Below are 115,343 nucleotides of genomic sequence, written 5' to 3'. Positions count from 1 at the left end.
CCGATGAGCTCCGGCGAGTCGCCGTGCATCACGTAGCCGTCGCACTGGGTCGAAATGAGGTCTTTGGCCGCCTCCGACTCGCCGCCGGCGTAGAGGAACGGGGCTTTGGCGGGCTTGGGCTGCAGGATGTTGTCGGCCACCTGGTAGTACTTGCCGTCGTAGCTGAAATGGTCCTGCTTCCACACGTTGGTCACTACGTCGAGCCACTCGCGGGTGCGGGCGTACCGGTCGTCGTGCTGCTCGAAGTGCAGGCCGTACTTGGTGGCTTCGTCGCGCCACCAGCTCGATACCACGTTGAGCGACAGCCGGCCGGGCGCAATCAAATCAATATTGGCGGCTTGCTTGGCCAGCAGCGCGGGGTTGTGGAAGGTGGGGCGCACGGCCACCATTATTTCCAGCTGCTCGGTCACGGCGGCCAAGGCGGCAGCCGTGCTCCACGCTTCCAGCGACGGCGCCTCGGTGCCCTTGATGTCGTTTAAGTACAGTTCGGCGATGAGCGTGAGGTCGTAGCCCCAGCCCTCGCTGCGCTGCGCCAGCTGCTTCACGTAGCTCCAGTCGGTGGGCATCTGCTCGTCTTCGACGTTGCGCAGCCAGCCCCCAAAAATGGGCATCCAATATCCGAATTTCATTGCCTTGGCGATTTAAAAGAACGTCATGCTGAGCGCAGCCGAAGCATCTCTACTTGGTGAGTAATCAACTTCGCTGCAACGAAGCGGTAGAGATGCTTCGGCTGCGCTCAGCATGACCGGTTTATTATGGTGATTAGGACGGTTAAGCCGTTGCCAGTTCTACCGGCGCGGCCACCGCAGCCGGCAGCTGCGTTTCCAGATAGTCCACGAAGCGGGCGTAAGGGTCGAAGCCGACCACGTTCACGGCATCGGCCACGAAGTTGGACAGGGCGTTGATGTCGTAGAACAGCACGTCGCCGGTGCGGTCGTCGATGAGGTATTCGATGCCGCCGACGTCAATTTTGGCGGCGGCCACGATGCGCTCCACGGCGGCCACGACCTCGGCCGGCGGCGTGAAGGCCTCCACCTGAATGCCTTTTTTCGGCGCTTCCGTCAGGCAAAACTCGGCCGACTGCTCTTCGGGAATCTGGCAGATTTCGGCCGGGCACAGGTTGAAACTCTCGCCGGTGGTGAACACCTTCATGGCGTAGAGGAACTTGCCGTCCAGCGTTTCGACGCGGTGGATGTTGCCGCCGCGGGGCGTCACATACTCCTGCACCAGCGCCGTTTGGTCGATGCCGAGGTCAATCTGGTTGGCGTCCACGGCCGCCTGCAGCCCCTCGATGGTATCGAAGCGGATGATGCCCGCGCCACTGCCGCCGATGTTCACCTTCACCACGATGGGAAAGCGCAACTCCCGCGCCGCATCCACCGCCCGCGAGGCGTGGTTGATGACGCGCGAGGCCGGGTATTTCAGCCCCAGCGACTCAAACAGCGACAGTTGCCGGGCCTTGTTCGTTTCAATGGCCGTGGCCGCCGAGCCGTTGATGATGCGCGTGCCGATGCGCTCCAGGTGCGTGGCGTAGCCAGCCGTGTGGAAGATGCCCTGCCCGTGCCCGCGCAGGTAGGCCGAAGAGCTCATGCGGTTGACCACCAGGCTGTAACGGCTTTCCTTTTCGGAGGGGTTGAAGAGGTGATGGGCGGCGTCAATTTTTTCGTAGGGCAAGCCGCGGCGGTCTAGCTCGGCGAAGAGCGGCTTGAACCATTCGGGGTGCTCGAAGTAGATGCCAATGGGCTTTTGGACAGCGGACATGATATTGAAAAAGGTGGTTGATTGAGCAGTAAGGGCAGCGAGGCGACGACGCTAAGCGCCTCCTCATCGAACCCGGAAAATGAGAAATGTAACAGCTTGCCTGTGAGCCCCAACGCCACCCCAAAACCAGTCCGGCAACTATGCGGGCCGGCCGCAAGCCTGCAGTGCAGCACGCCCGACAACCCGCCTGCACTCAGCGCAGAGCAGGATTATTACCCGGATTTTTTTGGAACGCGGACGCTACGACGACCCGCAAATAGGCCGGCGCAGCAGCGCCAGTGGCTTCTGCTCACGCCTGTTTACCCGCGAATCATCACTCAGTAGCGGTTAAGCCAGACAACAACAGCAACAACACGCCATGCCAGCCCGGTGCATAGGCGCGAGGCGGGCATTGAAAGCAGCAGGAAATACGGGTTGGTTGTTGGAGGCTTCCACGGCAACTTGTTTTTATATGGTCAGGAATTGGCACCGTTTCAGGAGTATCCTAAATGGTTGCCGACGCGTCGTAGAGCCTGTCTCTCAGCGTCTCTGTATAAAAACAATCCTTTGGGGAGAAAGAATTGATACGGCAAAGATACAGCAAGGCCCCTCGATTTGTTCAAACCGAGGGGCCTTGCTGGTGAAAATGGCCTACTTGCGCAGCGCCAGCCGCAGGCCGCCCATCAGCCAGCGGGTGGGCATCTGGGCGCCCAAGAGGTCGGAGTATTTCTCGTTGAACAGGTTCTGCACCTGCCCCGTGAGCCAGAGCCGCTGGGGCAGCAGGGCCACTTCCAGGCGGGCGTTGAACACGGTATACTCCGCATTATTCACGCGGTTGATGGCCGCGGCGGCGCTGGCGTCGCGCTGCTTCCAGAGGCCGCTGAGGCTGCCGTTCACGCGCTTGGCGGTAAAGCTGACGGTACCCGACACCACCTGCCGGGCAATGTTGGCGAGGTACTGCGAGGCGATGTTGTCGGCGTTACTCACCTTCACCAGCAGGTAGCCCACGCTACCGTCGAAGCGCGTGGAGGGTGAAAATTGGCGTTGGTACACCAGCTCCGTTTCCAGGCCGCGGGTGGTCACGTCGAACAGGTTTTGGGCGTAGCGGTAGGTAGCGGCGGGGTTGAGGTTGGTGAGGCCGCTGGCTTCGATGACCCGGGCGCCGGGCGTGGGCACGTAGTCAATCTGGTTGTTGCCCTTGCGCAGAAATCCGGTGGCTTTGACAATGAGGCCGGGCAGCGGGCGGTAGTCGGCGCCCGCTTCGTAGTTCATCGTGCGCTCGGCCTGCAAGCCAGCGTTGCCCACGTTGAAGCCGCTGGGCACGGTGCCGGGTCGGCCGTTCGAGTTGTAACGCTCCGTAAAATCGGGGGCGCGAATGGCCCGGCCAATGGCCCCGCGCACGGTCAGCTCCTCTCCTATTTGCTGGCTCACGTTGAGTTGGGGAACCACTTCGGTACCGTAGGCCTGGTCGTGGTCGAGGCGCAGGCCGCCGGTGAGGGCCAGGCCCGCCGTGGGCGTGAGGGCCACCACGCCGAACGCGGCGTAGTGCCACTGGTCGTGGTTGCCCCGGTCGTTGCTCACCACCGAACGGTGGTCGGCCTGCCCGCCGAGGGTGGCGCGCAGCTTGTCCGAAAACTGCTGCTGGTGGCTGAGCAGCACGTTGGTGTAGTGCGTGAGGTGGTCGCTGGCCACCGACGTAGGCGTGTAGAGGTAGTAATCGGTGCCGCGGCTGCTGGAAACCTGGGCTTCGGTGCGGGCGCGCTCGTTGTGCTGGTAGCGCAGCTGGCCCTGGTACCAGTTCTTGTTGGTGGTTTCGCGCGCGAGGTCGCCGATGGCGGTGGTGTAGAAATACTGGGCGCTGTAGTCGCGCCGGTCGAGGCTGACGCGGGCAGCAGCGCTGAGCTTGGGCATCAGTTCATAAGCCGCCGAGAGGGAGTAGGTTTTCAGGTCGACATCGCTGCGCTGGGTGCTGGGGTAGTCACGCAGCTGGCCATCCGTTTTATTCAACAAAACGCCGCCGCCCACCCGCAGCTTATCGGCCGCCAGAAAGCCGCTGGTGTTGGTGTGCCACAAGTTGTACTCGCCGCGCAATGTAGTACTGGTGAGCTCGGCCTCGTGGCGGCGCTCGGTGGCGGCGAAGGTTTTGGTGACGATATTGATGACGCCGCCCACAGCATCGGGGCCGTAGAGGGCCGCGCCGGCGCCGCGAATGATTTCAATCTGCTCAATCTCGCTGGGCGTAATGGGCATATAGGCGCCGAAATGGCCCGTGAGCGGGTCGTTCAGCCGCATGCCATCGAGCAGGAAAAGCACTTGGTTGAAGGTGCTGCCACGCATGCTCACGTCGGCCTGCGCCCCGAAGCTGCCGCGGCTCTGAATCTCCAGTGCCGGCAGGCATCGCAGCAAGTCATCGATGGAATTGACGGGGTAGCGCGCCACACTGGCGCCGGAAATAACCGTGACGGCGTGGCCGGTCTGGTTGCCAGGCTGGGTGAGGCGCGAGGCAAAAACGGTGACTTCGCGCAGGCTGCGGGCGCTGTCGGCAGGCGTCTGGGCCAGGGCGTTGAGGGTGATGAAGAAGCAGAAAAACGGGGCGGCGTAGCGCGTAAGTCGCATTTAGCGGGGCGTTGATGAGGCCGCAAACTTACTGTAGCGTGGACGCTGCGAGTCCGCGTCTCGCTGCAAAGCGGCGAATAATCGCCTGCCGTCGTCGGCCGGATACCGGGCATTTCCGCATTCGCCGCGCTGCAGCGAGACGCGGACTTGCAGCGTCCGCGCTAATTTCGTGGCCGGGCCACGCAACTCCCGCGCCGCGGCCCGGTCCTTCGCGCGAAACTCTATTTTCACTCACCACTTTTTGATGAAACATCTTTCTCTGCTGGGCCTGCTCGGCCTTGTAGCCACCAGCGCCGCCTACGCCCAGGCGCCCGGCGCCAAGCCCGAATCGCCTTACCGCGCTTCGGCCACCAAGATTAACGACCTGGTGCACACCAAGCTCGACGTGCGCTTCGACTACAAAAAGCGCTACCTCTATGGCAAGGAATGGGTGACGCTGAAGCCCCACGCCTACCCCACCGATACGCTGCGCCTCGATGCCAAAGGCATGGACATCAAGGCCGTGGCGATGATGAACGGCGGCCAGCAAACCCCGCTCAAGTACACCTACGCCGATGGCATGAACCTGCGCATCAACCTGGGCCGCACCTTCAAGCCGGGCGAGGAGTACACCATTTACATCGATTACACCTCGAAGCCCGACGAGCTAAAAGTGCAGGGCTCGGCCGCTATTACCGACGCGAAGGGCCTGTATTTCATTAACCCTGATTCGGCCGTGGCGGGCAAGCCGGTGCAAATCTGGACGCAGGGCGAGACCGAAGGCTCCTCGGCCTGGTTCCCCACCATCGACCGGCCCAACCAGAAAACCACCGAAGAAATCTCGATGACCGTGCCCGCCAAGTACGTGACGCTCAGCAACGGTAAGCTGGTGAGCAGCACGCCCGCCGGCCCCGGCCTGCGCACCGACGTATGGAAAATGGACCTGCCGCACGCGCCCTACCTGTTTATGATGGCCGTGGGCGACTTCAAAAAAACCACCGATACCTGGCGCGGCAAGGAAGTGAGCTACTATCTGGAGCCCAAGTACGCGCCCTTCGCCAAGCAGATTTTCGGCAACACCACCGACATGCTGGAGTTCTACTCCAACCGCCTCGGCGTGGAGTACCCCTGGAATAAATACGCCCAGATTGTGGCCCGCGACTACGTGAGCGGCGCCATGGAAAACACCACCGCCACCCTGCACGGCGAGCAGGTGCAAATGACCGACCGCGAACTGCTCGACCGCCAGTTTTCGAGCGAATCGGTGATTGCCCACGAACTGTTTCACCAGTGGTTTGGCGACTACGTGACGGCCGAAAGCTGGAGCAACATCACCGTGAACGAGACAATGGCCGACTTTTCGGAAGGCCTTTACGCGGAGCACAAGTACGGCAAGGACGCCGCCGACGCGCACTACTACACCTACCTGCGCCGCTACCTGATGAGCCCGCGCGACGCGGCCAAAACCCTGGTGCGCTTTCACTACGACCAGCAGGAAGAGGTGTTCGACTTGGTGAGCTACCAGAAAGGCGGCGCCATCATGGACATGCTGCGGACGTATCTGGGCGATGACGTATTCTTCGCCGGCTTGCAGAAATACCTGCAGGACAACAAGTTCGGTAACGGCGAGGCGCATCAGATGCGCTTGGCGTTCGAGGCCGTGTCGGGCCAGGATTTGAACTGGTTCTACAACCAGTGGTACTACTCGCCGGGCCACCCCGTCGTGACCATTGACTACGCCTGGGATGCCGCTAAGAAGGTCCAGTCCGTGACAGTAAAGCAGACCCAGCCGGGCACGCCCTTCCAGCTGCCCTTCACCATCGACTACTACGTGGGCGGCAAGGTGATGCACCAGCCCGTGACCATGACCGAAGCCACCCAAACCTTCAGCATGCCCTTGGCCGCCAAGCCCGAGCTGGTGAACGTGGACGCCAACAAGAAGCTGCTTTGGAACAAAACCGACAACAAATCGGCCGCTGAATTTGCCTACCAGTACAGCCACGCGCCGCTGTATGTGGACCGCCGCGAGGCCGTGGCCGCCGCCGCTAAGGACCAAACCACCAACGCCGCTTCGCGCGCCGTGCTGCTGGCGGCCCTCAACGACAAGTTCTACGCCATTCGCGGCGCGGCCGCGCAGGCGCTGAAACTCGACGACAAAACCGTGGCCAAAGCCGCCGCGCCGGCCCTGCGCAAGCTGGCCGCCAGCGAGAAAAATACCGTGGTTCTGGCCCAGGTGCTCACGTCGCTGGCGCAGTTAAAAGACAAGAAAGACGAGAAGCTGTTCAACCAGAACCTCAACAGCCAGTCCTACAGCGTGCAGGCTGCTGCGCTGCGGGGCTTGGCCGCCGTGCAACCCGCCCAGGCCCTGACCCGCGCCAAAGCCCTGGAAAAAGAAAGCAACGGCGCCCTTGCCCAGGCCGTGACGCAGGCTTACGCCCAAGGCGGCGGGGTGGCCGAGTGGGCTTACATCCGCGACAAATTCGACGCGGCCCGCCCCAATGGTCAGTTTGGTATGATGGAGTCCATCGGTACGATGGCCGGCCGCCTCAACGATGCCACCGCCATTACCGAAGGCGTCACCCGCCTCAAGACTATGGGCGTGAAGTACAAGATGTACGGGGCCGACAAACCCGTCATCGAGCAGTTGAAATCCATTGCCGACAAACAAGCCAAAGGCCCCAACGCCGCGCTGGCCAAGGAGCAAACCGACAAAGCCATTGCCGAAATCGAGGCAGCTAAATAGGCTTTGCCCCTTCGTCCATTCAGGCTACAAAAAAGCCTGCCGCGAATTGCGGCAGGCTTTTTTGTGGGTGGCGGGTGGGCCGGGGAAAACTTATTTCTTGGCCTTGGCTTCGAAGCCGGGCACTACTTCGGCCGGGTCCTCGGTGGGGCCTTCGTAGGAATTGGCCTGGTTGTCGGCTTGCTGGGTGGGTTCCGCAGCTACGGCTTCGGTGGCGTAGATGTGCTCCATTTCGTGCATCATCTCTTCGCCGTCCACCCGCAGGTCCTTGAGCACGCCGTCGGCGATGTCGTAGACGAGGCCGTGCAGGCGGGGCGGGTTGTCGCCGCGCATGGCGTTCTGGATGATGTTGGTTTTGGCCAGGTTGCGCACCTGCTCAATCACGTTGAGCTCCACCAGGCGGCGGGCCCGCTGGGCGTCGTCCTTGATGCGCAGGTACTCGGTTTCGTGCGCCCGAATCACGTCGCGGATGTTCACCAGCCAGTTGTCTATCAGGCCGTACTGCTTGTTGCTGGCCGCCGCGGCCACGCCGCCGCAGCCGTAGTGGCCCACCACCAGAATGTCCTGCACGCCCAGTACTTCCACCGCGTATTGCAGCACGCTCAGCAGGTTCATGTCGGTGTGCACCACCATGTTGGCAATGTTGCGGTGCACAAACATCTCGCCCGGGCCCGTGCCGGTAATGCCCGACGCCGGCACCCGCGAATCGGAACAGCCGATGAACAGGTACTTGGGTTTCTGGCCATTGGCCAGGTTTTTAAAGAAGTTGGGGTCTTTCGCGTTACGCTCCGACACCCATTTTTTATTGTTTTCGAGAATTTTGCTGATTCCAGCCATAGCATGAAAAGGGTAAGTTGACAGCCAGCCCGACTGCTCCGAGCAGTAGCCTGACTATACGCGCCGCAGCCAAATCCGGCTGTCGGTCACGGTCCGATGGCGCCCAAGGTAGCGCCTAAATCGCAGGGCAAAAGTATGGGTTGGGCAACGCCCCGGCTAGTGCGTGCCCAGCGCCACCTGCCGGATGCCGCGCAGTTCTAGCTCGATGCCTCGGGCCGGGGCCGCCTGCCGGAAGGCCTCGATGGCTTCGAGCACGTCGTGGTCGATGACGTCGGAGCGGCTGCCGTCCAGAATAACCCGGCTGTTGGTGGGCAGCTGCTCTAGCGTGGTCACGATGCTGGCTTTGTTGAGGAAGGACACGTGCTCGGGCAGGCGCAGGTGCAGCGGGGCGTCGGGGGTTTCGGCGTGGTCGTCCGAGTCGTCGCGGCGCAGGTAGGAGCCGGCCTTGGCGTTGTCGCGCAGAATGAAGAAGAAGCCCAGCACCAGCCCGATGCTCACGCCCTTCAGCAAATCGGTGAACAGCACCGCCACAATGGTGATGATAAAGGGCACGAACTGCTCACGGCCCAGCTTCCACTGCTTGCAGTAGAGGGCCGGCGGCGTCAGCTTGTAGCCCACCAGCAGCAGCACCGCCGCCAGCGCCGAGAGCGGAATCAAATTCAGCACTGCGCCCAGAAACAGCAAACTGGTGAGCAGCAGCAGGCCATGAATGAAGGCTGACAGCTTGGTTTGCGCGCCGGCCGCGATATTGGCCGATGAGCGCACAATAACGGCCGTGAGCGGCAGGCCGCCCAACAGGCCGCTCACCAAATTGCCCGCGCCCTGGGCCAGCAGCTCGCGGTTGGTGGGCGTGTGGCGCTTCTGCGGGTCGAGGTTATCCACGGCCTCCACGCTGAGCAGCGTTTCGAGCGAGGCCACCACGGCAATGGTGAAGGCCACGCCGTAGGTGGCCGGCCGCCGCAGGGCCTCAAAATCGGGAAAGGTCATTTCGCGGGCCAGTTGGCCCAGCGACGACAGCACCGGCAGCTTCACCAGATGCTCGGGGCGCACCTGCATGTCGGGGGCTAGTCTTTTCAGCAATTCGTTGATGCCCACAGCAGTCAGTACCGCAATCAGCGCCCCCGGCACCAGCCGCGACCACGACTGCCGCCGAATCGGGGCCGTGTTCCACAGCAGCAAAATCACCAGCGATACCACTCCCACCAGCACCGAGCCGGGGCTCAAACCCTTCATGGCCGCGCCAATAGCGGAGAACGTGTTCAGGCCATTGAACTGCAGGAAGTTCATGTCCTCAAAGTAGTCGGCGTCAGCTCCAAAAAAGTGCGGCAGCTGCTTCAGAATCAGAATAATACCAATGGCCGCCAGCATGCCGCGGATTACCGCCGCCGGGAAGTACAGGGCAATAATGCCGGCCCGGGCCAGCCCCAACCCAATTTGAATAACGCCCGCCACGGCCGTCGCGGCCAGCACCGCCGGCCACGACCCCAGCGTCGAAATGGCCGACAGCACCACCACCGTGAGGCCCGCCGCCGGCCCGCTCACGCTCACCGCCGAGCCGCTGAGCACACTCACCAGCACCCCGCCCACGATGCCGGCAATGACGCCCGCCAGCAAGGGCGCACCCGAGGCCAGCGAAATGCCCAGACACAGCGGCAGCGCCACCAGAAACACCACCAACCCCGCCGGCGCATCCTGCCCAATGGTGCTGAACAGCGACGGCTTGGACCGGGGCGCGGTGGCCTCCGGGATAGGCGATGCCGTTGCAATAGGCGCCCCGGTGCGGGACGGCGAGGAAACTACCTGGGTCATGACGTGTAGGGTTATTCAACCTCGAAGCGCCCACCTGAAGGCGCCAAAAGGGAATTCTGCTACAAGGTTACCAAGGCCCTATTAAGACGGAATTAAAGGCGAATTAAAAGGAAATTAAAACCAGTTTGGGGGGCTTGATTGAACAAACCAGAACGTCATGTCGAGCGCAGCCGAGACATCTCGCGTGCTGAAGCAATCGAATTGTCCGGCTCCCCTCTCCTTCGGGAGAGGGGCCGGGGGTGAGGCGCCCCGCCAGAACGAAGCACGCGAGATGTCTCGGCTGCGCTCTGCCTGACGGCCTTTCATCAGTTCATGCGCCCCGCGGCACCGGCCACTCCAGCCATACCTGGGTTCCCTGGCCGGGCTCGCTCTCCACCCGCACCATGCCGCCGTGCAGGGCCATGATGCGCGCCGTGAGCGGCAGCCCGATGCCGTGGCCCGGCACCGCCCGGGCCGACGCCGCCCGGAAAAACGGCACAAATACCTGCTCCAGGTCGGCAGCCGAAAGGCCGGGGCCTTCGTCGCTCACCAGCAACGTCAGGTGCTGGCGGGTGCGGGCCAGGGTGGCCGTCACGGTGCCACCGCTTTCCTTCGAGAACTTGCAGGCGTTGTCCAGCACGTTGAGCACGGCCGATAGCAGCAGCGCCTCATTACCACGCACGATGAAGGATTCAGCGTCGCCAAAATCCAAATCGACCCGGCAAGTGGCGTGGCGCCGCAGCAGCTGCTCGTGGGCCTGCAGCAGCAGCTCATCGAGGCGCACGTCGGTCATCGGCACCTGTGAGGGGTCGTCGGAAGCGCGGGCAATTTGCAACAGCCCGTTGGTGAGGCTGTTGAGTTGGCGGGCCGAATCCAGCGTGCTTTGCAGCACGCGGCGGTACTCGGCCGGCGGGCGTTCGGCCTGTAGCAGCGATACTTCCAACTCGCCGATGAGGGCCGTGAGCGGAGTGCGCAGTTCGTGCGAGGCATCGCGCACAAAGGTGCGTTGGCCCACGAAGGCCGCTTCCAGGCGGTCGAGCAGGCGGTTGAAGCGCAGAGTGAGCAGGCCGATTTCGTCGGTGGTTTCGCCGGCGCGGGTCAGGCGCTGGCTCAGGTCGGTGGCCGTGATGCCGTCGACTTCGCGCACCATGCGGCGCAGGGGCCGCAGCGCCTGCCCGGCAAACACCCAACTGCCGATGCCCATCACGGCCACCGCCGCCAGCAGGCCACCGGCCAGCAGTTGCCGCAGCTCGCGCAGCTGCTGGCGGCTGTCTTCGTCCACCGACGAGGCCACCACCACCAGCGCCCCCAGCCGGGCGTCGTGGTAAAGCAGGCCCACGGTTTCGTGGTAGTTGGTTTCGGGCTCCAGCACGGCCCGGCCGCTTCCGCGCACTTCGGCCAGCCAGTTGACAGGCACGGGCCGCGTGGCCCCCTGCCCTTCCCGAAACACCAGCTGGTTGTCGGCATCGTATACCCGGCCCTGCTCGGCGGGCAGCGTGCGGTAGAGCTGGCGCAGGTAGTTGCGGTAGGAAGCCTCGTCGCCGGCGTTGTCGCGCTCGTTCTGGCCGGCCACGTAGGCATGGCCCACCACCAGCGTGCGCTTAAACAGGTTCTGGGTGAATAGCTCGCGCCGCGACTGCTGCGTGACGAAGTAAATGGCCAATGCAAACAGCACCAGCGTCACGGCCAGAATGGTCCCGAACTGCAGCGCAAGGCGAAGGCGAATGGTCACGTGAGCAAGCTTTATAGCGGGACGAATTGATTACAAGAACGTCATGCTGAGCGAAGTCGAAGCATCTCTACCGTTTCGTTGCAATTAGTCATAATACTTGCCTGGTAGAGATGCTTCGACTGCGCTCAGCATGACGTTCTTATTTAACGCCCTATTCACCCTTCTGTCTTCATCACATAGCCCATGCCCACCAGTGTGTGAATGAGTTTGGGTTCAAATCCCTTATCCACTTTTTTGCGCAAAAAGTTGATGTACACATCAATCACATTGGAACCGGTATCGAAGCTCAAATCCCAGACGTGCTCCAGCAAATCGGCCCGCGACACCACACGGCCCTGGTTACGCAGCAGGTATTCCAGCAGCGCAAACTCCCGGGCCGTGAGTTGAATGGCCTGCCCGGCGCGCTCCACCCGCTTGGCGGCGGGGTCGAGGGTGAGGTCGGCGAGGCGCAGGGGCGCTTTAGGCGCGGGGGCTTCGGTGCGGCGGCGCACCAGGGCGCGCAGCCGGGCCAGCAGCTCGTCGAAGGCGAAAGGCTTCACCAAGTAATCGTCGGCCCCGGCGTCGAGGCCGCGGATTTTATCGTCGGTTTCGCCCAGCGCCGTCAGCATCAGGATGGGCACACCGGGGTCGTGGGCGCGCACTTGCCGGCACACTTCCAGGCCGCTGAGGCCGGGCAGCATCTGGTCCAGAATCAGGCAGTCGTAGTGCGTGGTTTGGGCGCGGCTGAGGCCCAGCAGGCCATCGGCGGCCAGGTCCACGGTGTAGTCCTGCTCCGTCAGGCCCTGGTGCAGGAAGGCCGCCACGGAGGGTTCATCTTCAATTAAAAGGATTTTCATGGGGCCGGAAGGTAGCGCTGCCGACCGAAAAAAGCCGTCGGCTGCTTCTTTAACGCAAGCGCCGGAAACAGGGCCGAAACCAGCGAATGCGAACAGCTGACGGGCCTAGGAGGCTAACGCATGGCCAAATCACCGGCTGCCCGGTGCAACGGAGCAACAACCTGTTGCTCAGAGCCCGACTGTTCCGGCGGTGGCACCGACTCGCCCAGTGGTGCAGCTTGCCATCGAATACCGGCCAGAAGCAACCCAAACAGAAAGGTTGCCAGATAAAAACGGAAATAGCGTTGGAAATTTTTCAGCATCATTCAAATCCAAAAGCAATATGGACCGGTCCCGGCCTATTGCTTTTTCGATACAAAATTACCTTTTACCGGACAACACCGCGCACTTTCTGGCTTAATTGAAATTATTGCCGGGCGAATCCTTTGGATTCCTCGTTGAACGATGCACCCTAATCAAACCGGGAAATGCAGGGTGCCGCACGGCACTACCTTCCTTTATGATGTTTGCAGAAATAAGCACAATGCATAACGCGTTGTATTTCTGACAATACAGCGTCAATAATGGGAGTTTTTGGAGGCGCGCTAAAAATTCATTGTCCGCAGTTATGGCTGATAATTAATACTCCCGTACTGTTTGGTTGTGCTTATTAGAGGCAACCCGCTTTCCGATTATCAAACCTAGGAAAACACGGATGAAAAAGCGCCCGTAGGCAAGTAACAGTACCCGAAACCTTAAGCTATTCGCCCTTATGAGCCAAGTTACCCAAGCTCCGCTCGGCCGCCCACCGGTGGCCCTGGCCCCCACCCAGCCCGTCAGTCTCAACATCAACGGCCAAGCCCACACGCTCCAGATTGCGCCCTGGACCACCCTGCTCGACGCCCTGCGCGAGTACCTCGACCTGACCGGCACCAAGAAAGGCTGCGACCACGGCCAGTGCGGCGCCTGCACCGTGCTGGTTGATGGCAAACGCGTAAATTCCTGCCTTTCGCTGGCCGTGATGCACGAAGATTCGCACATCCAGACCATCGAAGGCTTGGGCACAGAGGACAAGCTAAGCCCCTTGCAACAGGCGTTTATCGACCACGACGCTTTCCAGTGCGGCTACTGCACCCCGGGCCAAATTTGCTCGGCCCAGGGCCTCATCAACGAAGGCAAGGCCAAGACCGAAGCCCAGGTGCGCGAGCTGATGAGCGGCAACGTGTGCCGCTGCGGCGCCTACAGCAACATCCTGAGCGCCGTAATGGAAGTGCTTAATAAAGAAGGACTAATCATTGAGGACAAAGGCTGGTCGGCTGGCACGACGAAGCCGGAGATGGCCCCGGTTGAACCGCCGAAGAAATAATCCTTCACTCCTCATTTCAGTACAATGAACAGTTTCACTTTCACCCAAGCCACCGCTGTGGCGGGCGCCGTGCAGGACAAAGCCGCGCACGACGACGCGGCCTACATCGGCGGCGGCACCAACCTGATTGACCTGATGAAGGAAAACGTGGCCCGCCCCACGCACCTCATCGGCCTCAAAAAGCTGGGCCTCGACACCATCGAAGCCACGCCCGACGGCGGCCTGCGCCTCGGCGCCCTCGCCACCAACGCCGACACCGCCTGGCACCCCGAGGTTGAGAAGCGCTACCCGTTACTGAACCAGGCCATTCTGGCCGGGGCCAGCCCGCAGCTGCGCAACATGGCCACCGACGGCGGCAATCTCATGCAGCGCACCCGCTGCTATTATTTCTACGACCTGGCCACGCCCTGCAACAAGCGCGAGCCGGGCTCGGGCTGCTCGGCCATTGGCGGCTACAACCGCGTGTGCGGCATCCTGGGCACCAGCGACCAATGCATCGCCACCCACCCCTCGGATATGTGCGTGGCCCTGGCCGCCCTCGATACCACCGTGCGCGTGAGCGGCCCCAACGGCGAGCGCACTATCAAGTTTGAGGATTTTCATCGCCTGCCCGGCGACCACCCCGAGCGCGACAACACCCTGGAACCTGGCGAACTCATCACTGGCCTCGACCTGCCCGCCAAGGGCTTCGAGAAAAACTTCAGCTACCTGAAGCTGCGCGACCGCACCAGCTACGCCTTTGCGCTGGTGAGTGTGGCAGCGGCTTTGGAGCTGGAAGGCACCCTCATCAAAGATGCCCGACTGGCACTGGGCGGGGTGGCCCACAAGCCTTGGCGCGACAAAGAAGCCGAGGCCATGCTCGTCGGTCAGCCCGCTACCGCCGACACCTTCCGACGTGTGGCCGCCAAGGTGCTCGAAAACGCCAAAGGCTACGGCGCCAACACGTTTAAGATTGAGCTGGCCAAGCGCGCCATTGTGCGCGCCCTCAAGCAAGCCACCGAAATGAATCAGGTGCTCGACACCAACGCCTTTCAAAATTCCAACCCATGAGCCACACCACCGACTACATCGGCAAACCCACCAACCGCGTCGATGGCCCGGCTAAAGTGGCCGGCACCGCCAAGTACGCCGCCGAATTCAGCGTGCCCAATCTGCTCTACGGATACGTAGTGAGCAGCCCGATTGCCAAAGGGAAAATAACGAAAATCGACACCGCCCCAGTGCTGGCTTTGCCCGGTGTGCAGGAAGTTTTCACCCACGAAAACGTGCCCTCGCTGGCCTTCCTCGACCGCAGCTATAAGGACGACGTGGCCCCCGGCGGCTCGCCCTTCCGCCCGCTTCACGATGCCGAAATCAAGTATAGCATGCAGCCCGTGGCGCTGGTGGTGGCCGACACGTTTGAGCTGGCCCGCTACGCCGCGTCAATCCTGCACATTGAGTACCAGGAGGAAGCGCACGAAACCGAGTTGGTAAAGCACATCGACGAGGCATTCGAGCCCGGCCGTGGTAAAACCGGCTACAAGCCGCCGAAGTCGCGCGGCAACTTCGGCAAGGGCTGGAAGCAGGGTGTGGCGCACATCGAGGCGAATTATTCGCACCACGCCCAGCACCACAACCCCATGGAGATGTTCGCCACCACGGTGGAATGGCTCGGGGATAAGAAGCTGACGGTGTACGACAAAACGCAGGGCGTTTTCAACAGCCAGCAGTACATCAGTAAGATTTTCGGGCTGAGCAAGGATGAGGCGCGGGTGATTTCAAAGTACACCGGCGGCGGCTTCGGCTCCGGCCTGCGGCCGCAGTACCAGCTGTTTCTGGCCGTAATGGCCTCGCTGCAGCTGGAACGCTCGGTACGCGTGTCGCTCACCCGCGAGCAGATGTTCAGCTTCGGCCACCGGCCCGAAACCTTGCAGCACGTAGCCATGGCTACGGCTGAGGACGGTTCGCTCACCGGCATCAACCACTTTGCGGTGGCCGAAACCTCGCAGTTCGAGGATTTCACCGAAAATGTGGTGGGCTGGACCGGCACGCTCTACGACTGCAAAAACGTGGAACTGGGCTACCGTCTGAGCAAGCTCGACGTGTTTTCGCCGCTCGATATGCGCGCGCCCGGCGCGGCCTCGGGCTCCATCGCGTTGGAAATTGCGATGGACGAAATGGCCTACGCCGCCGGCCTCGACCCGCTCGAATTCCGCATCCGCAACTACTCCGATTTCGACCAGGCCCAGAACCTCCCCTACTCCAGCAAGGCCCTCCGCAAGTGCTACACCGAGGGCGCGGCTAAATTTGGCTGGGAGAAGCGCACCGCCGAGCCTGGCTCGATGCGCGACGGCAAGATGCTGGTCGGCTGGGGCATGGGCGGCGGCATCTGGGATGCTTCCAAGATGCCCGCCGTGGTAAAAGCCAGCCTCGACGCCGACGGCCACCTCACCGTGAGCAGCGGCACCAACGACATCGGCACCGGCACCTACACCATCATGACGCAGATTGCGGCCGAAAGCATGGGCCTACCCATCGAAGCCGTCACCTTCGTGCTGGGCGACACCACGCTGCCCGAGTCGCCCCTGCAAGGCGGCTCCTGGACGGCCGCCTCCGTGGGTAATTCCGTGGTGGAAGCCTGCACCAAGCTCGGCGAAGCCCTGCTGAAACAGGCCCAGAAAATGGACCACCCAGCCTTCAAGGACGCCAAAATCGCCGACGTTCAGTTTGCCAACGGCCAGCTGCGCCTGCGCTCCGATGAAACCCAGGCCGTAGTCCTGCGCGACCTTGTGCAAGCCAGCGGCGAGCCCAAAATCGAAGCTGAAAACTCTACGGTGCTGGCCAAGCTGGAAATGCTGAAGCCGCCGAAATACTCCATGCACGCCCACAATGCCGTGTTTGTGGAAGTGAAAGTGGACCCCGACCTGATGACCGTGCACGTCACCCGCGTAGTGAATGCCGTAGCCGCCGGCCGCATCATCAACCCCAAAACGGCCCGCAGCCAGGTCCTCGGCTCCGTAGTGTGGGGTATCAGCTCGGCCTTGATGGAGGAATCGGTGATGGACCACCGCTTCGGCCGCTACATGAACCACAACTACGCCGAATACCACGTCCCCGTGAATGCCGACATCCACGACATCGACGTGATTTTCGTGAGCGAGGAAGACGACAAAGTCAACCCCCTCGGCATCAAAGGCCTGGGCGAAGTGGGACTGCTGGGCGTAGCCGCCGCCGTGACAAATGCCATCTACCACGCCACCGGCAAGCGCGTGCGCGACCTGCCCGTGACGATTGACAAGCTGCTGTAGAAACTCCGGCGGCAAGTGCCGCTAAAGTGACATAGAAACGCCCCGCAACTAGTTAGTTGCGGGGCGTTTTTGCGTTTACGGTTTCGGCTAATTAATAATTTTTGCATTCGAATCCGCTCTAAGATTCGCCAGCCTCTCGCGCCACAGTTGGAGTTCTTCGGGTGTTATTCTCACCCAATCCGTTACTTCGCCAACGATTTTCAAGGGTGCCTGACTGCGATACGAGCGAGTCGGATTACCAGGAAATTTCTTATCCGTAACGTTCGGGTCATTTTCAAAGCTGCCCGTCGGCTCAACGATGTACACACGTTCGTCCCCATCACCTTTGGCTAGGGCCGCGGCAAGTCCCGCCCCATTGGCTAGAGCAGTGAAATAGATGTGATTCATGATGACTTCAGGGTGGTAATTCGAGTTGAATCCTGCTGCCAGCAATCCACCAATCGGCAAATCTGCCCTCGTACCGTGGTAAAAGGGGCCGTTGTCCAGCACGTCAGGCATATTAGATTTGATGGTTTCGCTTTTCATGTTTGTAATGCTGGGTTTTGAGAGTCTGTCACCAAATATTTTTTTGATTCACCTGTTAGCGCCACCGAATTTTCTCGCCCGACTTGCCCGCGCGCAACCGAGTAGGCACGCTGGCCAGAATCAACTCCCGTAACGCGGTGAGCAACGTCGTGCGCACAAAGCCGTGGTGCACCACTAGGCTCACCTCGCGCACCGGGGTTGGGGCCACGAAGCGCTTGAGTAGCGGGTTGCTATCGACTTCGTCCAGCACGGCCAGCTCGGGCACCAGCGTGTAGCCGTGGTGGTGGCGCACCAGTTCTTTCAGCGTTTCGATGGAGCCACTTTCGTAGGCCACCGCGCCGGTGGAAGCCGCTCGGCCGCACAGATTCAGGACTTGGTTGCGGAAGCAGTGGCCCTCCTGCATCAGCCACAGGCCGGGGCTGGCCAGGTCGGCCGGGCTCACCGTGGCGCGGGCGGCCAGCGGGTGGTCCTCGGAGGCGAGCAGCAGGAAAGGCTCGTCCAGCAGGGGTAGCTCGTGCAGCAGCCGGTCATCGAGCGGCGTGACCAGCAGGCCCACATCCAGCCGGTAGTCCTTGAGGCGTAGCATGATTTCTTCCGAGCGCAGCTCCTCGATGTGGACGCGCAGATTGGGGTAGGCCGTGCTGAGGCCCACCAGGAAGCGCGGCACCAGGTACGGGGCCAGTGTGGAGATGACGCCCAGGCGCAGCTCGCCCACCACCTCGCCTTTGGCCACCTGCACCAGCTCGCGCAGCTGCTGGGCTTCGTGCAGCACGCGCCGGGCCTGGGCAATGACCTGGGCCCCAACGGCCGTGGGCTCGGCCCCGCGCTGGGTGCGGTCGAACAGCAACACGCCCAGCTCCTCTTCCAGCTTTTGCACCTGCACGCTGAGCGCGGGCTGGCTCACGAAGCTTTTTTCGGCGGCCAGGCCAAACTGGCGGTGCGTATCCAAGGCCACGAGGTAGCCGAGTTGTTGGAGATTCATGGCGGATGAGCAGCGCGCTGCTTATAGGTTTTGGTTATAAATTTATAAACAAAATCGATTTTGATTATGCATTTGCACCAAGTAGCTTTGTGCAAAGCTGCTGCCCACTGCCCTGCTTCAGCCCCTCAAAACGGCTTCCCAGGCAAGCCCGCAAACTTTTTAATTCACCCGGCCATTTACAAGGCCGACCACCAAAACCACTTTCAAGATGAGCGCCAACCTGCACGACCTCCCCGCAGACAACTCCATCCTCCACGACCTGAACGCGGACGCCGCCCAGTGCCCCTTCCTCAACGGCGCGGTGAAGCAGACGGCCGGTGGCGGCCGCACCAACCGCGAGTGGTGGCCCAACATGCTCAAGCTGAGCATTCTGCGCCAGCACTCGTCCTTGACCGACCCGATGGACAAGGATTTTAACTACGCCGAAGAATTCAAAAAGCTGGACCTGAACGCCGTGAAGCAGGACCTGTTCGAGCTGATGACCAACTCGCAGGACTGGTGGCCGGCCGACTACGGCCACTACGGCCCCTTCTTCATCCGGATGGCCTGGCACAGCGCCGGCACCTACCGCATTGCCGACGGCCGCGGCGGTGCGGGCGCGGGCATGCAGCGCTTCGCCCCCCTCAATAGCTGGCCCGACAACGCCAACCTCGACAAAGCCCGCCTCCTGCTGTGGCCCATCAAGCAGAAATACGGCAAGCAAATCTCCTGGGCCGACCTCATGATTCTGACCGGCAACTGCGCCCTCGAGTCGATGGGCCTGAAGCCGTTCGGCTTCGCCGGTGGCCGCGCCGACGTGTGGGAGCCGCAGGAAGACGTGTACTGGGGCCCCGAAACCGAGTGGCTCGGCGATAAGCGCTACGTGGACGACCGGCAGCTGGAAAACCCGCTGGCCGCCGTGCAAATGGGCCTCATCTACGTGAACCCCGAAGGACCGGACGGTGAGCCCATCCCCGAGCGCTCGGCCCGCGACATCCGCGAAACCTTCGGCCGCATGGCCATGAACGACGAAGAAACCGTGGCCCTTATTGCCGGCGGCCACACCTTCGGCAAAACCCACGGCGCGGCCGAGCCCGCCAAATTCGTGGCCCGCGAGCCCGCCGGCGCGCCCCTCGAAGAGCTGGGCCAGGGCTGGCGCAACAGCTTCGGCAAAGGCCACTCCGAGCACACCATCACCAGCGGCCTCGAAGGTGCCTGGACCCGCACCCCCGCGAAGTGGAGCAACGACTACTTCGACAACCTGTTCGGTTTCGAGTGGGAGCTGACCAAGAGCCCCGCCGGTGCGCACCAGTGGCGCCCCGTGAACGGCGGCGGCGCCGGCACCATCCCCGATGCCCACGACCCGGCCGTGAAGCACGCCCCCTTCATGCTGACCTCGGACATCGCCCTGCGCGCCGACCCGGCGTATGAGGCCATTTCGCGCCGCTTCCACGAAAACCCCGACCAGTTTGCCGACGCCTTCGCCCGCGCCTGGTTCAAGCTGACGCACCGCGACATGGGTCCCAAGGAGCGCTACCTCGGCCCCGAAGTGCCCACCGAAGAACTGCTCTGGCAAGACCCGATTCCCGCCGTTACTTACCAGGTAATTGACGACCAGGATGTAGCCGCGCTGAAAGGCAAAATTGCCGCTGCCGGCCTCACTGTGTCGCAATTGGTATCTACCGCCTGGGCTTCGGCCTCCACCTACCGCGGCTCCGACAAGCGCGGCGGCACCAACGGCGGCCGCCTCCGCCTGGCCCCGCAGCGCTACTGGGAAGTGAACAACCCCGCCCAGCTTTCCACCGTGCTCAACAAGCTCGGCGGCATTCAGCAAGAGTTCAACACGGCCCAGACCGGCGGCAAGCAGGTTTCGATGGCCGACCTCATCGTGCTGGCCGGCGTGGTCGGCATCGAGCAGGCCGCCAAAAACGCCGGCCACACCGTGACCGTGCCCTTCACCCCCGGCCGCGCCGATGCCACCCAGGAGCAAACCGACGTGGTATCGTTCCAGGCCCTGGAGCCGGCCGCCGATGGCTTCCGCAATTACCTGAAAACGCATCACCGCGCCGCCGCCGAGGAGCTGCTGATTGACAAAGCCCAACTCCTGACCCTAACCGCCCCCGAGTTGACCGTCCTGTTCGGTGGCCTGCGCGCCATCAACATCAACTTCGACGGCTCGAACAACGGCGTGTTCACCACCCAGGCCGGCGCGCTCACCAACGACTACTTCCTGAACCTGCTCGACCTGAACACCACCTGGGGCAGCACCTCGGACGCCCAAAACCTCTTCAACGGCCGCGACCGCAAAACCGGCCAGACGAAGTGGACCGGCACCCGCGTCGACCTGATTTTCGGCTCGAACTCCGAACTGCGCGCCCTGGCCGAAGTGTACGCCTGCGCCGACTCGCAGGAGAAATTCGTGAAGGACTTCGTGGCCGTGTGGGCCAAGGTGATGAACCTCGGCCGCTTCGACCTGGCCAAGTCGTAATGCCACCCGCCAGCGCTTCCGCCCCGCAAGGTGCGGCAGTAGCTGAAGCCTCAAAAGAAACGCCCCGTAACGAATTCGTTGCGGGGCGTTTCTATGTACATCAGTTAAATCGGTATCTTTTTTCCCTCATAACAAAGGCTTCTTTACCCCCTTCGACAATATCAGCAATATGCTGTCTAATACCCATGGATTTTAGGACGTCTGTCTCTGTATTTAGTTTTTCGAAGGAGTTTTCAATTGCACCATTTATATAATCAAACTTAAATGGGCTCGTAGAATTATCGTCACTTTGGCCTTTTTGATTAGCCACGATGACGTTTTCAGCATCTGCGTTCACAACAACGTTAGCATTATGCGTCACAATGATTATTTGCCTGTCAAGTTTCTTATTTCTAAGATAATCAACCAAATCAGCTGTTATTGACCTATTATCTAGGTTATCTTCAGGTTGGTCAATCAGAATCGGCGCTTTAGACTTACTCAGCCCAACGATTAGCATTAGTATAACAAAGCTTGCCTTACCGGTAGACATTTCTCCCAAACGGTCATTCTTATAAGAAATTTGCCAGTAATCAAAGAAGAAGTCATCCAATACTAATTTGACAGCATTGGCAATGGAAATCTTGTTGGTAATCTTATAAATACCAACTGTTATATCTTTAAAAAGCTGTTTGACACTGTCAAGAATTAGCTTGAAGTCAACTTCATCAGTTGCCTTTTTAGCTTCTGACAGAATATCATACTGATTATATGAAGCTCTTCTGCCGTCACTTACAGGTATTAGCTGCTTTCTTAACTTGACAAAATTAAATTGAGCTTTGCCCACAATCTTGAGCCCATCCTTCTCTAGTTCAACAGTTCTCTCTTTGAGCTGCTCTATGATACTTAAGTATTCTTTAAAACTATTTTCATATATTTTAAATATTTCTGCCTCAGCCGTATCAAGACCTTTCTTTTTATCCGCTATTTTTTTTGTTATGGATGTAATATCATGTAACGCTTTTCTATCATTTGATATTGAGGCATTTAGCTCATCAACAGCTTTTCTGACCTCTTCATCTTTCTGATAAGGCTCAATTTCAACATGTAATCGTTTCTGCTCTTCATTAAGACGGGATATAACCTGCTTAAAAGTGCAGTCATTTTTAAACCTTCGCTTTCCTTCCTCATTCACTTCAACTTGCAATGAAGTCTCCACGGCTTCTGATAATGCGACAAGATTATCTATCAAGGCATATTCTTTCTGATAGTATTCCTTGATTTCATCCAACATTAGATTATCTAGCAAAGAAGTTTTTCTACTAGCTAGACCTTTTAAAGTCTGCAGAAGCTCATAATTGAAAGCCTTTATTGCAGATAAGTCTTCCTTATAGCTTTTGAATTTGGTACCGTTTGCATCCAAACTTGTTTGAAGCTTTTTGTATTCTTCAACTTGCTCTTTTGTCAAACCGTTGCCTTTATTTAACTCCTCGACTTTCCTTATATTTGATTCGATGTTATTCGACAATACATCACTTTTAGACTTGGTCTTGAGTTCTTCCTCCAGTGCCTCAATTTCTTCTCGCGTTTCGAAGTAGAAATCAATTTGTGCGTTTCTCAGCCTATCCCCTTGAGTTACCTTGCTGAGAAAGCCCTGGTAAGCCTCTTTAGAAGAGTCGTCTTCAATAATTAAATCCCTGACAATTTTATTTAGCGACTCTCCCGTTTTATTCAATTCGGGCTCTGCAAGTCTCACGAGATAACCTTGAGGAATATATTTTATTTCCGGCAATATGGAGTTTTCCCCATCAGCTCTGTTGAGCCGTTGGCTAAATCCGCCCTTAGTAGTTATTTCAAAATCGAAATCCTTTTCGATTTTATTTAAATCATACTTGTATGAATCATCCCCACGTTTCAAAACTGATGAATCTGCAGAAAGGGTTTTCGCAATTGCGTATAGTAAAATAGATTTTCCTGACGATTTTCCACCAATAATAACATTTAGATTAGGATTGAAATGAATCGCATTGGTAGAAAAAACACTGTTAGGTGACACAAATTTCACCTTCTCAATCAGAAGCTTTTCCTCCTTGAAATCCGGCGCATTATTCTGAATTCTAACTCGATACTCTGGCTCGAAACAAATTTGTCTCAATCCTTCGAAACTTAAGTCTGCTTTAACCCATGTAAACCTTTTAAAAAGGTCTTGTTCCTTATGGGCGTCACAGCCAACAATGCACGGCTTCAAAGAACCTATTTCGTCAAGCGTTTGCTCCAGCTCTAGCTTGTATAATGCTTCATTATAATTATCCTTTCCTTCCGACTTTTTTCCAAGAAAATATTTGATTGCACCTGGGCTTGTAGCAAAAATAGCATCCGATAAATAATAAATAGATTTACGCACCCCACCCATACTTCCACCATCATTTCCAAACAATTCGTAGCTTTCTTGTAAACCAGAAGCTCCATCACGGTCAGAGTTGCTGACAACGAACAACGTATTATCTCTGAATTGCTTATTTTTAGCCAGTTCTTTCAAGTCGCTTAAACTCACAGCGAAGTTGTCAATACCTTTCTTATACTGTCCCTCCGGTGTAGAAATGGAATCGTCTAGCAGTCTACCATAGCTTGTGATACCATGGCGGTTCATCTTTTTACCTTCTTGGTTGGTAATATGTGAGAAGAAATCATTATCTAGTTCGTTTACATAGTCCGGATTGAACAAACAATGTATATTAATCAAGTTAGCTTTTCCAGTTGAAGGCAACATTCTAAGCTCTACATTTGGAAACAAAAATATTTTGCTTATAAATAAGATTTCAGCCTCATCAAATAGCTTTATTCCATTCGAATCCACCTTATTATTAATCTGCCTTCTATATTCAACTGCATCATGGTATCTCTCTATTGAGAAGTAATCCGTTATGCCAATAGCAGATACTTGGTTGTTGTATGCTTCTTTAAAGAATATCAAAAAGAAATCATCCATAGTTTGGGATGAGAACTGATTGTTCTTATTTGTTCCTTTTGTATGTACATGAAAGTTCCACTTTCTCCACTGTGAGCCTGCATTCATGATGATTGAGTTTTGGTTAAAAAATAAAAAAATCTAAAACGAATTTTAATAGTTCGTCTTCTGTAAATCAGGCTTTGTTGCTGAAGCAGCTGGTATCCGAAATAACGGTTCTAGGCATTCGCTATGTCACTGGCTAAATCAGATGCCGGCGAATTGAATATCGACACGTCATAACTGCCTAGTAGTTCGGCAAAAGCCCGTTTCGTCAAACCCGCTACTTCTGCTGCCTGGCCCAGTGAGAGCTTGCCTTGCTCATACAGGCGAGTTGAGACAATCATTGCGATGTCCCGATTGTCCAAATCAAGCGCATCCGGTATGCTAAGGGTTAAAGTCTTCATAGTTCGATGGTGAAAGCAGTAGCCTGTCTGCTTATCGTCATGGCTTGGGGGATGAATTAAAGGTAACAAGGAAGGCTTCACATTCCTCACCAACCCGCCCCGCTCCCAGGCCCAAAAGTGCCTCTGGACGCGGCAGATGCGGGCCGGAAAATAAAAATTCATCTTCATAAACCTTCATTTCCGCTTCATGCCATCGGGGGGAAGTTTGTATTGTCACCCCATGACCCAGGCCGCGCGGCCTCGCCCTTCCCACCCTGCGATGCGCGCTTTTGGCTTGGTTTGGCCCCGGCAGGTTGCTGATGGCCAAGGACGTTCTGCTAGTTGAGCGGCGCCTTTCGTGAAGTATGAATAACCCCCAAACCGGTTAGTCCGGCCCTACCCATCTGCCGGCCGCGCCCAGCGTCGCGGGCTTCCCCCACTGCATTCTGGGTTTGGCCGGCCGCTGGGTGTTTCCCGCCGCATTACCGCTTTCTATGCAATACCCCCCGCTTGTCACGTTACCCCAGGTTCTTATGAAAAGAGTATTCATGCTGCTGAGTTGCGGCGTTTTGTGCTACACCACCGGCTGCAAGGAAGAGAAAAAACAAGTCGAAGAGCAGATTAGACTGGTGGCCACCAGCCCCTTGCAGAAGGACACCACCATCACGAAGGAGTACGTGGCCCAGATTCACTCCTTCCAGCGCATCGAGCTGCGGGCGTTGGAGAAGGGCTACCTGGAGAAGATTTTCGTGGACGAGGGCCAGAAGGTAGCGCAGGGCCAGACCATGTTCCAGATTAAGCCCACTGTGTACCAGGCCGAACTGAAGAAGTCGCAGGCCGAGGCACACTACGTGCAGATGGAATACCAGAACACCAAGAACCTGGCCGACAAGAACATCGTGTCGAAGAGCGAGTTGGCGCTGTCGCAGGCTAAGTACGACAAGGCTAACGCCGACGTGTCGCTGGCCCAGGCCCACCTGCAATTCACGACAGTGAAGGCCCCGTTCACCGGCATCATGGACCACTTCCAGGGCCGGCTGGGCAGCCTCGTGGACGAGGGCGACTTGCTGACGACGCTGTCGGACAATAGCAAAATGTGGGTGTACTACAACGTGCCCGAGGCCGAGTACCTGGCCTATAAGGAGCACGCCAAGTCGAACGACAAGGCCGCGCACGTGAAGCTGCGCATGGCCAACAACGAGGTATTCGACCAGACCGGCATCGTGCAAACCATTGAGGCTGATTTCAATAACGAAACCGGCAACATTGCCTTCCGCGCCACCTTCCCCAACCCCGACGGGCTGCTGCGCAACGGCGAAACCGGCAGCGTGCTCATGACCGTGCCGCTGAAACACGCCCTCATCATCCCGCAGAAAGCCACCTTCGAAATCCTCGAAAAGAAGTACGTTTTCGTGGTGGATAAGAACAACGTAGTGCATCAGCGCGAAGTCGGCATCGCCTCCGAAATGCCTGACCTGTACATCATTGGTTCCGGCATCACGCCCAACGACCGTATCCTCCTGGAAGGCCTGCGCAAGGTGAAAGACGGCGACAAGGTGACCTACGACTACAAGGCGCCGCAGGGGGTTCTCTCGAATTTGAAGGTGACGGCCGAGTAAGCGTTAGGGCGCCGCCCGGCGGGGTGTAGCGTGGACTCTGCGAGTCCGCGCCCGGGCGAACATCCCGCCATGCGCGGACTCGCAGAGTCCACGCTACAGGTGCCCGGCATCTCTACCAATAATATCCACACAGCCAGAAGAATATGTTTAGTAAATTCATTCGCAGGCCCGTATTTGCCATTGTTATTTCGGTGTCCATTCTGCTCATGGGCGGGCTGGCCATCATGCAGCTGCCCACGTCGCAGTTTCCGGAGATTTCGCCGCCGCTCGTGATGGTGAGCGCCTCCTACCCTGGCGCTAGCGCTAAAGTGCTGACCGAGTCGGTGCTGATTCCGCTGGAGCAGGCGGTGAACGGGGTGCCGGGCATGAAGTACATGACCTCCGACGCCGTATCGGCCGGTGAGGCCAACATTCAGATTGTCTTCAACCTGGGCACCAACCCCGACCAAGCGGTGGTGAACGTGAACACCCGCATTGCGCAGGTGCTCAACCGCCTGCCGCTGATTGTGCAGCGCGAGGGCGTGATTGTGAACCGCGTGGTGCCGAACATGCTGATGTACGTGAACTTGTACTCGAAAGACAAGAACACGGACATGAAGTACCTATTCAACTTCGCCGGCGTGAACATGATACCCGAGCTGCAGCGCCTCGGCGGCATTGGCCGGGCCAGCATTCTGGGGAGCCGGCAGTACGCCATGCGCGTGTGGCTGAAGCCCGACCGCATGCGGGCCTACAACATCTCGGTGGACGACGTGATGAAGGCGCTGGATGAGCAAAGCGTGATTGGTTCGCCGGGCCGGATTGGCCGCGCCGATGGCAAGAATGCGCAGTCGCTGGAATACGTGCTGAGCTACCAGGGCCGCTTCAACGACGTGGAACAGTATAAGAACGTGATTCTGAGGGCCAACCCGAACGGGGAAAGCCTGCACCTGAAGGACGTGGCCAACGTGGAGCTGGGCTCGGAATACTATGACATCTACTCCAACCTGAACCAGTACCCTTCGGCCGCTATCGTATTGAAGCAGACCTACGGCTCGAACGCTTCGGATGTTATTAAAGAAGTGAAGGCCAAGCTGGAAGAGCTGAAAAAGAGCAGCTTCCCGCCCGGCATGGACTACAAAATCACCTACGACGTGTCGAACTTCCTCGACGCCTCGATTGAGAACGTGATTCACACCCTGCGCGATGCCTTTATTCTGGTGGCGCTGGTGGTGTTCATCTTCCTCGGCGACTGGCGCTCGACGCTGATTCCGGCGCTGGCCGTGCCGGTGTCGCTGGTGGGCTCGTTCATTGCGATGCAGGCGTTTGGCCTCACCATCAACATGATTACGCTCTTCGCGCTGGTGCTTTCGATTGGTATTGTGGTAGATAACGCCATTGTGGTGATTGAGGCGGTGCACGCCAAGATGGACGAGCAGCACCTATCGCCTTATAATGCAGTCCGACAAGTGGTTGGGGAAATCAGCGGCGCTATTATTGGTATCACCATCATGATGACGGCCGTGTTCATTCCGGTGTCGTTCATGAGCGGCCCGGTAGGCATTTTCTACCGCCAGTTCTCCATTACCATGGCCACGGCCATCGTGATTTCGGGCCTCGTGGCCCTGACGTTGACGCCGGTGCTTTGCGCCATGATTCTGAAAAACCACCACGGCCAACCCAAGAAGCAAACGCCTCTGCAGCGCTTCTTCGACTGGTTCAACCGCGGCTTTGAGAAGCTGACCAATGCGTATGTGGGTTTGCTGCAGCGCATTGTGGCCAACCGCATTGTGACGTTCGTGATGCTGGTGGCCTTCGGGCTGGGCATCTGGGCCATCTCGGCGGGGCTGCCGGCCGGCTTTATTCCGAGCGAAGACCAGGGCCTGATTTACGCCATTGTGCAGACGCCGCCCGGCACCACGCTGGAGCAAACCAACGCCGTATCGAAGCGCCTGCGCGACCTGGCCAAGGACGTGCCCGGCATCGCCAACATCTCGACGCTGGCCGGCTACGAAGTACTGACCGAAGGCCGCGGCTCGAACGCCGGTACTTGCTTGATTGACTTGAAGCCGTGGTCGGAGCGCAAGGAATCCATTGCCGAGATTGTGGAGGCGCTGGAGAAGAAAGCCCACGAGATTCCCGGCGCGACCATCGAATTCTTCGAGCCGCCGGCAGTGCCGGGTTACGGCGCAGCCGGTGGTTTCCAGCTGCAAATGCTCGACAAAACCAGCACCGGCGACTACAAGGCCCTGGAACGGGTGAACAACGAGTTCATCGCCAAGCTGAAAAAGCGCAAGGAGCTGGCGGGCGTGTTCACCTTCTTCTCGGCCAATTACCCGCAGTACGAACTTAAGATTGACAACGAGCTGGCCATGCAAAAGGGCGTGAGCATCGGCAACGCCATGAACACGCTGAGCATTCTGGTGGGCTCGACCTACGAGCTGGGCTTCATCAAGTACCAGCGCTTCTTTAAGGTGTTCGTGCAGGCCTCGCCGGAGTATCGCAAGCTGCCCGAAGACATCCTGAACATGTGGGCCAAGAACGACAAGGGCGAGATGGTGCCGTTTTCGGCCTTCATGAAAATCGTGAAGAGCCAGGGCGCCAACGAAATCAACCGCTACAACATGTACCCCACCGGCTCCATCCGGGGCGGCGCGGCGCCGGGCTACAGCTCGGGCGAAGCCATCAAAGCGGTGCAGGAAGTGGCCGAAACCCTGCCCCACGGCTACGGCATCGACTGGGGCGGCTTGTCGAAAGACGAAGTGAGCCGCGGCAACGAGTCGACCGTGATTTTCCTCATCGTGCTGGTGTTCGTGTACCTAGTGCTGGCCGCGCAGTATGAAAGCTTCCTGCTGCCGCTGGCCGTTATTCTCTCGCTGGTAGCAGGGGTGTTTGGCTCGTTCCTGTTCATCAAGATGTTTGGCCTGGCCAACGACATCTACGCCCAGGTGGGTCTGGTAATGCTCGTGGGTCTGCTAGGTAAAAACGCGGTACTGATTGTGGAATTCGCGGCCCTGAAACACGAAGAAGGCATGAGCGTCCGCGACGCGGCTATCGAAGGTGCGAAGACTCGATTCCGCCCGATTCTGATGACCTCGTTCGCCTTCATCGCCGGCCTGATTCCGCTGGTGGTGGCCACCGGCGCCGGTGCCATCGGCAACCGCACCATCGGTAGCTCGGCGCTGGGCGGCATGCTGTTCGGTACCGTGTTCGGGGTAATCATCATCCCCGGCTTGTACTACTTCTTCGGCACCCTGGCCGGCAACAGCAAACTGATTCGCGACGAAAATGAGTCGCCCATCCTGGAAGGCGTAGAGCCCCGCGTGACACTAGAAGAAATGGAGCCTTATGCTTAAGAAACGAATTTATCAAGTCCTCGGCGCGGCCGGCCTGGCCCTCGCCGTGGGTGCCTGCAAAACGCCCGAGCTGGTCGTAAAAAACGAAAACCGCAACGTGCCGGGCAGCTATTCGACCGCTGCCCCGGCCACGTCGGCCGGCACGCTCGACAGCACCAACTCCGGCCGCGTGCAGTGGAAGCAGTTTTTCACCGACCCTAACCTGCAGGAACTGATTGCAACTGCCCTGCAAAACAACCAGGAGCTGAACATCACGCTCCAGGAGATTGAGATTGCCAAGAATGAAATCCGCGCCCGCCAGGGCGAGTACCTGCCCTTCGTGAGCCTCGGCGCCCGCGCCGACGTGGAGAAAGTGGGCCGCTACACCCTGCAAGGCGCCACCGAGGAGCAGGTCCAGATTAAGGAAGACCGCCGCACGCCCGACCCGCTCACCAATTTCCAGCTGGGCGCGTTTGCCACCTGGGAGGTCGATATCTGGCACAAGCTGCGCAATGCAAAGAAGGCGGCGGCCATCCGCTACCTGGCCACCGTGGAGGGCAAAAACTTCATGGTGACCAACCTGATTGCCGAAATTGCCAACTCCTACTACGAGCTGCTGGCCTACGACAACCAGCTGGCCATCGTGCAGCAGAACATCGGCATCCAGAGCAACGCCCTGGAGCTGGTGCGGCTGCAGAAGGAGTCGGCCCGCGCCACCGAACTGGCCGTGAAACGCTTCGAGGCCCAGGTAGAGCATACCCGCGCCCTGCAGTTCAAGCTGCAGCAAAGCATCGTCGAAACCGAGAACAAGCTGAACTACCTGGCCGGCCGCTACCCGCAGACGGTGACGCGCAGCACGCAGTCGTTCAACGAATTGGCGCCGCTGGCCAGCCAGGTGGGCTCGCCTGCACAGCTGCTCAACAACCGCCCCGACATCCGGCAGGCCGAGCAGCAGCTGGCCGCCGCCAAGGTCGACGTGCAGGTGGCCCGGGCCAACTTCTATCCCTCGCTGGGCCTGACCGGCGGCGTCGGGCTGGCGGCCTTCACGCCCGGCCTGCTGGTGAGCACGCCCCAGTCGATGCTCTACGCGCTGGGCGCCGACCTGGCCGGCCCGCTCTTCAACCGCAACGGCATCAAAGCGGCCTACTACACCGCCAACGCCGCCCAGACGCAGGCTGTGTACCAGTATGAGAAAACGGTGCTGAACGCCTACATCGAGGTATCGAACCAAGTGGCCAACATCAGCAACCTGGCCAAGAGCTATGACGCGAAAGCCAAGGAAGTGGCTGCCCTCAACCAGTCGGTGGACATTTCCAACAGCCTCTTCCGTTACGCCCGCGCCGACTACACGGAAGTCCTCTTCACCCAGCGCGACGCTTTGGAGTCGAAGTTCGACCTCATCGAAACCCGCATGCAGCAGCTCAACGCCTCGGTGAACGTGTACCGCGCCCTGGGCGGCGGCTGGCAGTAACCGGGCACCGCGAGTAGCTAAAGCAGCTTAGGCCGCAAAAAAAACGCCCCGCAACTGGTTGGTTGTGGGGCGTTTCTTTTGCAGGCCTTGAGAAACATTTGATTTATGTAGCATGAATTACCATAAATGAAATTGCTCCAGCCTAAAATTTACAGCTACATCCAAAGCACTTGGTCTTGATTCAGTCGACGAACTAACATCTGCCCCTGCTAATATAAGAACAGTAAAAATTCTCCTGATTTGCTCTAACAAAATGCCATTAGCTACATCTGCCTTTGGATTATCAATCATTTGTCTTGAATCCAAAATTGCTCTATGCAGGCAATTATTACCATAAGAATCTATTGCATTGGGATTGGCTTTTTTATCCAGCATTAATTGAAGCAGTGAAAATGCATTATCAAATTTAGCTGTGTCCTTTTGAACGGTATATGAATTAAAAATCGTCGCTCTGATGCTATCATGCAAAACCGGAGCAGTCCACTCATTGATATTTGATGTTTCTATAAAATCAATATCTGCACCCTGGTCAATTAAGAATTGAGCAATATCAAAATTACCCGTCTTGAATGCTACTTGAAGCCCTGATTGCCCATCATCTTTTTTAGGAGGCGCGAAGTTCGTAGCTGATAAGTACTCTCTGTTATCAGACACTAGTTCAACAACTTTCTGAATGTCCCTACTTCTTATAGCGTTAAAAAAAGTCTTTATATCTTTCTTCTTCATAATAGGTGGGCAAGCATTCAAATTGGTTGATTCTGTCGCTTGAGTAGTTGCTTTACGACGTTTAGCTGTTCCGAGAAGTGCCCCTGCCGCGAACCGCAGCGATGGCCGAATAAATGAGCCCTGATAAGATTGTCAGTGAATCAGCGTCGCCTGTTAGTCCGACAGTTTGTAAACATACTCTTCAACCTCCACCTGCCGCGCATTGGCAAAACCCTTATCCGTTCCGGTTTTTTCAAACCCGCACTTCTCCAAAACCTTTTGGGAGCCGTGGTTGTCAAAGGCGGCACGGCCGTAGATGGGGCGGGCTGGTTCGAGTTGCAGAAAGGCTTGCAGGGCAGTGGTAGCTATTCCGTGCCCCCAATACTTTCTATCAATCCAATAGGTGATTTCAGCGTCGCCGTGCATCAGGAATTTTGCGATGCTGCCCACAATTTCATTGTCGGCTTTTATGGTCCGCATGTGGATGGTCGGGTCTGCTAAGTGCTTGGCGTATTTTTCGAGATAGGCTGCTTTGTCGCTGGGGTCTTTCGGGGTGAACGCGGCCAAACGAATGGCTTCTTCGTCTGTCTGAAACAGAAACAGCGTGTCTAAATCGTCGCTTACGGTTTCAGTTAAGGTGATATTGCGGGCTGTCATTGTGCGGGAATCGTTGCTATTGGCAGCGTCAAGCTACCCAATATTGGCTGAATAACCGCTGTTGCGAATCAGAAAACGACAAAGGCCTACTCCCAGACAGAAACGCCCCGCAACCAAACAGTTGCGGGGCGTTTCGGCTGCTACCAACTTACTTCTCAAAATAATCCCCCTGCTCCAGGTCGGCCAGCAGGCCGGGATGGGTGGGGTGCCAGCCCAGCCACTGCTGGGTGAGGGCACTGGACGCCGACAGGTCCAGCCCGGCGAAGCGCGCCATCCAGCCGAAATGGTCGGCGGCTTCCTCGGGCGTTTTCGATACGACGGGCAGGTTCAGGTGCCGGCCGATGACGGCGGCTAGGTCGCGCATGGCAATACCTTCGTCGGCCACGCCGTGGTAGTTGGTGCCGGCAGTGCCCTGCTCCAGCACCAGCCGATAGAGGCGCGCGGCGTCGAGGCGGTGCACGGCGGGCCAGCGGCTGCGGCCGTCGCCGATGTAGGCCGCTTCGCCTTTTTGGCGGGCCGTTTCGATGAGCACCGGCACGAAGCCGTGGTCGCCGCGGTCGTGCACGGAAGCGGCCAGGCGCACCACCATGGCGCGCACGCCCTGCGCGGCCAACTGCATGGCCGCTGCTTCCGACTGGCGCGGCGAGGCGGCGGGGTTGTCATCCTCAGTGGCGGGGCGGCCCAGGTTGAAGCCCGCCAGCCCGGACGTGACGATGAGCGGACGGTCGGAGCCCGCCAGGGATTCGCCGAGGGCCTCGATGGCCTGGCGGTCGGTCTGGCCCGCGGCGGCGTATTGCGAAAAGTCGTGGTTGTAGGCCGTGTGGATGACGCCATCGGCTCCGGCCGCGCCGCGCCGCAGGCTGTCGAGGTCGTCGAGTGAGCCGCGGTGCACCTCTGCGCTGACAGCAGCAAGCGCCCGGGCCGACGCTTCGGAGCGGGCGAGGCCGAGCACCTGATGGCCCGCGCCGAGTAATTCCTGAACAATGGCGGAGCCGACAAAGCCCGACGCGCCGGTTACGAAAACACGCATGTGAATGTCCTTTAAAAGTGGGGATTGATTACGCCACAAAGGACCGGCGCGTGAATAATGGCGGCACTGCGCAGGATAAACAATTTGCTGAATAATTCAAACAATTGCTGCGTTCAGCCCAAACGGTGTAGAGACGCATACTTGCGTTTCGTCGGCTGCGCCGTTCGAGCGTCGTTCAATTCCGTAGTTCAACGACGAGACGCAAGTATGCATCCCCTACCCCCGAAAATCCCCCGGCGTCAGGCCCGTCTGCCGCTTGAAAAAGTTGCAGAAGTGCGCCACATCGGCAAAGCTCAGGCTGTCGGCGATTTCGGAAACAGTCCAACTCGTTTGCTTCAGCAAGATTTTGGCCTCCTGCCCTACCCGGCTGCTAATGAGGGCGGTGGTGGTTTGGCCGGTGGTGTCCTTGAGCACGCGGTTGAGGTGGTTGACGTGCACGGCCAGGTGGGCGGCGTAGTCGGTGGCGGTGCGCAGGCGCAGGCGCTGCTGCGGCGACTCGAGGGGAAACTGCCGCTCCAGCAGGTCGGCAAACTGGGCAGTCAGGCGGGCCGAGGCGTTTTGCGTGGGTGCCGCTGCCGGGGCCGGCTGCAGCTTCTGCACGTAGTACACCATCTCCAGCAGGTAGGCGCGCAACAGGTCGTATTTATAGGCGAAGTCGGAGGCAATTTCCTGCTCCATCTTCTGGAAAATAGCTTCTATTGCAGCGAATTCCGGGTCGGCTATCCGCACAATCGGGTAAGCGCCGGGCTGGTAGAATGGTAGCTCTTCCAGCGCCGTGCGGCCCTTTGTGGGCTGCAGAAACTCCTCGGTGAAGATGCAGAAATGGCCGGTTTGGTTCTGGTCGTGCGGCAGCCAACGGTACGGCACCCGCGAGGAGGCAAACCACAGCGCCCCGCCCGTCACTTCCGCCACCTGGTCGGCAAACTCGATGCGGCTGCGGCCCCGAATCAGGCTGATTTTATAGAAGGCGCGCCGGTCGAAAGTCATGGGCGGCCGGTCGCGGTTGGCCAGCATCAGGTCCGCTACATTGAACACGTTGAAGTGGCCGACTTCGCGGGGCCGCTCCGGCAGCAAAAGCGCCTCGGCTGCTTCGGGGGATAGTTTGGTATAGAGTTCGGAAAGCGGGCGGGACGACATTGCGGAGAGCTGTACAAATCAAAGGTAACTTCCTCCGCAGTATATCCATTACCAGAACGTCATGCTGAGCGCAGCCGAAGCATCTTTACCGCAATAATAGAATTGATTAGTTGTGCGGTAGAGATGCTTCGGCTGCGCTCAGCATGACGTTCTTGTTTGCTCACCTACTCCCTAAAAATTCGCCGCGAATTCCCGGGCAAAATCCTCCAGTTTCACCTGACCCAATGCCGGCCGGTGCTGCCAGTAGTCCTCGCCCAACCGGCCGCTATTGATGCTGGCATAGATGTCCACCACTTCATCGGCCCTGTTTGCGGGCACCCCGTGGCTGGTCATGTTTTCCCGCATTTGCGCATCCGTGAAAGCGACCCATTTCAGGCCGGGCTTGCCAATAGCGGCCCCAATGGCCTGAGCCACTTCATCGGCAGTCCGCTCGTCGCTGGCTACGTAGCGCACGTTCTGGCCGGCGGCAGTGGCTGGTTTGGTAAGCTCTTCGGCCGCCGCCACCGCAATATCGCGCGGATGAACGAAGGAGACGGTGATGTCGCCCGCGTAATTGGCGCCCATCATGCCCGCGCCATTTATCATCCCGACGGAGGTATAAAAATTGGTGTAAAATGACGTGGGGCGCAGGTGAGTGAGCTCAATACCCGGCACTTCGCGCAGAAGGACTTCGACGTCATGCGTGCCAAGAATGCCGCCGGTGCCCTCGGCCAGGTGCGCGCCCCAGCTGCTAAGCTGCACCACGCGCCGCACGCCCGCTTGCTGAACAGCCTGGGCATAGTTGCGGCCAATTTGCTGGTGGTAGGTCCGCGAATCAGCCACGGCGAAGTGGGGCGGCACCATGAGGTACACGGCATCGGCCCCCGTGAAAGTGGCGGCGAGAAATCCCGCATCGTCTACCGAGCCAATGGCAGCGGTAGCGCCCAACGCTTCGATTTCCGCCTGCTTGTCTGGCTTGGTGCTGATGACCGTGACGGCGTGGCCCTGCTGCACCAGCGCGGTGGCCAGCGGTTTGCTGATGTTCCCGAGGGAACCGGTGAGGATGATTTTCATATGGCAAAGCTCCGGCCGGCCCCCTCAGCGATAAAGGGCCAAACGGCGGGAAGTTTGGGCCAAAAGGCGGAAAGTGAGGTGAAGAAGAACAGAACGGTCATGCTCATCTGGCGTCTGCGCAGCCGAAGTATGACCACCATTACGGAGTGTTGCTTAAACGCCTTACAGCCGCTGCCGATAAATAGCCGGGGCCACGCCAACGCTTTTCCGGAAAAACCGGCCAAATGTAGATTGGTCGGCGAAATGCAGCGTATCGGCAATCTGGCCGATGGTAAGGGCCGGGTTTTGGAGCAGCACGTGGGCCTCCAGCAACACGGCTTCGGCCAGCCACTCCACGGAGCGCTTGCCGGTAGATTCAGCAACGGTTTCGGTGAGGCACTTGAGTCTGACACATAGCTTGCTGGCATAAAATCCCAGGTACGATGGCCCGGAATCTGGCCCCGGAAAAAACACCGGCGCCGGCTTTTCCATCGTTTCGGCGAGAGTGCTTATTCTTAGTTGATGGAAGAGAATGGTGGCAGTTATGAAACGGACTTACGATGTGCGATGCTAGCCAACAGCGCGCTTCTGAATCCAAACCGCGCAGCCGGCCCGGTAGTTACATAACCTCGCCCCGCCACCCGGCGTACTTCCCCCGCCCACTACATCCCCCCATGACTGAACTGCAACGCCTGCTCCTGGCCTATGACCGCCACCGTGCCGAAGCCCGCCCCTGTGCCCTGGCCACCGTGGTGGAAGTGTTGGGTTCGGCCTACCGCCGCCCCGGCGCCCGCATGCTCGTGACCGAAGACGGGGAGTTGACCGGCGCCATCAGCGGGGGCTGCCTGGAGGGCGATGCGCGCCAGCGGGCCCGGCAGGCCATTTTCCGGGGCCAACCGGCGCTGGTCACCTACGACACCCGCGACGAGGACGACCCCCGCCACGGCCTCGGCCCCGGCTGCCAGGGCGTGGTCCGCATCCTGCTGGAGCCCCTAGACTTTGCCGCCCCCGACAACCCCGTGGAACTGCTGCGCGGCTTCGCCCGGCACCCCGAGCCGGCCGTGCTGGCCACGGTGTTCGAAACCGATGCTTCGGGCCTGAAAGCGGCCGTCGGGCAGCGCTTGTTGCTTTCGGCAGCCGGTGGTTTTCGGGGCACTCCCCTCCTGGCCGCGCCCTTGGCTAAAGCCGCCAAAATCGTGCTCGACCAAGGCCAATCGCAGATTCTGGACGTGGAAACCGATGCCGGGCCGGTGCGGGCGCTGCTGGAGGTGCTGCGGCCGCCGCTGCGCCTAGTGGTGTACGGCGCCGGCAACGATGCGCAGCCGCTGGTGCACCTGGCCGCCTCGCTCGGCTGGCACATCACCGTGGTCGATGGCCGGCCCAACCTGGCCACCGCTGCCCGGTTTCCGGAGGCGGCCGATGTGCGCATTGTGCCCGTGCGCGAGTTGGAAACCCGGACGCCGGATGCCGGCGCCTACCACGTGCTGCTCAGTCACAATTACGCTTACGACCTGGCGGCGCTGCAAATACTACTCCCCACGGCCGTGCCCTACATCGGCCTGCTGGGGCCGCGCGCCAAGGCTGGGCGCCTGTTGAGCGAAGAGGAGTTGAATTTGTCCGAAGCTGAAATTCCGGGCATTATGCAAAACCGCCTGCACAGCCCCATCGGCCTGGGCTTAGGCGGCGAAACACCAGAGGAAATCGCGCTGGCGATTATCGCCGAAATTCAGGCAGTAAAGAACAAGCGGCAGCCGCAGCACCTGCGCGACACGAAGGCTGCTATTCACAATGATTCGCCAAAGGCAGGCCCGCAAACAGCCGTCGAGGTCTTGCCAGCCGCGGAGGCGGCCTGAGCCGCCGGCAGCACCCTATCGCAGCACTCGTTGATAGTCAATTAACAAGCCTCACGGAGCCGGCACCCGGTAGCTCAGCGCCAGCCGGAAAGCCACCCCCTTTTCCAGACGGGGGCTGAGCGGCGTGGGCGCGGTTCCCAGCCCAATATAGTCGATGGTGGCGGGCCATTGGTCGTCCCGGGCGTACACTTCCATGCGCCGCGTCACGGCGTAGGCGGCCGTGGCTCGCAGCGCCCAATGCGCGCTCAGGTAGGTTTCGGCGAATAAACCGTAATGGCCCTGCTGGTACTGGAAATACCGGTCCTGCTCCTGCAAGCGGTAGGCGGTATTAATCCCGTTTAGGTTGAAACCCACGTTTACCCGCGGCGTCGCGGCGTAGCTGATGTTGAACGTGGTGGGCAGGTCGCCAAACGCTCGCCACCGCTCGCCCAGCCGCCAGTCAAGGCCCAGCAGCAGCACGTATTGCGGCCCGTAGAACTGCTGCCGGTAGCCCACCGTGAGGCGATAGGCGCGCCGGGAATTAACGCGGTAAGCGGCCCGCACCACGCCACCCCACGTCACATCGGCCCCGCGCACATCGTGCAGGTCCGAGTTGAGCGCAGGCAGCACCAGCGCCGTAAGCTCGGTGCGGGACGAGAGGCGCTGCCGGTAACCCAGCACCGGCGTGATGCCATACACATTACGCACGGCAAAACCTGGCCGAATCCCACTAAAGCGCAATGTTTCGAGGTTCAGCCCGACCAGCACGGCATGCGAACTATCGGCCGCCGCAGCTACGGGCACAATGATATTGGCTCGGAAAATATCGCCCCGAAACGTGGTGTCGCGGTTGCCCACCTGCTTCAGGGGCAACACCTCATAGCTCAGGCCAATGCCCTCCACGTAGCCCTGCGCGTGGCTGCCCAACGGCCGCAGGCCAACAATCAGCAGGAAGACCAGAAACCGGACAATCGAAGCGTAACTGTAAGAACTCATGTACAAAACCGAAAGGTAGAACCCAAAGAAAGGACGCCCCGGCCAATAACGCAGCCCCTTACCGGTAGCTGCCTCCCTGAATCGCCACCGCTTCGGCCATGGTAGCACCTGCTTGGCCCGGCGCTATGCAAAAGGGCCGCCCGTTTTCACGGGCGGCCCTTTGTGGCGCGAATCAATCAGGAGTTAACGGCGACGGCTGTGGCCGCCGCCGTAGTTACCGCCGCCACCATGGTAGCCCCCATTGCCGCGGTAGCCATCGGAATAGCCGCCGCGGTAGGGCCGGGCAGGCACAATCACGGCCGGACGAGGATTATAGTAGTACGGACGAGCATAATACGGCCTAACCGGCGCGTAGTAAGCGCCGCCATAGCCATAGTCGTAGCCGGTGCCCACGGAGGCCACGCAGCCACTCAACAACATCAGGCAAATGCCCAGGGCAAAAATCAACGATTTCGTTTTCATGATATGGAAAGGCGGCCGAAGCGCGTCAATTTAGAGGTGATGTAACTTATACGTCAATCAACAAATTGCGGACCATAATTAGTGCCGGCCAACCGTCTCTTAATTCGCCCTAAGCCTCGGCCGGTACCGTCGTTTCGCCGTTGATAATGCGGGCTTTGCCGGGCAGGGTTTTGTGGCGCTCCTTGCCCAGCGCGGCGCTGGGCTCGGGCACCCAGTGGTGGCGGCCACCGGCCTTTTCGTCCTCAAATTCGGTGGGCGCGGTGCCGGCTTCGGTGCGCTCTTTCCAGGTGAGGTGCTCGGTGCCGGAGTCGGTTTGCTCCATCGTGATGCACTGCTCCACGGGGCATACCAGCGAGCACAGGTTGCAGCCCACGCAGTTTTCCTCAATGATTTCGGGCACGCGCGTGCCGGCGTTGAGCCGGATGGCTTGGTGGGCACCGTCTTCGCAGGCCGTGTAGCACAGCTGGCAGCCAATGCACTTGTCCTCGTTGATGTTGGCCGTCACCTTGTACTTCATATTCAGGTCTTCCCAGTGCAGCACGTTGGGCAGCGCTTTCCCCACCATTTCATCAATGGTCTGGAAGCCCTTTTCCACCATGTACTGCTCCAGGCCGGAAGTCATTTCGCGAATAATGCCAAAACCGAAGTGCATCACCGCCGTGCACACCTGCACCGAGCTGGCGCCCAGCAAAATGTGTTCCACCGCATCGCGCCAGTTCTCGATGCCCCCAATGCCCGAAATGGGCAGCTTGATATCGGGGTGCTGAGCGCAGTTTTTCACCATGTTCAGGGCAATGGGCTTCACGGCCGGGCCGCAGTAGCCGCCGTTGGTGCCCTTGCCGTCCACAATCGGGTACGGCGCGAACTTATCCAGGTCAACGCCCACGATGCTCTGAATGGTGTTGATGAGCGAAATAGCATCGGCCCCACCGCGCCGGGCGGCCATGGCAGGCTCCGTAATGTCCGAAATGTTGGGCGTGAGCTTCACGATGACGGGCTTTTGGGCCACTTCCATCACCCATTCCACTATCATCTGGAGCACCTTCGGCTCCTGCCCCACCGCCGAGCCCATGCCCCGCTCGCACATGCCGTGCGGGCAGCCGAAATTCAGCTCGAAGCCGTCGGCGCCGGCGTCCTGGCTTTGGCGCACGATGTCGTGCCATTCCTGCCGGCTCTGCACCATGAGCGAGGCGATGACGGCGTGGTTGGGAAAGCGCTTTTTCACTTCCTCAATCTCGCGCAGGTTGTGCGAAAGCGGCCGGTCCGAAATCAGCTCGATGTTGTTGAAGCCCACCAAGCGTTTGTCCCGATAATTCACGCCGCCGTAGCGGCTGGAAACATTGACGACAGGCACGCCGAGCGTCTTCCACACCGCGCCGCCCCAGCCGGCGTCGAAGGCTTTCATCACCTGGTAGCCGGAATTGGTGGGCGGGGCCGAAGCCAGCCAGAACGGGTTCGGCGATTTGATGCCGGCGAAATTAATTGAGAGGTCAGGCATAATGTAGCGCGGACTTTTAGTCCACGATTGATACGAAATGAGGGAGATGAACTCAACTCGCGGACTAAAAGTCCGCGCTACTTGCTCAAGTAAGCGTGAATACCGCGGGCCGTGAGCTTGGCCTCAGCGGCCGCGTTCACCACTTCCGCGCCGCCGTTCCAAGCATCGCCGGAGGCGAAGTACTTAGGGTTCGACGTCTGCCCAGTGTGGGCATCGGCGATGATGCGGCCTTTGCCGTCCAGCTTCAGGCCCGGAATCAGGTTCAGAAATTCGGTCTGCTTAGCCTGTCCAGTAGCTTTTATCACCATATCGCAAGGCTCGACAAATTCCGAACCGGCAATTTCTGAAACCTTGCCGTCCTTGGTTTCGGTGCGAATAAATTTCACGCCCGCCACGTAGCCATTACCGGTAATTTCCACCGGCGCCACATTGAACAGGCCCTTCACGCCGACTCCTTTGGCCAGGTCATACTCGAACTCGTAAGCGCCCATTTCTTCTTTGGCCCGGCGGTAGGCCAGAATGACGTTTTCCGCGCCCAGACGCGAAGATTCCGAAGCGGCGTCCATAGCCGTGTTGCCGCCCCCCAGCACAATCACCTTGCGGCCCACGGCTACCTTGTGCTGATGCTGGCGCAACTCGGCAATAAATTCAACCGCGCCGGTGCAATTGATTTTATCCTCGCCTGGCAAACCCAATTCGTTGGTTTTGCCCAAGCCAATTCCCAGGAAAATAGCGTCGTATTTATCTTCCAGCTTTTCTAATTCTTTCCGCGAAGAAATAGCCGAATTGAAATGCACATTATACCCGAATTGCGCCTGCAAATAAGCCATTTCGGCCAGTGTTTCTTCGTTAGTGATTTTGTAAGGCGCCACGCCATAAACCGTCAGGCCCGACGGCTGCGCTTTAGCTTCAAAAACATCAACGCCGTAGCCTAGTGAACGAAGTTCGCAAGCGGCCGAAATACCAGCCGGACCCGCGCCAATTACGGCCACTTTTTTGCCATTATCTGCCCCGGGGCCAAACAGCTTTTCGCCGCTTTTAATCACCTTGGTGGTGGCAAAGCTTTGCAGACGACCAATCTCAATCGGCTTCACTTCCTGCAGGTTATATACGCAGGCACCTTCGCACAGCACTTCGGTGGGGCACACTTTGCCGCAGGCGTTGCCGAAGTAATTCGCCTCGTAAATAGTGCGCGCCGCGCCGGTGTCGTTACCTGAATTAATCTGGCGGATAAACTGCGGAATATCAATCCCCGATGGGCACGCTTTTATACACGGCGCATCGAAGCAAAAGAGGCAGCGGGAGCTTTCGTACAGCGCCTCGGTGCGGTTCATCACCGGCTTCAATTGCGCAAAATTTTCCGCGAATTGCTGCTCGGTGGTGGGTGTAGAAAATTCGGCCATGGATGGGCTGGTTATTTCAAAATGTTAAGATAATAAAACGGTCATGCTGAGCGCAGCCGAAGCATCTCTACCGCGCAACTAATTCTCACTAATTGCAACGAAGCGGTAGAAATGCTTCGACTGCGCTCAGCATGACCGTTTACCTGTCAGCTAATGGCCTACAATTCCACTAGTTTCTCGTAAGTCTCAGGGCGGCGGTCACGGAAGAACTGCCAGGTATTGCGCACTTCCTCAATCATATCGAGGTCGAATTCAGCAATCAGCAATTCATCTTTATACTCATCAGCCTGCGCGATGATTTGGCCGCGCGGGTCCACGAAATAGGAGGTGCCGTAGAAGCGGCCCAGGTTCCAGGGCTTCTCCTCGCCTACGCGGTTGATGCAGCCCATGAAATAGCCGTTGGCAGCGGCGTGCGCGGGCTGCTCCAGCTTCCAGAGGTACTGCGAGAGGCCGGCCACGGTGGCCGAGGGGTTGTACACGATTTCGGCGCCGTTCAGGCCCAAGATGCGGGCGCCGTCGGGGAAGTGGCGGTCGTAGCAGATGTAGACGCCCACTTTGGCGTACTTGGTCTGGAACACCGGGTAGCCCATGTTACCGGGCTTGAAGAAGAACTTCTCCCAGAAGCCGGTGGTGTGCGGGATGTGGTTTTTGCGGTACTTGCCGAGGTAGGTGCCATCGGCGTCAATCACGGCGGCGGTGTTGTAGAGGAAACCGGCCGACTCGCGCTCGTACACGGGCACAATCATCACCATGTTGTATTTCTTGGCGTATTCGGCCATGCGGTCCGTGGTCGGGCCGGGCACCGATTCGGCCGAGGCGTACCAGGCTTTGTCCTGGCCGGGGCAGAAATACGGGGTATTGAAGATTTCCTGCAGGCAGAGAATCTGCACGCCCTGGCGGCCGGCTTCTTCAATGAGCGGAATGTGCTTGGCTTCCATGGCGGCCATGATTTCCTGAATCGTGCCTTCACCTTCGGTCATCGGCAGGCTCATCTGAATGAGGCCGGATTTAATAATTCTGGGCATTGTGGGATTGGTGGGGATGAGAGTTTGGAGTCTTGTTGAATTAGCACGTCATTCCGAGCGAAGCCGAGGAATCTCGCGTGCTTCCGCTAATTATTGACGTTGTTACAATTGAATTACTAAGACACGCGAGATTCCTCGCCTTCGCTCGGAATGACGTGCTGGTTTACTCGTTCTAAATATTCGTCTTGCCGCGCTTGATAAACTGCCCGTAGCCTTTCGCAACTTTCGTTTCACCAGCATCAACAGCTACTTTGCCACGCAATAATACCGTATCAATTTTACCGGTCAATTCCCAGTCCTCGTAAGCTGAGTAGTCGCAGTTCATGTGGTGAGTATCGGCCGAAATCGTGTGTTTTTTATTGGGGTCGAAAATAACCAAATCCGCATCGGCGCCAATGCTGATGGTGCCTTTGCGCGGGAACATGCCGAAGATTTTGGCAGCGTTGGTCGAAGTCACTTCCACAAATTTCTGCGGAGTGATTTTGCCTTTGTTTACGCCTTCCGAAAATAGCAATTCCATGCGGTGTTCGATGGCAGGATGGCCGTTCGGAATTTTCGAAAAGTCGTCCTTGCCCATCAGCTTCTGCTCCCACATAAAGGGGCAATGGTCGGTACCCACCACATTCACAAGGCCTTGGTTCAGACCGGCCCAGAGCGTAGCCTGGTCCTTTTTTTCACGCAGTGGCGGTGACATTACCACTTTCGCGCCGTTGGCTTCGTCTTCGTACAGCGACGCATCCAACACCAGGTACTGGATGCAGGTTTCGACCAGTACGCGCTGGTTGCGCTCGGTGGCGCGGCGCACCTGGTTGAGGGCGCCCTCACAGGTGAGGTGCACGATGTAGGCGTTCACGCCCGTGTAGTTGGCGATGTCGGCGAAACGGCCCGATGCCTCTGCTTCGGTCACTTCGGGCTGCGATAAGTAGTGGTAGAGCGGCGTGAGTTTGCCCTGGGCCCGGTGCTGAGCAATGAGCGTGTCAATCATGTCGCCGTTGGTGGCGTGGGCCGTCACGAGGCCGCCGTGCTTTTTCACTTCCTGCATCAGGCCCACCATCTGCGCGTCGTCAATCATGAGCGCGCCCTTGTAGGCCATGAAGGTTTTGAAGGAGGTGATGCCCTCGGCAATCATGTCCTTGATTTCTTCCTTGGTGCTCGGGTTAAAATCCGTCACGGCCATGTGGAAGCTGTAGTCGCCCACGGCGTTGCCGGTGGCGCGGCCACTCCACTCCTCAAAGGCCGAACGCAGCGAATTGCCCTGCTTTTGCAGAATGAAATCGATGACGGTGGTGGTACCCCCGTGCAGCGCGGCGCGAGTGCCGGTTTCGTAGGTATCCGACGAAAACGTGCCCATGAAGGGCATTTCGAGGTGCACGTGCGGGTCGATACCGCCGGGCATCACCATTTTGCCGGTGCAGTCAATTACCTCCGCGCCATCGGCCGACAGGTTGCGGCCGATGGAAACGATGGTTTCGCCTTCAATCAGAATATCGCAGACGGCGTCCGAATCGGCGGTGACGACGCGGCCGTTTTTGAGGAGGATGGACATATAGAAAAAGTAGCGCAGACTTTCAGTCCGCGGCCTTACACAGTTAGTGGTAGCTCAATTTGTGTCTGTCGCGGACTGAAAGTCCGCGCTACGTGCTAATTCACGTACTTATCGGCGATACTAATGGCCTCCGAAATGATGGCCAAACCTTCATCAATCTCCTCCTTATTAATCGTGAGCGGGGGGCAGATGAAAATGTAGTTCCAGCGCACGAAGGTGTACATACCCAGCTCGCGGATTTTGGCGGCCACCTGGTTCATGATGTCCATTTGGGCGGGCGTGGCGTTCCAAGGGGCCATGGGCTCTTTGGTGTCGCGGTTTTTCACCAGCTCCAGGCAGCCGAAGAGGCCGGTGTTGCGCCAGTCGCCGATGCTGGGGTGGTGACGCGTGAGCTGAGCCACTTGCTCGTCCATGTACTTGCCCATTTCCACGGTGTTTTCGAGCAGGTTGTCGCTCTCGTAGATATCGAGCACGGCCACGGCGGCGGCGCAGGAAACTGGGTGGGCCGAGTACGTGAGGCCCAGCGGCAGGGGCTTGTCGTCGAAGGATTTGGCAATTTTCTCGTCCACCATCACGGCACCCAGGGGCAGGTAGCCGGCGGTAATGCCCTTGGCCATGCACATGATGTCGATTTTGACGTTGTGGTGGTCGGAGCCGAACCACTTGCCAGTGCGGCCGAAGCCCGACATCACCTCGTCGGCAATGAGCAGGATACCGTGCTTGTCGCAGATTTCGCGCACCCGCGTCCAGTAGCCGGGAGGATATTTGATGCAGCCCGACGTGCCCGACTCGCCTTCCATGATGATGGCGGCTACGCTGCCGGGGTTCTCGTAGCCAATGATGCGCTCCATGGCGTCGGCGGCGCGCTGGGCGCACTGCTCGGGCGTTTCGGAGTACCAGGGGCAGCGGTAGAAATAGGGGTTTTCGACGTGCACGGTGCCGGGCATAGCTTGGCTATCCACGGCAAATTTGCGGGGGTCGCCGCCCACGCTCATGGCGCCGTAGCTGGCTCCGTGAAACGACTGATACAGCGACACAATCTTGTGGCGGCCGGTGTACACCCGCGCCAGCTTGATGGCGTTTTCAATGGCCTCGGCCCCGCCCAGCGTGAAAAACGCCTTGGTGAGGTTGGGCGCCGTAATTTCGGCCAGGCGCCGGCCGAGGTCGCCACGGGCCTTGGTAATCATGCCGGGGTACACGTAGCTGAGCTCGCGCATCTGGGCGGCCACAGCTTCGGTCACGCGCTGGTCGCCGTGTCCGATGTTCACGTTCATGAGCTGGGCCGAGAAGTCGATGTAGCGCTTGCCGTCGCGGTCGTACACGTACACGCCTTCGGCGCGCTCGGCGTTGATGGGATTCAGGCCCGTTTGCTTCGACCACGAGAAGAGCGTGTGGTCGAGATTGTCGTGCAGAATTTGGTCTTTATCGGTGGCGAAGGTGGTTTCCATGGGTATCGGTTTGGCAATAATGCCGTCTGTCATCCTGAGCGCAGCGAAGGACCTTATCACGTCCTCGCCGCCGGCTCTTTTAATAATTACTACGAATCGTTCAGCTGTCTTTAGGTCCTTCGCTGCGCTCAGGATGACAGTTTTTCCTCACTAGCTCATCCAGTTCACACGCGACTCGGGGTTCCACTTCGTCGTGGTCTTCTTCAATTGCGTCCAGAACTCGATGGAGCTTTTACCCGTGATGTCGCAGGCACCGAATTTCGAGTCGTTCCAGCCGCCGAAGGAGAAGGGCTCGCGGGGCACGGGCACGCCGATGTTCACGCCAATCATGCCGGCGTTGGCGTGGTCCATCACGTAGCGGGCGCTGCTGCCGCTGCTGGTGAAAACGGCGGCGGCGTTGCCGTAGGGGTTGGCGTTTTCGATGGCCAAAGCCTCGTCCAGCGTATCGGTACGCATGATGGCAAGCACCGGGCCGAAGACTTCTTCCTGGGCGATGCGCATGTCGGGCGTCACGTAGTCGATGACGGTGGCGCCCACGTAGTAGCCGTCTTCTTGGCCGGGCACCACGGCGTTGCGGCCGTCGAGCAGGACTTTTGCGCCAGCGGCTTCGGCTTCGGTGATGTGCTGCTCGATGCGCGCTTTGGCTTCTTTGCTGATGACGGAGCCGAGGTTTTGGCCAGCCACAATCTTCTTGGCTTCTTCCACGATTTTGGCCACAATGCCGTCAACAGCCCCCACTCCTACCATCGTCGAGCCAGCCATGCAGCGCTGGCCTGCGCAGCCCGACATGCTGGCGGCCACGTTCGAGGCCGTCATGTCGGGGTGGGCGTCGGGCAGCACCATTAGGTGGTTTTTGGCACCGCCAAGGGCTACGCAGCGCTTGAGGTTGCTGGTGGCGCGGATGTACACCACTTTGGCAATTTTGGTGGAGCCCACGAAGCTCACGGCCTGAATATCCGGGTGGTCGCAGATGGCTTCCACGATTTCCTTGTCACCGTTCACGATGTTGAGCACACCGTCGGGCAGGCCGGCTTCCTTCAGCAGTTCAGCAATTTTTACGGCACTCAGGGGCACCTGCTCTGAGGGTTTCAGAATCATGGTGTTGCCGAGCACAATGGCGTTTGGGATGGTCCAATGGGGCACCATATTGGGGAAGTTGAACGGGGCGATGCTGGCCACCACGCCCAGCGGCTTGCGCTCGGCGCGGGCTTCCACACCCTTGCTCACTTCGAGGAATTCGCCCTGGATGAGCTGGGGCATGGAGCAGGCAAACTCGGTCAGCTCAATGGCTTTTTCGACTTCGGCGCGGGCTTCGTCGTAGGTTTTGCCGTTTTCCTCGCGCACGAGGTCGGCCAGGACTTTCATGTCGCGCTCGAGCAGGGTTTTGTAGCGGTAAAAAATCTGCACCCGCTCCTTAATGGGCGTGGCTGACCACGAGGGGAATGCAGCTTTGGCAGCTTGCACAGCAGCGTCGAGCGCGGCGGCATTGCTGAGCGGCAACGTGGAAATCAACTGCCCACTGAGGGGACTAAATACGTCCATGGTGGGCGTAGAGGCACTTTCAACCGACTGGCCTGCCACATAGTTACGAATGGCCGGATACTTCAATGTTTGGACTTCCATGTTACCTTAATGTTAAGCGGGGTGCAAGCTAAGGGTTTTGCCGGAGACGGCATAACAACCCCAATCGTTTCCGGAAAAAATATTCCGCCATTGCCCGCGCCAATTTGAGCCTGGCGCAAGCTTTCGCAAAGTAATCAGCCTGTTGCAAAAAATTGGGCAGCGCGGCGCTTTTCTGGCTTTCGGGCTGCACAAAACCATAAATGGTGCAACGGGGCAGCCCGAGCAGCAGATTGCCGCCTTACTTCACCTCTACGCCGTGATTATCAATCAAAAAGCTGCGGCCTTTCTGGGTGACGCGGGCCTGGCCGTTGGCAAAGTCACTGGCGCGTTGGTAGCGGCCGAAGGGCTCGGTGCCCTCGCTGGGGTCGTTGAGGTAATCGGCGGTGATGTAAGTGAAGCCGTCGGCCAGTCGCACCCGGGCCAGGCCATCCACGAAGGAGTATGCTTCCTTGAATATCACCGGCTTTTCGGGCTCCTCGGGGCCATCGATGTAGTGCCAGCCCCGGTGGTCGAGCACGGCGGCATGGGCTTCGGCAAAGTCGAGGGCATTGAAGTAGTACGTGTCGAACTCCTCCCCTTTTCCGTCGATGAACGTGTAGGCATCACCCACCCGGGCCCGGGCGTACCCGCCAGCGTAGGGATTCAGGGCGTCGTAAGCGGGCGCTATTATTTCCTTGCCGTCCTCGCTCACCACGCCGTAGGCGCCGTCTTTGGCCACCACGGCGCGGCCGTTTTTAAACGGCTCAGCGGCGGTGAACTGGGCCGGAATCACGAGCCGACCGCCGGAATCGGCGAAGCCCCAGCGGCCGTTTTCCTGGTGCGGCACGGGCGGGCTGCCGCCAAGATGGCTCAGGCCCCACCCGGCTAGGCCCAGCACTGCCACCCCGCCGGCCAACATGGCTACGCGCGGCAGCCGCTGCCACTCCCGCAACTGCCCAAACTTCAGCCCGGCCAAGGCCTGCGCGCTCTCCTGAGCCGCAAATGCGGCCCGACGAACAGAGGCCGCGACCGATGCAAATGAAGGCACGCCTGAAACCGGGCTTGTCGTGCCGAGAGGCGGCGTCGCGACATTATTAGTTTTCGCAGTTTGCTTGCCGAGGCTGGTAGTCGGCGGCGGGGCCACTGGCGGCTTGTTGGCGGTTTCCACGGCCGGGGGTGGCGCTCCGGCGCTGACGGCGGATGCGGCTACGGACGGCGCAACCGGCGCCGCAGGCGGAGGTGCGGCCGGGGGCTGGGGCGAATTGAGTCGCTCAATGAGCTGGCTGAGCTGCTGAATTTTGGCGTCCAGCTCGCGGTTGCGGGCGTCCGACTCGGCCCGCGATGCCTCCATCTGGGCTTCCAGGGCCGCTTTTTCGCGGGTTTCGGCGCCGAGGCGCGACACCAGGGCGGTGGCATCGGCGGCCACGGGCGGGGCCTGGGCCAGCTCGGCCTTAAGCTGGGCAATGCTGCGCTCGCGCTCGGCCTCGCGGGCTTCGAGGGCCTGGAGCTGGGCGGCCACATCGGCCTGCATTTGCTGGCGCAGGGTTTCGAGGCGCTGCTTCTCTTCGCGGCGGGCGGCGGCGGGGTCGATGCCGTAGGGCGGGTCATCGTCGGGCACATCGGCGGCGCCCAGCCAGCCCCAGACGGCGCGGGCTTTCCGGGCCAGCACATTGTCGGCCGGCGCGGGAGCCGGGGCAGCGGACGTAGGCGCGGCAGCCGGCTGCTCGCCCAAACCAGCGGGCGCGGTAGCCGCAGCGGCAAAATCGGCCCATTCGGCGGCCCAATCGGCGATGTCGGCGGGGCTGAGGTTGATGTCGGAAGTGGCTAGCTCGCGGAGACTGCCCGGCAGTTCGGCCGGGCTGCTCAGCAGCGCAAACCCGGCGGGTGCGGCGCTGAGGGCCGGCATCACGTCGGGAGCCAGGTCGATGGGCTTGGCAAACAATACAATGCCGGAAATAGCTTTCAGATTGGCCTGCGCGGGGCCGAAGCGGGGGCGCAACCAGTCGGCCACGGCTTGTTTCTGCTGCACAAACTGTTCAAAAGGGTTATCGAACGCCCCGGCCGTTGGCAACCCGGCGCCGGCCAGCTGCCAGCGGCCGTAGCCCAGCGCCGGCACACTCAGCCAGCCGCCGCCGGGCACCAGCACCAGCAGCGTGAGGCTGTGCGGCCGCACCACCAGCGCATCGATGGGCTCGGCGCCGTCTTCCAGCACGAGGTTGCCCAGCAGCAAGGTGTCGGTGGGGGATTCGGACCGCAGGGCGGCGGCCACGGCCGCAAACTGGGCCGCGCGGGCCGCATCATCAAAAGGAGAAGCGAGAAACTGGTGAACCATGGAATGAATACGAGCGCAGAATAAGAGGGGCGGCGGCGGGCGGCGGGCCTAGTCGTCCTCCCCTTTCCAGCGGCCGTGGCCCCGGCCTTTGCCGTGCTTCTTTTTCGGTTTCTTGACTTTATGATAGTCCCGGCCCTCATCTTCGGCCCCACCAAAGAGGGCATCGAGCACGGAGCGCGGAGGCAGGGGACCGGGGGCCGGGCGGGCCGCCGCCGCGGGCGTGGCCAGGGCTAGCCGGCCATCGGGCGTGGTGCGCACGGCCACGGGGCGGCCGCGCAGGTCGCAGCCCTGGCCTTCGGCCAATTCGGTGCGCTGGCCGGTGGCGTTCACGATGAAGCCGTCTTTGGTGACGGTGGCGCCGGTGGGCAGGTGGGCGTCGCGGGTCATGGGGCGGGCCTGGCCGTTGCGCACCACCTCCATCTGGCCGTTGCGGCGGCGAAAGCCGTCGTTGTTGGCCGACGACTGGGCGTGCGCCGCCCAGGCCGAGGCCAGGCACAAAAGGCCCGCCATGCAGTGTGGCCGAAGGGTACTCATGGGCATAATCAAAAGCGCACTCGACGCGCGCGGCGGGGGCAGTGGTCCGGCCCCGACGGCGGCTATACGTCAAATACGGCGCCAGGCTGCTTTTTTTCGCCAAAGGCCACCCGGTTCGGGCCACTGGGCCGGCCGGCCGGGACCGCCGGACCGGGGGCAAACACCACGCGCAGCCGGTGCTGGGTCCCGGATTCGGCCAGCTGATACTCAAGCCCAAAGCCGTAGTAGCCACAAATCTGCTGCACGATGCTCAGGCCCAGGCCCGGCGATTCGGAGGCGGCGTTGTGCTTGCGGAAACGCTCGAAGAAGCGGGCCGGGTCGCCGGCCACCGCGGGGCCGGTGTTGGTGACGATAAGCTCCGTGTTCGACAAGAAGATGGCCAGCTCGCCGCCGCGCACGTTGTGCTTCACGGCATTTTGCAGCAGGTTCTGGAGCAGCGAATCGGCCAGGCCGGGGTGCATCTGCACCACCACGGGCGCGTGGGCAATGTTGAGGCCGTAGCGCAGCTCGCGGGCATCGAAAAGGGGTTCGAGTTGCGTTATTCGTTCTTCCAGCAACTGGTCGAGGCGTACGGGCTGAGCCTGGGCAAACTGGCGGTTTTCAATTTTGCTGAGCAAGCTCAGGGCCTGGTGCAGGCGCGAAAGGCGCAGGGTGGCGCCGTAGAGGTCGGCCACGAGCGGGGCGGCGGCGGGGTCTTCGGCCAGGGCGGGCACCTGGAGCAGTTGCTCCAGTTGGGCCTGCATGATGGCCAGCGGGGTTTGGGTTTCGTGGGCGGCGTTGGCCGTGAACTCGCGCAGGCTCTCGTAATCGGCCACTAGGCGCTGGCTGAAGCCGTTGAGGGCCTGGTTGAGCTCCGTGAATTCGGCCACCGGCGCGGGGGGCAGCGCCAGGGCTTGGTGCTGCTGCAAATCGTACCGGCGCAGCACCGCCAGCGTGTGCCGGAAGGGCGCCCACAGCCGGGCCGACAGCCAGCGGTTGAGCAGCACCGTGCCGGCCAGCAGCAGGGCCAATACGCTCAGCATCACCACCAATACCACGCCCAGTAGGTCTTCGGCCTCCACCAAGGATTTGCGCAGCGACACCCACACCGGCCCCTCGCCGCGCACCACCATGGGGAAGGTCAGTTGCCGGTGCGGCACCCACTCCTGCTCGGTGCGGTCGAGCAGCAGGGTGTCGCGGAAGCCTACCGGGCGGGGCGTGCGGCTGACGTCGAGCAAGATGGCCAGCTGGCTCACGGGGGGCAGCTGGTTGGCATGGGCCTTGGCCAGCAGCTCGCGCCGACGCTCGGTTAGCTGCTCGCTCACCTCGGTGCGCAGCGCCCAGTTGATGCCGTGGTAGAGGCCCACGCTGCCCACCGCAAACAGCAGCAGGGCCAGAAACAAGTAGTAGCGGGTGGTGGCGTGGAGGAGGTTCATGACAGAAAAGTGGCCGCCCGCGGCGACGCGAATAATAACAGTAGTGGCGGCGCACGGCTTTTGTTTCCGGTGCCGCGCGCCGCCCGGTCCTTACTCGTGGCTCAGCTTGTAGCCCACGCCGTACATGGTGCGGATGTAGTTGTCGGCGCCCTTTTCCTGAAGCTTTTTGCGCAGGTTTTTGAGGTGGGTGTAGATGAAGTCGAACGAGTCGGCGGCATCCACGGCGTCGCCGCAGAGGTGCTCGGCAATGGCTTCCTTGGTGAGGACGCGGCCGGGGTTGGCGAGGAGGTAGAGCAGCAGGTCGTACTCCTTCTTGGTGAGGGTGAGGGCCTCGCCGCGCACCTGCACTTCGGCCAGCTCGGGCAGCACCACCAGGTCGCGGAACATGATTTGCTGCTGGCCCTGGAACTGGCGGCGGCGGATGATGGCCCGGAGCCGGGCATTGAGCTCGGAGAGGTGGAAAGGCTTGATGAGGTAGTCGTCGGCCCCGAGGTCGAGGCCGGTGATTTTGTCGGTGAGGGCGTCGCGGGCCGTGATGATGAGCACGCCGGCCGGCGATTTCTGCGCCTTGAGGGCGCGGAGCAGGTCGAGGCCGGACCCGTCGGGCAGGGTCAGGTCGAGCAACACGCAGTCGTATTGGTAGAGGCCGATTTTTTCGTAAGCCTGGGCGCAGTCGGCGGCGGCTTCCACTAGGTAGCCGGCTTGCTTCAACGAGCCCATCAGGGCAGTGCGCAGAGCCGCTTCGTCTTCAATGAGGAGAATTTTCATAAACAGGAGGCCGAAAGGCGGGCGGCCCGGCCGCGAAGGAAGGGCCAAAGTTTGTATATATTCTGTGAGCTTATGCGTATGAAGGACTGCTGCCGGGCAAGTGGCCGATTTTCTTCAGAATTGCCCCGCAGCTTTGTGGCGCTTACTATCCTCCCCTATCTGTTGTTCGCTCGCTTTCCCCGCCTGATTTGGTGCCTGGCTTTCGGCAGTGCATTGCTCACTGGCCCCCGTGTGGCCCGCGCCCAAACCGGCGCGACTCCGGCCGTGCTGGCGCCGCTGCCGGCCGTGCCCACGGCCTCGCTCAGCCCGCGCCGGCTTGAGGATTTCCTGCTCGTGGCCCGCCAGAACAGCCCGCTGCTGCGCGAAACCGCCAACCAAGTACGCCAAAACCGTCTCGACAGCCTGGTGCGAGCCCGTCAGAACGGCGTGCAGGTGGCCGGCATTGGCTCGGCGCTGTACTACCCATCCGTGACGAACAGCCAGGGCGAGAGCGTGCTGGGCTACGATAACGCCATTTCCAACGGCGGCAACTACGCCGCCATCGCCCAGGCCAGCAAGCCCATTCTCAACCGCTTCCAGCTCCAGAACGACTACCAGATTCTGGCCAGCCAGGGCCAGGTGCTGCGCAACACGGGGCGCTTGTCGGCCCTGGATTTGCGGCGCAACATCACCGACCAGTTCCTGACCGCCTACGCCGCCGAAACGCAGCTCAGCTTCAGCCGCACGCTGCTCGCCCAGCTGCGCCAGCAAGACCAGATGCTGCGCCAGTTGGTGAACGGCGGCATTTTCAAGCAAACGCAATACCTGAGCTTCTACCTCTCGGTGCGCACCCAGGAGGTGACCGTGGAGCAGAACCGCCTGGCCTACCGCCGCGAGCTGGGCACCCTGCGCGCCTTAGCCGGCGTGGCCGATACGGCCCTCGTTGCCCTCGAAGCCCCTACCCCGCCCACCCATCGCCCCCTGGCGGGCCTGCTGGCCCCGGCGCAGCGCCAGTACACCCTCGACAGCCTGCGCCTACTGCTCGACCGGCGGGCCGTGGACGCCAACTACCGCCCCAAGCTCAGCGCCGTGGTGGATGCGGGCCTGCAATCGTCGTCGTACCTGCCCGTGGCGCTGGCCCACAGCGTGGGCATCGGGGGCGGCCTGCAGTTGGGCATTCCCATTTTCGATGGCCACCAGCGCCAGCTGCAATACCAGCGCCTGGAGCTGAGCGAGCAGAGCCGCCGCGGCTACCGGCAGTTCCTCACGGTGCAGCGGCAGCAGCAGTACGAGCAGCTGGAAGGACTCATTCGGGCCTCTGATGCGCTGCTGGGCCGCATCAGGGAGCAGCTGCGGGTGGCGGAGGCGCTGGTGGGCGCCGCCCGGCAGCAGCTGGCCACGGGCGACGTGGCCATTCTCGACTACCTGAACCTGGTGACCAGCTACCGGACCTTGCAGTTCAGCCTGACGCAGGCCCAGACCGACCAGCTCAGGAACCGGTTTGCGCTGGATTACCTGGCCGAGCAGTAGCGTGGACTATGCGAGTGCGCGAGTGAGCGCAGCGAGCGCAGCGAGCCGGACGAACCACCCTGTGTGCCGGACGCCGGATGTTCGCTACGCTCGCTCGCGGACTCGCAGAGTCCACGCTAAAATTTCCTACTTGTTTTCATGAATTCTCTCCATCGTCTCCTTTTCCTCTTTGCCTTTGCCGGCCTCAGCGCCTGCGGGTCGAAAGACCCGGCCGCTGCCGGTGAGGCCGCCGCGCCCGCCGATGGTGAGGAAGAAGCCGCCGTGAAGCCCAAAGCGCTGGTCACCGTCGGCACAATTCAAACCGACACGCTCACCGACGTGCTGCGGCTGAGCGCCGTGTCGGCCTTTCCGGCCAAGGATGCGCTGCGGGCCACCACCACCGGCTACGTGCTGCCGCCCACGCCCGTGGTGGGCCAGCGGGTGCGCGCCGGCCAAACGGTATTCACCATCCAGACCAAGGAATCGAAAACCCTGCACCTCGACCAGCTCACTGGTGACCCGCGCCTTAAATTCAGCGGCATCATTCAGATAAAATCGGCCCGCGCCGGCATCCTGGCCACCGTGGACAAGCTGGCCGGCGACTACGTGCAGGACGGCGAGCAGCTCGGCCTCACCTACGACAAAAGCCGCTTCGGCTTCATCCTCGACGTGCCCGTGACCCAGCTGCGCTACGTGCACACCGGCCAGACCTGCCGCCTCCTTCTGCCCGATGGCCGCGTACTGCCCGGCCGCGTGGCCGAAGTGCTCGCCACGGCCGACGTCAGCATCCAAACCCAGCGCTACACCATTCGCCCCACCGGCCCGGTGCCGGATTTGCCCGAAAACCTGGCCGTACAGGTCGAACTCGATAAAACCGCCCCGCACCTGGCCCGCACCCTACCACGCGGCGCCGTGCTCACGGATGAAACCCAAACTGAATTCTGGGTGATGAAGCTGGTGAACGACTCGACCGCCGTTAAAGTCCCGGTGATGGTGGGCGCGCAGGAGAAGGACCACGTTGAAATCAAAGCGCCCAGCTTTAATCCGCGCGACAAGATTCTGCTGAGCGGCAACTTCGGGCTGGACGACACGGCCGCCGTGAAGGTGACGCGGCCGGTGGCAGCGGAGAAGGAGTAGCTGTTGAAACAACCGAATAAGAACGGTCATGCTGAGCTCATTCGAAGCATCTCTACCTCAACACTAATTCAATCGGAGCAACGAAGCGGCAGAGATGCTTCGAATGAGCTCAGCATGACCGTTCTGTAATTCTCGATAATAGTCATCCAATGCCCAACCGTCCCTCCCTCTTCCAAGCCTACAAAGCGCCCATTGCGGTGCTGCTGGCACTGGCCCTGGCGCTGGGCACGGTGGCCTACCGGCGTATCAACGTGGCGCTGTTTCCGGAGGTGACGTTTCCGAAAGTGAAGGTGATTGCCGAGAACGGGCTAGAGCCGGTCGACCGCATGATGGTGACCGTGACCAAGCCCATGGAAGACGCCATGAAGCGGGTGCCGGGCCTGAAGCTGTTGCGCAGCACCACCAGCCGGGGCAGCTGCGAAATCTCCGCCTTTCTGGATTGGGGCGTGAACGTTGCCACCAGCCAGACGCTCATTGAGTCGCGCCTGAACCAGATTCGCGGCGACCTGCCGCCGACCGTGAACATCTCGGTCGAGCGCATGAACCCGGCCATTCTGCCGGTGATGGGCTACACGCTGGAGGCCCCGGGCCGCTCGGCGCTGGAGCTGCGCAAGCTGGCGCTCTACACCATCAAGCCCTTTCTCTCGCAGGTGGAGGGCGTGTCGTCGGTGGCCATCCAGGGCGGGCGCACGAAGGAATACCAGATTCAGCTGCTGCCCGACCAGCTGGCCGCCCTCGCCCTCGGGCCCGACGATGTGACCAAGGCCCTCACCGCCACCAACTTCGTGCAGAGCAACGGCTACCTGAGCGACTACCGCCGCCTCTACCTTACCGTGACGGACGCCACCATCGTCCAGAAGGAGGACCTCGAAAACCTGGTGCTCCGCAACGACGGCCGCCGCATCGTGCGCCTCGCCGACGTGGCCACCGTCAGCTTGGGCGAGCAGCCCGAGTACACCCGCATCAACGCCAACGGTTCCGACGCCGTCCTCATCTCCATCCTGCGCCAGCCCGATGCCAACGTGGTGCAGGTATCCGACGGGGTCAAGGCCAAAGTGGCAGCCCTGAAATCGGGCCTGCCGCGTGGCGTGCGCATGGCGCCGTATTACGACCAGGCCGATTTCGTGGCCGAAGTCGTGCGCTCGGTGCAGGATGCGCTCTGGATTGGCCTGGCGCTGGCGCTGGTAGTCACGGCGCTGTTTCTGCGCTCCTTCCGCGCCACGATGACTATCCTCGGGGCCATTCCGGTGGCGCTGGCGCTCACCATTGCGGTGCTCTATTTCGGCCTCGGTTACTCCTTCAATATCATGACGCTGGGCGCCATCGCCGCCGCCATCGGCCTCATGATTGACGACGCCGTGGTGATGGTGGAGCAGCTGCACCGCGTGGGCGAAGACCACCCCGGCGCCACGCCCGGCGAAGTGGTGCGCCGCTCGGTGGGCCATTTGCTGCCCGCGCTCGTCGGGTCTTCACTGAGTACGATTGTGATTTTCCTGCCGTTTGCGTTGCTGGGCGGCGTGGCGGGGGCCTACTTTAAGGTACTGGCTACCACAATGGTGGTGGCGCTGGTGTGCTCGTTTCTGGTGGCGTGGCTGGGGCTGCCGGTGATTTATCTGCTGCTGAGCCGCCGTCGCAAAGCGGAGGTGGTGGCAGTGGTGCCGCCCCATGCAGCGGATGGTCCGGCAGCGGCAAGTGACCCATACTTCAGCGACGAAACCCATGCCTTGGCTCCTAATGCTGCCGCCGCTACTTTGGCAGCTGCTGAAACGCCTGCCAAAGCCGATTCTGCCCACCACGAAATCCCCTGGGTGCGCGCCGTCATCCGGCACCCCGCCTATAGCATTATCGGCATTTTGGTATTGATAGGCAGCATGGTGCTCATCATCCCGCGCCTGGCCACCGGCTTTTTGCCCGACATGGACGAAGGCGCCATCGTGCTCGACTACAACTCGCCGCCCGGCACCAGCATTGAGGAAACCGACCGCATGCTGCGCCAGGCCGAAAAGCTCATTGTGAAGGTGCCGGAGGTGGCCAGCTACTCGCGCCGCACCGGCACTCAAATGGGCTTTTTCATCACCGAGCCCAACCGGGGCGACTACCTCATCCGCTTGAAAACCGACCGCCAGCGCACCACCGAGGAAGTTATTTCCGACATCCGCGAGCGCATCGAGGCCACCCAGCCGGCCCTCACCATCGACTTCGGCCAGGTTATCGGCGACATGCTCGGCGACCTGATGAGCACCGTGCAGCCCATCGAAATCAAAGTCTTCGGGCCCGATGCCACCAAGCGCTACGCCCTAGCCGAGCAGGTGACCAAAGTGGTGGAAGGCGTGAGCGGCACCGCCGACGTGTTCGACGGCATCGTGCGCATGGGCCCGAGCGTGGACGTGCGCCCCGACCCGCGCCGCCTCGCCCAGTACGGCCTCACTGCCACCGATTTCCAGACCCAGCTGCAAACCCAGCTAGCCGGCACCACGGCCGGCAATGTGCTCGAAGGCGAGCAGCTCCTCAACATTAGGATGCGCTACCCCAACGCCGCCCAGGCCACCCTGGCCCAGATGCGCGGCGAGCCCATCTTCCTGCCCAACGGCCAGCGCCGCCGCCTCGACGAGCTGGCCACCGTGAGCGTGACGGCCGGCGATGCCGAGTTGGAGCGCGAAAACCTGCAGGCCATGACCGCCGTCACGGCCCGCCTCGACGGCCGCGACCTGGGCGGGGCCATGAGCGAAATCCGCCAGAGGCTGGAGCGTGACGTACCGCTGCCGCCGGGCTACTTCATTCAGTACGGCGGCTCGTATGCCGAGCAGCAGCAGTCGTTTCAGGAGTTGCTGACGATTCTGGGCACGGCGTGTCTGCTGGTATTTGCGGTGGCGCTGTTCCTGTTTCGGGACTTGAAAGCGGCCGGACTTATTCTCTTGATTGCCGTGCTGGGGCCGGCCGGCGGCTCGCTGGCGCTGTTCCTGACGGGCACGCCGCTGAACGTGGGCTCCTACACCGGCCTCATTATGGTGGTGGGCATCATCGGCGAAAATGCCATCTTCACCTTTCAGCAGTTCTTCGAGATTCTGGAAGAGGGCCGGCCCGTGGAGCAGGCCGTGGGTTACGCCATTGCGGCCCGCCTGCGGCCCAAGCTGATGACGGCCCTCTCGGCCATCGCGGCGCTGCTGCCGCTGGCCCTCGGCATCGGGGCGGGCGCGCAGCTGCACCAGCCGCTGGCCATTGCCGTGATTGGCGGGCTACTGCTGGCGCTGCCGCTGCTATTGGTGGTGTTGCCCAGCCTCTTGCGCCTCTCCTACCAGCAGCAAACGTTGCCGACAAAACCGGCATTAAGCACGACTGTTGCGTAGTGGATGCTCAGTCCTGAATTGCGCTGCCCCCGTCGATAAAACACCCCCTCCCCGTCGATGAAAACGCCCCTGGCGGCCAGAGGGGGTTAATTTTGCGCGATATTCTTAACAAAAACCTGTGCGCAGGAGTTAAGAGTCCTTGCAGTCGCAACGCTGCCCCGACCTACGCAGAAAACAAACATATGTGGATAGTTAGACTAGCGCTGGCGCGCCCCTACACCTTTGTGGTGATGGCGCTGCTAATTCTGGTGGGCGGCGGCCTCACCATTCAGCGGATGGCGGTGGACATTTTTCCCGACATCCCGATTCCGGTGGTGGGCGTGGTGTGGGGCTATTCGGGCATTTCGCCCGAGGAGATGAACCAGCGCATCATCATCCCGGTGGAGCGCGCCATTACCACCACCGTCAACAACGTGGAGCACCAGGAAAGCCAGAGCCTGAAGGGCGTGGGCCTGATTAAGGTGTTTTTTCAGCCCGGCTCCAACCCCGATGCGGGCGTGGCCCAGCTCACGGCCATCACCCAGACGCTACTGCGGGTGCTGCCCACCGGCATCACGCCCCCGCTCATCATCCGCTACTCGGCCTCCAACGTGCCGATTGCGCAAACTTCCCTCAGCTCCGAAACGCTGGGCGAATCCGACCTGTTCGATGCGGCCAACGCCTTCATCCGGCCCGGCCTGGCGGTGGTGCAGGGCGCCTCAGTGCTGCTGCCGAACGGCGGCAAACCAAAGCAGATTATGGTCGACCTCGACCCCGATAAGCTGGCCGGCAAAAACCTGAGCGGCAACGACGTGGTAACGGCCCTGCTGGCCCAAAACCTCATCATCCCGGCCGGCTCGGCCAAGATTGGCGACCGGGAGTATGACGTGAAGCTGAACTCCAGCCCCGAGGCTATTGCCACGCTCAACGACCTGCCCATCAAGACGGTCAACGGCACGACCACCTACATCCGCGATGTGGCTTTCGTGCACGAGGGCGCGGCCGTGCAAACCAACATCGTGCGCCAGAACGGCCGCCGCACCGCCATCATCCCGATTCTGAAAAGCGGCGCGGCCAGCACACTGGATATCATTGAGAAAATCAAGAAGGCGCTGCCTAACATTCAGGCCAACGCGCCCCCGGCCCTGAACATCAAGCTGCTGTTCGACCAGTCGTTTTTTGTGCGGGCCAGCATCAAGGGCGTTATCATCGAAGCCTGCATCGCGGCAGCCCTCACGGCGCTCATGATTTTGCTGTTTCTGGGCTCCTGGCGCTCCACGCTGATTATCGCGACGAGTATTCCGCTGAGCATTCTGGTCAGCATTATCATGATGAATATTCTGGGGCAAACTCTGAATATCATGACCTTGGGCGGCCTCTCGCTGGCCGTGGGCATTCTGGTAGATGACGCCACGGTGGAAATCGAGAACATCCACCGCAACATGGGGATGAAGAAGCTGCTCAAGCGTAGCATTTTGGATGGAGCTCAGCAGATTGCCACGCCCGCGCTGGTGGCCACGCTGGCCATTTGCATCGTGTTTGTGCCGGTGTTTTTTCTCGGCGGGGTGGCATCGGCCATTTTCGCTCCGCTGGCCACGGCCGTGATTTTCGCCATGCTGGCTTCCTACATCCTCAGCCGTACGCTGGTACCTACGCTGGTGATGTATTTGCTACGCAAGGAGTTGCCCATCTACCACGCCCAGGAGGAGCCCGACCTGCCCAGCCAGCACGTCCGCAACGGCCAGCCCGTGAGCCAGGTAGAGCGCGATTTGGAGCGCATCCGCCGCGAGCAGTTCGAGAAGGCCCACCCCAGCGGCACACCCGAGGAAGAGGCTGAAGATGAAATCACCGATTCGGAACGCGAAGCTGGCCAGGCCATCACTCAAACCTGGGTTTGGAAGCTGCACAAGGGCTTCGAGCACCAATTTGAGAAGTTTCGCCGTGTATACGGCGGAGCACTGGACTGGGCCCTGAGCAACCGCCCGATGGTCATTGTAGCTTTCCTGGTGCTATTTATTGGTTCGCTTGGGCTGTTCCCGCTCATCGGCCAGAATTTCTTCCCGACCGTGGATGCCGGCCAGCTGCGCTTGCACGTGCGGGTGCCCACCGGCACGCGGGTAGAGGAAACGGAAGTGCGTTTCCGGCAGGTGGAAAACGTGATTCGGCAGGTGATTCCGGCCGATGAACTGGACCTCGTGCTCGACAACATCGGCCTGCCGGTGATTCCCATCAACCTGCTGCTGAGCGACAACCCGACCATCGGGGCGGGTGATGGCGAAATCCTGGTGAGCATGAAGGAGGAGCACGGCCCCACCGGCGAGTACATCAACGAAATCCGCCGCCAGCTGCACAAACAGTACCCGGACCTGACCATCTTCTTCCAGCCGGCCGACATCGTGAACCAGACCCTGAACTTCGGCCTGCCCGCCCCGATTGACATTCAGGTAATTGGCCGAGACAAAATGGCCAACCAGCGCATTGCGGGCGAAATCAAGGAGAAAATTGTGAAGATTCCCGGTCTCGTCGATGCCTTCGTGTACCAGGCCTTCGACCAGCCCCAGCTGCGCCTCGACATCGACCGCGTGCGCGCTCAGGAAGCCGGCCTCTCGCAGCGCGACATCGCCAACAACGTGCTCGTGAACCTGAGCAGCAGCACCCAAACCAGCCCCAACCAGTGGCTGAACCCCACCACCGGCGTGAGCTACACCGTGGCCGTGCAAACGCCGCCCCGCGCCCTCTCCACCCTCGATGAAGTCGGCAACATCGGCGTAACCGGAGCCGGCCAGGACCAGGCCCAGCTGCTGAGCAACTTCGCCACGGTGCGCCGCTCCCAGGCGCTGGCTGTGGTGTCCGATTACAACATCCAGCGCACCGTGGATGTGTACGCCAGCGTTTCGGGCCGCGACCTGGGCGGCGTGAGCAAGGATATCCGCAAGATTCTGGCTGACACGGAGAAGACCCTCCCGAAAGGCACCACCCTGGCCCTGCGCGGGCAGGCCGATTCCATGCGCACGTCTTTCGCCGGGCTGGGCCTGGGGCTGGCCGGGGCCATCATTCTGGTATACCTGCTGATGGTGGTGAATTTCCAGAGCTGGATGGACCCGCTCATCATCATCACGGCCCTACCCGGCGCGCTGGCGGGCATCTTGTGGATGCTGTTCGTGACGCAAACCACGCTCAGCGTACCGGCTTTGATGGGTGCCATCATGTGCATTGGCGTGGCCACGGCCAACAGTATTCTGCTCGTCACCTTTGCCAATGAGCGGCGCGAGGAAGAGCCGGATTTGAGCCCGCGTGATGCGGCGTTGGATGCCGGCTTCACCCGCTTGCGCCCGGTGCTGATGACGGCCCTGGCCATGATTATCGGTCTGCTGCCCATGTCGTTGGGCATGGGCGAGGGTGGCGAGCAAAACGCCCCGCTCGGCCGCGCCGTGATTGGTGGGCTGATGCTGGCCACGGTGACGACACTGTTTTTTGTGCCGATTATGTTCTCATACCTGAAAAAAGCCAAGCCGGTAGCCACGGCGCAGGCTTAATTTTTTAGCCCGCAGAGGAGTTGAGGTTTGCGCAGCAGTCGCGCGGAATGTTCAGCGTCCTCTACGGTCTAAAAATCCTCTGACCCCGATTTCCCCGATAATGTCTGATTCTAATTCTTCCGGCTCTGGCCGGTTCTGGCTGATAATTCTACTTGTGCTAGCTGTTTTCGCCGGCTTGTTCGTGCTTGGCTATATGCCGCGCCACAAGCAGGAAAAGGCCCGCAACGCCGAAGCCAAAGCCATTACCAACGAGGCCCCCACCGTGACCGTGGCGCCGGCCAAAGCCGCGCCCGACACCACCACCGTGACCTTGCCCGCCGATACCAAGTCGCTGCGCGAAACCTTCGTGTTTGCTCAAGCCAATGGCTTTGTGAAATCGTGGAGCGCCGACATCGGTCAGAAAGTACGCGCCGGCCAGGTGCTGGCCGAAGTGACCACGCCCGAGCTCGACCAGCAGGTGGCCCAGGCCCGTGCCAACCTCGGCCTGGCCAAAACCAGCTACAACCGCCTGGCCGGCGTGGCCCTGCCCGGTGCCATCTCCAAGCAGGAGCTGGACGTGGCCAAATCGCAGTATTCGGTGCAGCAGGCGGCGTTGCAGCAACTGCTGGCGCAGCAGAGTTTCCGCCGCATCACGGCCCCATTCAGCGGCATCGTCACGCAGCGCAATGTGGAAGTGGGCAGCCTCGTGAGCAGCAGCAACGCGCCGGGCTCGCAGCTGTTCAAGATTGAGCAAACCGAGAAGCTGCGCGCCTACGTGCAAGTGCCGCAGAACTTCGCGCCGGCCATCAAAAACGGCATGACGGCCGATTATCTGGTGCCGGAATTTGTGGGCAAGCACTTCAAAGGCAAAGTGGTGCGTGATGCCGGTGCCCTCGACCCCAACACCCGCACCCTGCTCACCGAAGTGCAGGTTCCGAATCCCAATGGTCAGCTGCGCCCCGGCTCCTACGCCCAAGTGAAATTCTACCTGCCGCGCACCGCGCCCAGCGTCATCATCCCGGCCAACGCGCTGGTGCCCGGCGGCACCGACAGCCGCGTGGCGATGGTGCAGGATGGCAAAATCCACTACCAACCCATCACCACCGCCCGCGACTTCGGCAACCAGATTGAAGTATCGCAGGGCCTGAATGGCGGCGAGCAGCTGGTGCTGAACCCCGCTGAAACGCTGACCGAAGGCCAGGCCGTGCAAACCAAAGCTTTCACCCCACCCGCCAAGCCCGCCGGCCCTCCGCCCGCCAAGCCCCGCCCGAACGACCCGGACGCGCCCCGCGTGTCGTCGCCGGTGAAGTAGGTTGGTTGCGAAAAGAACGTCATGCTTCATCTCGCGTCCGCGAAGTTGAAGCATCTCTACCGCGCAACCAACTCAATTAAAAGAATTACTACTGCGGTAGAGATGCTTCGACTTCGCGGACGCGAGATGAAGCATGACCGCCAGATTTGACTTTGCTCCGCCGCAATGACCCTCCGCCTCTCCCCTTTTCTTCTCCTTGCGCTGCTGGCCGGCTGCGTGCGGCCGCCCAGCTACGCGCCGCCCAGCCTGCCCACCCCCGCCGCCTGGAAAAACGTGGCCGACAGCCTCACTGCTGCCACCCCGCCGGCCGCCGTGGCCAGCAGCATGCCGCCTACCGTGGACAACCCGCCCGCCCCCGGCAATTGGTGGACGCTCTTTAACGACCCCGGCCTGAACACGCTGGAACAGCAGGCCACCGCCCAGAATTTCAGCCTGCAAGCTGCCGTGGCCCGCGTGGAAAGCGCCCGCGCCAACGTGCGTGTGGCCAGTTCCTACCGCTCGCCCCTTGTGACAGTGGACCCGCAGGTGTACCGCTCGCGGCTGTCGGCGCTGCGGCCGCTGCCGTTTCCGGTGGCCTCCAACAACCTGGGCGTGGTGCAGACGCAGTATTACATTCCCATCAACGCCAGCTACGAGTTTGATGTGTGGGGCCGCATTCGCAGCAGCATCCGCGCCGCCGAGGCCGATGCGCAGGTGCAGGAAGCCAACCGGCGCACTGTGCTGCTCTCGCTCACGGCCGATGCCGCGACATATTACTTCAACATCCGCGGCCTCGATGCGCAGCTATTGGTGCTCGATACCGCCCGCCTCGACCGCCAGCGCAGCCTGGAGCTGACCCGCGCCCGCTACGAGGCCGGCGTCGACAACGAGATTGCCGTGCACCGCGCCGAAACCGAGTTGGCCAATGTGGACGCCAGCGTGGTAGAAACCCGCCGCCAGCGCCTCGGCCTCGAAGCCTCGCTGGCCACGGTGCTGGGCGTGCCGGCCAGCGGCTTCGCGGTAGCGCCGCAGCCCGGGCCGCTGGCCGCGCCGGTGGTGCCGGCTTCGCTGCCGGCATCGCTGCTGGCTCGGCGGCCCGATTTGCAGCAAGCCGAGCGCCGCCTGGCCGCCGCCAGCGCCCGCGTGGACGTGGCCAAGCTCACGCGCCTGCCCACTGTGCGCCTCAACGGCTACCTCGGCCCGCAAAGCGCCCAGCTGGGCGACATCGTGCGCGTGGCCGACAACTATACCTACTACGTGGGTGGCGGCGTCAGCATCCCCGTCTTCAACGGCGGCCGCAACCGCGCCAACGAGCAGGTGGCCCGCTCCGAAGCCGAAGCCCTGGTGGCCGACTACCGTCAGGCTGCCCTCGTGGCGTTCGAGGAAGTGGAAACCAGCCAGGCCGATGTGCGCCAGTACCAAGCCCAGGCGTTGGCCCGCCAGCGCGCCTACCGCGCCGCGCGCCTGGCCAGCGCCCTCACCAAGGAGCGCTACCGCGCCGGCCTCACCACCTACTTCGAAGTGGTGGATGCCGACCGCCAGACCCTTGACGCGGCCACGCTCCTCACGCAGGCCCAGAGCAACCTACTGGGCGCCAGCGTGGCGCTGGTACGGGCCCTGGGCGGCGGTTGGGAATAACCGTTACATCAACAGATTTCGCACAGGATTTGAAGTCTCCACCAACCCGGTGGGGACTTTTTTTGCGCCTATAATATCCAGTCAACCAATATACTACAATTTTCATCGTAGCTAACTATTACGTTTATGTTAGCAGGCCCGTAGTAATAAGCGCTTACCCTGCTTACCCCTAATTTTTTATTTCATGCGCTCCTTTTTAATTACCCGTTTCGCTGCCGCTATGCTGCTGTTCGGGGCCGTTCATCCGGTTCAGGCCCAGGTAAACCCTGTCCCCACCGACACCACCAAGAAATACGCAAACCCCGGCGGAGTGTCAGCGCCCGGCAGCAAGCCCTTTTTCAAAAGCAAGCTTTTTAAAGCCGTGGCTATTCCGGCGGTGATGATAACCTACGGCGCCATCACGGCGCAGGGCGATGCGGGCATCAACCACGATGCCCGCACGTTTGTGCAGAAGCAGTTCCGGCCAGTCAATACCATGATTGACAATACGGTCATCTTCCTGCCCTATCTGGAGCTTGGCGCCGTGGCGCTGGCCGGCGTGGAGTCGCGCAACGACCGTATCAATACGCTGCTCATTATTGCCAAGGGCGAGGCCATCATGCTGGCCAGCACCTTCGCGGTGAAGTACCTGGCCAACGAAACGCGCCCTAACGGGGCCGATAATCTGTCGTTTCCGTCGGGCCACACGGCGCAGGCGTTTCTGGCAGCCAGTATTGTGCACACCGAGTTTCGGGACAAGAGCCAGTGGTACGGCATCGGCGCCTACACCATTGCCACCAGCGTGGCCGCCCTGCGCATGATTAATGACAAGCACTGGCAAAGCGACGTGGTGGCCGGTGCGGGCTTCGGCATCCTCTCGGCCCACTTGGCTTACCTGAGCCACCGCAACCGCTGGGGCCGCAAAAGCATCGGCCGCGACATCGGCATGGCGCCGGCTTACTTCGGCAGCGGCGCCTCGGGTGTGAGCCTCACCTGGCGGCCCACCAACCACTAAATAAGTGAAACCTTCACTCCAAACGAAGCCCCGAGTCTGAAAAGATTCGGGGCTTTTTCAATTCAATTCGCGCCGCTGTTGCCTTTGTCAGCAGTCTGTGGCGATGCCAATCCTAAACAAAACAGACTTTTTTGAGCAATAGCGCAACGCTAGCCGCAACGGCTGGTCTTTTTCATTAAGATTTGTACCCATCTTTACGAATCTGCTGCCCCTATTTCCAAATAACTACGCTGCTTTGAAACGACGCGACTTTGTGGGACTCTCTGGCTTGGCGGCCGGAGCCCTGTTCCTGCCCCATTTCCCAAGCCTGGGCGGCACGCCCGTAGACGCCGCCCGCCTGCTGGAACCCGGCCTCGACCCCGCCCAGAAAAAACGCCTGGCCGATGCGGCCCTCAACGCCGCCAAAAGCGCCGGCGCCAGCTACGCCGACGTACGCATCGGCCGCTACCTCAACCAAAGCATCTTCACCCGCGAAAAACAGGTGCAGAACATTGCCAGCGGCGAGAGTTTCGGCTGCGGCGTGCGGGTGCTGGCCAACGGTACCTGGGGCTTCGCCGCCACCAACACCGTGACCGAAGCCGGCCTGGCCAAAGCCGCGCAGTTGGCCGTGGCCATCGCCAAAGCCAACTCGAAAGTGCAGAAGGAAAAGGTGCAGCTGGCCCCGCAAAAGGGCTACGGCGAAGTCACCTGGCGCACGCCCATCAAGCAGAATGCCTTCGAGGTGCCGGTGGCGCAGAAGGTGGAACTGCTGCTGGCCGCCAACGCCCGGGCCACCGACAACGGCGCGAGCTTCGTGAATTCCTCGCTGTTTCAGATTAACGAGCAGAAATACTTCGCCAGCACCGACGGCTCCTACATCGACCAGGACGTGCACCGCATCTGGCCCACGTTTTCGGTCACGGGCATCGACCGGGCCAGCGGCAAATTCCGCTCACGCGACGCCCTCAGCGCACCCATGGGCCTGGGCTATGAGTACCTTACGCCCCAGGCCGCCGACAAAATTCCGGGGGCCAGCGGCACCGGCCTCATCGGCTACCGCAACTCCTACGACATGCTGGAAGACGCCGCCCTAGCCGCCAAACAGGTGAAGGAAAAGCTGACCGCGAAGTCGGTAACCGCCGGCAAATACGACCTCGTGCTCGACCCCAACCACCTGGGTCTGACCATCCACGAAAGCGTGGGCCACCCGCTGGAACTGGACCGCGTGCTGGGTTACGAGGCCAATTACGCCGGCACTTCGTTTGCCACGCTGGAGTGGAAAGCCAAGCAGATTCCCTATGGCTCGAAGCTGGTCAACATTGTGGCCGACAAGCTGCAGCCGGGCTCGCTGGGCGCGGTGGGCTACGACGACGAAGGCGTGAAAACCAAGCGCTGGGACCTCATCAAGGACGGCATGCTGGTGAACTACGAAAAAATCCGCGACCAGGCCCACATCGTGGGCCAGACCGAATCGGACGGCTGCTGCTACGCCGATTCCTGGGACTCGGTGCAGTTCCAGCGCATGCCCAACGTGAGTTTGCAGCCCGGCAAGGCCAAAATGAGCGTCGACGACCTGATTAAAGGCGTGGATAAGGGCATTTACATCGCCGGACGCGGCTCCTACTCCATCGACCAGCAGCGCTACAACTTCCAGTTCGGCGGCCAGGTGTTCTACGCCATCGAAAAAGGCCAGATTGCGGGCATGATTGAGGACGTGGCCTACCAGGCCAACACCCAGGAATTCTGGAACTCCTGCGCCGCGATTTGCGACGAGTCGGACTACCGCCTGTTCGGTTCCTTCTTCGATGGCAAGGGCCAGCCGAGCCAGGTTTCGGCCGTGAGCCACGGCTCGGCCACCACGCGCTTTAATGGCGTGAACGTGATTAACACGGCCCGCAAACTCGGGTAATAGGTAACAGAACGTCATGCTGAGCGCAGTCGAAGCATCTCTACTGCGCAAGTAAATCAAGGCTATTGCAACGAAGCGGTAGAGATGCTTCGACTGCGCTCAGCATGACGTTCTGAAATAATCCAGCATTTCTACATAAAAAACTCAATGGCCATTCTCTCCAAAGACGAAGCCCAGACGATACTCAAAAAAGTCCTCAGCTTCAGCACTGCCGACGAGTGCGAGGCCACGCTGACCGGCAACACCGGCGGCAACGTGCGCTCGGCGCGCAACTCCATCAGCACCGCCGGCGCGGCTGAGAACGTGGCGCTGGCGGTGCAGGCGCGCTTCGGCAAGCGCAGCGGCACCGCCACTTGCAATGAGTTCGACGAAGCCTCGCTGCGCCGCTGCGTGCAGCGGGCCGAGGAAATTGCGCGCCTCGCCCCTGAAAGCCCCGAATACGTGCCGCTGCTCGGGCCGCAGACCTACCTGGCGTCGCCCGGCTCGTTTGCGGCGCGCACGGCCGCCATCACGCCCGACTACCGGGCCGAGCAGATTGGGGCCAGCATGGCGCTGTGCGAGCAGAAGAAGCTGAGCTCCGCCGGCTTCTTTAATGATTCGGCGGGTTTCGTGGCCAAGCGCAACTCCAAAGGTTTGGAGGCTTACCAGCAGGTGAGCAGCGTGGACTTTTCCATCACCGTGCGCACTGCCGACGGCACCGGCTCCGGCTACGCCATTGCCAATTACACCGATTTGGCGAAGTTCGACGCGGCCCGCCTCACGCGGGTGGCGGCCGATAAGGCGGCTTCGTCGGTGGGCGCCAAGGCCATTGAGCCGGGCAAGTACACCGTGATTCTGGAGCCGGCGGCGGCTATTGATTTGCTCAACAATATGATGGGTGCTATGGACGCCCGCAACGCCGACGAGGGCCGCAGCTTCCTCAGCAAAAAAGGCGGCGGGAACAAGAAGGGTGAAAAGGTCTTCGACGAGCGGGTGACCATCTACTCCGACCCGACCAACGCCGAGGTACCCGACCTGACCTTCGCCAACGACGGCCGCCCGCAACAGAAAGTGACGTGGGTGGAAAAAGGCATCGTGAAAAACCTCTACACCTCGCGCTACTGGGCCCAGAAATCGGGCGTGCCCGACATCCCCCCGCCCAACGGCTGGATTATGGCCGGCGGCACCCTAAGCACCGCCGAGCTCATCAAAGGCACGGCCAAAGGCATTCTCGTAACACGCCTCTACTACATTCGGGCCGTCGACCCGCAGACGCTGCTCTACACGGGCCTGACGCGCGACGGCACGTTCTACATCGAAAACGGCGTCATCAAATTCCCGGTGAAAAACTTCCGCTTCAACGAAAGCCCGGTCATTATGCTGAACAACCTGGAGGCACTGGGCAAGCCCGTGCGCCTGAACGGCAGCCTCGTGCCGCCGCTCAAAATCCGCGATTTCACCTTTACCAGCCTCTCAGACGCGGTGTAGCTTGTAGCGCGGACTTTTAGTCCGCGAATTAAACGTGACTTTTTTTCCATGCAAACCACTCGCGGACTAAAAGTCCGCGCTACACTCACCTTATGAAAAGACGCGACTTTGTGGGCCTAACCGGCCTGGCCACCGGGGCCCTGTTTCTGCCCAGCTTCCCCAGCCTGGGCAACACCGTTGACCCGCTGCGACTGCTGGAGCCGGGCCTCGACGTGGCCCAGAAAAAACGCCTGGCCGACGTGGGCCTAAACGCCGCCAAAAGCGCCGGCGCCAGCTACGCCGACGTGCGCATCGGCCGCTACCTCAACCAGAGCATCTTCACCCGCGAAAAGCAGGTGCAGGGCATCAGCAGCACCGAGAGTTTCGGCTGCGGCATCCGGGTGATTGCCAACGGCACCTGGGGCTTTGCCTCGACCAATAATGTGACTGACGCGGGCATTGCCAAAGCCGCGCAGCTGGCCGTGCAGATTGCCAAGGCCAACTCGAAAGTGCAGAAGGAAAAGGTGCAGCTGGCCCCGCAACGCGGCTACGGCGAAGTGAGCTGGAAGGCGCCTATTCAGACAAACGCCTTTGAGGTGCCCATCAAAGACAAGGTGGATTTGCTGCTGGGCGTGAACGCCAAGGCCCTGGATTTGGGCGTGTCGTTTGTGAACTCGATTCTCTCGCAGGTGAATGAGCAGAAGTACTTTGCCAGCACCGACGGCTCTTACATCGACCAGGACATTCACCGGATTTACCCCTCGTTCGGCGTCACGGCCATCGACCGGGCCAGCGGCAAGTTCCGCTCGCGGCAGGCGCTGAGTTCCCCGGTGGGCATGGGCTACGAGTACCTCACGCCCAAAGCCGCCGACAAAGTGGCCGGCCCCACGGGCTCCGATATCATCGGCTACAAAAACAGCTACGACATGCTGGAAGACGTGGCCGCCGCCGCCAAGCAGGTGAAGCAGAAGCTGACCGCGAAGTCGGTGGTGCCCGGCAAGTACGACCTCGTGCTCGACCCGCACCACCTCGGTCTGACCATTCACGAGAGTGTCGGCCACCCGCTCGAACTCGACCGCGTGCTGGGCTATGAGGCCAACTACGCAGGTACCAGCTTTGCCACGCTGGAATGGAAGGCCAAGGGTATCCCCTACGGCTCGAAGCAGGTGAATATTGTGGCCGACAAGGTGACACCCGGCACGCTGGGCGCGGTTGGTTACGATGACGAAGGCGTGAAAACCAAGCGCTGGGACCTCATCAAAGAGGGCCGCTTGGTGGACTACGAGAAAATCCGCGACCAGGCGCACATGGTGGGCCAAAAGGAATCGGACGGCTGCTGCTACTCGCAGAGCTGGCAGGACGTGCAGTTCCAGCGCATGCCCAACGTGAGCCTGCAGCCCGGCAAGGACCGCCTGAGCGTGGACGAGCTGGTGAGCAAGGTCGACAAAGGCATTTACATTGCCGGCAACGGTTCGTTCAGCATCGACCAGCAGCGCTACAATTTCCAGTTCGGCGGCCAGGTCTTCTACGCCATCGAGAAGGGCAAAATCACCGAAATGCTGGAAGACGTGGCCTACCAGGCCAACACCCAGGAATTCTGGAACAGCTGCGCCGCCACCTGCGACGAGCGCGACTTCCGCTTCTTCGGCGCCTTCAACGACGGCAAGGGCCAGCCCAGCCAGAGCTCGGCGGTGAGCCACGGCTCAGCCACCACGCGGTTTAATGGCGTGAACGTGATTAACACGGCCCGCAAACTCGGGTAATTGAATGGCTTTGTAAGAACGTCATGTCGAGCGCAGCCGAGGCATCTCGCCCGCATCGTTGCAATCGTCGTGATTACGGCTGCACGCGAGATGCCTCGGCTGCGCTCGGCATGACGCTCCGAAATAATTCAGCCCTCAACATTCAAAACTCAACACTTCTCTCATGGCCATTCTCTCCAAAGACGAAGCCCAAACCATACTCAAAAAGGTCCTCAGCTTCAGCACCGCCGACGAGTGCGACGCGACGCTGAGCGGCAACGTTGGCGGCAACGTGCGCTCGGCGCGCAACTCCATCAGCACCGCCGGGGCGAGCGACAATACCTCCCTCGCCGTGGAAAGCCGCTTCGGCCGCCGGGCCGGCACTGCCACCTGCAACGAGTTCGACGACGCCACCCTGCGCCGCTGCGTGCAGCGGGCCGAGGAAATTGCGCGCCTCGCGCCCGAAAGCCCTGAATACATGCCGCTGCTCGGGCCGCAGCAGTACCTCGATGGCAGCCGCTCCTATGTGGCCGCCACGGCCGGCATCACGCCCGACTACCGGGCCGCGCAAATAGGGGCCAGCATGGCGCTCTGCGACCAGCGCAAGCTCAGCTCGGCCGCCTTTCTGGACGATTCGCACGGCTTCGTGGCCAAGCGAAACTCCAAAGGCTTGGAAGCTTACCAGCAGGTGAGCAACGTAACGTTTTCGGTGACGGTGCGCACGCCCGACGGCACCGGCTCGGGCTACGCCTCGGGCGATTACGTGGACGCAGCCAAGATGGACGCCGCCCGCTTCACCAAAATTGCGGCCGATAAGGCTTCGTCATCGGTAAAAGCGCGGGCCATCGAGCCGGGCAAGTACACCGTCATTCTAGAGCCGAACGCGCTGCTTTCCAATGTGGATACGTCCTTACTCGGTGCACTCATGGGTTCGCTCGATGCGCGGAACGCCGACGAGGGCCGCAGCTTCCTCAGCAAGAAGGGCGGCGGCAACAATAAGGGCGAAAAGCTGTTCGATGAGCGGGTTACGATTTATTCCGACCCGCTGAACCCGGAAATCAGCGACCTGACTTTCAGTGGCGACGGCCGGCCGCAGCAGCGCACCACCTGGATTGAAAAAGGTGTGGTGAAGAACCTATACTCCTCGCGCTTCTGGGCCCGGAAAGCCGGCATCCCCGACCTGCCCCGCCCCAACGGCTGGATTATGGAAGGCGGCACCCAAAGCACCGCCGACCTCATCAAGGGCACGGCCAAGGGCATTCTCGTGACGCGCCTGTGGTACATCCGCCCCGTCGACCCGCAGACGCTGCTGTTTACGGGCCTGACGCGCGACGGCACGTTCTACATCGAAAACGGCCAAATCAAGTTCCCGGTGAAGAACTTCCGCTTCAACGAAAGCCCGGTCATCATGCTCAACAACCTGGAAGCCATTGGTAAACCGGTGCGCCTGAACGGCAACCTCGTGCCGCCGCTCAAGATTCGGGACTTCACGTTTACCAGCTTGTCGGACGCTGTTTAAACAAGCTTCAAATCAGACAACAACAGAACGTCATGCTGAGCGCAGTCGAAGCATCTCTACCGCGCTAGTAAATGATTACGTTGCGCGGTAGAGATGCTTCGACTGCGCTCAGCATGACGTTTTTTTTAATTCTAACCACACCTTTACCCTTCTGCAACCTTATGAAAAGACGCGACTTTGTGGGCCTTACCGGACTTGCCGCCGGCGCCCTGTTTCTGCCGAGCCTGCCGGGCTTCGGCCACACGCCCGTCGACCCCGCCCGCCTGCTGGAGCCGGGCGCCGATGTGGCCGTGAAAAAACGCCTGGCCGACGCGGCCCTGAACGCCGCCAAAGCCGCCGGGGCCGACTACGCCGACGTGCGCATCGGCCGCTCGCTGAACCAGTACGTCTTCACCCGCGAGAAGCAGGTGCAGAACATCGTGAGCACCGAAAGCTACGGCGTGGGCATTCGCGTACTGGTGGCCGGCTGCTGGGGCTTCGCCTCCACCAGCGTGGTGACGGAGGCCAACCTGGCCGCCACCGCCCGCGAGGCCGTGAGCATCGCCAAGGCCAACAAGCTGGTGATGAAAGAGCCCGTGCAGCTAGCCCCGCAAACCGGCTACGGGGAGGTGAATTGGAAAACGCCCATTCAGCAAAGCGCCTTCGAGGTACCGATTAAGCAGAAAGTGGATTTGCTGCTGGCTGCCAACGCCGCCGCGCTCGACGCCGGGGCCAGCTACATCAATTCAGCCCTGTTTCAGGTGAACGAGCAGAAGTATTTCGCCAGCACCGATGGTTCGTATATCGACCAGGATATTCACCGGCTCTGGCCCACCTTCTCGGCCACGGCGGTAGACACGAAGTCGGGCAAATTCCGCTCGCGCGAGTCGCTGAGCGCGCCGGTGGGGCTGGGCTTTGAATACCTCACGCCCAACGCGGCCGAGCAGGTGCGCGGGCCGCAGGGCACCGACACCATCGGCTACAAGCTGCGCTACGACATGCTGGCCGATGCGGCGCTGGCCGGCAAGCAGGCCAAAGCCAAGCTGACCATGAAGTCCGTCGTGCCCGGCAAGTACGATTTGGTGCTCGACCCTGGGCACCTGGGCCTCACGATTCACGAATCCGTCGGCCACCCCACGGAGCTTGACCGGGTGCTGGGCTATGAGGCCAATTTTGCCGGCACCTCGTTCGCCACGCTCGATTGGAAGGCCAAAAACCTGCCCTACGGCTCGAAAGCGGTGAACATTGTGGCCGACAAGCTCCAGCCCGGCTCCGTCGGCAACGTGGGCTACGACGACGAGGGCGTAAAAACCCGCGAGTGGGACCTTATCAAGGAAGGCAAGCTGGTGAACTACCAGAAAATCAGGGACCAGGCGCACATCGTGGGCCAGAAAGAATCGGACGGCTGCGCCTACGCCCAGAGCTGGGAAGACGTGCAGTTCCAGCGCATGCCCAACGTGAGCCTGCGCCCTGGCACCGCCAAAATGAGCCCCGACGAAATGGTGAAGGGCGTGGACAAGGGCATTTACATTGCCGGAGCCGGCTCGTTCAGCATCGACCAGCAGCGCTTCAACTTCCAGTTTGGCGGGCAGCTGTTTTTTGCCATCGAAAAGGGCAAAATCACTGAGCCGCTGGAAGACGTGGCTTACCAGTCGAACACCCAGGAATTCTGGGGCGCCTGCGCCGGCTCGTGCGATGCCTCGGATTACCGCCTGTTCGGCACCTTCTTCGACGGCAAGGGCCAGCCGGCGCAGGTGTCGTCGGTCAGCCACGGCTCGGCCACCACACGGTTTAATGGCGTGAACGTTATCAACACGGCCCGCAAAGTTTAGCCTTCCCCTTCCCCACATTTCTGCAAATCATCATGGCTATTCTCTCCAAAGACGAAGCCCAGGCTCTTCTGAAAAAAGTCCTCAGCTACAGCACCGCCGACGAATGCGCGGTGTCGCTGAACGGGCGCACTACCGGCAACATTCGCTACGCCCGCAACAGCGTAAGCACGGCGGGCTCGCAAAATTCAGTGTCGCTGGCTGTGGAAAGCCGCTTTGGCAAGCGCAGCGGCATCGCCACCTGCAACGAGTTCGACGACGCCACTCTGAAACGTTGCGTGCAGCGCGCCGAGGAAATTGCGAAGCTCGCCCCCGAAAGCCCCGAATACGTGCCCCTGCTCGGCCCGCAAACCTATGTGAGCCCGCCTTCCACGGCCGCCACGCTGCTCACGGCTGCCACCCGCGCCCAGGCCGCCGCCGACAGCATGGCCCTGTGCGCCGCCAAAAACCTCACCGCTGCCGGCTTCCTAGATGGCGGCACCCGCTTCCAGGCCCTGCGCAATTCGAAGGGCCTCGAAGCCTACCAGCAGTCCACCAACACCGACTTTTCGGTGACGGTGCGCACCGCCGACGGGCGCGGCTCGGGCTACGCCATTGCCGACGTGACGGACCCGGCCAAGCTCAACGCCAAAGCCCTCACCCAGCGCGCCGCCGACAAGGCCCTGAATTCAGTGAATGCCAAAGCCATTGAGCCCGGCAAGTACACCGTAATTCTGGAGCCGGCCGCGCTGATGGACGGCGGCGATTTGTCGCTGCTTGGCGGGCTGATGTATGGGCTGGACGCCCGCTCCGCCGACGAGGGCCGCAGCTTCATGACCAAGAAAGGCGGCGGCAACCGCAAGGGCGAAAAGCTGTTCGATGAGCGCATCAATATCTACTCCGACCCCATGAATGCCGAGGTGCCCGGCAGCGCCTTCGACGGCGAGGGCCTGCCCACCAAACGCCTGAGCTGGATTGAGAAAGGCGTGGTGAAGCAGCTGTACTATTCGCGTTTCTGGGCCGAAAAGAACAAGACGGCCGCCACCGCCTTCCCCAGCGGCTTCATCATGACCGGCGGCACCCAAAGCACCGCCGAGCTCATCAAGAGCACCGCCAAAGGCATATTGGTCACACGCTTGTGGTACATCCGCGAAGTCGACCCGCAGACGCTGCTCTACACCGGCCTCACCCGCGACGGCACGTTCTACATCGAAAACGGGGCCATCAAGTTCCCTATCAAGAACCTGCGCTTCAACGAAAGCCCGATTATTATGCTGAACAACATCGAGGCCATCGGCCGGCCCCAGCGCCTGGCCGGCTGCCTGATTCCGCCACTGAAAATTCGGGACTTCACGTTTACCAGCTTGTCGGACGCCATATAGGGAAGCTCGTTTGTCATCCTGAGCGCAGCGAAAGACCTCATCACGTTTGCATGCATTGTTCAAGCGTGATGAGTTCCTTCGCTGCGCTCAGGATGACAAACGGGTTTACTTCTTCCCGCCAAACTGCAGCGCGGCATACACCTGAAACACGCGGTTTTGCAGGCGCGGGTCGTTGATGCCGGATAGGTTTTTGGCGTCGTTGATGTCGTTGAGGCCCGCCACGAGGCGGCCGCCGAGCGAAAAGCCGCTGGACAGCTTGAGGCCCACGCCGCCCACCACGCTGAAGTCGCCGCGCTTGAACTCGCTGGTGGCCGGGCGCGACTCGTTGCCGTAGGCCGGCTGGCCATCCGGGGTGAAGCCCACCTGCAGCTTGCCCGATTGATTGGCACTGAGCAGCAGGCCGAACTGCGGGCCGGCTTCCACAAACACCGGGCCCACGGTGAGCTTGGCCAGAATGGGCACCGTGAGGTAATGCAACTGGTTGTCGTAATTGGTGAAGGCCGATTTCAGGTTGCCGCCCTGCAGCGAATACTGCACTTCGGGCTGAATGGCCAGCGGCCCCAGGATGTTGGCCTGATAGAAGATACCGACGTGGTAAAAGGCTTTGTAGGAGGCCTCTTCGCCGTCGCGGCCCTGCAGCTCGGCCACGTTCAGACCGCCTTTGATGCCGAATTGCGCTTGCGCCAGCGGCGTCAGGCCCAGGCTCAGGAGTGCGATAATCAACAGCTTTTTCATAGTGAGTAATGGCTATAACGTGTGCAAAAGGATGGTGCGTATCTGAAATTTCGGCCGTAGTTTCGGCATGACCGATTTGTGCCGGCGCGGAAACAGATACTGGTAGTGGCGGGCAGAATGTTGCGGACCAGCCTTCCTGGCCGGAGAATTTCCGCCCAAAATTCAACGCCGGAAGCAACCGGTTTATTTCTCTTCCGACTATCCTTAGATTGTCAGGTTGGCTTTTTCAATTTTCATACCCTTCTACCCGCCTGCCCGTGCCCGCTGCTCCTTTCACGTTTGTGCGCCTGAAATACCACTCCGGCGACTGGGACGCGGTGGACGAGCGCATGCCCGCCAACCTGCTGCATTCGCTGGTGCAGTACACCAAAGTGCCCGTCGACCCCAAGGAAAAAGTAGTGGCCCTGGACAGCCCCGAACTGTTCAACTACCCCTTCTGCTACCTGAGTGGGCACCGGCTGGTGCAGTTTTCGGGCGCTGAAAAGCAGAACTTTACCCAATACGTGCGCAACGGCGGCTTTGTGTTCGTCGACGACTGCAACCACGACATCGACGGCCTGTTTGCCCGCTCCTTCGAGGAGCAGATGCGTCAGTGTTTCGGCAGCGGCGCGCTGAAGAAAATCCCCAAAACCCACCCCATCTACTCTCAGTTTTTCACCTTCAAAGACGGCCCGCCAAATACGGGTTTTGAATTGAACGGCTGGGGCGATGACCTGGTGCACGACTACCTCAAAGCCGTCGAAATCAAGGGCCGCATCGGCGTGCTGTATTCTAACAAAGACTACGGCTGCGAGTGGGACTACGACTTCCGCAACAAGCGCTTTTTAGCGGAAGACAATACGAAGTTTGGGGTGAATATTCTGCTGTATGCCTTGACTTGAATAATGGGTGACCGTCATGCTGAGCGCAGCCGAAGCATCTCGTGTGCCGCCACTAATTACAATCGTAAAGAATTAATTACTACTGCACGCGAGATGCTTCGGCTGCGCTCAGCATGACGTTCTTTTCCACTTCTGATATCCGAATGACCGAACAAGAAGTAAACACGCTCCTCGCTAAGCTGCCGGTGCTGAAGGCCGAAATCGCCAAGGTCATCGTGGGCCAGGAAACCGTGCTCGATGAGGTGCTGGTGGCGCTGCTGGCCGGCGGGCACGCCCTGCTCGAAGGCGTGCCCGGCCTGGCCAAAACGCTGCTGGTGCGCACGCTGGCCGCCGCCACGGATTTGCCTTTCCGCCGCATCCAGTTCACGCCGGATTTGATGCCGACTGACATTCTCGGCACCGAAGTGCTGGAGGAAGACCACGGCACGGGCCGCCGCTCGTTCAAGTTCAACCCCGGGCCGATTTTCGCCAGCCTGGTGCTGGCCGACGAAATCAACCGGACGCCGCCCAAAACCCAGGCGGCCCTGCTGGAGGCCATGCAGGAGGGCCACGTCACCTACGCCGGGCAGGAGCATGCGCTGCCCAAGCCCTTCTTCCTGCTGGCCACCCAAAACCCCATCGAGCAATCAGGCACCTACCCGCTGCCCGAGGCCCAGCTCGACCGGTTTTTGCTCTATGTCCGCATCGGCTACCCCACGGCCGAGGAGGAACTGGCGGTGCTGCGCGGCACCACCGGCGCAGCCGGCCAGGCGGTGCAGCCAGTGCTGGGCGGGGCCGATATCCGGGCTTTGCAGGCGCTGGTGCGGCAGGTGAGTTTGAGCCCCGAACTGATGGATTTCGTGAACCGGCTGGTGCGGGCCACGCGGCCGGCCACGTCGGAGGTGAAGTTCATCAAGGACTACGGGCGCTGGGGCGCGGGGCCACGCGCCGGGCAGGCGCTGATACTTTGCGCCAAGGCGCGGGCGCTGCTCCACGGCCGCTTCGCCGCCACGCTGGAGGACATTCGCATGCTGGCGCCCCCCGTGCTGCGGCACCGGGTACTGCTGAATTTCAACGCCGAGGCCGAGAACCTGACGCCCGATAACGCCGTGGCGGAGCTGCTGAAAGCGGTGGCGGTGTAGCGCGGACTTTTAGTCCGCGAGGGTATCGCCATTCATACAACCATTCGATTCGCGGACTAAAAGTCCGCGCTACTTGATGCTTACTCCCGAACTTCTCCACGGCTTGCGCAACCTGTCCCTCGCCGCTAGGCAAGCGGCCGAGGGCTTCCTGAATGGCGCGCACGCCAGCCGGCGGCACGGCGCGGGCATGGAGTTCAGCCAGTACCGCCCCTACCAGCCCGGCGACGACCTGCGCCGCCTCGACTGGCGCCTGGCCGCCCGCTCGGACAGATATTATCTGAGAGAATCGGAAATCGACACGAGCCTGACGGTGCACCTGCTCCTCGATGCCAGCGCCAGCATGAACCACCGCGATAACAACGGCCTCACCAAGCTCGACTACGCCCGACTGCTGCTGGGCGCGCTGGCCTACATTGCCACGCAGCAGGGCGACGCCGTGGGCCTGAGTATTCTCAGTCCCGCTGGGCTGCGCCACCTCGCGCCCCGGGCCGATGCCCGCCAACTCCCCCGCCTCTACCACGCCCTGGAAACGGTGGAGGCCACCGGCCACTTCCCCGCCCCCGAAACGCTGGCCCCGCTCACGGCCCGGCGGCAGCGCGCCCTCACGGTGTGCGTGAGTGACTTGTACGAGGAAGGGACTGAAATCAACAGCCTGCTCACGCGCCTGCGCGCCACCAGCGGCGATGTGCTGCTGCTGCACCTGATGGCGCACAACGAGCTGGCTTTCACCTACCAGGGCGCCATTACGTTTCGGGATTTGGAAACCGGCCAGACCTTGCAAATCGATGCTGGCCCGCAGCGCGCCGCCTACCAGCAGCAGTTGCAGGAGTGGCTGCGCACCACGGCGCAACAAGCCCGCCGCCAAGGGTTCGACTACCATTTGCTCGATACTGCGCAGCCGCTCGATGCGGCGATGCGGGAGTTTCTCCGGCGGCGCAACCTGAGCAGTTAGCCCAAAGCCACCTAGCCGCTATTTTTCCGTTTGTTCTCCCAATTCTGATTTCGCCAGCTATTGTTCGCTCTGCTTAACCCTGCCGCGCTGCTGGCCCTTCTGGGCTTAATGGTGCCGGTGGCCATTCATCTCTGGAACCGCCGGCCGGGCCGCGAGGTAGCCGTGGGCAGCCTGCGCTGGCTGGCCGCGGGCGCCAACCGCCGCCTGCGCAACCTGCAGCTGGAGCACCTTGGGCTGCTGCTGTTGCGGGCGGCGCTGCTGGCGGTGCTGGCCGTGGCGGTGGCCGGGCCGGTGTGGCGGCGGGCACTGCCGGCGGGGCGCGGACAGGTGCTGCTGAGCCCCGAGGTGCTAAGTAACCCGGCCCTGGGGTCCCTGCGGCCGGGCATCGACTCGTTGCGGGCGCGCGGCTACGGGCTGCGCTGGCTGGCGGCGGGCTTTCCGAAGATGTCGGGTGCCGCGTGGCGGGCCAATGCCGTGGGGCCGCGTGACAGCGCCCGCCTGCTGAGCGTCGGCTCACGGGCAGCAGGCTTTGGCTGGGTCCGCGTGCAGCAGGCGGCGGCGGCGTTTGCGGGGCAGCCGCTTTATGTGCTGACGCCGGCTACGCTGGCGGGCTTGCAGGGGGCGCACCCGCCGCTTCGGGCCGGCATTACCTGGCAAACGCTGCCCGGCGCCACCCCGGCCACCTGGGTGCAGGAAATTGATGCGCGTGGCGACAGCCTGCACGTGCTCATTGGCCGGAGCACGGAAACGCAAACCACCTTTTCCCGCAAAGCCGCTGCTAGGCCTAAGCCCAGCCAGTTGCTCCGCGTGGCGGGCGTACTGCCTATGCGCCTGCAGCCGGGCCCTGACAGCACCTCGAAACTGGTGGCGGCAGCTCCCGACACAGCTACCAAGACAGCCCCGGCGGTTGAGGTTGCTCCGCCCCTGACGGCCCTTATTTACACCACTCCGGCTTTCGCCCAGGATGCCCGCTACCTGCGGGCAGCCATTCGGGCAGCGGCGGCGGGCCTAGCTTCGAGCCCGGTTATCGAACTAACTGATACTCCGCCGACTGATGCGCGGGCGCAGTGGTTGTTCTGGCTTTCGGAGGAGCCCTTGCCTGCCAAATGGCGCACGGCGGTGCAACGCGGGAGCCAGGTGTGGCAGGAAGCCTCTGGACCGGGCGTGCCCGACGAAGCGCGGCTGGTGCCCCTAGCCGCGGCCGAAACGCCAGCATCCATCATTCGGCGCGGCGGCGAGCCGGCCGCGCCCGGCAGCATTCCCGTGTGGGTCGATGGACAGGGCCGGGCGGTATTGTCGCGCCGCACGTTCGGCGCGGGCGCTTTCTACCGGCTGCATACGCGCCTGGACCCGACCTGGAGCACCCTGGCCGACAACCCCGCGCTGCCCGGCCGCCTGCTGGCCCTGCTGCATCCGGCCGCCGCTGATGGTACCGGGCTGGCTCCCGACAACCCGGCGCTTGCAGCGCAGGACAAGCGCATCATCGACTTGGCGCAACTGCCTGTCCGGCAGTCGGACCGGCCGAATAGCAAGGCGGCTACCACGAAAAACTATCAGGCAGACGACCTGCGGCCGTGGCTGGTGTTGGCCGTGGGGCTGCTTTTTGCCCTCGAACGCCTGCTGGCCAGCCGCCGGGAACACAAGTCCCTCATTTCTACGCCATGAGCCAAACTATCAGCCATTCGCCGGCATCATCCATCGCCTCGGCGCAGGTACAACTGCGGGCCGTGCGGCGTAGCTGGGCGGGGCGCCGGGCGCTGGCCGTGCTGGCGCCGGCCGTGGCGGCGGGCCTGCTGCTGGGGCTGCTGGGGCATCGCTGGCCGGCGGCACAGAATATCATCTTTGGCTTCGCAGTGCTGGGGCTGATGGCGACCGGCTGGCTGCTGTGGCCGCTTGGGCAGCTGCGGGCGGGCACGGTGGCGGCCCGGCTCGACCGGCAGTTTCCCGAACTGGAAGACAGCACCGGCCTGCTCTGGCGCAATGCCGAAGACTTGAATTTGCTGGAGCAGCTGCAGCAGCAGCGGGTGGCGCGGCGGCTGCAGGAGCTGCAGAACGCTGACAAGCTGGCGCTGCCGGTTTCGTTTCGCGTTTCAGGCTGGACAACGTTGCTTTTGCTGCTGGCGGCCGCGGCCGTGTGGTGGTGGCCGGTGCGCCCGGCGCCGGGCGTGCCGCAATCGGTAGCGGTGCATTTCCCGGCGCAGGTCCCGGCCGCCAAGGGCACGATGCCCGCGCGCATCATCGAAACCCGGCTGCTGGTGACCCCGCCCGCCTACACCCGCCTGGCGGCCTTTGCGCCCACCCAGGCATCATTCCAATGCCCGGAAGGCTCGCGCGTGCGCTGGCAGGTGCAAACCAGCGGCTCCGACAAGGCCGTGCCGCTGCTGGAAATTGGCCGCCAACAACGCCCCCTGCAGCCAGTAGCCGGGCAGCGCGGCACTTTTTTCACCGAACTGATACTCAAGTCTTCAACGCTGTACCGCTTACGCTTCCAAGCCACGGTGTCGGATGACTACGCCATCGACGTGCGTGCCGACCAGGCGCCGGTGTTGCGCATCCAAACCCCCAAGCCCTACACCCTAGTGCCCGCCTACGGCCAGCAGCCCGAAGTGGCCATACGAGCCACCGCGCACGACGACTACGGCCTGAGCCACGCCGAGCTGGTGATAACCGTGGCTCAAGGCCAGGGCGAGGCCGTGAAATTTCACGAAGTGCGGCGCAACCTGACGGCGGCGCTCAGCAGCGGCAGTGCGCAAACCAGCCTGCGTAGCGCCCTCAGCCTGCCCCACCTGGGGCTCACGTATGGCGACGAACTGTATTTCTACCTCACGGCCCGCGACAACGCCGGCCACACCGCGCGCACCGATGCCTACCTGGTGCAGTGGCAGGACACGGCCGTGGCCGACAGCCCCGCCGACCTGGGCATGGGCGTGAAAGTGGCCCCCGCCTACTTCCGCAGCCAGCGCCAGATTATCATCGACACCGAAAAGCTCATCGCCGAAAAGCCCCGGCTGGACGCCGCCACCGTGGCCAATCGGGCCAATGCTCTGGGATTCGACCAGCAGACGCTGCGCCTGCGCTACGGCAAGTTTATGGGCGAAGAAGCCGAGGCCGGAATTGGGGCGCAGGCGCCACGTGCGCCCATTGCGGAGGATGAAGACGCCCCCGCCTCCCCCACCGCCGAAGCGCCGGAGCACGACGAGCATGACCACGCAGCCCCGGCCACTTCGCCCGCCAAAACCTCGCCCACGGCCGAAACCGATGCCCTGATGGAGCCCTACATCCACAAGCACGACGATTCCGAAACGGCCGATTTCCTGGAGCCCGCCGTGAAGGCTAAGCTGCGCGCCGTGCTCGACCAGATGTGGGCGGCCGAGCTGCGCCTGCGCACCGGCCAACTGGCGGCGGCCCGCCCCTACGAGTACCGCGCCCTGCGCCTGCTGAAGGAGGTGCAGCAGCAAACCCGCGTGTTCGTGAAGAAAGCCGGTTTCACGCCCCCGCCCCTGCCCGAGGCCACCGTGCGCCTCACCGGCGAGTTGGCCGGCGCGGCCGTGCCCCACCGCCAGCAGCAGGTGGCCGCCCCGGTCACGCAGCCGGCCGTGCGGGCGGCGTTGCACTGGCTGGCGGCCCGGGCGCCCGGCGCCCCCACTAAGCCCGCCGATGCTCAGCTGCTCGACCAGGCCGGCGCGGTGCTGGCCGGGGCCGCCCTGCAGCGGCCGGGCGTGTACTTACCGGCTTTAAAGGCCCTGCGCCAGCTGGTGGCCGACGTGCGCGCCGGCCGCCTGGCCTGCGCCGAGTGCCGCCCGCCCGTGGAGCGCGCCCTCACCGACCTGCTGGCGGCTCCGGACCCCACGCCGGTTTCGGCCGCTGGCCCCGACCGTTTGGGTCGCCATTATTTCCAGGAATTAAGCCGCTAGCATGCCTGCCACCCTTCCGCATCCGACCGCCTATTTCGTTCTGCTGGCTTTTTGTGGGCTGTTGGGGCTGGGACTACTGGCGTTGGCCTGGCGCGGCCAGCGCCGGCGGGTGGCCCGGGCGCTGTTGGGGCTGGTGGCTGCAGGGGCCCTGTGGTTCAGCGCGTTTCCGCCCAGCCGCCAGGTGGCGGCGGCTCGGGGCCAGGCCATTCTGCTCACCGAAAACTACTCGCCCGATACCCTTCGCCAGCTGCTGCGCCGGCTGGGTGCGGGCACGCCGGTCTGGAATTACGGGGGTTTACCAACAACGACCAGGGCGCACTCGCTGAACTCTTTGCTGACGCTGGCGGAGCAGCGGCCGGCGCTGCGGGGCCTGCACCTTATGGGGCGGGGGCTGAGTGCGGCAGAGCTGCCCGTGCTGGGCGCAGTGCCCATTTGGTGGCATCCTGCGGCGGTTGCGGCGGGCTTCCGGTCGGCTTTCTGGCAGGAGCAGGTGGAGCTGGGTGAGGTGCTGGAAGTGGAAGGGTCGGCTCTGGTACCGAAAGCGGCGGCTCCGGCCTGGGTGTGCCTGCGGGCAGCGGGCGCGGTGCGCGATTCGGTGCGGGTGCCCGCGGGCGGGGGCGCTTTCCACCTGCACTTTCAGCCTAAAACGGCGGGCCTGACAGTGTATGAGCTGCAACTGCGCCAAGCCGGCCAACTGCTGGCCGCCGAGCCGGTGCCGGTAGAAGTGACCACCCCGACGCTGCCCGCCGTGCTGCTGCTCACGGCCACGCCCTCCTTTGAGTTTAAATACCTCAAAAGCTCCCTCGCCGAAGCCCATTACCCGACGGCCCTGCGCACCAGCGTGAGCCGGGGCTTGGTTCAAACCGATTTCACGAACCTCCCCGCCACGCCCCTCGACCGCCTCACGCCGGCTCTGTTGGCGCGCTACGCCATTGTGGTGGCCGATGCCGCTACCTTGGCGGCGCTAACGGCGGCCGAAACCATCGCGTTGCAGGCAGCCACCAGTGGCGGGCGGCTGGGCCTGGTGGTGGTGGCCGAAGTAGCAGCGCTGCCCCGGGCCGTGCCCGGCCGGGCCAGTTTTGCCGTGGTACCGCGGGCAGCAGCGCAAGCCACCGCGCAGCCCCTCACCTGGCCCGGGGCGCCTGCCGAAGCCCGGGCCCCGCTGCCCGCGCAGCTGCGGCCGGCTGCGGCATTGCGCCCCTTAGCTAGCGGCCCGAGCCAGGCGTTGGCCGCTGCCAGCCGGCGGGTTGGGCTGGGACTTGTGGTGGTATCGATGGTGCCCGAAACCTGCCAATGGGGCTTGCAGGGGCGCGCCGCGCTCTACCGCTCGTTCTGGAACCGGCTGCTGGCGGCGGCCCGCCCGCCTGCGGCCACCGTGGCAGCCTGGCGCACCGGCACCCGGTGGCCGCGGCCCGGTCAGCCCCTTACGCTTCACTTGGCCGCGGCTTTCCCGCAAGCGCTGCCCCAGGTGCGGGTAGTGTCCGGCGGCCCCACGGTTCGCCTGGCCCTGCGGCAGGACACCCGCTTGCCCGAGTGGAGCACGGCGCAATTCTGGCCCCTGACCACGGGTTGGCACCAGGTGACCGGACCGGGCCGTACCACGCACCGCTTCTACGTGTACCCCGCCACCGCCTGGGCCGGGCCGGAGCAACAGGCGCGCCGGCTGGCCCTGGCGCAACAGAAATCCGCTGCCGCGCCAGCAAGCGTGGCAGCCGAAACGGTGGCGCAGCCGTGGCCGGCCGGGTGGTTTTTTGGGCTGTTTCTGCTGGCCGCCGGGTTTCTGTGGCTCGAAGAGAAGCTCTGAGTGTTAGCAAAACACTAGACAGAACAACCGCAGAAGAACGTCATGCTGAGCGCAGCCGAAGCATGACGTTCAAAATGATTCTCTTAGACTGCGCTTCCTGGCCTTCTATTTGGAACCCTCCGCCCGCTTTTGCCAGGCCGGATATTCTTTTTCGATTAGCTCGGCGGGCCAGGTGCTGGCGTAGATGTAGCCGGCCCGGCGCTCATTTTCAATCTCGCTGAGTTGGTAGTGCACCTGGCTGTCGCGGCCCACGTAAATGGGCCGGTTCGTGCCCAACTCGTAGAAGCGGGCCCACAGCACCGCGCCCGGCTGGGGCACTATCACCCGGTCGCGGTGGCTTTTTTCCTGCGGTGCGGCCACTTCCTTCAGCGCGAAGCCCGTCATTTTCACCTGCCCAAACCACGCCACGGCGCCCTCAATGGCGGCTTTCACGGCGGGCGTGGCGGGCTCGTCCATCAAAAAGCGCACGATGCCCACCGACTCGGCCCCACTGAGCGAAGGCAGCTCGAAGGCGCGGGCTTTGGCGGGCAGCAGGCTCACTTCGTCGTATTGGGCGCACCAGGCGGTGGAGCGGCCGTTTTGCACCACCTGCGTTTTCAGGATGCAGTCGACGCCGCGGGCCACGGCGGCTTTGGCCAGCGGTACCAGTTCGGGGTCGACCACGGCGTACCGTTCTTCCCGCCGGGCCACGCGGCGCAGCACGGTCAGGGCCCGCACCATGGCGTCGTCGTTGAAGGTGATTTCGCGCCGGTACCCGCTCAGGTCGGGGTAAAACTGCGGAAAGCCGCCGTTGGCGTACTGCATTTTCAGCAGGTAGCGAATGCCGTTTTCGGCGCCCTGGCGGTAGGCCGGGTTGTGCGTTTGCTGGTAGGCCTTGAGCAGGTAGTGGATTTCGCGGGTCGTCGCGTCGTTATCGATGGTGGCGTCGTTTTGGTTTTTGCTGTCGATGAGGCCGGCGCGGGCCCCGGCGCTCAGGCGCGTCGCGTAGTTAATTTTCACTTCGCCCAGCGCCTTGGGCCAGCCGCCCACGGAGCGCTGGTAGAGCAGCATGTTGTCGGCAATGGTATCGGTTGGCGCCGCTGGGGCGGCGGGCGCAGCGGCTACGGCGCCCGTCAGCGGGTTCCAGCGGCCGCCGAAAGTCCAGGCGGGCGTCAGGTCCTGGGGCTTGGGGGCGCCCTCGGCGGTGGCGAGGTTGTCCTTCATCCAGGCGTAGTCGCCGCCCTGGCGGTGGCAGCCCGCGTAGTACACGCGGCGGCCCCACTGTTTCGGCCCGGGCCCTGAGGCGGCGTGGTAAATATCGGCATTGGCCATGTTCTTCGCAAACTGGCAGTTGACCAGGTAAAACTGCGCCTCCCGGTGAAACCGGCCCAGCTTGAAGCCGTCGTCGCCCGTGAAAGTGCAGTTGCGGAGCACCGTTTTAGAGTCGCGGCTGCCCGAGCCGTCGTGCCAGATGGCGGCTTCCTGGCTGTGGCAGACGAAGCGGCAGTTTTCGGCGTAGGCCCAGCCGCGCGGGCAGTAGAAATCCACGCCACCTTCCATGGTGCAGTCCTTAAAATAGTAGGCACCGGCTTCCGTGTCCCAGGGGCTCACCGTGTCGCCGCCCAGCGCCCGGAACGTGCAGTGCCGCACGATGAGCCGCGTGGCGCCGGGCAGCGCGCGCAGGGCCATCTGGTGACTGGTTTTGCGCACGGTTTTGTGGCCGTCGGGCGCGGTGGGGCAATCGATGGTGACATCACCGGCGGCACCGAAACCGTAGCTGTTGACGACGCTTAGGGTTTCGAGGGTGAGGTCGGGGCAGTTGCGCAGGTTGAGCGTGGCCACGCCCCAGTCGCCGGCCTTGGCGTCGGGGCCGCACAGCCACTGGTCGCGGGCCTGCGCGTAGGTCAGTACCACGCCCTTCTCGCTTTGCCCTTTGAGCACAACGTTGGCCTTGCCATCGATGTAGACCTTCTCGCGGTAAGTCCCGTTTTTGATGAGCACCGTGCGCGGCTTGGCGGCCGTGGCCGGCAGGCTGTTGATGGCCTCCTGAATGGTGCGGAAGTTGCCGGAGCCGTCCGGAGCCACCGTCACGGTTTGGGCCAAAGCCGGGCGCAGGCACAGGCCCAGCAACAGCAGTATCAGCAGCCCCAGCAGGCGCAGCGCAGTTGTTTTCATTGGTAAAAAGCAGATAGCGGCTTACGCCAGAAAGTCGTCGCGTTGGGGCGTGAAGGCATCGACCAGCACGCCGGCTTCGAGGCACACCACGCCGTGCCAGGCCAGCGGCGGCACGTAGCAGCTGTCGCCGGCGCGCAGGGTCTGCGTTTCTTCGGCAATGGTGTAGTCGAACGCGCCGCTTTCCACATAGCTCAGCTGGGCGTGCGGGTGGTTGTGCACGGCTCCCACGGCCCCAGCCCCGAAGGCCACCCGTGTGAGCATCAGGTCGGGGCCGTGGGCCAGCACCTTGCGGCGCACGCCGGGGCCGGTGGTTTCCCATTCGGCCCGGCCGTCGGGCACAAAGGAAGGGCGCGTGGGTTGTTCGGGGGCAGAGGAGTTCATGCAACAACAGCCTTGGAGTAGTTAAGGGCCACTAAAAGTCCGACGGGTTTATGCGCCAGCCAAGCCCTTGGCCACATTTACTTGCGCAATCGTTCCCGAAAGCAGCACCGCTGCGCACCCTCATTTTCATCATGCGCCCACGTAACAGGCAACAAAAAAAAGCCCCCGCATTGGCGGGGGCTTTTTCACGGCTTCTATCGGGCCTAGCCCGAGGTCAGCAATTAGTTTTTCACGATGCGGCGCACGGCGAATACTTCGCCCTGACGCACTTCGAGCACATACACGCCAGCGGCCAGGCCGGCCGGCAGCACCACTTCCTTGTTGGCACCCAGCGTGGCGGGGGCCAGCAGCAGGCGGCCAGCCAGGTCGCGCAGGGCCACCGTGGCAGCGCCCGAGCCGGGCAGGGTCAGCGTCACGCGGTCGGTAGCGGGGTTCGGGAACACCGTGAGGCCGGGCAGGGCCTGGCTGGCCGCTACGGCCGACACCAAGTTGAAGGTAGCGGTGCTGGTGGCCGTGCCGCCGGGCGTCACCACCGTGATGAGGCCGGCTACGCTGCCCGTGCCGCCGGGCACCACAAACGTGATGGTCGTGCCGTTCACCACCGTGTAGTTCGTCACGGTGAAGCTGCCGATGCGCACGGCCGTAGCTCCTGTGAAGTTGGTGCCGGTCACCGTCACCGTGGTGCCAGGGCCGCCCGTGGTGGGCGTGAAGCTGGTGATGGTGGGTGCAGCCGGGGCCGTGTAGTTCGAAATCGAGATGTCGTCGATGTTGATGCGCGAAGTGGTGGCGGTCGACGTGCTGGTGATGCGGAAACGCACGTTGCCGGCCTGGTTCACCGTGAAGGTGTAGGGAGTAATGACGTTGGTAAGGGTGGCCGGAGCGCCGGGCACCGTGGTGAAGGTCACCCCGCCGTCGGTCGATTTCTCCAGGATGAAGCTGGCTCCCGTGTCGACGCCGAACGTACCGGCGTTCACGATAACCGTACCGGCACCGGTGGGCTTGTCGAAGTCCATGCGGATGAAGCCCACGCGGATACGCGCCGATTTCAGGCCGTTGGCGCGGTCATTGAAAGCCGTGCCAATTAGCGCATCGGAGAAGGTCCAGGAGCCGCTGGCCAGGGTGACCGAGGCCGCGGCATACCCCGTTTTGGTACCGGTTTCGAAATCTTCGAAAGCGCCGGGCGTGCTCACGTTGTTCACCGTGAAGGTGAAGGCGTTAGACGTACCGGCCGAGTTCGTCACCGTAACGGGGAAAGAACCCACCGTGGTGAAGGCCGTGGCCGGAATCAGGGCCTCAATGCTGGTGGCCGTGCTGGTGGTCTGCGGGTAAGAAACGCCGTTGAAGCTCACGGTGGAAGTCGGCGTGAAGCCCGTTCCCGTAATCACAAACGTCATGGCGCCGCCACCAACTACTTGCACACCAGGTGCGAGCTGCGTAATCGTGGGCGTCACGGCAGCGGGCGTTACGGTGAAGGTGCCGGTGCTGGTGGCCGTGCCGCCGGGCGTGGTCACGGCGATGGTGCCGCTGGTTGCGCCGGTGGCGGGCACGGTGAAGGTAATGGTCGTGGCGTTCACCACCGTGAAGCCGGTGATGGCCACGCCGTTCAGCGTCAGGCCTGTAGCACCAGTCAGGTTAGTACCCGTGATGGTTACGGTAGCGCCGGCCGCGCCGCTGGTGGGCGTGAAGCTCGTGATGGTGGGCACGGCCACAGCCGCCGTCACCGTGAAGGTGCTGGCGGCCGAGGTGCCACCGCTGGCGGCGGGGTTGGCCACCGTTACGCTATAAGTACCGGCCGTGGCAATGGCGCTGGCCGGCACGGCCGCCGTGAGCGACGTAGCCGATACAAACGTAGTAGTGAGGGCCGTGGTGCCGAAATTCACCACCGAACCCGCCACGAAGCCCGTGCCGGTAACGGTGAGCGTGAAGGCTGCGCCGCCGGCCACAGCCGTAGCCGGGCTCAGGCTCGTGATGGTGGGCGCCGAAGCGGCCGGCGTCACGGTGAAGGTGCCGGTGCTGGTGGCCGTGCCGCCGGGCGTAGTCACGGCGATGGTGCCGCTGGTCGCACCCGTAGCGGGCACGGTGAAGGTGATGGTTGTGGCGTTCACCACCGTGAAGCCGGTGATGGCCACGCCGTTGAGCGTCACAGCCGTGGCGCCCGTGAAGTCAGTGCCGGTGACGGTAACGGTAGCACCGGCCGCGCCGCTGGTGGGCGTGAAGCTCGTGATGGTGGGCGCAGCTGTGGCGGCCACCGGGGCGAAGGTTACCCCGCGGAAGTTGGCGTTGGTGCCGGAGGTGGCAATGGCCGTAGGCAGGGCTGTGGTGCTGGGCGCAGCGTTGTAGCCGGCGTTGTCGGTGATTAAGTACAGGCTGGTGCTGCTGCTGGTGGCCAACGAAACGGTGGTACCGCTCGTGCTGCCGTTCAGGCCGCGCAGGCCCGGGCCGGCCGTAGTAGCCGTGGCGCCGGTGATGACGCCGTTGTAGGTCCAGGTGCCGCTTACTAGGCTCCACTTCTGCACCCCACCGTCTACGGTAGTGCGGTCGTCCGCCACGTATACCACGTCCAGACCGGCTACGGTCGTGCTCAGGTCGGCAAAATAGAAGCCGTAGGCGCTGGGGCCGGAGGCCGTGGGGAAGCCAGGCAGCGGGGTGCTGGTTTGGCCGGTGGTGGTGGGCAGGCCGGTGCCTACTTGGGAGATGCCCAAAAAGTTGCCGCCAGTAGTGGTCGACGAGGATACGTACAAGTTGCCGCCGTAAATGCCCACGCCCCGGTTGTTGGAAGGCACGGCCGTAATCACCGTGCTGGTGCCGGAAGCCGGGTTGCCCAGGGGCGCGTAGCGCACGCCGCCCGTCGAGCCCACGGCGTAAAAGGTAGTGCCGTCCACGGAGGCAGCCGAGCGGATGTTGCCCCCGCTGAAGCCGTCGCTCAGACGGGTGCTGGTGTCGAAGGTGCCGTCGGCGGCGATGCGGCCGATGATGCGGTTGTTGGCGGCGGAGGTAGTGCCGGCCAGGGTCGCGGTACCTACGGCAGCGTCGTAGCCGGTCAGTATCAGGTAAGCACCGTTCACCGAGCGGGTCAGCAGGGCGTCGGAGCCCGAAGACCCGGTGTTGGTCAGAATGCTGTTGTTGCCGGCTGCGGCCGTGGGCAGGGCGATGGTTTGCACCAGCACGCCGGCCGGAGTGTATTCCAATAGGAAAGTGGGAGCCGCCGACGTCGACAAGGCCGTCGCGCCGCCGTCGCCTACACGCACTACCACGAGGTTACCGGGGGTGAAAGGCGCGGCCGAACCCACCAAAGGCCATAAGCACGCCAAAAACATCAGGCACTTAAGCAGCCTGCCAGCGAAGAATTGTTTCATACAAAGAAGGAGTAAAAGTGAACGGTAATATGAAAAATGAAGAAGTGATGAAAAGCGGTGTGCCGCAAAGATAGGCGACGGCAGGTGCCGGAAAGTTACGGAATGATGACCCTGCACCAGCCCAATTGGTTGCCCGCGTTTACTCCCACAGCGGGTAGTGTTCCAGATGCACTTCCTGCTCGAAGAAAATGCGCGTGCTTTCCTCAAACGAGCGGGTGAAATCGGATACGTAGAAGTGGTGGGCCGGTGGCGTGGCCGCAGCCGGCGCCAGCAGCCCGTGCGCGGCCAGGTAGGCCTCGGCCTCGGCGGCCACCACGTCGGAAGCGTCCAGCACATCCACGCGGCCGGCGTAGTAGCGCGCAATCTGCTCCTTGATGAGCGGGTAGTGCGTGCAGGCCAGCACCAGCGCGTCGATGTCGGCCAGGGCGGCGTTGCCGAGGTAGGTGCCGATGATGTCGTCGGAAATGGCATTTCGGAAAAAGCCTTCCTCAATCATGGGCACCAGCAGCGGGGTGGCCAGCGACTGCAGGTCGACGCCCGCGTCGAGGTCGTCGACTTTCTTCTTGTACACGTTGGAATTTACCGTCTGCTTCGTGCCGATGAGGCCCACGCGGCGGCCGGCATAGGCCCGGCCCAGGTGCGCCACAATGGGGTCTATTACGCTCAGCACCCGGGCTTTGCTGCCCACGTACTCACGCACCAGCTCATAAGCCGCGGCCGAAGCCGAGTTGCAGGCGATGACAATTAGCTTACAATGCTGGCGCAGCAGCAGGTCGCAGATTTTGACGGAATAAGCCTGGATAGCAGCGGCGCTTTTGTCGCCGTAGGGCAGGTGGGCGGTGTCGCCGAAGTACACGATGCGTTCGTGGGGCAGGCGCCGGGCCACCGCCCGCGCTACCGTGAGGCCGCCGATGCCGGAGTCGAACATGCCAATGGGCCGGGCCGCCAGGGCCGCCGCGGCGGCAGGCGCAGCAGGTACAGCAGTTGTCATGGGGCAAAGGTAGGCGCGGCCGCCGGGCCGGGGCACGGGCGCGGCAGATGTTGGCGGCCTATTTTTCGATGTTGAAAAACCTCGTTATATTTCCGCCCCGTTTTTAGCTCACTTTTAGCTCATGAGCACGATATTAGCCGAAATCGACCACGCTTTGGCGGCCCACGACGCCCGCCAGGGACGTCCCGTGGCCATTTACCTCGGCACGCATAAGCTGACCCAGCTCACCCTCGACGCCGCCCGCGCGCCCCTCCCCAACCTCAGCACCGACGCCGGCCGCCCCCTCGCCTACCGCAACCTGGAGCTGCTGCGCGACGAGGTGAACACCGACGGCCTGCGGGTGATATAGTAGCGCGGACTTTGTAGTCCGCGTCCCCGGCGAAAATCCGGGCGACTTTAAATACACTGAAACGCGGACTACAAAGTCTGCGCTACTTCAGCAACGGCCGCAGCACCGCCCACACCGTGCGGGCCACAATGCGGTGCCCGGCGGGCGTAGGATGAATGCCATCGGCTTGGTTCAGCGTCCGGTCGCCGCCCACGCCTTCGAGCAGAAAGGGAATGAGGACCAGCTTGTTTCGGGTGGCAATGTCCTGGTAGATGGCTTTGAAGTCGTTGGCGTAGGCTTGGCCCAGGTTGGGTGGAATCTGCATGCCGGCCAGCACGATTTGGGCGCCGGGGCTGCGGCGGCGCACCGTATCGATGATGCCCTGGAGGTTTTCGCGGGTGGCCGAGAGGGGCAGGCCGCGGAGGCCGTCGTTGCCGCCCAGCTCCAGCACGAATACATCGACCGGCTGCTTGAGAATCCAGCCCACGCGGCTGCGGCCGCCGGCGGTGGTTTCGCCGCTCAGGCCGGCGTTTATGACTACGTAAGGCAGCTTGAGGGAATCGATTTTCTGGCCGATGAGGCCGGCAAAGGCTTGTTCGGGCTCCACACCGTAGCCGGCCGTGAGGCTGTTGCCGAAGAACAGCAGGCGCTTTTTGCCCGTGGCCGTGCCGGGCGGTGTACTCGTGGCGGCGGTGGTAGTAGCGGCGGCCGGCGCCTGGGCGGTTTCAGGGGTGGAGTTGGAATTGCAGGCGGCCAGGGCGAGGCCGAACAGGGTGGCAAAGGACAGGTTCAGGAATTTCATAAGCGGCAGTTGGAGCATGAAACCTTAAAGCGGGAAAACATCCAACAGGTTTCAACGTCTTGGGTAACGAACGAGTGGTGGCGCGGTTGTGCGGTGCGGGCTTGGTATTTGGAAAGCACCCATCGAAGGCACGTCAGGCTGAGCGCAGCCGAAGCATCTCTACTGCGCAACGCAAACATTTTGTTTTGATTACTCCCGCGATAGAGATGCTTCGGCTGCGCTCAGGATGACAGCCTTTTCACCTTCTACCCACCTCCCCCCTTTCCCCTACTACCCCAACGAAATGTCCATTCTCCGCGTCGATAATCTCACTAAAACCTACCCCAGCGCCAGCCAGCCGCTCACGGTGCTCCACGCCGTCAGCTTCGACCTGCAGGCCGGCGACACCTTCGCCATCGTCGGGCCCTCGGGCTCGGGCAAAACCACGCTGCTGGGCCTCTGCGCCGGCCTCGACCGCGCCACCTCGGGCAGCGTGTGGGTCAACGGCATTCAGCTCGATGACCTGAGCGAAGACCAGCGCGCCGCCGTGCGCAACGAGCACGTCGGCTTCATCTTCCAGAATTTCCAATTGCTGCCTACCCTCACGGCCCTCGAAAACGTGCTGGTGCCGCTGGAGCTGCGCGGCCAGCGCGGCGCCACCAAAACGGCCCTCGACCTGCTCGACCGCGTGGGCTTGGCCGCCCGCGCCGGCCACTACCCGGCCCAGCTTTCGGGCGGCGAGCAGCAACGCGTGAGCCTGGCCCGCGCCTTCGCCAACCGCCCCGCCGTGCTCTTCGCCGACGAGCCCACCGGCAACCTTGACCCCGATACCAGCGAACGGGTGGTGAATTTATTATTTGACCTCAACCGCGAAGCCGGCACCACGCTGGTGCTCGTGACGCACGATTTGGAACTGGCCGCCAAAACCCAGCGCACGCTGCGGCTTCGCGGCGGCAAGGTGGTGGAGGAGTTGGCGCGTTAAATCAGCAGAAGAAATAGCCGCAAGCCAGCAGTCATTGCATTATTGTTTAGTATGCCCTCTTTTCAGATTTGGCTGTCGAAACGTCGGAGTCGGCTTGCTGCCATCAGTTTTTTTACCTGGTGAAGTTGATTTTAGATAGGGAGAAACCCGGCCGCCAAATGACTTAGCGAAACGACCATTCCGGTATTTATAAATATCGTTCAGCCACGAAAATTTCAATTCGACCCGCCGGTTCAGTTGTCGCTCTTCAGGGGAGTGATTGTATGCCGCCGGCCGCTGCGCGCCGTAGCTCACCATAAATAGCTTGTTGCCGGGAATTCCATTTTTTTCCAGATAGGCGCAGGTTGCTCTGGCTCGCTCCCACCCAATGCCTATTAGGTATTGCTCGCGGTTGAGGTAGCCACTGGGGACTTCCCCTGGCTCGGCATGGCCTTCGACGATTACGGCGAGACTATCAGCATCAGCATCCTTAAACCGCTTAATGAAGTAGTCTACCCGAGGCAAAAACGCTGGTTTTAGCGTGGCTTGGTTTACAGCAAAAAAAGTTTGATACATCGGCATCTCTTCCTCTTCTACTTCATCATAGCTGAGATAGAAATTCTGCACCACGCCAAGCGAGTCAATACCTGCGTGGCGAAGCGACACTTCCAGCAGCTCAAGGGTGACTCCGTGTATCATCAGCGCCACCTGATACAGTGGTCTTTCGGTCACGGCTAAATGGTATTCGCCCTTTGCGTTGGTGGTGCTGGTTCGGCTTTCCAGAACGGAATCAGAACTTAGGCTTCTGAAAACGACATCGAGGCCCGGAAACCCACGAGTTGAATCGCCGGGATGGCAGACCCTGCCGTGGACCGTTAAAGTGCGCTCCACCAGATGTGCAGTCGTGGGCAACGTCTGTTCCGCACTGGCTTCTGGTGCGGCTGGCATAGCGGTTTTGCAGGCATTTAGCATCAGCCAACTAACCCCCAAAATCATTCTCAGCCAATACCGTCGCCGCCAGTCACCGTTGCCTGATTTACCCACGGAGCGGCTCACTTGTGTAGTCATTTGGCGTAAGTACTGGTTGCGGGGCATGATGAGCGACGAGGTAGTAGGCGCAAGATGCTGCTAAGCCGCTTAAAATGTGCCGGCTTCTTTTCCGTCTTGGTTCATGTTAGCCACCTGTATTCCTATTCCTTTCCTTTCGTGACGACTCCTCCCCTGCCCGCCTCCCGCACCTCTACCTCCTGGCTGTTCCGCATGGCGTGGCGCGACAGCCGCCGCAGCCGGGCACGGCTGCTGCTCTTCATGGCCAGCATCGTGTTGGGCATTGCGGCGCTGGTGGGCATCAATTCCTTCGGCGACAACCTGGCCCGCAGTATCAATGCGCAGGCGCGGGAGTTGCTCGGGGCCGACCTCGTGCTGAGCGCCAATCAGCCCTTCGATGCCAAGCTGGAACCGGCGCTGAAAAACCTCGGCACGGCCCGCACGCAGGAAGTGTCGTTTGCCTCGCTGGTGCAGTTCCGGCCGGGCCGCGGTACCCGGCTGGCCCAGGTGCGGGCCCGCGACGGCGGCTTTTTCTATGGTGCCTGGGAGACGGAGCCCAAGAGCGCTGCTGCCCGTTTCGCTGATACCACGGCCGCCCCTGGCGCGCTGGTTGATGATGTGCTGCTGACGCAGTTCGGGGCCAAAATCGGGGATTCGGTGCAAGTGGGCAACGTGGTGTTGCCCATCATCGGGCGGGTGCTGAAGACGCCGGGGCAGTCGGGCATTACCTCGGCGGTGGCGCCTACGGTGTTTTTGCCTTTGAAAGAAGTGACGGCCACCGGGCTGGTGCAGCGCGGCAGCCGCGTGCGCTACACCCGCAGCTACCAATTTGCGCCGGGCGCCGACGTGGCGGCCACCGTCAAAACCCTGCAGGCCCGGCTGGATGCGGCCGACATTGATACCGACACCGTGGCCGAGCGCCAGCGCAGCACCGGCCGCGCCTTCGCCGACCTCACCCGTTACCTCGGCCTGGTGGCCTTCGTGGCGCTGCTGCTGGGCTGCGTGGGCGTGGCCAGCGCCGTGAACCTCTACGTGCGCGAAAAGCTGGCCGCCGTGGCCGTGTTGCGCTGCCTGGGCGCCAGCGGCCGGCAAGCCTTACTGATTTATTTGATTCAAACAGCCGGCCTCGGCTTCATCGGCGCGGTGCTGGGCGCGGCCCTGGGGGCGGCCGTGCAAACGCTGCTGCCGCGCGTGCTGGGCGACTTTCTGCCCGTTGATATCACGGTGAGCGTCTCGTGGGGCGCCATCGGCACGGGGCTGCTCACGGGGCTGCTGATGGCGGTGCTGTTTGCGCTGCTGCCGCTGCTGAGCATCCGGCGGGTGTCGCCGCTGCGGGTGCTGCGCACGGCGTTTGAAGACGATACGGCCGGGCCCGACCCGGTGCGGGGCGTGGTGCTGGGCGTGATTGGCTTATTCATCCTCGCCTTCGCCTATGGCCAGACGCGCGACTGGAAGCTCACGCTGGGCTTCGGGGCGGGGCTGCTGGCGGCCTTCGGGGCGCTGGCCGGGCTGGGCCGGTTGCTGATGGGGGCCGTGCGGCGCTTTTTCCCCGCCGGCTGGGGCTACGTGTGGCGGCAGGGCCTGGCCAATCTGTACCGCCCCCAGAACCAGACGCTGACGCTGGTCACGTCCATCGGGTTGGGCACGTTTCTGCTGGCCACACTCTTTCTCACTCAGGCCATGCTGCTGGGCCGGGTGCAGATTGCGGAGCAGAAATCGGCCGCCAACCTCGTGCTGTTCGACATTCAGCCCGAGCAGCGCGCCGGCGTGGAGGCCCTGCTCACGGCCCAGCAGCTGCCCGTGCTCCAGCGCGTGCCCATCGTGACGATGCGCCTGACGGCCATCAACGGCACCTCCGTGTCCGTCATCAAAAAGGACACCGCCCGCGGCATCCCCGCCTGGGCCCTCACCCGCGAGTACCGCGTGACGTACCGCGACTCGCTGAACTCCTCCGAAAAGCTCGTGGCCGGCACCGCGCCCGTCATCGGCCCCGACAAAATCCCGCGCATCTCCGTGGAGAGCGGCTATTTGGAACGCGCCAAGCTTCACCTCGGCGATACGCTCGATTTCAACGTGCAGGGCCTGCCGCAGCGCACCATCATCGGCGGCACGCGCGAGATTGACCGCAGCCGGGTGCAGCCCAGCTTCTTGGTCATCTTCCCGGCCGGGGTGCTGGAGGGCGCGCCGCAGTTTCAGGTGGTGCTCACGCACACGCCCAACAACGCCGCGCTGGCCACGGTGCAGCAGCAACTGGTGCAGCAATTTCCCAACGTGTCGGCCATCGACCTGGGCCTGATTCTGACCACCTTGAACGACATCATCGACAAAATCTCCTTCGTGATTCGTTTCATGGCGGGTTTCAGCATCCTCACCGGCTTGCTGGTGCTCAGCAGCTCGGTGGTCATCAGCCGCTACCAGCGCGTGCGCGAAAGCGTGCTGCTGCGCACGCTGGGCGCCAGCCGGGCCCAGATTCTGCGCATCACGCTGGTAGAATATGGGCTGCTGGGGCTGCTGGCGGCGCTGGCCGGCATCGGGCTGGCGGTGCTGGCGGCCTGGGCACTGGCCGTGTGGGTGTTCGAGGCCAGCTTCGGGCCGGCGGTGCTGCCGCTGCTGGGGCTGGCGGGGCTGGTGACGGTGCTCACGGCGGGCATCGGGCTGTTCAACAGCCGCGACGTGCTGCGCCGCTCGCCGCTGGAGGTGCTGCGGGCGGAGGGCTGACCCATCGGCTCCGGCCCCGCTGCCTGAGCAAAATCAGGTGCTTTTCTGAGCCCGCGCATACCCATAGCATCGGGCAAAACGCATATTGAGAAAACTTCATCCCTCAATTGCCTGGCCCCATGAAACCTTCCGCCCTCGCACCCGCCCTGCTGCTGGCTTTTCTGTCGGCGTGCATCGCCGATTCCGACCAGCACAAAACCGCCGAAACCGGTGGCATCCCGCCCGCTCCTCCCGTCCGCAACGCGGTGCTCCGCACCCCGCCCCCCAGCAAGCACGGCTTCAAAAGCAACATCGAACAGGACACCCGCGCCAACCGCGACTTCCGCCACGTGCGCTACACCGGCCAGCACCTGCAGCTGGTGCTCATGAGCCTGCAGCCCGGCGAGGAAATCGGCAGCGAAACCCACGCCAACGCCGACCAGTTCTTCCGCTTCGAAGAAGGCACGGGCAAGTGCGTCGTCGACGGCCACGAATACCTGGTGCGCGACGGCGACGCGGTGATTGCACCGGCCGGGTCCGTGCACAACGTCATCAACACCAGCCCCACCAGGGCCCTGAAGCTCTACACTATTTTCGCCGCCCCCCAGCACCAGGACGGCGTGGTGCGGGCCACCAAGCGGGAAGCCGAGCAGCACGAAACCAAATTCGACGGCAAAACCACGGAGTAGTCCCACTTGTGCCCCGCCGCTGATGCCGCCCGGCGAGGCAACCGGACTTTAGCGGCCCAGCAGCACGTCGGCCTTGGTGCGGTGAAAATGCTTGCGGCGCAGTTTCCGGCGCACATCAGCCGGAATGGGCCAGCCGTTGGCGTAGCTGCTCAGGATAGCCGCCTCCCGCGCGGCGCTGTACCGATTGGCCTGGCTGAGCCCCACGGCGGCGGGGGCAGCGCCCACCGCCAGCCCGCTCACCGCGCCGGCCACGGTGCTTGAGCTCACCATTTCGCCGGCCGCGGCCAGCAAGCCGTCGCTGCCGTGCCGGCGCTGCACAAACAACTTATGCACCGCAAACGCCGTGTCGCGCCCTTGTCCATAGCCCGGCAGCCCTACTCCTCCCCACAGCACAGTACCCAGTAACCAGATTTTCATCATAAAATGTGTGTGAATGGACGGTTTTACGCAGTAATTCTACGCGTATGAATACTTCAAAAAAACCGACCGACTCTATTGAGGCTGGCCAGGGGCTGATTGGTTGCAAGGCAGCGAAGACCACAACCGTTCGTCCCAGGCGGCGGGCTGCCTCCCCACCGACACGACACCAGGGACCCGGTGCGAAACCCGCGCCAGCTTCAGGGATTCCCGAGGCCGCTGACCAGTAGCCCGCGTGAAGCCGGTTTGCGTATAAACCGGCGTTTTTCACGGATTCCCACCCCAAACTTCCGCCGGCCATGCACTTCCTCCCCATTCTGCTACTCACCAGTGCGGCCGTGCTGGCCACGCCCGGCCCGCGCTACCTGGTGGTACCCGGCCGCAGCATCGGCACCGTGGCCATTGGCACCGACCCGCTCAAATCCCTGGCCGCCCTCGGGCCGCCCACCCACACCGAAGGGGCCCTGGGCGAGTCGTGGAACACCTGGGTGGGCAAGGAAACCGTGGCCGGCAACCGACCCAGCCAGCTCGACGTGTATTGGGCCCGCCCGGCCGGGGCCGCGCCCAGCTCCAAGGCCCGCACCGTGCAGCTCATCCGCACCACCTCGCCGGCCTTTCAGCTGGCCAACGGCCTGCACATCGGCTCGCCGGTGGCCGACATTGCCCCCCTCTACCCGCGCCACGACAAAGCCTTCAACCTGCAGCTCGGCACCGAAGAGCCCCGCTCCCTCCTCGACGCGCCCTTCGACGGCATCGGCTTCGAGCTGAGCCGGCCCACGCGCGGCCATTCGGCGGCCATTGTGGCCTTCATCGTTCACGCGCCCGGCGTCACCCTCTACAACCACGACTTCGGCCTGAAAGCCTACCTCGAAGCCCAGGCCCGGCGGTGAGGACTGCAGTTGCGCCCCCACCGCGACGGGGCGTGTCGGGGGCCGCGCCAGGGGCGACATTTACAAGGCTACTCCCAATTATTCCATTCAAGTCCATCACTATCTCGCCACAATCCTTTGCCAATTTCTAGATGGACTACTGGCTCCAAAGATTTATCAATTCCAATTAGTAGCCCTAACGGAACAATACGCATTTCCTCTTTTGGCGTATCGGGGCCGGCTCCTGAAAATATTTCCCACCCATCCTTTTCCCATCTTGTTGCTTCAATAGCTCTTTCTCCAAAAAGCACAGCCAAATTAGTAACCGCCATCGAACCGCTCGGAACGGGGTAATTCCACTTTCGAGATAGCCACTGCCAGATTGGTTGTGCAGAAACTTCAAAATTCTTTGACATATCAGGCACGTCCAGCGTGCGATGATTAGCATCTGGCAAAATTTGCCAAACCTGAATTTCAGTTTGGTTATAATAATCGAACACGCCTAGTGTGAGCAATTTACTCCAAGACTTATCGGCTTGGACAACAGAAAAACTACCCAACGATGCGATGCTTACAGACAAATTATGCCAATCGGATTCTTTCTTGGCAGTTGACGCTGTTTCATTAAAAATTTCACTGATATCGAATTGAGAATAGTTTTCACCGCCGGCAAAAACGAATTCCGAACCCAAGGTTTCTTTACAACCAATTGTATAGGCAAACCGGGGTAGTTCACTACCTGTAACTATGGTTACATGGTAGCCATGCTGGCTAATGTTCGATTCTATCTTACGCAGAAAATCTTCTCTCTGTATCATGCGCTCTTGTGCGGGTTGCTAGGCTGAGTGAGTAACACAGCAGCTAATGTAAGTGTAGCACCTGCCCCACCCCGCCCGCCCCGGCCGTACCTTTGCGGCCTATGAACCTGTTATCCGCCGAGAACATCTCGAAGAATTACGCCGACCGCTGGCTGTTTAAAGACCTCAACTTCGGCCTCAACCAGGGCCAGCGCGTGGCTTTTGTGGGCATCAACGGCACCGGCAAAACCACCCTCATGAAGGTGCTGGCCGGCCTCGAAGCCCCCGACACCGGCTCGGTGAGCGTGCGCAAGGGCATCCGCGTCACCTACCTGGGCCAGAACCCCGTGTTCGACGAAAGCCTGAGCGTGGAGGCCACCATCTTCGCCAGCCAGAACGACACGCTCCGCGCCATCCAGGAGTACGAGCACGTCGTGAACGACCCCAACCACAAGCCCGACGACCTGCAGCGCGTGCTCGAACGCATGGACGCCCTCAACGCCTGGGACTACGAAGCCCAGGTGCAGCAGATTCTGGGCAAGCTCGGCATCCTCGGCGAGTTGCTCACCCGCAACGTGAGCCAGCTCTCGGGCGGGCAGCGCAAGCGCGTGGCCCTGGCCCGCGTCCTCATCGAAGAGCCCGACGTGCTGCTCCTCGACGAGCCCACCAATCACCTCGACCTGGCCACCATCGAGTGGCTCGAAAACCGCCTGAACTCGCCCAGCCTCACCCTGCTGATGGTGACCCACGACCGCTACTTCCTCGACAAAGTGGCCAACGAAATCGTGGAGCTCGACAAGGGCCAGGTGTACCGCTACCAGGGCAACTACGCCTATTTCGTGGAGAAAAAGGCCGACCGCGAAATGCGCGAAACCGTGGAAGTAGAAAAGGCCCGCCAGCTCTTCAAAAAGGAGCTGGAGTGGATGCGCCGCATGCCCCAGGCCCGCGGCACCAAGCAAAAAGCCCGCATCGACGCCTTCTACGTCACCAAGGAAAAGGCCAGCACTAACCTCAACAAGCAGCAGATTGAGCTGAGCGTGAAAACCACCCGCCAGGGCGGCAAAATCATCGAAGCCGAGCACCTGACCAAGAAATTCGGCGACCTTACCGTCCTGAACGACTTCAACTACGTCTTCAAGAAGAAGGACCGCATTGGCCTCGTCGGCCCCAACGGCGCGGGCAAGTCCACGCTGCTCAACATGCTCACCGGCAAGCTGCAGCCCGACAGCGGCACCATCGACGTGGGCACCAACACCGTGTTCGGCTACTACACCCAGACCGAGCTGGAATTCGACCCCACCCAGCGCGTCATCGACATCGTGAAGGAAGTGGCCGAAGTGGTGGAGCTGGCCAACGGCGACGTCCTCACCGCCAGCCAGTTCCTCAACCTGTTCCTGTTCCCGCCCGCCCAGCAGTACACGCTGGTAAGCAAGCTGAGCGGCGGCGAAAAGCGCCGCCTGCAGCTGCTGCGCGTGCTCATTAAAAACCCCAACTTCCTCATTCTCGACGAGCCGACCAACGACCTGGACCTGGCCACGCTCAACATCCTGGAAGACTTCCTGCTGCACTTCACCGGCTGCCTGCTCATCGTGAGCCACGACCGGTACTTCCTCGACCATCTCGCCGAGCACCTCTTCGTGCTGGAGCCCGGCGGGGCCGTCCTCAACTTCCCCGGCAACTACACCGACTACCGCGAATACCTCGAAGAGCGCGAAGCCGAAGCTGCGCTAATCGAAGAGGAAAAAGCCGCCAAAGCCGCCCGCGCCGCCGCCAAAGCGGCCATCACGCCAGCCGCCGTGAGCACCGCCGTTGCTCCCTCACCACAAAAGCGCCGCGCCACCTTCGCCGAGAAAAAGGAGTACGAGCAACTCGAAAAAGCCATGGCGGCCTTGGAAACCGAGAAGCAGGAAATCACCGCCAAGCTGAACGGCGGCAGCGGTTCGCCGCAGGACTTTGCGGCCTGGGGCGCGCGCTTGTCGGCGTTGAATCAGGAATTGGAGGAGAAGGAATTGCGCTGGCTGGAACTGGCGGAACTGGGCTAGGTAAGAAACAACTGTCATTGCGAGGGCTGCTCCCTCGCAATGACAGTTGTTTCTTACCACTTACTGCCGCGTCCGCACCTGCGCGAACTCCAGCGGAACCACGCTGCTGCCCACGGGCGCCTTCAGCACGAAGCCATCGGCGGCATCGTATCGGGGGAAGTAAAGGTAGCCGCGCACCTGCTGGCCGGGCTCCAGCGTCACTTTGCGCAGAGCGTAGTCTTGCAGCATGGCGGCGCGCTGTTGTAGCACGTCGGCGGCTACGGCATGCTCTACTTTGTTGGCGGCCGAAATGACGCTATACGTCACCGCCGCATCGTGAATGGCGGCCCGGCTCTGGTATTGGGCCGGGGTTTCGCGCTTGCCGATGCTGGCCACGTCGCTGGCCACGCTGGCCACGCTCAGAGCCACCCCGAACCAATCGATGCGCGAAGCTCTTTCAGCTTCTTTTTCAGCCTTAGCTCGCAGAGCCGATATTTCGGGCTCGGGGTCGAAGGCAGATACGGACTGGGGCGGCAAGGGAGGCAGCGGCAGGGCCATACTAGCGGCGGCGATGGCGGCGCTTACTTCGGCGCCGGGCAGGGGCTTGGGGCGCTTGGCTTTGGGGTCGGGCGCGGGGCTTGGCAGCCGGTTGGCTTCGTATTGGAAGGCCGCTGGGTCGACCACCAGCGAGCGGCGGGTGGGGTTGCGGTACTCGGCCTCGAATACTACGCGGTTGGCCTCGTAGCACACGAAGCTGAGGCGCACTTCCACGCTGTCGGCCACGGCCTGGGCCTGCTCGCGCCCTTCGGCGAAAAGGCCGGTGGATTTGCTTGGCTTCAGCCCCAGCTGGTAAGTAGGCGCGCAAGCGACGGCCCCACCCACCAGGGCCAGCCAGCACAACGGACGGATGTAAAAAGGCAGCATAAAACTGACGATTTAAGGTGTTGCTTCTGGGCGGAAGATGCAGCCCGGGAACCGGAGGTTGCACGGCTGCTCAGAAATTATTTTGCTGAATCGGCCAGTTCGGCCGGCAGTTGGAAATTGCCGGCTTCATCGGGAGCAAACGGCCACGTGCGCCGCACCGCCGCCAGCGGCACCGCCCCGAAAACATGCGCAAAATGCTGCCCGCGGCTGGCCACCCATTCGCGCTCCACGCGCACGCTGGCAGCAGCCAGCGCGTCCTCGTCCCATTCCAGCAAAACCAAATCGGCCCGCTCGGCATAGTACCGGCGGGCCGTATCGAGAATCTGGTGCTGCTCCGAGGAATGAATAAAACCCTCGGCCGCGAGGTCGGCGCTGGCGAAAAAGCCGGTGTGCTGGGCGCACTGCCAGTCGGCAGGCTCGGCAAGGCGGTAAAGCATATTGATTTGGGATAGAGGGAAATTAAGATAGTGGAAAAACAGAACGTCATGCTGAGCGTAGCCGAAGCATCTCTACCGCAGTGGTAATCCAATCCATAGGATTAGTTACGCGGTAGAGATGCTTCGGCTGCGCTCAGCATGACGTTCCTGGTTTGTTCCGGCGAAACCGTCAGCCTATGCTTTCCACAGCTCCTGCTGCACCTGCTTGCCCACGGTGAGCATGATGCGCACGGGATTCGGAATCAGCGTAATGCGGGCTTCCTTGCCGGGGTATTTTTCCGAATCAACCCACACGCCTTCTTTGGGTGAGGGCGTGGAATTGGGGTTGCTGGGCAGGTAGGCGGTGGGCAGCAGCACATCGGTGTCCGATTTCAGGTCGGTGTGCACCTTGTCGAGCGCCGATTCCAGGAAGTCGCCGTACTCGTCGTTGAAATCGTCTTCGAGGTCGTGCAGGGCCTCTTCCACGTCGTCGTAGCGGGCGTCGTCGTAGGTAAGGGTGTGCAGCTCGGCCTTTTTTTCAATCAGGGCCACGAGGGCGCGGTTCAGTTCTTCGGTATTCATGGGAGCACTAAGGCAGATGATTGGCCACAAAAATGGGAATGATTTGGCAAACCTACGCGCCGCGACGACTCGGCGCCCTGCTTAACGAACTGAACACGGCCGCGAACCAATCAAACCCGTATTTTTACCCCGTCAACCCCCACCCTCAAAATCCTCTTCCCCGCCACATGCAAACCATGACCTCGCCCGAAGTGCTGGCCCAGCCCGCCCAGGACTTCCTCCCCCTCAAAGGCACCGACTTCGTCGAATTCTACGTCGGCAACGCCAAGCAGTCGGCCTACTACTACCAGGCCGCGTTCGGCTACGAGTTGGTGGCTTACGCCGGCCCCGAAACCGGCCTGCGCGACCGCGCCAGCTACGTGCTGCAGCAGGGCAAAATCCGGCTGGTGCTCACCACCTCCCTCCTCCCCGACTCCGAAATCACCCAGCACGTGGCCAAGCACGGCGACGGCGTGAAGGTGATGGCCCTGTGGGTGGACGACGCCCGCAAATCCTATGAGGAAACCACCAAGCGCGGCGCCCGCTCGGCTTTCGAGCCTTATACCATTGAAGATGAGCACGGCAGCGTAACGCTGGCCGGCATTTATACCTATGGCGAAAGCATCCACACCTTTGTGGAGCGCACCAACTACACGGGCCCGTTTATGCCCGGCTTCGTGGCCAAAAGCAGCCTTGTGCCGCAAGGCGCGCCGGTGGGCCTGCTGCACGTCGACCACTGCGTGGGCAACGTGGGCTGGGGCGAAATGAACCAGTGGGTGAAGTTTTACGAGGACGTGATGGGCTTCAAGCTGCTCCTCACCTTCGATGACGAAGACATTTCGACCGAGTATTCGGCCCTGATGAGCAAGGTCGTTTCCAACGGCAACGGCTACGTGAAATTCCCCATCAACGAGCCCGCCGAAGGCAAGAAGAAGTCGCAGATTGAGGAATACCTCGACTACTACCACTCGCCCGGCGTGCAGCACATTGCCATTGCCACCAACGACATCCGCAGCACCGTGACGGAATTGCGCCGCCGCGGGGTGGAGTTCCTGAGTGTGCCCGGCGCCTACTACGAAGACCTGTTGGAGCGCATCGGCGCCATTGATGAAGACCTGGAATCACTCAAAGCCCTGAACCTGCTCGTCGACCGCGACGAGGAAGGCTACTTGCTCCAGATTTTCACTAAGCCCGTAGAAGACCGGCCCACGGTGTTCTACGAAATTATCCAGCGCAAAGGCGCTAAGAGCTTCGGCAAAGGCAATTTCAAGGCGCTGTTTGAGAGCATCGAGCGCGAACAAGCGCTGCGGGGGAATCTGTAGAATCGTGAAGTTTCGGCTGATGTGAGAACGTCATGCTGAGTGCAGCCGAAGCATCTCTACCGTGTTAGTAATTTGTTTACTATTGCGGTAGAGATGCTTCGGCTGCGCTCAGCATGACGTGCTTTCTTTCTGTCGGTATGTTCAAAACCCTTACCTATTACCTGCTGCTCCTACTAGTGGCGCTGGCCACCGCCACCGCCCGGGCCCAAACCGGCTGCCCCGACCCGCGCGCCACCAACTACACCCCCGGCGCCACCGTCAACGATGGCTCCTGCCAGTACGCCACCACCAGTACCACGCTCACCATCAAAGCCCCGCTGGCCGGCGCCGTGCCCGAAAGCTCGGGCCTGCAGCTCACCAGCCAGGGCCTGTGGACGTTCAACGACAGCGGCAACGGCCCCGTTTTATTCAAGGTCGATTCCACGTCGGGCAATGTGCTGCAGCAGGTCACCATCACCAACTTTCCGAACGTGGACTGGGAAGACATTGCGGCCGACGCGCAGTACTTGTACGTGGGGGATTTCGGCAACAACAACGGCGACCGGCGCGATTTGAAAGTGCTGAAGGTGTTAAAGTCGGCCATCGGCACCTCGGCTTCGGAGTCGGTCACGGCCCAGGCCATCAATTTCAGCTACCCCGACCAAACGAATTTCAGCCCCGGCACCAACAACCACAATTTCGACTGCGAAGCCTTTTTCTACTTCAACGATTCGCTGCACCTCTTCACCAAAAACTGGGCCGACCTGCGCACCCGTTACTATACCATTCCGGCCCAGCCCGGCACCCATGTGGCGCATTTGAAAGGCAGCTTCAACGTGAATGGCCTGGTTACGGCGGCCGACCTGAACGCCGCCGGCACCGGCGCGGGCCTGCTGGGCTACAATGCCAGCACCGGGGCCACCTTTCTGTGGCTCCTGTCGGATTTCCGCAACGGGCAGTTTTTGCGTGGCAACAAACGCCGGATTGAGCTACCCAGCGCCCTGCTCATCGGCCAAGCCGAAGGGTTGACTTTTATAGACCCGTACCGCGTGTTTATTTCCAATGAGCGGGTCAGCAGCATCGTCAGCATCCCGGCGCGGCTTTATATGCTGAACACCCGCCCCTGGCTGGCGCCGGCCGTGCCCACGGCCGCTACCACGGCCGCCGAGGCCGTGGAGGTTTCGATTGCACCCAATCCGGCGCGGCAAATCATTCGCATTGCGCGCGCTGGCGGTTCGGCCGGTTTGCTGCAGTTGCAGCTGCGGGATTCGCAGGGCCGAACGGTGGCCGAAGGGTTGCTACCCACGGGCGCCGCCGCGCACGAGCTCAAGGTTTCGGGCCTCGCGGCGGGCCTGTACGTATTGAAGATTCAATCGGCCAGCGGCTTCGTTTTCAAAAAAATAGAGCTGCTGTAGCCGGGCTACTGCCGGCCCCTGCCACCAAAAAACGGGCGGGCAACCCGCAGGCGCCGGGCAGTTATGCGCCAACTTTCTTTCCTTTACGGCCGTTTCCGGCCCACCCGAACTCATTTCTTTCTCCCCATGGCCCTCACCCCCGAAATCCAGCACACCATCAACACCTGGCTCACGCCCGCCTACGACGCCGACACCCAGGCCGCCATCCGCCAGCTGCAGGCCGACGGCCAGGACGACCAGCTCACCGACGCTTTCTACCGCACCCTCGAATTTGGCACCGGCGGCCTGCGCGGCATCATGGGGCTAGGCTCGAACCGCATGAACCGCTACACGCTGGGCATGGCCACGCAGGGCCTGTGCAACTACTTGTTGCAGAGCTTTCCCGGCCAGCAAATCAAGGTGGCCATTGCGCACGACTCGCGCAACAATAGCCGCGCCTTTGCCGAAATCGCGGCTGGCATTTTCTCGGCCAATGGCATCATTGCCTACCTGTTTGAAGCCCTGCGGCCCACCCCGGAACTATCGTTTGCCATTCGCGAATTGCAGTGCCAGAGCGGCTGCGTCATCACCGCTTCGCACAATCCCAAGGAGTACAACGGCTACAAGGTGTACTGGAACGACGGCTCGCAGGTAGTGGCTCCGCACGACCAGAACATCATCGCTGAAGTCAACAAAATCACCAGCCCCACCGAGGTAAAATTCGAGGCTGACCCGTCGAAAATCATCAGCATCGGCGCTGATATTGATGCGAAGTATTTTGCCGCCGCCAAGAAGCTCAGCATCGACCCGGCCGCCATTCAGCGCCAGCACGATTTGAACATCGTGTACACGCCCATCCACGGCTCGGGTGTGACGCTGGTACCGGGCTTGCTGCGCGAGTTCGGTTTCACAAACGTGAACGTGGTGCAGGCCCAGGCCACGCCCGATGGCAACTTTCCCACCGTGCAGTCGCCCAACCCGGAGGAGAAAAGCGCCATGCAGTTGGCCCTCGACCAGGCCAAAGCCACCGATGCCGACATCGTGCTGGCCACCGACCCCGACGCCGACCGCGTGGGCGTCGGCGTGAAAAACGACAAGGGCGAGTGGGTGCTGCTCAACGGCAACCAGACGGCCGCCGTGCTCACCAACTACCTGCTTTCGGCCCGCCACCGCGCCGGCCAGAGCACCCCGCAGGACTTCATCGTGTACACCATCGTGACGAGCGAGGTGCTGGGCGATATTGCCCGCCACTACAACGTGAAGAGCTACCGCACGCTCACCGGCTTCAAGTACATTGCCGGCCTCATCCGCGAGAAGGAAGGCCGCGAAACCTACATCGGCGGCGGCGAGGAAAGCTACGGCTTCCTCATCGGCGATTTCGTGCGCGATAAGGACGCCATTTCGGCCTGCGCGCTGGTGGCCGAGATGGCCGCCGTGGCCAAGGACAAGGGCCGCACGCTCTACCAGGAAATGGTGGACATGTATGCCCAGTACGGCCTCTATGTGGAAGACCTGATTTCCCTCACCAAAAAAGGCCAGCGCGGCGCCGAAGAAATTCAGGAAATGATGGCCAGCCTGCGCGCCAACCCGCCCGCCACCATCGCCGGCATGAAAGTAGTGGAAATCCGCGACTACAAAACCGGCCGCATCCACGACCTCAGCACCGGCCTGGCCACCGACACCGGTGTGGAAAGCTCCAACGTGCTCCAGTTCCTCACCGACGACGGCAGCAAAATTTCGGCCCGCCCCAGCGGCACCGAGCCGAAAATCAAGTTCTATTTCAGCGTGAAGCAGCCCCTGAAATCAGCCGTTGATTTTGATTTGGCGCAGCGGCAGGCGCACGAGAAGATTCAGGCGATAATTGCGGATATGAAGCTGCAATAACATGCTGAAAATAGCATTGCCACGCACCCGGAACTACGTTCTGGGTGCGTTTATTTTTGCCTTTCCATTTTACACACTTTTTAATAAGGAACTCTATTTCGGTATTCCAAGCCTGCTGTTAGCCATATGCACTGCTACAACTTATAATTATATCGCGCTTGATTTCGCGGATGGCTATAAGGGAGAATTTACTTGCTTATTTGGCCTCATCCCACTTGGAGGCTGGGAACGACTACCAGCTATCAACCACTTATTTATCAAGCATTTTTCTGAACTCGTAAAGGACGAAATAAGTGATTCCAGTATTTATCAGACGCTGAAACAACAGCGTTACCTGATTATGTTCGCTGTATCTAATTCTAGCGAAGGCATGTTGGCGGTGCAAGTTCAGGATATTAATAGGGCCCGAAACATTGCTCAAAGTATCGCCACAACTGGTGCTTTAGAGTTGAGGGATTATACCCGTTGAAATAACCGACAAAGCGGTATTACAAAGAAGCCCCAGAGCCTCGCCCCAGCAGGTAAAACCAGCACCGACTACCCGGCCAAAACGCGCTGCGTATTTTCCGCCATGCGTGCGCGGGGCGTGTCCTCGCGGCTTACTTTTACAAGCTATTCAGTTCATGTTTTAATTTTTCTGATGCGTTTACCCTTACTCTTATCTTTTTTGGTTTCTACCTCGGCTGTTTTTGCCCAGCAGTCTTCGTCCGACTACCTCGTCAAAACCAACGGCGACACCCTCCGCGGGCGCGTCCAACTTAATAGTGGCAAAGGGACGATACGGCTGTTTCGCCCGGGTCAGCCGGCGGCCGACTTTAGTGCCGGCGAAGCCCGCAGCTACGGTGGCGCCCGGGGCCCGGCGGGCGTGAGCCGCCTGGTGGGGCGCCAGGGCACGCCGCATTTTGTGGTGCCGCTGGTGGAGGGACCGGTCAGCCTATTTGCCGGGGAGAACGAGCAGCGGGACAAGCGCTTTTACCTGCAGGTGCCCGATTCGAGCTATGTAATTGAAGTGCAGCCCCTTACCTATCAGCTTACCCTGGCCCGCCAACTGGGCGACTGTACGACGCTGGAAATTGGCAGCAATGCTTTCCAACGGCGCTACCCTTACTCCCAAAGCCACCTCGCGGCGCTGGTGATGGACTACAACCGCTGCCGCACTCCGCAGGCACCCAGCCATTTGGTGAAGCACGACTCCGGCCTGCGCGCCGCCTGGGGCGTGAAAGCAGGCATCAATTCGGTCCGGTTCGACCTCAATGTTCCCTCTTTTGCCAACGGGCCCCACACCGGCACGGTAGGCTATCAGGCAGGACTGATGCTCAACTTGTATGGCCGCAGCCATTTTTCGGCACAAATGGAAGCCGTGTATACCACCCTGCGCAGCGCATACGGGCAGTTTGACCTGTATGCGTACAACAGCGGCTCCCCCACCAACACCGTGACCGCCAACGTGCACTATAGCCAGGTGCAGCTGCCGTTGCTGCTGCGCTACTCGGTCGGACACGGGGTTTTCCGGCCCTTCGTCAATGCCGGTCCACTGGTGGCCGTCAACTTTGGCAATACCTCAACCACTTCGTTTCCGCTGACCAAAATGGCCGACCAGCCCATCGAAACCGGAACGTTGAACTATGGCTACGCGGCCGGCGCTGGCGCCTGGCTCAAGCTGCCAGCACTCCCGGCCTTGACGGCCGAGTTGCGATATTCTCAGCTTGAAAACAACGGCGAAAAGGTGAATTTCAACGCCTATAATGTGGTAAAATGCCAGTTGATTCGCCTCGATGTGGGCCTGTTGTTTTGAGCCGGCGCGCCGCCTACAGCCGCACCCCAATGCCCGGCCCCAGCATGAAAAACCACTGGGTGGTGCCTAGCAGATAGCCGCCGCCCAGGTAAAGCGGGAAGGTGAACTTGGCCTCGCGCCGCGTGGGATACACCGAGCCGAGGATGACGACGCCCAGGTCGCGGTTGGCGGTGCTGCTGCCGAGGTTGAAGGCGTTGAGGGCCACGAAGCCGGCGCCGATTTTATAGGGGCGCAAGCGGTTGATTTTGTTGGGGCTGTAGAAGCTGAACTGGGCCAGTGTGGCCAGCGAGATACCGCCCAGGTCGCCGAATTTATCCTCCTTCTGCTTGCGGGTGAGCAGGCCGGCCGGGAAGCTCACGTCGATGTCGAACTTGTAGGTGCGCTTAAGCACGAGCTCCACGGTTTGGGTGTAGCCGGTTTCGGAGTACTGGCTAGCCTGGTGCTTCACCGTCACAAAAATGCGGCTCCACTCGTCGAGGTCGTAGGTTTTGCGGCTCAGGATGGCATTGAGGCTCAGCGGGTCGGTACGGCACTGTTTGTCGGCGTAGAAAGCGGCGCGGGGCGAATTGTCGCCGGGGCAAATGACGATGTTGTCGATGTTGCGCAGCTCCACTAGGTCGCCCTTGGCGTTTACGGTGCGGATTTCAAAGCTCAGAAACTGCTTGCCAAACAGCACATCGGCCTGGTCGATGCCGGCCGGGTTGAACTGAAACACCACGTCGCGGATGGTGCCGTCGTAGAGCACCGGGCCGTTGAGGCGGGTGATGGGCCGGGCCGCGTCGCCATACGTCACCGACACGAAATCTAACGGGTGCGGCCGCTGGAACTCGCGCACACTGAGCGCATAGCCCGTGGCTTGGCCCAGGTTGTAAATCGTGCTTTTGCGCTTGTCGAAATTCACCGGCACCCGCACCCGAAACACCAGCCGCGCATCGGTCCGCACCGACGAATCGGACGGGATGATGGGCAGGTCTTCGAACGATACGCGGGCTTTTTGCAGGCCCTCGCCTTCGAGGCGCACGTCCACGGTTTCGCCGGGGCTCACGCTCAGGCCGGGGCTCCATTCGCCGCCGCGGTGCAGCACCTGCACGTTGCGAATCACGGTTTGGGGCGTGATGTCGAGGTTGGTGAGGTAACGGGCGGCGTCGTTTTCCTTGATGTAGAGGTAGCCTTCGGTCTGGCGGTGGGTGTTGTAGGGGCGCAGGTAGCACAGCACCCGGTCGTTGCTGAGGAACTGCCGGGTAAAGATGTCGGCAATCAGCTCGCCGCCAGGCTCTTCCTGGTCTTCCACGCGGTAGGTGCGGTGCAGCTCGAAGCTGCGGCCGTTGTCGAGAATCAGCTCTACGCCCTTGCGGCGGCTGGCTTCGTCCATGGTCACGTTGCGCTTGTCGGGCGAGAGGAAGCGCAGGCGGCTGGCCTTCACGTTGAACTCCTGCCGGAGCACGGGCAATTGGTAGCTGAGCTTGTTTCCGGGTAGCAGCGTGGGCCGCTCGGTTTGCAGCTTCACCTGCAACGTGCGCACGCCCAGCTGGTTGGGCAGCACGTGCAGGCGCAGCGTGCCGTTGGCCTCGGCCACCAGGCGGTAGTCGAACTCGGGGCCGCGCACCCACTCGCCGGCCGCGTGCACGTTGCGCGGGTTCGAGCTGGTGAGCTCAAATACTTTCTCCTCGCCCACAAACAGCTCGTTATCGGGCACGCGCAGGGCCAGCGTGGTGCGGGCCAGCGGCAGCAGCGGTACCACCTGGCGCAGGGCCGGCCGGCCGGCCGTATCAGCCGCCTGCTCCACCACCAGCCGCAAAAACTGGCTGCTGGTCAGGTTCTGAAACTTGAGCCGCGTGCGAAACCCGCCGTCCTCCTCTTTGGTAAGCGAATCGAGCTGCTGGTAATCGGGCGTGCGGCGCAGACGGAGCGGCTTAGCGCTAGCCGCATTGGCCGGGTAGAGGCGCAGTTCCAGGGTTTCATCGTCGCGTCGAAACCAGAAATACAGCGCCGACGTGCCCTGCATCAGAGCGGTGTTGCGACTCAGCAGGTAGGTGGCGGTGTCGGTGCGCAGGCTGGCTTCGCGCAGCACCGGTGGGCCAGCCGGGGCGGTTTGGGCCGTTGCCAGCTGCGGCAGCACTTCCAGTAAAATCCCAATTAAAATTTGAACTATGCGGGAGTAAAACGGAGCAGGCATGTAATCACGCAGGCAGAAATAGGACCTACGGCGCAAAGGTCGGGCTTTAAGAGTCCGGCAGCCAAGCCTTCGCGCAAGGTTTCGCGAGGTGAAAAGGGGTATCGCAAGTTTGCATTCAACGTCAACCTTGCAAAACCCCTTCTGACCTCGCAAAATCCTGCGCTCACTTCTCTCGCCGCCCAGTGCCGAGTAGCAGCAAAATCAGCAGCATGAAGCCCGTGGCACCGAGGCTCCACCACGTAATTTCGGGCACACCGCGGTGGTAGGGCATGTCGGGCGAGTAGTGGCCCAGCAGCGTGAGGCCCGAAAACAGCAGCCCGCCCACGCCCAGCAGCGCCAGAATAGTGCGGCTCACGAGCTGGTCGGCTTTGCGCAGCAGGGTTTGGTAGCCCACCAGCTCGAACTTCAGCCGAAGTTCGCCCTTGCTGATTTTGCGCACAATCTGGCGCACATCGGCGGGCAGTGTCTGGAGCAGCGCCAGCAGCTGGGTGCCGGTGTATTCGGCCTCGCTGAGCAGGTTTTGGCGGGAGTATTGCTCCCGAATAATCTTGGCGCCGTAGGGCGCCACGAACTCGAAGGTGTTGAAATTGGGGTGCAACACCTTGCCGATGCCTTCGAGAATCACCAGTGCCCGCAGGATGAGAAACACCGCGCCTGGCACCTGCAATTTGTAGTTGTAAATGATGGTCTGGAGGGCATCGGCGAGGTCGCTCATGCTCATCTCCTTCACGTCGAGCATCGCAAAATCCTCAATCAGCTGGCTTAAATCGGCTTCGAAGGCCCGCATATCCGGAATTTCTGCCGTGAGGGCCAGTCGCCGGAAATTGAGCGCCATGCTACGTGCATCCTGCCGCGCCATGCCGATGAACACGCCCGCGAAGGCGTATTTCTGCTGCTTGGTGAGGCGGCCCACCATGCCGAAATCGATGAGCACAATGGTGCCGTCGGGGCGCACCAGCACGTTGCCGGGGTGCGGGTCGGCGTGGAAAATCCCGAACTCAAAAATCTGGGTCAGGTAAATGTCCATGCCGTTTTCGGCCACCGTGGCGGGGCTCAGGTCCCAGGCCAGCAGTTGCGTCTTATCGGTTATTTTGCAGCCGCTCACGAACTCGATGACGAGAATGCGCGCCGTGCTCAGCTCACGGTAAGGCTTGGGCACGTAGAAGGTGGTGTAGTTTTCGTAGAGCTTGCGAAACTGCTCCATGGAGCGGGCTTCGGCCGTGTAATCCAGCTCCTTGCTCATGCTGCGCTCAAAGGCGTCCACGATGTCCTGCGGGTTGGCCAGGCCCTGCTTTTGCAGGAAGCCGGCTGTGAGGCGCACCAGCTCGTGCAGCAGCGCCAGGTCTGATTTCACCTTTTGCTGCACGCCGGGGCGCTGCACCTTCACCACCACTTCCTCGCCCGTGAGCAGCCGCGCCCGGTGCACCTGCCCAATGCTGGCCGAGCCCAGCGTCACGTCGTCAAACTCGCTGAAAACTTCCGAAATCGGCCGGCCCAGCTCTTCCTCGATAATCTGGCGGGCCAGGGCCGTTTCGAAGGGCGGCACATTGCTTTGCAGCTTCTCAAACTCGTCAATCAGGGCCTCGGGCAGCAAGTCGGCCCGGTTGCTCATGGCCTGGGCCAACTTAATGAAGGTGGGGCCCAGCTCCTCAATTATCAGGCGCACCCGCTCCCAGCGCGTGGTTTCGAACACCGGCCGGTCTTCGCGCTGCCAGCTCAGGCGGCGGCTTTTGCTCACGAGGCGGCGCAGCGGCGTGGTCGTCACCACGTCCTCGAAGCCGTAGCGCAGCAGCACTTCCGCCACTTGCCGGATGCGGGTGAGGTTGGAAATCGTGTTTTTGAACATCAGACCGCAGATTTACGCAGATTAAACCGATTTCGCAGATTCAGCGTGGGTCAGCGGCCCTGCTTTTTGTTAAAAAACCCCGCTTGCCTGGCGCAAGCGGGGTTTTTGCTTCTGGTATTGGCTGTGTCTTAGGATTGCTGGTCCGTCTGGGAAGCAGAGGCGGCGGGCTTCTTGGCAGCGGGCTTTTTGGCAGCAGCAGGCTTGGCAGCGCCAGCTTTGGCGGCGGCCGATTTCTGGGCCGAGCCGGCGGCGCTGCTCACTTTGTCGGCGGCTTTTTTCACGGTGCTGGCGGCTTTGCTGGTGACGCTGGTGGCGGCGGGCTTGGCGGCGGCTTTGGGAGCGGGCTTTTTGGCGGCAGGCTTGGCTTTCGATTTGGAATCGCCCAGGCCGACGGATTTTTTCACGCTATCGGCCAGGCCCTGGAACTGCTTTTCGAGCTCGGCGCGCTTGGTTTCGCCGCTTTTCAACAGCTCGTCCACAATTTTCTTGCCCTCTTCCTGGGTCATCTTGTTGTCCTTCACCAACTTCTCGATGGTGCTTTGCACCGTCTTGCTGCCCTGGGCAATGTAACCGACTCCGGCATTGACGAACTTCTTAAACAAATCTTCCATGGGTGTGAAACGGAATGAGGTGAAAGGTAAAAAGGCGAAACGGTTGAAGCAAAAGCTATTGACGGACAAAAGTAGTATGCAAGCCGACTATTTTCGATGCAAACCTACGAACACTCTGCAATATAGTTGAGTTGTGTACGCCGTTTGGGTGTTAAAGTGGCTGTAAGCCATGAAAATGTGTGATATTTTTTCTCTGCAGGGCAAATATCAGTTCGACTTTAGCCAGAACGCTGTAGCGCCGCGGGGGCTCGGCCCCCTTTGGCCTTCCCCCTGGGCCGGCGGCCCTTTTGGGTGGGGGCGGGTGGGCGGGGGGC

84 protein-coding genes and 1 riboswitch (1 of these 85 running past the window's edge) are annotated in these 115,343 nt (G+C 61.5%); of the genes, 39 read left to right on the top strand and 45 right to left on the bottom strand.

Features of this window, described 5'->3' with window-relative positions:
* From Q4S41_RS17280 to Q4S41_RS17270, 3 genes are all read right to left on the bottom strand, one after another.
* Window positions 1-629 carry the 5' portion of an LLM class flavin-dependent oxidoreductase gene (locus Q4S41_RS17280; protein ID WP_305032386.1) on the bottom strand. Its footprint begins 391 nt before the window's first position, so the window shows 629 of its 1,020 coding nt (coding positions 1-629); it begins with the start codon at window positions 627-629; its stop codon lies beyond the left edge, outside the window.
* A gap of 142 nt (window positions 630-771) precedes the next feature.
* Window positions 772-1,761 (bottom strand): ATP-grasp domain-containing protein, encoded by a 990-nt coding sequence (locus Q4S41_RS17275; protein WP_305032385.1) that lies wholly within the window; start codon window positions 1,759-1,761, stop codon window positions 772-774.
* Window positions 1,762-2,205: 444 nt separating this feature from the next.
* A riboswitch (SAM riboswitch) is annotated at window positions 2,206-2,300 on the bottom strand.
* 91 nt (window positions 2,301-2,391) lie between these two features.
* Complete coding sequence (locus tag Q4S41_RS17270) at window positions 2,392-4,356, bottom strand: TonB-dependent receptor plug domain-containing protein (protein ID WP_305032384.1); 1,965 nt, start codon at window positions 4,354-4,356, stop codon at window positions 2,392-2,394.
* A gap of 244 nt (window positions 4,357-4,600) precedes the next feature.
* Here Q4S41_RS17270 and Q4S41_RS17265 point away from each other — a divergent pair, with 244 nt between their 5' ends.
* Window positions 4,601-7,078, top strand: a complete 2,478-nt coding sequence (locus Q4S41_RS17265) for a M1 family aminopeptidase (RefSeq protein ID WP_305032383.1) — start codon at window positions 4,601-4,603, stop codon at window positions 7,076-7,078.
* 90 nt (window positions 7,079-7,168) lie between these two features.
* Here the strand turns inward: Q4S41_RS17265 and Q4S41_RS17260 are convergent, their stop codons facing one another.
* From Q4S41_RS17260 to Q4S41_RS17240, 5 genes are all read right to left on the bottom strand, one after another.
* Window positions 7,169-7,912 carry a carbonic anhydrase gene (locus Q4S41_RS17260; RefSeq protein WP_305032382.1) on the bottom strand — a complete coding sequence of 248 codons (744 nt, stop codon included), beginning with the start codon at window positions 7,910-7,912 and terminating at the stop codon, window positions 7,169-7,171.
* A gap of 156 nt (window positions 7,913-8,068) precedes the next feature.
* A complete protein-coding gene (locus Q4S41_RS17255) occupies window positions 8,069-9,721 on the bottom strand; it encodes a SulP family inorganic anion transporter (RefSeq protein ID WP_305032381.1) in 1,653 nt (550 codons plus the stop codon).
* 310 nt (window positions 9,722-10,031) lie between these two features.
* Window positions 10,032-11,432, bottom strand: a complete 1,401-nt coding sequence (locus Q4S41_RS17250) for a sensor histidine kinase (RefSeq protein WP_305032380.1) — start codon at window positions 11,430-11,432, stop codon at window positions 10,032-10,034.
* 155 nt (window positions 11,433-11,587) lie between these two features.
* Window positions 11,588-12,268 (bottom strand): response regulator transcription factor, encoded by a 681-nt coding sequence (locus Q4S41_RS17245; RefSeq protein WP_305032379.1) that lies wholly within the window; start codon window positions 12,266-12,268, stop codon window positions 11,588-11,590.
* Window positions 12,269-12,381: 113 nt separating this feature from the next.
* Entirely contained in the window at window positions 12,382-12,573 is a 192-nt protein-coding gene (locus tag Q4S41_RS17240) for a hypothetical protein (protein WP_305032377.1), read from the bottom strand.
* 446 nt (window positions 12,574-13,019) lie between these two features.
* Between Q4S41_RS17240 and Q4S41_RS17235 the strand changes: the two genes are divergently transcribed.
* From Q4S41_RS17235 to Q4S41_RS17225, 3 genes are read left to right on the top strand one after another with little or no spacing between them, the layout of a single operon-like run.
* On the top strand, window positions 13,020-13,613 hold the full coding sequence (locus Q4S41_RS17235; protein WP_305032376.1) for a (2Fe-2S)-binding protein: 594 nt from the start codon (window positions 13,020-13,022) through the stop codon (window positions 13,611-13,613).
* A 24-nt stretch (window positions 13,614-13,637) separates the two neighbouring features.
* On the top strand, window positions 13,638-14,663 hold the full coding sequence (locus Q4S41_RS17230; RefSeq protein WP_305032375.1) for an FAD binding domain-containing protein: 1,026 nt from the start codon (window positions 13,638-13,640) through the stop codon (window positions 14,661-14,663).
* Window positions 14,660-16,900, top strand: a complete 2,241-nt coding sequence (locus tag Q4S41_RS17225) for a xanthine dehydrogenase family protein molybdopterin-binding subunit (RefSeq protein WP_305032371.1) — start codon at window positions 14,660-14,662, stop codon at window positions 16,898-16,900. The genes Q4S41_RS17230 and Q4S41_RS17225 overlap by 4 nt, the downstream gene beginning before the upstream one ends.
* Before the next feature lie 87 nt (window positions 16,901-16,987).
* Here the strand turns inward: Q4S41_RS17225 and arr are convergent, their stop codons facing one another.
* Window positions 16,988-17,425 carry an NAD(+)--rifampin ADP-ribosyltransferase gene (arr, locus tag Q4S41_RS17220; RefSeq protein ID WP_305032370.1) on the bottom strand — a complete coding sequence of 146 codons (438 nt, stop codon included), beginning with the start codon at window positions 17,423-17,425 and terminating at the stop codon, window positions 16,988-16,990.
* Between the two features lie 55 nt (window positions 17,426-17,480).
* Window positions 17,481-18,407, bottom strand: coding sequence for a hydrogen peroxide-inducible genes activator (locus Q4S41_RS17215; protein ID WP_305032369.1), 927 nt, complete (start codon window positions 18,405-18,407; stop codon window positions 17,481-17,483).
* Between the two features lie 208 nt (window positions 18,408-18,615).
* On the opposite strand from Q4S41_RS17215, the gene katG reads away from it, so the two are divergent.
* The gene (gene katG / locus Q4S41_RS17210; protein ID WP_305032368.1) at window positions 18,616-20,874 is read left to right on the top strand and encodes a catalase/peroxidase HPI; all 2,259 of its coding nucleotides are present in this window, start codon (window positions 18,616-18,618) and stop codon (window positions 20,872-20,874) included.
* Window positions 20,875-20,974: 100 nt separating this feature from the next.
* Here katG and Q4S41_RS17205 read toward each other — a convergent pair whose 3' ends face one another.
* Together Q4S41_RS17205 and Q4S41_RS17200 are read right to left on the bottom strand one after the other, a co-directional pair.
* On the bottom strand, window positions 20,975-23,929 hold the full coding sequence (locus Q4S41_RS17205; protein ID WP_369811319.1) for a TrlF family AAA-like ATPase: 2,955 nt from the start codon (window positions 23,927-23,929) through the stop codon (window positions 20,975-20,977).
* Between the two features lie 110 nt (window positions 23,930-24,039).
* Window positions 24,040-24,267, bottom strand: a complete 228-nt coding sequence (locus tag Q4S41_RS17200) for a UPF0175 family protein (protein WP_305032366.1) — start codon at window positions 24,265-24,267, stop codon at window positions 24,040-24,042.
* 512 nt (window positions 24,268-24,779) lie between these two features.
* Here Q4S41_RS17200 and Q4S41_RS17195 point away from each other — a divergent pair.
* From Q4S41_RS17195 to Q4S41_RS17185, 3 genes are all read left to right on the top strand, one after another.
* Complete coding sequence (locus tag Q4S41_RS17195) at window positions 24,780-25,865, top strand: efflux RND transporter periplasmic adaptor subunit (protein ID WP_305012924.1); 1,086 nt, start codon at window positions 24,780-24,782, stop codon at window positions 25,863-25,865.
* Window positions 25,866-26,008: 143 nt separating this feature from the next.
* Window positions 26,009-29,200, top strand: a complete 3,192-nt coding sequence (locus Q4S41_RS17190) for an efflux RND transporter permease subunit (protein WP_305032365.1) — start codon at window positions 26,009-26,011, stop codon at window positions 29,198-29,200.
* A complete protein-coding gene (locus Q4S41_RS17185) occupies window positions 29,193-30,650 on the top strand; it encodes a TolC family protein (protein WP_305032364.1) in 1,458 nt (485 codons plus the stop codon). Before Q4S41_RS17190 ends, Q4S41_RS17185 begins: the two co-directional genes overlap by 8 nt.
* 117 nt (window positions 30,651-30,767) lie before the next feature.
* Here the strand turns inward: Q4S41_RS17185 and Q4S41_RS17180 are convergent, their stop codons facing one another.
* From Q4S41_RS17180 to Q4S41_RS17155, 6 genes are all read right to left on the bottom strand, one after another.
* Entirely contained in the window at window positions 30,768-31,376 is a 609-nt protein-coding gene (locus Q4S41_RS17180; RefSeq protein WP_305032363.1) for a hypothetical protein, read from the bottom strand.
* Between the two features lie 153 nt (window positions 31,377-31,529).
* On the bottom strand, window positions 31,530-32,012 hold the full coding sequence (locus Q4S41_RS17175) for a GNAT family N-acetyltransferase (RefSeq protein WP_305032362.1): 483 nt from the start codon (window positions 32,010-32,012) through the stop codon (window positions 31,530-31,532).
* Between the two features lie 148 nt (window positions 32,013-32,160).
* Entirely contained in the window at window positions 32,161-33,042 is an 882-nt protein-coding gene (locus Q4S41_RS17170; protein ID WP_305032361.1) for an SDR family oxidoreductase, read from the bottom strand.
* Between the two features lie 216 nt (window positions 33,043-33,258).
* Entirely contained in the window at window positions 33,259-34,179 is a 921-nt protein-coding gene (locus Q4S41_RS17165) for a helix-turn-helix domain-containing protein (RefSeq protein ID WP_305032360.1), read from the bottom strand.
* A gap of 171 nt (window positions 34,180-34,350) precedes the next feature.
* On the bottom strand, window positions 34,351-35,232 hold the full coding sequence (locus tag Q4S41_RS17160; RefSeq protein ID WP_305032359.1) for an NAD(P)H-binding protein: 882 nt from the start codon (window positions 35,230-35,232) through the stop codon (window positions 34,351-34,353).
* Between the two features lie 162 nt (window positions 35,233-35,394).
* Window positions 35,395-35,703 (bottom strand): helix-turn-helix domain-containing protein, encoded by a 309-nt coding sequence (locus Q4S41_RS17155; protein ID WP_305032358.1) that lies wholly within the window; start codon window positions 35,701-35,703, stop codon window positions 35,395-35,397.
* 182 nt (window positions 35,704-35,885) lie between these two features.
* On the opposite strand from Q4S41_RS17155, the gene Q4S41_RS17150 reads away from it, so the two are divergent.
* Window positions 35,886-37,064 (top strand): XdhC family protein, encoded by a 1,179-nt coding sequence (locus Q4S41_RS17150; RefSeq protein WP_305032357.1) that lies wholly within the window; start codon window positions 35,886-35,888, stop codon window positions 37,062-37,064.
* A gap of 51 nt (window positions 37,065-37,115) precedes the next feature.
* On the opposite strand, the gene Q4S41_RS17145 is transcribed toward Q4S41_RS17150, so the two are convergent.
* The 12 genes from Q4S41_RS17145 to Q4S41_RS17090 all read right to left on the bottom strand — a co-directional run bounded on the left by Q4S41_RS17145 (window position 37,116) and on the right by Q4S41_RS17090 (window position 52,072).
* The gene (locus Q4S41_RS17145; RefSeq protein WP_305032356.1) at window positions 37,116-38,039 is read right to left on the bottom strand and encodes a DUF6268 family outer membrane beta-barrel protein; all 924 of its coding nucleotides are present in this window, start codon (window positions 38,037-38,039) and stop codon (window positions 37,116-37,118) included.
* 183 nt (window positions 38,040-38,222) lie between these two features.
* Complete coding sequence (locus Q4S41_RS17140; RefSeq protein ID WP_305032355.1) at window positions 38,223-38,501, bottom strand: hypothetical protein; 279 nt, start codon at window positions 38,499-38,501, stop codon at window positions 38,223-38,225.
* A gap of 109 nt (window positions 38,502-38,610) precedes the next feature.
* Window positions 38,611-39,999, bottom strand: coding sequence for an NAD-dependent dihydropyrimidine dehydrogenase subunit PreA (preA, locus tag Q4S41_RS17135; RefSeq protein ID WP_305032354.1), 1,389 nt, complete (start codon window positions 39,997-39,999; stop codon window positions 38,611-38,613).
* A gap of 77 nt (window positions 40,000-40,076) precedes the next feature.
* Complete coding sequence (locus Q4S41_RS17130; protein ID WP_305032353.1) at window positions 40,077-41,402, bottom strand: FAD-dependent oxidoreductase; 1,326 nt, start codon at window positions 41,400-41,402, stop codon at window positions 40,077-40,079.
* Between the two features lie 158 nt (window positions 41,403-41,560).
* On the bottom strand, window positions 41,561-42,427 hold the full coding sequence (locus Q4S41_RS17125) for a nitrilase-related carbon-nitrogen hydrolase (protein WP_305012911.1): 867 nt from the start codon (window positions 42,425-42,427) through the stop codon (window positions 41,561-41,563).
* A 172-nt stretch (window positions 42,428-42,599) separates the two neighbouring features.
* A complete protein-coding gene (gene hydA, locus Q4S41_RS17120; RefSeq protein WP_305032352.1) occupies window positions 42,600-43,973 on the bottom strand; it encodes a dihydropyrimidinase in 1,374 nt (457 codons plus the stop codon).
* Window positions 43,974-44,068: 95 nt separating this feature from the next.
* Window positions 44,069-45,421, bottom strand: coding sequence for an aminotransferase class III-fold pyridoxal phosphate-dependent enzyme (locus Q4S41_RS17115; RefSeq protein WP_305032351.1), 1,353 nt, complete (start codon window positions 45,419-45,421; stop codon window positions 44,069-44,071).
* A 150-nt stretch (window positions 45,422-45,571) separates the two neighbouring features.
* On the bottom strand, window positions 45,572-47,044 hold the full coding sequence (locus Q4S41_RS17110; protein WP_305032350.1) for a CoA-acylating methylmalonate-semialdehyde dehydrogenase: 1,473 nt from the start codon (window positions 47,042-47,044) through the stop codon (window positions 45,572-45,574).
* 238 nt (window positions 47,045-47,282) lie between these two features.
* Window positions 47,283-49,355 (bottom strand): WG repeat-containing protein, encoded by a 2,073-nt coding sequence (locus Q4S41_RS17105; RefSeq protein WP_305032349.1) that lies wholly within the window; start codon window positions 49,353-49,355, stop codon window positions 47,283-47,285.
* A 48-nt stretch (window positions 49,356-49,403) separates the two neighbouring features.
* Window positions 49,404-49,889: a DUF6799 domain-containing protein gene (locus Q4S41_RS17100; RefSeq protein WP_305032348.1), complete on the bottom strand. Its 486-nt coding sequence runs from the start codon at window positions 49,887-49,889 to the stop codon at window positions 49,404-49,406.
* A gap of 62 nt (window positions 49,890-49,951) precedes the next feature.
* Window positions 49,952-51,304, bottom strand: a complete 1,353-nt coding sequence (locus tag Q4S41_RS17095; RefSeq protein ID WP_305032347.1) for a sensor histidine kinase — start codon at window positions 51,302-51,304, stop codon at window positions 49,952-49,954.
* Window positions 51,305-51,394: 90 nt separating this feature from the next.
* The gene (locus tag Q4S41_RS17090) at window positions 51,395-52,072 is read right to left on the bottom strand and encodes a response regulator transcription factor (RefSeq protein WP_305032346.1); all 678 of its coding nucleotides are present in this window, start codon (window positions 52,070-52,072) and stop codon (window positions 51,395-51,397) included.
* Window positions 52,073-52,234: 162 nt separating this feature from the next.
* Between Q4S41_RS17090 and Q4S41_RS17085 the strand changes: the two genes are divergently transcribed.
* The 13 genes from Q4S41_RS17085 (at window position 52,235) to Q4S41_RS17025 (ending at window position 75,225) form a co-directional block, all read left to right on the top strand.
* Window positions 52,235-53,581, top strand: coding sequence for a TolC family protein (locus tag Q4S41_RS17085; protein WP_305032345.1), 1,347 nt, complete (start codon window positions 52,235-52,237; stop codon window positions 53,579-53,581).
* Window positions 53,582-53,719: 138 nt separating this feature from the next.
* A complete protein-coding gene (locus Q4S41_RS17080) occupies window positions 53,720-54,697 on the top strand; it encodes an efflux RND transporter periplasmic adaptor subunit (RefSeq protein ID WP_305032344.1) in 978 nt (325 codons plus the stop codon).
* A gap of 149 nt (window positions 54,698-54,846) precedes the next feature.
* Complete coding sequence (locus Q4S41_RS17075) at window positions 54,847-58,044, top strand: efflux RND transporter permease subunit (protein ID WP_305032343.1); 3,198 nt, start codon at window positions 54,847-54,849, stop codon at window positions 58,042-58,044.
* A gap of 182 nt (window positions 58,045-58,226) precedes the next feature.
* Complete coding sequence (locus tag Q4S41_RS17070; protein WP_305032342.1) at window positions 58,227-61,559, top strand: efflux RND transporter permease subunit; 3,333 nt, start codon at window positions 58,227-58,229, stop codon at window positions 61,557-61,559.
* A 154-nt stretch (window positions 61,560-61,713) separates the two neighbouring features.
* A complete protein-coding gene (locus Q4S41_RS17065; RefSeq protein ID WP_305032341.1) occupies window positions 61,714-62,850 on the top strand; it encodes an efflux RND transporter periplasmic adaptor subunit in 1,137 nt (378 codons plus the stop codon).
* Window positions 62,851-63,015: 165 nt separating this feature from the next.
* Window positions 63,016-64,467 carry an efflux transporter outer membrane subunit gene (locus tag Q4S41_RS17060; protein WP_305032340.1) on the top strand — a complete coding sequence of 484 codons (1,452 nt, stop codon included), beginning with the start codon at window positions 63,016-63,018 and terminating at the stop codon, window positions 64,465-64,467.
* Between the two features lie 184 nt (window positions 64,468-64,651).
* On the top strand, window positions 64,652-65,461 hold the full coding sequence (locus tag Q4S41_RS17055; RefSeq protein ID WP_305032339.1) for a phosphatase PAP2 family protein: 810 nt from the start codon (window positions 64,652-64,654) through the stop codon (window positions 65,459-65,461).
* Window positions 65,462-65,696: 235 nt separating this feature from the next.
* Window positions 65,697-67,349 (top strand): TldD/PmbA family protein, encoded by a 1,653-nt coding sequence (locus Q4S41_RS17050; RefSeq protein ID WP_305032338.1) that lies wholly within the window; start codon window positions 65,697-65,699, stop codon window positions 67,347-67,349.
* 147 nt (window positions 67,350-67,496) lie between these two features.
* Window positions 67,497-68,816 carry a TldD/PmbA family protein gene (locus Q4S41_RS17045; protein ID WP_305032337.1) on the top strand — a complete coding sequence of 440 codons (1,320 nt, stop codon included), beginning with the start codon at window positions 67,497-67,499 and terminating at the stop codon, window positions 68,814-68,816.
* A 92-nt stretch (window positions 68,817-68,908) separates the two neighbouring features.
* A complete protein-coding gene (locus Q4S41_RS17040) occupies window positions 68,909-70,558 on the top strand; it encodes a TldD/PmbA family protein (RefSeq protein ID WP_305032336.1) in 1,650 nt (549 codons plus the stop codon).
* A gap of 163 nt (window positions 70,559-70,721) precedes the next feature.
* Entirely contained in the window at window positions 70,722-72,056 is a 1,335-nt protein-coding gene (locus Q4S41_RS17035) for a TldD/PmbA family protein (RefSeq protein WP_305032335.1), read from the top strand.
* Window positions 72,057-72,217: 161 nt separating this feature from the next.
* Entirely contained in the window at window positions 72,218-73,867 is a 1,650-nt protein-coding gene (locus Q4S41_RS17030; RefSeq protein ID WP_305032334.1) for a TldD/PmbA family protein, read from the top strand.
* A 32-nt stretch (window positions 73,868-73,899) separates the two neighbouring features.
* Window positions 73,900-75,225: a TldD/PmbA family protein gene (locus Q4S41_RS17025; protein ID WP_305032333.1), complete on the top strand. Its 1,326-nt coding sequence runs from the start codon at window positions 73,900-73,902 to the stop codon at window positions 75,223-75,225.
* A 105-nt stretch (window positions 75,226-75,330) separates the two neighbouring features.
* Here Q4S41_RS17025 and Q4S41_RS17020 read toward each other — a convergent pair whose 3' ends face one another.
* The gene (locus tag Q4S41_RS17020) at window positions 75,331-75,960 is read right to left on the bottom strand and encodes a porin family protein (RefSeq protein WP_305032332.1); all 630 of its coding nucleotides are present in this window, start codon (window positions 75,958-75,960) and stop codon (window positions 75,331-75,333) included.
* Window positions 75,961-76,217: 257 nt separating this feature from the next.
* Between Q4S41_RS17020 and Q4S41_RS17015 the strand changes: the two genes are divergently transcribed.
* The 6 genes from Q4S41_RS17015 (at window position 76,218) to Q4S41_RS16990 (ending at window position 84,632) form a co-directional block, all read left to right on the top strand.
* The gene (locus Q4S41_RS17015; protein WP_305032331.1) at window positions 76,218-76,841 is read left to right on the top strand and encodes a DUF4159 domain-containing protein; all 624 of its coding nucleotides are present in this window, start codon (window positions 76,218-76,220) and stop codon (window positions 76,839-76,841) included.
* A gap of 143 nt (window positions 76,842-76,984) precedes the next feature.
* The gene (locus Q4S41_RS17010; protein WP_305032330.1) at window positions 76,985-77,962 is read left to right on the top strand and encodes an AAA family ATPase; all 978 of its coding nucleotides are present in this window, start codon (window positions 76,985-76,987) and stop codon (window positions 77,960-77,962) included.
* Between the two features lie 76 nt (window positions 77,963-78,038).
* Window positions 78,039-78,914: a DUF58 domain-containing protein gene (locus Q4S41_RS17005; protein ID WP_305032329.1), complete on the top strand. Its 876-nt coding sequence runs from the start codon at window positions 78,039-78,041 to the stop codon at window positions 78,912-78,914.
* Window positions 78,915-78,974: 60 nt separating this feature from the next.
* Entirely contained in the window at window positions 78,975-80,579 is a 1,605-nt protein-coding gene (locus tag Q4S41_RS17000) for a BatA domain-containing protein (protein WP_305032328.1), read from the top strand.
* Window positions 80,576-82,828: a hypothetical protein gene (locus Q4S41_RS16995; protein WP_305032327.1), complete on the top strand. Its 2,253-nt coding sequence runs from the start codon at window positions 80,576-80,578 to the stop codon at window positions 82,826-82,828. Before Q4S41_RS17000 ends, Q4S41_RS16995 begins: the two co-directional genes overlap by 4 nt.
* Window position 82,829: 1 nt before the next feature.
* Entirely contained in the window at window positions 82,830-84,632 is a 1,803-nt protein-coding gene (locus Q4S41_RS16990) for a hypothetical protein (RefSeq protein ID WP_305032326.1), read from the top strand.
* Between the two features lie 105 nt (window positions 84,633-84,737).
* Here Q4S41_RS16990 and pelA read toward each other — a convergent pair whose 3' ends face one another.
* The 4 genes from pelA to murI all read right to left on the bottom strand — a co-directional run bounded on the left by pelA (window position 84,738) and on the right by murI (window position 91,514).
* Window positions 84,738-86,786, bottom strand: coding sequence for a pectate lyase (pelA, locus tag Q4S41_RS16985; protein WP_305032325.1), 2,049 nt, complete (start codon window positions 86,784-86,786; stop codon window positions 84,738-84,740).
* A 21-nt stretch (window positions 86,787-86,807) separates the two neighbouring features.
* The gene (locus Q4S41_RS16980; RefSeq protein WP_305032324.1) at window positions 86,808-87,167 is read right to left on the bottom strand and encodes a cupin domain-containing protein; all 360 of its coding nucleotides are present in this window, start codon (window positions 87,165-87,167) and stop codon (window positions 86,808-86,810) included.
* Window positions 87,168-87,388: 221 nt separating this feature from the next.
* Window positions 87,389-90,523, bottom strand: coding sequence for an IPT/TIG domain-containing protein (locus Q4S41_RS16975; RefSeq protein WP_305032323.1), 3,135 nt, complete (start codon window positions 90,521-90,523; stop codon window positions 87,389-87,391).
* Between the two features lie 139 nt (window positions 90,524-90,662).
* Complete coding sequence (gene murI, locus Q4S41_RS16970) at window positions 90,663-91,514, bottom strand: glutamate racemase (RefSeq protein WP_305032322.1); 852 nt, start codon at window positions 91,512-91,514, stop codon at window positions 90,663-90,665.
* 121 nt (window positions 91,515-91,635) lie between these two features.
* Here murI and Q4S41_RS16965 point away from each other — a divergent pair, with 121 nt between their 5' ends.
* A complete protein-coding gene (locus tag Q4S41_RS16965; RefSeq protein WP_305032321.1) occupies window positions 91,636-91,863 on the top strand; it encodes a hypothetical protein in 228 nt (75 codons plus the stop codon).
* Between the two features lie 82 nt (window positions 91,864-91,945).
* Here the strand turns inward: Q4S41_RS16965 and Q4S41_RS16960 are convergent, their stop codons facing one another.
* Window positions 91,946-92,644 (bottom strand): arylesterase, encoded by a 699-nt coding sequence (locus Q4S41_RS16960; RefSeq protein ID WP_305032320.1) that lies wholly within the window; start codon window positions 92,642-92,644, stop codon window positions 91,946-91,948.
* Between the two features lie 283 nt (window positions 92,645-92,927).
* On the opposite strand from Q4S41_RS16960, the gene Q4S41_RS16955 reads away from it, so the two are divergent.
* Window positions 92,928-93,605, top strand: a complete 678-nt coding sequence (locus Q4S41_RS16955) for an ABC transporter ATP-binding protein (protein ID WP_305032319.1) — start codon at window positions 92,928-92,930, stop codon at window positions 93,603-93,605.
* 39 nt (window positions 93,606-93,644) lie between these two features.
* Here the strand turns inward: Q4S41_RS16955 and Q4S41_RS16950 are convergent, their stop codons facing one another.
* Window positions 93,645-94,679 (bottom strand): OmpA family protein, encoded by a 1,035-nt coding sequence (locus tag Q4S41_RS16950; RefSeq protein WP_305032318.1) that lies wholly within the window; start codon window positions 94,677-94,679, stop codon window positions 93,645-93,647.
* 165 nt (window positions 94,680-94,844) lie between these two features.
* Between Q4S41_RS16950 and Q4S41_RS16945 the strand changes: the two genes are divergently transcribed.
* Both Q4S41_RS16945 and Q4S41_RS16940 read left to right on the top strand, forming a co-directional pair.
* Complete coding sequence (locus tag Q4S41_RS16945; protein ID WP_305032532.1) at window positions 94,845-97,349, top strand: ABC transporter permease; 2,505 nt, start codon at window positions 94,845-94,847, stop codon at window positions 97,347-97,349.
* 119 nt (window positions 97,350-97,468) lie between these two features.
* Window positions 97,469-98,017 carry a cupin domain-containing protein gene (locus Q4S41_RS16940; protein WP_305032317.1) on the top strand — a complete coding sequence of 183 codons (549 nt, stop codon included), beginning with the start codon at window positions 97,469-97,471 and terminating at the stop codon, window positions 98,015-98,017.
* A gap of 48 nt (window positions 98,018-98,065) precedes the next feature.
* Here Q4S41_RS16940 and Q4S41_RS16935 read toward each other — a convergent pair whose 3' ends face one another.
* Window positions 98,066-98,437, bottom strand: a complete 372-nt coding sequence (locus Q4S41_RS16935; protein WP_305032316.1) for a hypothetical protein — start codon at window positions 98,435-98,437, stop codon at window positions 98,066-98,068.
* Window positions 98,438-98,733: 296 nt separating this feature from the next.
* On the opposite strand from Q4S41_RS16935, the gene Q4S41_RS16930 reads away from it, so the two are divergent.
* Window positions 98,734-99,324, top strand: coding sequence for a hypothetical protein (locus Q4S41_RS16930; protein ID WP_305032315.1), 591 nt, complete (start codon window positions 98,734-98,736; stop codon window positions 99,322-99,324).
* Window positions 99,325-99,392: 68 nt separating this feature from the next.
* Here the strand turns inward: Q4S41_RS16930 and Q4S41_RS16925 are convergent, their stop codons facing one another.
* Window positions 99,393-100,121, bottom strand: coding sequence for a DUF4262 domain-containing protein (locus Q4S41_RS16925; protein WP_305032314.1), 729 nt, complete (start codon window positions 100,119-100,121; stop codon window positions 99,393-99,395).
* 101 nt (window positions 100,122-100,222) lie between these two features.
* On the opposite strand from Q4S41_RS16925, the gene Q4S41_RS16920 reads away from it, so the two are divergent.
* A complete protein-coding gene (locus Q4S41_RS16920) occupies window positions 100,223-102,142 on the top strand; it encodes an ABC-F family ATP-binding cassette domain-containing protein (RefSeq protein WP_305032313.1) in 1,920 nt (639 codons plus the stop codon).
* A 60-nt stretch (window positions 102,143-102,202) separates the two neighbouring features.
* Here Q4S41_RS16920 and Q4S41_RS16915 read toward each other — a convergent pair whose 3' ends face one another.
* The 3 genes from Q4S41_RS16915 to Q4S41_RS16905 all read right to left on the bottom strand — a co-directional run bounded on the left by Q4S41_RS16915 (window position 102,203) and on the right by Q4S41_RS16905 (window position 104,043).
* A complete protein-coding gene (locus Q4S41_RS16915) occupies window positions 102,203-103,045 on the bottom strand; it encodes a hypothetical protein (RefSeq protein WP_305032312.1) in 843 nt (280 codons plus the stop codon).
* Between the two features lie 77 nt (window positions 103,046-103,122).
* The gene (locus Q4S41_RS16910; RefSeq protein WP_305032311.1) at window positions 103,123-103,482 is read right to left on the bottom strand and encodes a DUF952 domain-containing protein; all 360 of its coding nucleotides are present in this window, start codon (window positions 103,480-103,482) and stop codon (window positions 103,123-103,125) included.
* Between the two features lie 174 nt (window positions 103,483-103,656).
* The gene (locus tag Q4S41_RS16905) at window positions 103,657-104,043 is read right to left on the bottom strand and encodes a hypothetical protein (protein ID WP_305032310.1); all 387 of its coding nucleotides are present in this window, start codon (window positions 104,041-104,043) and stop codon (window positions 103,657-103,659) included.
* 167 nt (window positions 104,044-104,210) lie between these two features.
* On the opposite strand from Q4S41_RS16905, the gene hppD reads away from it, so the two are divergent.
* The 5 genes from hppD (at window position 104,211) to Q4S41_RS16880 (ending at window position 110,396) form a co-directional block, all read left to right on the top strand.
* Window positions 104,211-105,344: a 4-hydroxyphenylpyruvate dioxygenase gene (gene hppD, locus Q4S41_RS16900; RefSeq protein WP_305032309.1), complete on the top strand. Its 1,134-nt coding sequence runs from the start codon at window positions 104,211-104,213 to the stop codon at window positions 105,342-105,344.
* 137 nt (window positions 105,345-105,481) lie between these two features.
* Window positions 105,482-106,738: a T9SS type A sorting domain-containing protein gene (locus Q4S41_RS16895; protein WP_305032308.1), complete on the top strand. Its 1,257-nt coding sequence runs from the start codon at window positions 105,482-105,484 to the stop codon at window positions 106,736-106,738.
* A 126-nt stretch (window positions 106,739-106,864) separates the two neighbouring features.
* Window positions 106,865-108,601 carry a phospho-sugar mutase gene (locus Q4S41_RS16890; RefSeq protein WP_305032307.1) on the top strand — a complete coding sequence of 579 codons (1,737 nt, stop codon included), beginning with the start codon at window positions 106,865-106,867 and terminating at the stop codon, window positions 108,599-108,601.
* 1 nt (window position 108,602) lies between these two features.
* Complete coding sequence (locus Q4S41_RS16885; protein ID WP_305032306.1) at window positions 108,603-109,070, top strand: hypothetical protein; 468 nt, start codon at window positions 108,603-108,605, stop codon at window positions 109,068-109,070.
* Window positions 109,071-109,268: 198 nt separating this feature from the next.
* Window positions 109,269-110,396, top strand: a complete 1,128-nt coding sequence (locus tag Q4S41_RS16880) for a porin family protein (protein WP_305032305.1) — start codon at window positions 109,269-109,271, stop codon at window positions 110,394-110,396.
* 13 nt (window positions 110,397-110,409) lie between these two features.
* Here the strand turns inward: Q4S41_RS16880 and Q4S41_RS16875 are convergent, their stop codons facing one another.
* The 3 genes from Q4S41_RS16875 to Q4S41_RS16865 all read right to left on the bottom strand — a co-directional run bounded on the left by Q4S41_RS16875 (window position 110,410) and on the right by Q4S41_RS16865 (window position 115,029).
* Window positions 110,410-112,515 (bottom strand): hypothetical protein, encoded by a 2,106-nt coding sequence (locus tag Q4S41_RS16875; protein WP_305032304.1) that lies wholly within the window; start codon window positions 112,513-112,515, stop codon window positions 110,410-110,412.
* Between the two features lie 220 nt (window positions 112,516-112,735).
* Complete coding sequence (locus tag Q4S41_RS16870; protein WP_305032303.1) at window positions 112,736-114,418, bottom strand: ABC1 kinase family protein; 1,683 nt, start codon at window positions 114,416-114,418, stop codon at window positions 112,736-112,738.
* Window positions 114,419-114,546: 128 nt separating this feature from the next.
* On the bottom strand, window positions 114,547-115,029 hold the full coding sequence (locus Q4S41_RS16865; RefSeq protein ID WP_305032302.1) for a phasin family protein: 483 nt from the start codon (window positions 115,027-115,029) through the stop codon (window positions 114,547-114,549).
* Between the last annotated feature and the right edge of the window lie 314 nt (window positions 115,030-115,343).

Origin of the sequence: Hymenobacter convexus (assembly GCF_030580955.1) — a bacterium.
Taxonomy (GTDB): Bacteria; Bacteroidota; Bacteroidia; order Cytophagales; family Hymenobacteraceae; genus Hymenobacter.
This window is presented reverse-complemented; position numbering and strand designations above follow the sequence as displayed.

What these genes read in the sequence shown, in the direction of transcription:
- Q4S41_RS17275 (WP_305032385.1), bottom strand. Translation starts at nt 1,761, where the DNA reads ATGTCCGCTGTCCAAAAGCCCATTGGCATCTACTTCGAGCACCCCGAA.
- Q4S41_RS17270 (WP_305032384.1), bottom strand. Translation starts at nt 4,356, where the DNA reads ATGCGACTTACGCGCTACGCCGCCCCGTTTTTCTGCTTCTTCATCACC.
- Q4S41_RS17265 (WP_305032383.1), top strand. Translation starts at nt 4,601, where the DNA reads ATGAAACATCTTTCTCTGCTGGGCCTGCTCGGCCTTGTAGCCACCAGC.
- Q4S41_RS17260 (WP_305032382.1), bottom strand. Translation starts at nt 7,912, where the DNA reads ATGGCTGGAATCAGCAAAATTCTCGAAAACAATAAAAAATGGGTGTCG.
- Q4S41_RS17255 (WP_305032381.1), bottom strand. Translation starts at nt 9,721, where the DNA reads ATGACCCAGGTAGTTTCCTCGCCGTCCCGCACCGGGGCGCCTATTGCA.
- Q4S41_RS17245 (WP_305032379.1), bottom strand. Translation starts at nt 12,268, where the DNA reads ATGAAAATCCTTTTAATTGAAGATGAACCCTCCGTGGCGGCCTTCCTG.
- Q4S41_RS17240 (WP_305032377.1), bottom strand. Translation starts at nt 12,573, where the DNA reads ATGATGCTGAAAAATTTCCAACGCTATTTCCGTTTTTATCTGGCAACC.
- Q4S41_RS17235 (WP_305032376.1), top strand. Translation starts at nt 13,020, where the DNA reads ATGAGCCAAGTTACCCAAGCTCCGCTCGGCCGCCCACCGGTGGCCCTG.
- Q4S41_RS17230 (WP_305032375.1), top strand. Translation starts at nt 13,638, where the DNA reads ATGAACAGTTTCACTTTCACCCAAGCCACCGCTGTGGCGGGCGCCGTG.
- Q4S41_RS17225 (WP_305032371.1), top strand. Translation starts at nt 14,660, where the DNA reads ATGAGCCACACCACCGACTACATCGGCAAACCCACCAACCGCGTCGAT.
- arr (WP_305032370.1), bottom strand. Translation starts at nt 17,425, where the DNA reads ATGAAAAGCGAAACCATCAAATCTAATATGCCTGACGTGCTGGACAAC.
- Q4S41_RS17215 (WP_305032369.1), bottom strand. Translation starts at nt 18,407, where the DNA reads ATGAATCTCCAACAACTCGGCTACCTCGTGGCCTTGGATACGCACCGC.
- katG (WP_305032368.1), top strand. Translation starts at nt 18,616, where the DNA reads ATGAGCGCCAACCTGCACGACCTCCCCGCAGACAACTCCATCCTCCAC.
- Q4S41_RS17205 (WP_369811319.1), bottom strand. Translation starts at nt 23,929, where the DNA reads ATGAATGCAGGCTCACAGTGGAGAAAGTGGAACTTTCATGTACATACA.
- Q4S41_RS17200 (WP_305032366.1), bottom strand. Translation starts at nt 24,267, where the DNA reads ATGAAGACTTTAACCCTTAGCATACCGGATGCGCTTGATTTGGACAAT.
- Q4S41_RS17195 (WP_305012924.1), top strand. Translation starts at nt 24,780, where the DNA reads ATGAAAAGAGTATTCATGCTGCTGAGTTGCGGCGTTTTGTGCTACACC.
- Q4S41_RS17190 (WP_305032365.1), top strand. Translation starts at nt 26,009, where the DNA reads ATGTTTAGTAAATTCATTCGCAGGCCCGTATTTGCCATTGTTATTTCG.
- Q4S41_RS17185 (WP_305032364.1), top strand. Translation starts at nt 29,193, where the DNA reads ATGCTTAAGAAACGAATTTATCAAGTCCTCGGCGCGGCCGGCCTGGCC.
- Q4S41_RS17180 (WP_305032363.1), bottom strand. Translation starts at nt 31,376, where the DNA reads ATGAAGAAGAAAGATATAAAGACTTTTTTTAACGCTATAAGAAGTAGG.
- Q4S41_RS17175 (WP_305032362.1), bottom strand. Translation starts at nt 32,012, where the DNA reads ATGACAGCCCGCAATATCACCTTAACTGAAACCGTAAGCGACGATTTA.
- Q4S41_RS17170 (WP_305032361.1), bottom strand. Translation starts at nt 33,042, where the DNA reads ATGCGTGTTTTCGTAACCGGCGCGTCGGGCTTTGTCGGCTCCGCCATT.
- Q4S41_RS17165 (WP_305032360.1), bottom strand. Translation starts at nt 34,179, where the DNA reads ATGTCGTCCCGCCCGCTTTCCGAACTCTATACCAAACTATCCCCCGAA.
- Q4S41_RS17160 (WP_305032359.1), bottom strand. Translation starts at nt 35,232, where the DNA reads ATGAAAATCATCCTCACCGGTTCCCTCGGGAACATCAGCAAACCGCTG.
- Q4S41_RS17155 (WP_305032358.1), bottom strand. Translation starts at nt 35,703, where the DNA reads ATGGAAAAGCCGGCGCCGGTGTTTTTTCCGGGGCCAGATTCCGGGCCA.
- Q4S41_RS17150 (WP_305032357.1), top strand. Translation starts at nt 35,886, where the DNA reads ATGACTGAACTGCAACGCCTGCTCCTGGCCTATGACCGCCACCGTGCC.
- Q4S41_RS17145 (WP_305032356.1), bottom strand. Translation starts at nt 38,039, where the DNA reads ATGAGTTCTTACAGTTACGCTTCGATTGTCCGGTTTCTGGTCTTCCTG.
- Q4S41_RS17140 (WP_305032355.1), bottom strand. Translation starts at nt 38,501, where the DNA reads ATGAAAACGAAATCGTTGATTTTTGCCCTGGGCATTTGCCTGATGTTG.
- preA (WP_305032354.1), bottom strand. Translation starts at nt 39,999, where the DNA reads ATGCCTGACCTCTCAATTAATTTCGCCGGCATCAAATCGCCGAACCCG.
- Q4S41_RS17130 (WP_305032353.1), bottom strand. Translation starts at nt 41,402, where the DNA reads ATGGCCGAATTTTCTACACCCACCACCGAGCAGCAATTCGCGGAAAAT.
- Q4S41_RS17125 (WP_305012911.1), bottom strand. Translation starts at nt 42,427, where the DNA reads ATGCCCAGAATTATTAAATCCGGCCTCATTCAGATGAGCCTGCCGATG.
- hydA (WP_305032352.1), bottom strand. Translation starts at nt 43,973, where the DNA reads ATGTCCATCCTCCTCAAAAACGGCCGCGTCGTCACCGCCGATTCGGAC.
- Q4S41_RS17115 (WP_305032351.1), bottom strand. Translation starts at nt 45,421, where the DNA reads ATGGAAACCACCTTCGCCACCGATAAAGACCAAATTCTGCACGACAAT.
- Q4S41_RS17110 (WP_305032350.1), bottom strand. Translation starts at nt 47,044, where the DNA reads ATGGAAGTCCAAACATTGAAGTATCCGGCCATTCGTAACTATGTGGCA.
- Q4S41_RS17105 (WP_305032349.1), bottom strand. Translation starts at nt 49,355, where the DNA reads ATGGTTCACCAGTTTCTCGCTTCTCCTTTTGATGATGCGGCCCGCGCG.
- Q4S41_RS17100 (WP_305032348.1), bottom strand. Translation starts at nt 49,889, where the DNA reads ATGAGTACCCTTCGGCCACACTGCATGGCGGGCCTTTTGTGCCTGGCC.
- Q4S41_RS17095 (WP_305032347.1), bottom strand. Translation starts at nt 51,304, where the DNA reads ATGAACCTCCTCCACGCCACCACCCGCTACTACTTGTTTCTGGCCCTG.
- Q4S41_RS17090 (WP_305032346.1), bottom strand. Translation starts at nt 52,072, where the DNA reads ATGAAAATTCTCCTCATTGAAGACGAAGCGGCTCTGCGCACTGCCCTG.
- Q4S41_RS17080 (WP_305032344.1), top strand. Translation starts at nt 53,720, where the DNA reads ATGAATTCTCTCCATCGTCTCCTTTTCCTCTTTGCCTTTGCCGGCCTC.
- Q4S41_RS17075 (WP_305032343.1), top strand. Translation starts at nt 54,847, where the DNA reads ATGCCCAACCGTCCCTCCCTCTTCCAAGCCTACAAAGCGCCCATTGCG.
- Q4S41_RS17070 (WP_305032342.1), top strand. Translation starts at nt 58,227, where the DNA reads ATGTGGATAGTTAGACTAGCGCTGGCGCGCCCCTACACCTTTGTGGTG.
- Q4S41_RS17060 (WP_305032340.1), top strand. Translation starts at nt 63,016, where the DNA reads ATGACCCTCCGCCTCTCCCCTTTTCTTCTCCTTGCGCTGCTGGCCGGC.
- Q4S41_RS17055 (WP_305032339.1), top strand. Translation starts at nt 64,652, where the DNA reads ATGCGCTCCTTTTTAATTACCCGTTTCGCTGCCGCTATGCTGCTGTTC.
- Q4S41_RS17045 (WP_305032337.1), top strand. Translation starts at nt 67,497, where the DNA reads ATGGCCATTCTCTCCAAAGACGAAGCCCAGACGATACTCAAAAAAGTC.
- Q4S41_RS17040 (WP_305032336.1), top strand. Translation starts at nt 68,909, where the DNA reads ATGAAAAGACGCGACTTTGTGGGCCTAACCGGCCTGGCCACCGGGGCC.
- Q4S41_RS17035 (WP_305032335.1), top strand. Translation starts at nt 70,722, where the DNA reads ATGGCCATTCTCTCCAAAGACGAAGCCCAAACCATACTCAAAAAGGTC.
- Q4S41_RS17030 (WP_305032334.1), top strand. Translation starts at nt 72,218, where the DNA reads ATGAAAAGACGCGACTTTGTGGGCCTTACCGGACTTGCCGCCGGCGCC.
- Q4S41_RS17025 (WP_305032333.1), top strand. Translation starts at nt 73,900, where the DNA reads ATGGCTATTCTCTCCAAAGACGAAGCCCAGGCTCTTCTGAAAAAAGTC.
- Q4S41_RS17020 (WP_305032332.1), bottom strand. Translation starts at nt 75,960, where the DNA reads ATGAAAAAGCTGTTGATTATCGCACTCCTGAGCCTGGGCCTGACGCCG.
- Q4S41_RS17010 (WP_305032330.1), top strand. Translation starts at nt 76,985, where the DNA reads ATGACCGAACAAGAAGTAAACACGCTCCTCGCTAAGCTGCCGGTGCTG.
- Q4S41_RS17005 (WP_305032329.1), top strand. Translation starts at nt 78,039, where the DNA reads ATGCTTACTCCCGAACTTCTCCACGGCTTGCGCAACCTGTCCCTCGCC.
- Q4S41_RS16995 (WP_305032327.1), top strand. Translation starts at nt 80,576, where the DNA reads ATGAGCCAAACTATCAGCCATTCGCCGGCATCATCCATCGCCTCGGCG.
- Q4S41_RS16990 (WP_305032326.1), top strand. Translation starts at nt 82,830, where the DNA reads ATGCCTGCCACCCTTCCGCATCCGACCGCCTATTTCGTTCTGCTGGCT.
- pelA (WP_305032325.1), bottom strand. Translation starts at nt 86,786, where the DNA reads ATGAAAACAACTGCGCTGCGCCTGCTGGGGCTGCTGATACTGCTGTTG.
- Q4S41_RS16980 (WP_305032324.1), bottom strand. Translation starts at nt 87,167, where the DNA reads ATGAACTCCTCTGCCCCCGAACAACCCACGCGCCCTTCCTTTGTGCCC.
- Q4S41_RS16975 (WP_305032323.1), bottom strand. Translation starts at nt 90,523, where the DNA reads ATGAAACAATTCTTCGCTGGCAGGCTGCTTAAGTGCCTGATGTTTTTG.
- murI (WP_305032322.1), bottom strand. Translation starts at nt 91,514, where the DNA reads ATGACAACTGCTGTACCTGCTGCGCCTGCCGCCGCGGCGGCCCTGGCG.
- Q4S41_RS16965 (WP_305032321.1), top strand. Translation starts at nt 91,636, where the DNA reads ATGAGCACGATATTAGCCGAAATCGACCACGCTTTGGCGGCCCACGAC.
- Q4S41_RS16960 (WP_305032320.1), bottom strand. Translation starts at nt 92,644, where the DNA reads ATGAAATTCCTGAACCTGTCCTTTGCCACCCTGTTCGGCCTCGCCCTG.
- Q4S41_RS16955 (WP_305032319.1), top strand. Translation starts at nt 92,928, where the DNA reads ATGTCCATTCTCCGCGTCGATAATCTCACTAAAACCTACCCCAGCGCC.
- Q4S41_RS16950 (WP_305032318.1), bottom strand. Translation starts at nt 94,679, where the DNA reads ATGCCCCGCAACCAGTACTTACGCCAAATGACTACACAAGTGAGCCGC.
- Q4S41_RS16945 (WP_305032532.1), top strand. Translation starts at nt 94,845, where the DNA reads ATGGCGTGGCGCGACAGCCGCCGCAGCCGGGCACGGCTGCTGCTCTTC.
- Q4S41_RS16940 (WP_305032317.1), top strand. Translation starts at nt 97,469, where the DNA reads ATGAAACCTTCCGCCCTCGCACCCGCCCTGCTGCTGGCTTTTCTGTCG.
- Q4S41_RS16935 (WP_305032316.1), bottom strand. Translation starts at nt 98,437, where the DNA reads ATGATGAAAATCTGGTTACTGGGTACTGTGCTGTGGGGAGGAGTAGGG.
- Q4S41_RS16930 (WP_305032315.1), top strand. Translation starts at nt 98,734, where the DNA reads ATGCACTTCCTCCCCATTCTGCTACTCACCAGTGCGGCCGTGCTGGCC.
- Q4S41_RS16925 (WP_305032314.1), bottom strand. Translation starts at nt 100,121, where the DNA reads ATGATACAGAGAGAAGATTTTCTGCGTAAGATAGAATCGAACATTAGC.
- Q4S41_RS16920 (WP_305032313.1), top strand. Translation starts at nt 100,223, where the DNA reads ATGAACCTGTTATCCGCCGAGAACATCTCGAAGAATTACGCCGACCGC.
- Q4S41_RS16915 (WP_305032312.1), bottom strand. Translation starts at nt 103,045, where the DNA reads ATGCTGCCTTTTTACATCCGTCCGTTGTGCTGGCTGGCCCTGGTGGGT.
- Q4S41_RS16910 (WP_305032311.1), bottom strand. Translation starts at nt 103,482, where the DNA reads ATGCTTTACCGCCTTGCCGAGCCTGCCGACTGGCAGTGCGCCCAGCAC.
- Q4S41_RS16905 (WP_305032310.1), bottom strand. Translation starts at nt 104,043, where the DNA reads ATGAATACCGAAGAACTGAACCGCGCCCTCGTGGCCCTGATTGAAAAA.
- hppD (WP_305032309.1), top strand. Translation starts at nt 104,211, where the DNA reads ATGCAAACCATGACCTCGCCCGAAGTGCTGGCCCAGCCCGCCCAGGAC.
- Q4S41_RS16895 (WP_305032308.1), top strand. Translation starts at nt 105,482, where the DNA reads ATGTTCAAAACCCTTACCTATTACCTGCTGCTCCTACTAGTGGCGCTG.
- Q4S41_RS16890 (WP_305032307.1), top strand. Translation starts at nt 106,865, where the DNA reads ATGGCCCTCACCCCCGAAATCCAGCACACCATCAACACCTGGCTCACG.
- Q4S41_RS16885 (WP_305032306.1), top strand. Translation starts at nt 108,603, where the DNA reads ATGCTGAAAATAGCATTGCCACGCACCCGGAACTACGTTCTGGGTGCG.
- Q4S41_RS16870 (WP_305032303.1), bottom strand. Translation starts at nt 114,418, where the DNA reads ATGTTCAAAAACACGATTTCCAACCTCACCCGCATCCGGCAAGTGGCG.
- Q4S41_RS16865 (WP_305032302.1), bottom strand. Translation starts at nt 115,029, where the DNA reads ATGGAAGATTTGTTTAAGAAGTTCGTCAATGCCGGAGTCGGTTACATT.